General features: G+C 57.9%; 112 protein-coding genes, 2 tRNA genes, 2 pseudogenes and 1 CRISPR repeat array (1 of these 117 running past the window's edge). Of the genes and pseudogenes, 30 read left to right on the top strand and 86 right to left on the bottom strand.

Going from position 1 to position 113,174, the window contains the following annotated elements; all coding sequences use genetic code 11:
- Positions 1-125: 125 nt before the first annotated feature.
- The 5 genes and pseudogenes from G1C95_RS04975 to G1C95_RS04995 form a co-directional block, all read right to left on the bottom strand.
- Positions 126-698, bottom strand: a pseudogene (locus G1C95_RS04975) (IS21 family transposase); the annotation flags it as partial.
- 172 nt (positions 699-870) lie between these two features.
- A CRISPR array of direct repeats spans positions 871-1,291; the repeat unit is 36 nt; unit sequence GCTGGGAATTAGCATCTGCCCTTCTTGATACGCTTG.
- Positions 1,292-1,341: 50 nt separating this feature from the next.
- Positions 1,342-1,674 (bottom strand): CRISPR-associated endonuclease Cas2, encoded by a 333-nt coding sequence (gene cas2 / locus G1C95_RS04980; RefSeq protein WP_169171870.1) that lies wholly within the window; start codon positions 1,672-1,674, stop codon positions 1,342-1,344.
- A complete protein-coding gene (cas1, locus tag G1C95_RS04985; protein WP_169171871.1) occupies positions 1,671-2,576 on the bottom strand; it encodes a type II CRISPR-associated endonuclease Cas1 in 906 nt (301 codons plus the stop codon). The genes cas2 and cas1 overlap by 4 nt, the downstream gene beginning before the upstream one ends.
- A 29-nt stretch (positions 2,577-2,605) precedes the next feature.
- Positions 2,606-6,043, bottom strand: a complete 3,438-nt coding sequence (cas9, locus tag G1C95_RS04990) for a type II CRISPR RNA-guided endonuclease Cas9 (RefSeq protein WP_205832729.1) — start codon at positions 6,041-6,043, stop codon at positions 2,606-2,608.
- 251 nt (positions 6,044-6,294) lie between these two features.
- Complete coding sequence (locus G1C95_RS04995) at positions 6,295-6,588, bottom strand: hypothetical protein (RefSeq protein WP_169171872.1); 294 nt, start codon at positions 6,586-6,588, stop codon at positions 6,295-6,297.
- 250 nt (positions 6,589-6,838) lie between these two features.
- Between G1C95_RS04995 and G1C95_RS05000 the strand changes: the two genes are divergently transcribed.
- Complete coding sequence (locus G1C95_RS05000) at positions 6,839-8,248, top strand: ATP-binding protein (protein WP_169171873.1); 1,410 nt, start codon at positions 6,839-6,841, stop codon at positions 8,246-8,248.
- A gap of 156 nt (positions 8,249-8,404) precedes the next feature.
- Here G1C95_RS05000 and G1C95_RS05005 read toward each other — a convergent pair whose 3' ends face one another.
- The 4 genes from G1C95_RS05005 to G1C95_RS05020 form a co-directional block, all read right to left on the bottom strand.
- Positions 8,405-10,420 (bottom strand): ABC transporter ATP-binding protein, encoded by a 2,016-nt coding sequence (locus G1C95_RS05005; RefSeq protein WP_169171874.1) that lies wholly within the window; start codon positions 10,418-10,420, stop codon positions 8,405-8,407.
- The gene (locus tag G1C95_RS05010) at positions 10,417-12,231 is read right to left on the bottom strand and encodes an ABC transporter ATP-binding protein (RefSeq protein ID WP_240947470.1); all 1,815 of its coding nucleotides are present in this window, start codon (positions 12,229-12,231) and stop codon (positions 10,417-10,419) included. Before G1C95_RS05010 ends, G1C95_RS05005 begins: the two co-directional genes overlap by 4 nt.
- 126 nt (positions 12,232-12,357) lie before the next feature.
- Positions 12,358-12,873, bottom strand: a complete 516-nt coding sequence (locus tag G1C95_RS05015; RefSeq protein ID WP_169171876.1) for a MarR family winged helix-turn-helix transcriptional regulator — start codon at positions 12,871-12,873, stop codon at positions 12,358-12,360.
- A gap of 201 nt (positions 12,874-13,074) precedes the next feature.
- On the bottom strand, positions 13,075-15,321 hold the full coding sequence (locus tag G1C95_RS05020) for an exo-alpha-(1->6)-L-arabinopyranosidase (protein WP_169171877.1): 2,247 nt from the start codon (positions 15,319-15,321) through the stop codon (positions 13,075-13,077).
- 227 nt (positions 15,322-15,548) lie between these two features.
- Here G1C95_RS05020 and G1C95_RS05025 point away from each other — a divergent pair, with 227 nt between their 5' ends.
- A complete protein-coding gene (locus G1C95_RS05025) occupies positions 15,549-16,136 on the top strand; it encodes a TetR/AcrR family transcriptional regulator (RefSeq protein WP_240947440.1) in 588 nt (195 codons plus the stop codon).
- On the opposite strand, the gene G1C95_RS05030 is transcribed toward G1C95_RS05025, so the two are convergent.
- The 3 genes from G1C95_RS05030 to G1C95_RS05040 form a co-directional block, all read right to left on the bottom strand.
- Positions 16,127-17,473: an MFS transporter gene (locus G1C95_RS05030; protein ID WP_169171879.1), complete on the bottom strand. Its 1,347-nt coding sequence runs from the start codon at positions 17,471-17,473 to the stop codon at positions 16,127-16,129. The two genes, G1C95_RS05025 and G1C95_RS05030, sit on opposite strands and share 10 nt — an antisense overlap.
- A gap of 102 nt (positions 17,474-17,575) precedes the next feature.
- Entirely contained in the window at positions 17,576-19,162 is a 1,587-nt protein-coding gene (locus G1C95_RS05035) for a DUF5605 domain-containing protein (RefSeq protein ID WP_169171880.1), read from the bottom strand.
- 187 nt (positions 19,163-19,349) lie between these two features.
- Positions 19,350-20,075, bottom strand: a complete 726-nt coding sequence (locus tag G1C95_RS05040; RefSeq protein WP_240947441.1) for a TetR/AcrR family transcriptional regulator — start codon at positions 20,073-20,075, stop codon at positions 19,350-19,352.
- A gap of 232 nt (positions 20,076-20,307) precedes the next feature.
- Here G1C95_RS05040 and G1C95_RS05045 point away from each other — a divergent pair, with 232 nt between their 5' ends.
- Positions 20,308-21,582 carry an MFS transporter gene (locus G1C95_RS05045; RefSeq protein ID WP_169171881.1) on the top strand — a complete coding sequence of 425 codons (1,275 nt, stop codon included), beginning with the start codon at positions 20,308-20,310 and terminating at the stop codon, positions 21,580-21,582.
- A gap of 56 nt (positions 21,583-21,638) precedes the next feature.
- Here G1C95_RS05045 and G1C95_RS05050 read toward each other — a convergent pair whose 3' ends face one another.
- The 3 genes from G1C95_RS05050 to G1C95_RS05060 form a co-directional block, all read right to left on the bottom strand.
- Complete coding sequence (locus G1C95_RS05050) at positions 21,639-22,958, bottom strand: MFS transporter (protein WP_169171882.1); 1,320 nt, start codon at positions 22,956-22,958, stop codon at positions 21,639-21,641.
- 123 nt (positions 22,959-23,081) lie between these two features.
- A complete protein-coding gene (locus G1C95_RS05055) occupies positions 23,082-25,757 on the bottom strand; it encodes a glycoside hydrolase family 78 protein (protein WP_169171883.1) in 2,676 nt (891 codons plus the stop codon).
- A gap of 128 nt (positions 25,758-25,885) precedes the next feature.
- Positions 25,886-27,193: an MFS transporter gene (locus G1C95_RS05060; protein WP_169171884.1), complete on the bottom strand. Its 1,308-nt coding sequence runs from the start codon at positions 27,191-27,193 to the stop codon at positions 25,886-25,888.
- Between the two features lie 343 nt (positions 27,194-27,536).
- Here G1C95_RS05060 and G1C95_RS05065 point away from each other — a divergent pair, with 343 nt between their 5' ends.
- Positions 27,537-28,637: a LacI family DNA-binding transcriptional regulator gene (locus tag G1C95_RS05065; RefSeq protein WP_169171885.1), complete on the top strand. Its 1,101-nt coding sequence runs from the start codon at positions 27,537-27,539 to the stop codon at positions 28,635-28,637.
- Between the two features lie 101 nt (positions 28,638-28,738).
- On the opposite strand, the gene G1C95_RS05070 is transcribed toward G1C95_RS05065, so the two are convergent.
- The 3 genes from G1C95_RS05070 to G1C95_RS05080 are packed head-to-tail and all read right to left on the bottom strand — an operon-like array spanning position 28,739 to position 31,997.
- Entirely contained in the window at positions 28,739-29,776 is a 1,038-nt protein-coding gene (locus G1C95_RS05070) for a Gfo/Idh/MocA family protein (RefSeq protein ID WP_169171886.1), read from the bottom strand.
- Between the two features lie 31 nt (positions 29,777-29,807).
- Positions 29,808-31,088, bottom strand: a complete 1,281-nt coding sequence (locus tag G1C95_RS05075) for an L-lactate MFS transporter (RefSeq protein WP_335341404.1) — start codon at positions 31,086-31,088, stop codon at positions 29,808-29,810.
- A gap of 54 nt (positions 31,089-31,142) precedes the next feature.
- Positions 31,143-31,997, bottom strand: a complete 855-nt coding sequence (locus tag G1C95_RS05080) for an SDR family NAD(P)-dependent oxidoreductase (protein ID WP_169171887.1) — start codon at positions 31,995-31,997, stop codon at positions 31,143-31,145.
- Positions 31,998-32,097: 100 nt separating this feature from the next.
- On the opposite strand from G1C95_RS05080, the gene G1C95_RS05085 reads away from it, so the two are divergent.
- Positions 32,098-32,925, top strand: coding sequence for a MerR family transcriptional regulator (locus G1C95_RS05085; RefSeq protein WP_169171888.1), 828 nt, complete (start codon positions 32,098-32,100; stop codon positions 32,923-32,925).
- Positions 32,926-33,029: 104 nt separating this feature from the next.
- Here G1C95_RS05085 and G1C95_RS05090 read toward each other — a convergent pair whose 3' ends face one another.
- The 7 genes from G1C95_RS05090 to G1C95_RS05120 form a co-directional block, all read right to left on the bottom strand.
- Positions 33,030-35,426: a glycoside hydrolase family 3 N-terminal domain-containing protein gene (locus G1C95_RS05090; protein WP_169171889.1), complete on the bottom strand. Its 2,397-nt coding sequence runs from the start codon at positions 35,424-35,426 to the stop codon at positions 33,030-33,032.
- Positions 35,427-35,493: 67 nt separating this feature from the next.
- Positions 35,494-36,153, bottom strand: coding sequence for a TetR/AcrR family transcriptional regulator (locus G1C95_RS05095; protein WP_169171890.1), 660 nt, complete (start codon positions 36,151-36,153; stop codon positions 35,494-35,496).
- Between the two features lie 119 nt (positions 36,154-36,272).
- Complete coding sequence (locus G1C95_RS05100; RefSeq protein WP_335341413.1) at positions 36,273-36,620, bottom strand: ABC transporter permease; 348 nt, start codon at positions 36,618-36,620, stop codon at positions 36,273-36,275.
- A gap of 645 nt (positions 36,621-37,265) precedes the next feature.
- Positions 37,266-39,005, bottom strand: coding sequence for an ABC transporter family substrate-binding protein (locus G1C95_RS05105; protein WP_169171892.1), 1,740 nt, complete (start codon positions 39,003-39,005; stop codon positions 37,266-37,268).
- A 178-nt stretch (positions 39,006-39,183) separates the two neighbouring features.
- A complete protein-coding gene (locus G1C95_RS05110; protein ID WP_205832731.1) occupies positions 39,184-41,322 on the bottom strand; it encodes a dipeptide ABC transporter ATP-binding protein in 2,139 nt (712 codons plus the stop codon).
- Between the two features lie 16 nt (positions 41,323-41,338).
- The gene (locus tag G1C95_RS05115) at positions 41,339-42,307 is read right to left on the bottom strand and encodes an ABC transporter permease (protein WP_169171894.1); all 969 of its coding nucleotides are present in this window, start codon (positions 42,305-42,307) and stop codon (positions 41,339-41,341) included.
- 29 nt (positions 42,308-42,336) lie between these two features.
- Positions 42,337-43,320: an ABC transporter permease gene (locus G1C95_RS05120; protein WP_169171895.1), complete on the bottom strand. Its 984-nt coding sequence runs from the start codon at positions 43,318-43,320 to the stop codon at positions 42,337-42,339.
- 239 nt (positions 43,321-43,559) lie between these two features.
- Here G1C95_RS05120 and G1C95_RS05125 point away from each other — a divergent pair, with 239 nt between their 5' ends.
- Both G1C95_RS05125 and G1C95_RS05130 read left to right on the top strand, forming a co-directional pair.
- Positions 43,560-44,996, top strand: a complete 1,437-nt coding sequence (locus G1C95_RS05125) for a C1 family peptidase (protein WP_169171896.1) — start codon at positions 43,560-43,562, stop codon at positions 44,994-44,996.
- 98 nt (positions 44,997-45,094) lie between these two features.
- Positions 45,095-46,927, top strand: a complete 1,833-nt coding sequence (locus tag G1C95_RS05130) for an AAA family ATPase (protein ID WP_169171897.1) — start codon at positions 45,095-45,097, stop codon at positions 46,925-46,927.
- A 140-nt stretch (positions 46,928-47,067) separates the two neighbouring features.
- Here G1C95_RS05130 and G1C95_RS05135 read toward each other — a convergent pair whose 3' ends face one another.
- The 8 genes from G1C95_RS05135 to G1C95_RS05170 form a co-directional block, all read right to left on the bottom strand.
- Positions 47,068-48,714 carry a glycoside hydrolase family 43 protein gene (locus G1C95_RS05135; RefSeq protein WP_169171898.1) on the bottom strand — a complete coding sequence of 549 codons (1,647 nt, stop codon included), beginning with the start codon at positions 48,712-48,714 and terminating at the stop codon, positions 47,068-47,070.
- 285 nt (positions 48,715-48,999) lie between these two features.
- Positions 49,000-50,217 (bottom strand): glycoside hydrolase family 5 protein, encoded by a 1,218-nt coding sequence (locus G1C95_RS05140; protein WP_169171899.1) that lies wholly within the window; start codon positions 50,215-50,217, stop codon positions 49,000-49,002.
- 741 nt (positions 50,218-50,958) lie between these two features.
- Positions 50,959-51,354, bottom strand: coding sequence for an HTH domain-containing protein (locus G1C95_RS05145; protein WP_169171900.1), 396 nt, complete (start codon positions 51,352-51,354; stop codon positions 50,959-50,961).
- Positions 51,351-52,295, bottom strand: coding sequence for a class C sortase (locus tag G1C95_RS05150; RefSeq protein ID WP_335341405.1), 945 nt, complete (start codon positions 52,293-52,295; stop codon positions 51,351-51,353). The genes G1C95_RS05145 and G1C95_RS05150 overlap by 4 nt, the downstream gene beginning before the upstream one ends.
- A gap of 34 nt (positions 52,296-52,329) precedes the next feature.
- On the bottom strand, positions 52,330-53,352 hold the full coding sequence (locus tag G1C95_RS05155) for a Cna B-type domain-containing protein (protein ID WP_169171901.1): 1,023 nt from the start codon (positions 53,350-53,352) through the stop codon (positions 52,330-52,332).
- A 169-nt stretch (positions 53,353-53,521) separates the two neighbouring features.
- Positions 53,522-55,117 (bottom strand): SpaH/EbpB family LPXTG-anchored major pilin, encoded by a 1,596-nt coding sequence (locus G1C95_RS05160; RefSeq protein WP_169171902.1) that lies wholly within the window; start codon positions 55,115-55,117, stop codon positions 53,522-53,524.
- A gap of 121 nt (positions 55,118-55,238) precedes the next feature.
- Complete coding sequence (locus tag G1C95_RS05165) at positions 55,239-59,537, bottom strand: SpaA isopeptide-forming pilin-related protein (RefSeq protein WP_169171903.1); 4,299 nt, start codon at positions 59,535-59,537, stop codon at positions 55,239-55,241.
- A gap of 406 nt (positions 59,538-59,943) precedes the next feature.
- A complete protein-coding gene (locus G1C95_RS05170) occupies positions 59,944-60,987 on the bottom strand; it encodes an MFS transporter (RefSeq protein WP_335341414.1) in 1,044 nt (347 codons plus the stop codon).
- 512 nt (positions 60,988-61,499) lie between these two features.
- Here G1C95_RS05170 and G1C95_RS05175 point away from each other — a divergent pair.
- Positions 61,500-61,976 (top strand): hypothetical protein, encoded by a 477-nt coding sequence (locus tag G1C95_RS05175; RefSeq protein WP_169171905.1) that lies wholly within the window; start codon positions 61,500-61,502, stop codon positions 61,974-61,976.
- A 72-nt stretch (positions 61,977-62,048) separates the two neighbouring features.
- On the opposite strand, the gene G1C95_RS05180 is transcribed toward G1C95_RS05175, so the two are convergent.
- The 4 genes from G1C95_RS05180 to G1C95_RS05195 all read right to left on the bottom strand — a co-directional run bounded on the left by G1C95_RS05180 (position 62,049) and on the right by G1C95_RS05195 (position 63,824).
- Entirely contained in the window at positions 62,049-62,378 is a 330-nt protein-coding gene (locus tag G1C95_RS05180) for a hypothetical protein (protein WP_169171906.1), read from the bottom strand.
- Complete coding sequence (locus G1C95_RS05185) at positions 62,375-62,518, bottom strand: hypothetical protein (RefSeq protein WP_169171907.1); 144 nt, start codon at positions 62,516-62,518, stop codon at positions 62,375-62,377. The genes G1C95_RS05180 and G1C95_RS05185 overlap by 4 nt, the downstream gene beginning before the upstream one ends.
- A 3-nt stretch (positions 62,519-62,521) precedes the next feature.
- Complete coding sequence (locus tag G1C95_RS05190) at positions 62,522-63,355, bottom strand: peptidoglycan recognition protein family protein (protein ID WP_169171908.1); 834 nt, start codon at positions 63,353-63,355, stop codon at positions 62,522-62,524.
- A gap of 91 nt (positions 63,356-63,446) precedes the next feature.
- Positions 63,447-63,824, bottom strand: coding sequence for a hypothetical protein (locus tag G1C95_RS05195; RefSeq protein ID WP_169171909.1), 378 nt, complete (start codon positions 63,822-63,824; stop codon positions 63,447-63,449).
- Between the two features lie 94 nt (positions 63,825-63,918).
- On the opposite strand from G1C95_RS05195, the gene G1C95_RS12530 reads away from it, so the two are divergent.
- Together G1C95_RS12530 and G1C95_RS05205 are read left to right on the top strand one after the other, a co-directional pair.
- The gene (locus G1C95_RS12530; protein ID WP_169171910.1) at positions 63,919-64,068 is read left to right on the top strand and encodes a tyrosine-type recombinase/integrase; all 150 of its coding nucleotides are present in this window, start codon (positions 63,919-63,921) and stop codon (positions 64,066-64,068) included.
- Positions 64,069-64,137: 69 nt separating this feature from the next.
- Complete coding sequence (locus G1C95_RS05205) at positions 64,138-64,776, top strand: site-specific integrase (RefSeq protein ID WP_169171911.1); 639 nt, start codon at positions 64,138-64,140, stop codon at positions 64,774-64,776.
- Between the two features lie 94 nt (positions 64,777-64,870).
- On the opposite strand, the gene G1C95_RS05210 is transcribed toward G1C95_RS05205, so the two are convergent.
- Positions 64,871-65,041: a hypothetical protein gene (locus G1C95_RS05210; RefSeq protein WP_169171912.1), complete on the bottom strand. Its 171-nt coding sequence runs from the start codon at positions 65,039-65,041 to the stop codon at positions 64,871-64,873.
- A gap of 27 nt (positions 65,042-65,068) precedes the next feature.
- Between G1C95_RS05210 and G1C95_RS05215 the strand changes: the two genes are divergently transcribed.
- From G1C95_RS05215 to G1C95_RS05225, 3 genes and pseudogenes are all read left to right on the top strand, one after another.
- Positions 65,069-65,287, top strand: a complete 219-nt coding sequence (locus tag G1C95_RS05215) for a hypothetical protein (RefSeq protein ID WP_169171913.1) — start codon at positions 65,069-65,071, stop codon at positions 65,285-65,287.
- A 69-nt stretch (positions 65,288-65,356) separates the two neighbouring features.
- A complete protein-coding gene (locus G1C95_RS05220; protein ID WP_169171914.1) occupies positions 65,357-65,545 on the top strand; it encodes a hypothetical protein in 189 nt (62 codons plus the stop codon).
- 30 nt (positions 65,546-65,575) lie between these two features.
- Positions 65,576-65,920, top strand: a pseudogene (locus G1C95_RS05225) (phage baseplate protein); the annotation flags it as partial.
- Positions 65,921-66,141: 221 nt separating this feature from the next.
- On the opposite strand, the gene G1C95_RS05230 reads toward G1C95_RS05225, so the two are convergent.
- The 26 genes from G1C95_RS05230 to G1C95_RS05350 form a co-directional block, all read right to left on the bottom strand.
- A complete protein-coding gene (locus tag G1C95_RS05230) occupies positions 66,142-67,875 on the bottom strand; it encodes a collagen-like protein (RefSeq protein ID WP_205832732.1) in 1,734 nt (577 codons plus the stop codon).
- A gap of 86 nt (positions 67,876-67,961) precedes the next feature.
- Entirely contained in the window at positions 67,962-68,816 is an 855-nt protein-coding gene (locus G1C95_RS05235) for an Ig-like domain-containing protein (protein ID WP_169171916.1), read from the bottom strand.
- Position 68,817: 1 nt separating this feature from the next.
- Positions 68,818-70,410, bottom strand: coding sequence for a phage tail spike protein (locus G1C95_RS05240; protein WP_169171917.1), 1,593 nt, complete (start codon positions 70,408-70,410; stop codon positions 68,818-68,820).
- Positions 70,407-71,219: a phage distal tail protein gene (locus G1C95_RS05245; RefSeq protein ID WP_169171918.1), complete on the bottom strand. Its 813-nt coding sequence runs from the start codon at positions 71,217-71,219 to the stop codon at positions 70,407-70,409. Before G1C95_RS05245 ends, G1C95_RS05240 begins: the two co-directional genes overlap by 4 nt.
- Positions 71,220-76,886 (bottom strand): hypothetical protein, encoded by a 5,667-nt coding sequence (locus G1C95_RS05250; protein ID WP_169171919.1) that lies wholly within the window; start codon positions 76,884-76,886, stop codon positions 71,220-71,222. It lies immediately after the preceding gene.
- Between the two features lie 176 nt (positions 76,887-77,062).
- Positions 77,063-77,377, bottom strand: a complete 315-nt coding sequence (locus G1C95_RS05255) for a hypothetical protein (protein WP_169171920.1) — start codon at positions 77,375-77,377, stop codon at positions 77,063-77,065.
- Between the two features lie 131 nt (positions 77,378-77,508).
- Positions 77,509-78,132, bottom strand: coding sequence for a hypothetical protein (locus tag G1C95_RS05260; protein WP_169171921.1), 624 nt, complete (start codon positions 78,130-78,132; stop codon positions 77,509-77,511).
- 117 nt (positions 78,133-78,249) lie between these two features.
- On the bottom strand, positions 78,250-78,555 hold the full coding sequence (locus G1C95_RS12535; RefSeq protein WP_240947442.1) for a hypothetical protein: 306 nt from the start codon (positions 78,553-78,555) through the stop codon (positions 78,250-78,252).
- Positions 78,552-79,622: an RNA-directed DNA polymerase gene (locus G1C95_RS05265; RefSeq protein ID WP_240947443.1), complete on the bottom strand. Its 1,071-nt coding sequence runs from the start codon at positions 79,620-79,622 to the stop codon at positions 78,552-78,554. Before G1C95_RS05265 ends, G1C95_RS12535 begins: the two co-directional genes overlap by 4 nt.
- A gap of 365 nt (positions 79,623-79,987) precedes the next feature.
- The gene (locus G1C95_RS05270; RefSeq protein ID WP_169171922.1) at positions 79,988-82,249 is read right to left on the bottom strand and encodes a hypothetical protein; all 2,262 of its coding nucleotides are present in this window, start codon (positions 82,247-82,249) and stop codon (positions 79,988-79,990) included.
- Positions 82,250-82,413: 164 nt separating this feature from the next.
- Positions 82,414-83,286, bottom strand: coding sequence for a phage tail tube protein (locus G1C95_RS05275; RefSeq protein ID WP_169171923.1), 873 nt, complete (start codon positions 83,284-83,286; stop codon positions 82,414-82,416).
- A 75-nt stretch (positions 83,287-83,361) separates the two neighbouring features.
- Positions 83,362-83,850 carry a hypothetical protein gene (locus tag G1C95_RS05280; protein WP_169171924.1) on the bottom strand — a complete coding sequence of 163 codons (489 nt, stop codon included), beginning with the start codon at positions 83,848-83,850 and terminating at the stop codon, positions 83,362-83,364.
- A 2-nt stretch (positions 83,851-83,852) separates the two neighbouring features.
- Positions 83,853-84,191: a hypothetical protein gene (locus G1C95_RS05285; protein ID WP_169171925.1), complete on the bottom strand. Its 339-nt coding sequence runs from the start codon at positions 84,189-84,191 to the stop codon at positions 83,853-83,855.
- Positions 84,179-84,721 (bottom strand): hypothetical protein, encoded by a 543-nt coding sequence (locus G1C95_RS05290; RefSeq protein ID WP_169171926.1) that lies wholly within the window; start codon positions 84,719-84,721, stop codon positions 84,179-84,181. Before G1C95_RS05290 ends, G1C95_RS05285 begins: the two co-directional genes overlap by 13 nt.
- 14 nt (positions 84,722-84,735) lie before the next feature.
- On the bottom strand, positions 84,736-85,164 hold the full coding sequence (locus G1C95_RS05295) for a hypothetical protein (RefSeq protein ID WP_169171927.1): 429 nt from the start codon (positions 85,162-85,164) through the stop codon (positions 84,736-84,738).
- Between the two features lie 14 nt (positions 85,165-85,178).
- Positions 85,179-86,243, bottom strand: a complete 1,065-nt coding sequence (locus G1C95_RS05300; protein WP_169171928.1) for a major capsid protein — start codon at positions 86,241-86,243, stop codon at positions 85,179-85,181.
- Positions 86,244-86,415: 172 nt separating this feature from the next.
- Positions 86,416-87,054, bottom strand: coding sequence for a hypothetical protein (locus G1C95_RS05305; RefSeq protein ID WP_169171929.1), 639 nt, complete (start codon positions 87,052-87,054; stop codon positions 86,416-86,418).
- A 12-nt stretch (positions 87,055-87,066) separates the two neighbouring features.
- The gene (locus tag G1C95_RS05310; RefSeq protein WP_169171930.1) at positions 87,067-87,675 is read right to left on the bottom strand and encodes a hypothetical protein; all 609 of its coding nucleotides are present in this window, start codon (positions 87,673-87,675) and stop codon (positions 87,067-87,069) included.
- A 15-nt stretch (positions 87,676-87,690) separates the two neighbouring features.
- Positions 87,691-88,791: a hypothetical protein gene (locus G1C95_RS05315; protein ID WP_169171931.1), complete on the bottom strand. Its 1,101-nt coding sequence runs from the start codon at positions 88,789-88,791 to the stop codon at positions 87,691-87,693.
- Positions 88,791-90,419 carry a phage portal protein gene (locus tag G1C95_RS05320; RefSeq protein WP_169171932.1) on the bottom strand — a complete coding sequence of 543 codons (1,629 nt, stop codon included), beginning with the start codon at positions 90,417-90,419 and terminating at the stop codon, positions 88,791-88,793. Before G1C95_RS05320 ends, G1C95_RS05315 begins: the two co-directional genes overlap by 1 nt.
- A 22-nt stretch (positions 90,420-90,441) precedes the next feature.
- Complete coding sequence (locus G1C95_RS05325) at positions 90,442-92,379, bottom strand: hypothetical protein (RefSeq protein WP_169171933.1); 1,938 nt, start codon at positions 92,377-92,379, stop codon at positions 90,442-90,444.
- Between the two features lie 5 nt (positions 92,380-92,384).
- Complete coding sequence (locus tag G1C95_RS05330) at positions 92,385-92,774, bottom strand: phage terminase small subunit (RefSeq protein ID WP_240947444.1); 390 nt, start codon at positions 92,772-92,774, stop codon at positions 92,385-92,387.
- Between the two features lie 76 nt (positions 92,775-92,850).
- The gene (locus G1C95_RS12540) at positions 92,851-93,375 is read right to left on the bottom strand and encodes a recombination protein NinG (protein WP_240947445.1); all 525 of its coding nucleotides are present in this window, start codon (positions 93,373-93,375) and stop codon (positions 92,851-92,853) included.
- Entirely contained in the window at positions 93,348-93,689 is a 342-nt protein-coding gene (locus G1C95_RS05340; RefSeq protein ID WP_169171935.1) for an HNH endonuclease, read from the bottom strand. The genes G1C95_RS12540 and G1C95_RS05340 overlap by 28 nt, the downstream gene beginning before the upstream one ends.
- A 107-nt stretch (positions 93,690-93,796) precedes the next feature.
- Positions 93,797-93,870, bottom strand: a tRNA-Lys gene (locus tag G1C95_RS05345).
- Positions 93,871-93,924: 54 nt separating this feature from the next.
- Positions 93,925-93,998: transfer RNA gene (locus tag G1C95_RS05350), tRNA-Trp, on the bottom strand.
- A 485-nt stretch (positions 93,999-94,483) separates the two neighbouring features.
- Between G1C95_RS05350 and G1C95_RS05355 the strand changes: the two genes are divergently transcribed.
- From G1C95_RS05355 to G1C95_RS05435, 17 genes are all read left to right on the top strand, one after another.
- Positions 94,484-94,639, top strand: coding sequence for a hypothetical protein (locus G1C95_RS05355; protein WP_169171936.1), 156 nt, complete (start codon positions 94,484-94,486; stop codon positions 94,637-94,639).
- A gap of 419 nt (positions 94,640-95,058) precedes the next feature.
- Positions 95,059-95,286 carry a helix-turn-helix domain-containing protein gene (locus G1C95_RS05360; protein WP_169171937.1) on the top strand — a complete coding sequence of 76 codons (228 nt, stop codon included), beginning with the start codon at positions 95,059-95,061 and terminating at the stop codon, positions 95,284-95,286.
- A 188-nt stretch (positions 95,287-95,474) separates the two neighbouring features.
- Positions 95,475-95,876: a hypothetical protein gene (locus tag G1C95_RS05365; RefSeq protein WP_169171938.1), complete on the top strand. Its 402-nt coding sequence runs from the start codon at positions 95,475-95,477 to the stop codon at positions 95,874-95,876.
- Between the two features lie 109 nt (positions 95,877-95,985).
- Complete coding sequence (locus G1C95_RS05370; protein ID WP_240947446.1) at positions 95,986-96,852, top strand: hypothetical protein; 867 nt, start codon at positions 95,986-95,988, stop codon at positions 96,850-96,852.
- Positions 96,852-97,055 carry a hypothetical protein gene (locus G1C95_RS05375; RefSeq protein ID WP_169171939.1) on the top strand — a complete coding sequence of 68 codons (204 nt, stop codon included), beginning with the start codon at positions 96,852-96,854 and terminating at the stop codon, positions 97,053-97,055. The genes G1C95_RS05370 and G1C95_RS05375 overlap by 1 nt, the downstream gene beginning before the upstream one ends.
- 5 nt (positions 97,056-97,060) lie before the next feature.
- Positions 97,061-97,408, top strand: coding sequence for a hypothetical protein (locus G1C95_RS05380; protein ID WP_169171940.1), 348 nt, complete (start codon positions 97,061-97,063; stop codon positions 97,406-97,408).
- A gap of 215 nt (positions 97,409-97,623) precedes the next feature.
- A complete protein-coding gene (locus tag G1C95_RS05385) occupies positions 97,624-98,385 on the top strand; it encodes a hypothetical protein (protein WP_169171941.1) in 762 nt (253 codons plus the stop codon).
- A gap of 1 nt (position 98,386) precedes the next feature.
- A complete protein-coding gene (locus G1C95_RS05390) occupies positions 98,387-98,926 on the top strand; it encodes a hypothetical protein (protein WP_169171942.1) in 540 nt (179 codons plus the stop codon).
- A 3-nt stretch (positions 98,927-98,929) separates the two neighbouring features.
- Positions 98,930-99,115: a hypothetical protein gene (locus G1C95_RS05395; protein WP_169171943.1), complete on the top strand. Its 186-nt coding sequence runs from the start codon at positions 98,930-98,932 to the stop codon at positions 99,113-99,115.
- 93 nt (positions 99,116-99,208) lie between these two features.
- Entirely contained in the window at positions 99,209-99,520 is a 312-nt protein-coding gene (locus G1C95_RS05400; protein ID WP_169171944.1) for a hypothetical protein, read from the top strand.
- A gap of 275 nt (positions 99,521-99,795) precedes the next feature.
- On the top strand, positions 99,796-100,110 hold the full coding sequence (locus tag G1C95_RS05405; RefSeq protein WP_169171946.1) for a hypothetical protein: 315 nt from the start codon (positions 99,796-99,798) through the stop codon (positions 100,108-100,110).
- 9 nt (positions 100,111-100,119) lie between these two features.
- Entirely contained in the window at positions 100,120-100,551 is a 432-nt protein-coding gene (locus G1C95_RS05410) for a helix-turn-helix domain-containing protein (protein ID WP_169171947.1), read from the top strand.
- A 232-nt stretch (positions 100,552-100,783) separates the two neighbouring features.
- Positions 100,784-101,146: a hypothetical protein gene (locus G1C95_RS05415; RefSeq protein ID WP_169171949.1), complete on the top strand. Its 363-nt coding sequence runs from the start codon at positions 100,784-100,786 to the stop codon at positions 101,144-101,146.
- A 304-nt stretch (positions 101,147-101,450) separates the two neighbouring features.
- Entirely contained in the window at positions 101,451-101,849 is a 399-nt protein-coding gene (locus G1C95_RS05420; RefSeq protein ID WP_169171951.1) for a hypothetical protein, read from the top strand.
- Positions 101,850-102,020: 171 nt separating this feature from the next.
- Entirely contained in the window at positions 102,021-102,383 is a 363-nt protein-coding gene (locus G1C95_RS05425; RefSeq protein WP_169171952.1) for a hypothetical protein, read from the top strand.
- Positions 102,384-102,461: 78 nt separating this feature from the next.
- Entirely contained in the window at positions 102,462-103,412 is a 951-nt protein-coding gene (locus G1C95_RS05430; RefSeq protein WP_169171953.1) for a hypothetical protein, read from the top strand.
- Complete coding sequence (locus G1C95_RS05435; RefSeq protein ID WP_169171954.1) at positions 103,412-103,981, top strand: hypothetical protein; 570 nt, start codon at positions 103,412-103,414, stop codon at positions 103,979-103,981. The genes G1C95_RS05430 and G1C95_RS05435 overlap by 1 nt, the downstream gene beginning before the upstream one ends.
- 237 nt (positions 103,982-104,218) lie before the next feature.
- Here the strand turns inward: G1C95_RS05435 and G1C95_RS05440 are convergent, their stop codons facing one another.
- The 22 genes from G1C95_RS05440 to G1C95_RS05545 all read right to left on the bottom strand — a co-directional run.
- Positions 104,219-104,419: a hypothetical protein gene (locus G1C95_RS05440; protein ID WP_169171955.1), complete on the bottom strand. Its 201-nt coding sequence runs from the start codon at positions 104,417-104,419 to the stop codon at positions 104,219-104,221.
- Positions 104,420-104,422: 3 nt separating this feature from the next.
- On the bottom strand, positions 104,423-104,926 hold the full coding sequence (locus G1C95_RS05445; RefSeq protein ID WP_169171956.1) for a hypothetical protein: 504 nt from the start codon (positions 104,924-104,926) through the stop codon (positions 104,423-104,425).
- Between the two features lie 8 nt (positions 104,927-104,934).
- Entirely contained in the window at positions 104,935-105,258 is a 324-nt protein-coding gene (locus G1C95_RS05450) for a hypothetical protein (protein ID WP_169171957.1), read from the bottom strand.
- A 5-nt stretch (positions 105,259-105,263) separates the two neighbouring features.
- Positions 105,264-105,491 (bottom strand): DUF6582 domain-containing protein, encoded by a 228-nt coding sequence (locus tag G1C95_RS05455; protein ID WP_240947447.1) that lies wholly within the window; start codon positions 105,489-105,491, stop codon positions 105,264-105,266.
- A gap of 15 nt (positions 105,492-105,506) precedes the next feature.
- A complete protein-coding gene (locus G1C95_RS05460; RefSeq protein WP_169171958.1) occupies positions 105,507-105,893 on the bottom strand; it encodes a hypothetical protein in 387 nt (128 codons plus the stop codon).
- A complete protein-coding gene (locus tag G1C95_RS05465; RefSeq protein WP_169171959.1) occupies positions 105,890-106,135 on the bottom strand; it encodes a hypothetical protein in 246 nt (81 codons plus the stop codon). The genes G1C95_RS05460 and G1C95_RS05465 overlap by 4 nt, the downstream gene beginning before the upstream one ends.
- Positions 106,107-106,658, bottom strand: coding sequence for a hypothetical protein (locus tag G1C95_RS05470; protein WP_169171960.1), 552 nt, complete (start codon positions 106,656-106,658; stop codon positions 106,107-106,109). The genes G1C95_RS05465 and G1C95_RS05470 overlap by 29 nt, the downstream gene beginning before the upstream one ends.
- Before the next feature lie 14 nt (positions 106,659-106,672).
- Positions 106,673-106,822: a hypothetical protein gene (locus G1C95_RS05475; protein ID WP_169171961.1), complete on the bottom strand. Its 150-nt coding sequence runs from the start codon at positions 106,820-106,822 to the stop codon at positions 106,673-106,675.
- A complete protein-coding gene (locus tag G1C95_RS05480) occupies positions 106,812-107,108 on the bottom strand; it encodes a hypothetical protein (RefSeq protein ID WP_169171962.1) in 297 nt (98 codons plus the stop codon). Before G1C95_RS05480 ends, G1C95_RS05475 begins: the two co-directional genes overlap by 11 nt.
- A complete protein-coding gene (locus G1C95_RS05485) occupies positions 107,105-107,968 on the bottom strand; it encodes a hypothetical protein (protein WP_169171963.1) in 864 nt (287 codons plus the stop codon). The genes G1C95_RS05480 and G1C95_RS05485 overlap by 4 nt, the downstream gene beginning before the upstream one ends.
- Before the next feature lie 72 nt (positions 107,969-108,040).
- Complete coding sequence (locus tag G1C95_RS05490) at positions 108,041-108,430, bottom strand: DUF3310 domain-containing protein (protein ID WP_169171964.1); 390 nt, start codon at positions 108,428-108,430, stop codon at positions 108,041-108,043.
- A complete protein-coding gene (locus G1C95_RS05495) occupies positions 108,427-108,750 on the bottom strand; it encodes a hypothetical protein (RefSeq protein ID WP_169171965.1) in 324 nt (107 codons plus the stop codon). The genes G1C95_RS05490 and G1C95_RS05495 overlap by 4 nt, the downstream gene beginning before the upstream one ends.
- Positions 108,743-109,072 (bottom strand): hypothetical protein, encoded by a 330-nt coding sequence (locus tag G1C95_RS05500; protein WP_169171966.1) that lies wholly within the window; start codon positions 109,070-109,072, stop codon positions 108,743-108,745. The genes G1C95_RS05495 and G1C95_RS05500 overlap by 8 nt, the downstream gene beginning before the upstream one ends.
- Positions 109,073-109,088: 16 nt before the next feature.
- On the bottom strand, positions 109,089-109,454 hold the full coding sequence (locus tag G1C95_RS05505) for a nucleoside triphosphate pyrophosphohydrolase family protein (RefSeq protein ID WP_240947448.1): 366 nt from the start codon (positions 109,452-109,454) through the stop codon (positions 109,089-109,091).
- Positions 109,451-109,699, bottom strand: coding sequence for a hypothetical protein (locus G1C95_RS05510; RefSeq protein ID WP_169171967.1), 249 nt, complete (start codon positions 109,697-109,699; stop codon positions 109,451-109,453). Before G1C95_RS05510 ends, G1C95_RS05505 begins: the two co-directional genes overlap by 4 nt.
- Positions 109,696-110,418: a hypothetical protein gene (locus tag G1C95_RS05515; protein WP_169171968.1), complete on the bottom strand. Its 723-nt coding sequence runs from the start codon at positions 110,416-110,418 to the stop codon at positions 109,696-109,698. The genes G1C95_RS05510 and G1C95_RS05515 overlap by 4 nt, the downstream gene beginning before the upstream one ends.
- Entirely contained in the window at positions 110,415-110,777 is a 363-nt protein-coding gene (locus G1C95_RS05520; protein WP_169171969.1) for a hypothetical protein, read from the bottom strand. Before G1C95_RS05520 ends, G1C95_RS05515 begins: the two co-directional genes overlap by 4 nt.
- Before the next feature lie 327 nt (positions 110,778-111,104).
- Positions 111,105-111,335 (bottom strand): hypothetical protein, encoded by a 231-nt coding sequence (locus G1C95_RS05525; protein WP_169171970.1) that lies wholly within the window; start codon positions 111,333-111,335, stop codon positions 111,105-111,107.
- Entirely contained in the window at positions 111,325-111,876 is a 552-nt protein-coding gene (locus G1C95_RS05530) for a hypothetical protein (RefSeq protein WP_169171971.1), read from the bottom strand. Before G1C95_RS05530 ends, G1C95_RS05525 begins: the two co-directional genes overlap by 11 nt.
- Entirely contained in the window at positions 111,855-112,082 is a 228-nt protein-coding gene (locus G1C95_RS05535; RefSeq protein WP_169171972.1) for a WhiB family transcriptional regulator, read from the bottom strand. Before G1C95_RS05535 ends, G1C95_RS05530 begins: the two co-directional genes overlap by 22 nt.
- Positions 112,079-112,999, bottom strand: coding sequence for a hypothetical protein (locus tag G1C95_RS05540; protein ID WP_169171973.1), 921 nt, complete (start codon positions 112,997-112,999; stop codon positions 112,079-112,081). Before G1C95_RS05540 ends, G1C95_RS05535 begins: the two co-directional genes overlap by 4 nt.
- Before the next feature lie 12 nt (positions 113,000-113,011).
- On the bottom strand, positions 113,012-113,174 hold the 3' portion of the coding sequence (locus G1C95_RS05545) for a hypothetical protein (protein WP_169171974.1). It continues 65 nt past the right edge of the window; 163 of the gene's 228 nt are visible here — the last part of the coding sequence; the start codon falls outside the window, past its right edge; its stop codon occupies positions 113,012-113,014.

Below are 113,174 nucleotides of genomic sequence, written 5' to 3' on the forward strand. Positions count from 1 at the left end.
GACACTCGCTCATGAAATAACCAAACACAACAAAACAAAGGAACCAACCGCCGACCATGTTCAATTTGAACGCCGACGGTGTTCAGAAAAAGTGCCGACGATGTTCACATCAATTTGACGAAAGACAGCCACGAGTTCTGCCCCATATCCAGGGCGGGCTCCGCGAACGCGTATCGGCTGAACGGCAGCACGGCCACGAACAGGTACGCGGTCGCGACGTCCCCGGTGACCGGATCGACGACGCGCATGGTCTTGCCCGCCCAGTCGACCTCGATCGTGCGTCCGGCCTTGTGCTCCACACGCGAGGTCACCCCGAGTTTCAGCACGTACGCGGCGTACAGCTTGCAGAACCTGTCGTAACCCATATAGGGCTTCCCGGTCTGCCGGCATCCGTCCATGTACTCGCCGTGCAGGATCCTCAACGTCACGCCGACGCGCGCCAGCTCGCGATGAACCCCGGCCCAGTCCGGCTGTTCGTACACGCTCTCATGTCCGCCCCTGCCCGGGAACAACAGGGCGTACACCTCGTCATCGGTCTTGCCGGCGACGTCGGCCCAGCCGATGCCGGCCGTCCTCGCGGCATCGAGCGTCTCGGCGACGCTTCGGCGCGCGATTCCCTGGGATTTCGCGATCGCGCGGCCCGACAGACCCCGCTCGTCCAGGCGCAGGATCGTCTTCGCCTTGATTTTCCGTACCATTGGAGGTACCTCCTTTCACCACACGTCCCTCGCATGGTGAAAGGAGCCTAACCAACCATGGCCTCCGACCGCAATAACCCCGGCCCCGAAACGAAATAACCCACAAAACCCGCGACGGCCTCCAACCGCAATAACCATGGACCTCAACGAATCAAATATTCATTCGGTTACAGCTGGGAATTAGCATCTGCCCTTCTTGATACGCTTGACAACACTAAAAGGAACAAGCCAATGATGCTGGGAATTAGCATCTGCCCTTCTTGATACGCTTGACCGTCGCCGACTATCTGTCGAACCCAAGCTGGGAATTAGCATCTGCCCTTCTTGATACGCTTGTCGACGTAACATCCAATGATGCCACGTTGCTGGGAATTAGCATCTGCCCTTCTTGATACGCTTGACTTGTCGAAGCGTATGCGTGACTTGGCGCTGGGAATTAGCATCTGCCCTTCTTGATACGCTTGACTGGTGCCCTGGCTGCTGCATGTGGTGAGCTGGGAATTAGCATCTGCCCTTCTTGATACGCTTGAAGAAGGTTCTCACATCCGACGCGGCAAGCTGGGAATTAGCATCTGCCCTTCTTGATACGCTTGATGGCGTGTTAAGAAGGGCTATTTTCAATGGTTTACAGTAGTTTTCCCGTTCAAAAAAGCAGAAGCGTGCTGGGAGATTCTTCCTCTTGATCCACCTTTCGACTGGAAAAACGCAACGCCTTCGACCATTGGTGATCACTGATGTGCAATATTCGGACTTGCCCTTTTGCTGGCAAGTTGTCTTTCACCATCTTCACCGTTGTTCGGTTTCCAGCCTGCGTCGGCGTGTATCGAGCATATACCGAGAACTGCACCATTGAGTACCCCATATCCAGCAACAAATTACGAAACTGCGTAGCTTCCTGTCGTTGCCGTTTTGTGCGTACCGGTAAATCAAACATCACCAAACACCACATACCGCCGCTATCCTCATCAACTTTCATGATTTCCCCTCAAAAAGAGGAACTTCAAGATGGTCAATTCTCTTCTCGCAGTACAATCCAAATTGTTGAGCAAAATCGTTCAAGGAGCTCGGAATGGTCAATCCAATATCATTGAACTGCTGATTTACAGCTTCGACTAGATAATGCTTAACTTCACGATCGGAAAGCTCATCATCTTCATCAAGTTTCGATACTGCCAAGTCAATAGCTGGTCGATATACTTCTATGAGATCATCAGCAAGACAATAGTAATTGCCTCTTCCATGATGATTTACCCCAAACACTGGAGAAAGACCGGCAGATATAACAGCTTTAACCGCGAAACCTCGCAAAATCATGTATGCGTAATCCAATTGGGCATTGCGTCCTAATCCGCTTCCAGGCTCACGTCTAAAATCACAGTCACATGGAAATACACGTTTCCAATACTCTCTAGCGGCATGCCCTTCAGCATTTGTAGGATCACCTGATCTTACCTGCGAAGCAATGCCTCGCAGTAAACCGCCACCATCAATATGCTGAGAATCTAAACAAGCCGCCTGTCCACGTATTTTGCTCTGTACGATACGCGCCCAAGCGTTCTTTTTTCGCGGCAACGACATCTGCGCCTGTGCTATATGCCGTGCTGTTACATATGTATGTGTTTCGCTCCATGAGTGCATTGCCGAAATGGGAACCGATCGCCAGTCACATAGCATAACGCTCACACCATATTTTGCTAACTCATATAATGCCGCAGTTGAACAACTGGCTTTTAGGCCCAAAAGTATTACCGCAGTCTGAGCAAGAGGCACTTCCGTGGGCAAGTCGGCATCCTTTGGATGTATGCTGATTCGCCCACGAACATACGTAATTCGCCCCTCAAGCCCTGTACAATCAACTACTCTCCATGCATTTTGCATACCTTCCTCGCATTCGACAATGCTTTATCTTATTTACACCACTTCCATGAAGTAGGAAGCCCATGTCGAGATTTCTCACGGGATTCTCCAAAAGTATTTACTCTCACTACCTGTGGAAAGAACTTCGCAATCGCATCAACAGACGGCAGCCATCCCTGCCCAGTAACAATTTTTGACATTCCTTCAGGAACTTCAATATTGTTGTACTTTTGAAGATTACTTATACCTTCCGCAGCCAATAACTGAGGACGCAACCTAAGCCTTGATTCAGAGAAGAATCCGGACACGACCCAGCTGTTATATGCATTGCAATCTTCATCATGACCAGAATCGAAGAAATTGATCAACTCTTCAATCTGTCCTGAAATAGACGACCGAGCAAAATCGACTCTAATAGTATCTCCAACCAGCAGATACCCCAAGTATTCAGCATGCCCGTTCAAAACAGCCTGTATGGTTCTGGCTTCGCCGTATCGCAAAGACACAGCAGACTCAGGTAACGCAACTGTAAAAAGATTACTGTGAGAGCTTTTCAGCAAATCAACTTGGAACACACGAATCATGCCATAGAAATACTTGCGTTTACCTTTCGCGCTTTCTTTCCAACAACGATATATACGAGCATGATGAATTGCAGATCCAATATCTGCGGATCCTCCTTGCACAGCAATCTGAGCAGCATTGGACATAAAGAATGACACCATATCCGTCGCATTAAACCGTTGTCCATTGACATGGATCACTCGGTCTGGGTTTTCCGGCAAACCATTTGTCTCATCATAATCAGGAAGACGAGTCAACGCACAATACAGCGCAGGCGTGGAAGCTTTACGAATAGTATTGGCATCAATAGCACTTCCCAATTCACATTTATCCAACGCATGAATTGTCGCGTCATGAGCAATTGAATTTCCCAAAGACATACGCTGCCATTGTAGAATTTTTACTCGATTACAGTCAAGAGCCTCATTCAGTAAGCCTAGCAATTCTTTCATACGTCCAAGCCAATGCTGATATGAATCATAACCGCTAGAGCCTGGATACGGATATTGTTTCCAAGACACTTCCCCATCATGCAAACCTGTCAGAAATTGCGATTCACGCAGAGAACCACGCTCCGACAGCGTCATAGCGACACCATGATTCATCATTGCGATAACTGCAGCATCAACCGCATGGTGACGCCTATCGAGACGAGTTTTGTATCGAGCACCAACAAAATGAATATCACCTTCAATGCCGCTCGCCTTACGTGCGTCAGCAGTGATACGCCCCTGATAGACATTTACTTTAACGGGTTCCGCTTGCTTAACTTGTGCTAGAGCTCCGGTATAATGTTCGGCGTTATAGAACCAATCAATCCTACGGTGAAGCTCATCCGCCATCCACGCCACAGATTCAATCGATCTATTGTCAATCTCATCGTCCGCTTCGAACTGCTTCAAACGCATTATCACCGCTTGCTTGAAAGCTCGCTGATCTGACGGAGAATACGATCGAGGATCGAAAAGAAATGCTTTCACACGTTCAATTGCTTCTTTGAGATCAACTCCACGGGATATCGCCAAACTCGTTTTCGCCCATACAGCGAACGGAACATTACTCTTCGCCCTATTGCATTCAGCACACACTGCAGCAAGGTTATTTCTTGTGTTCGTTGAACCAGCACCTTTACGCGGGACAATATGATCCATTTCACAGGTCCGAAACGATATTCCACGACCACAATACAGGCATTGCCCATTTTGTCTTTGAATCGCTTCCATGCGTCGAAGATCAGATTCAAGTGGCCTATCAATTTGCTCATCACCACGCAATTGTCTGCGTAATTCTTCTCGATAGAGAGAACGCTTGCCCGTCATGTTCTCATATGCTCGCTTATTCTTCTCTGAAACCGCTATTGAAGATAACGCATCACGCACATGTTCAATCTGAACGCTCACAGGTTCACCCCAACGATTTCGGCAGCATATCAGATAGCGATTAACAATCTTCAATACACGGTCAACTGCCGGATTGCCGACAGGAGCACCAATCTTCTCCGCAGCAGGACGCCAGTTATCATTCACTCCGAAGATATGTTTACGCGCTTCATGCAAATTATCGGTAGTAGTTAGTATCTGGTGAGTAAGTTTCAACAGAGTCTCAGTCGAATATGCAGCACGGCCTGATTGCAAATCAATGGTGTCAAGCTTCGTCAATTCTTCATCATCCAGCTGATCGATAAAACCAATCGCCTGCTCGTAATATGGATCATCATGAACTTTGTCCACATCGACTGTATTTGACAACAGCGAAATCATGGCTTCATGAGCAGAATCCTCAGTATTCTTCCACCAACCAATCAGTTTCACACGAAGTTTTTTATCTTTGCATCCAAAAATATTCTGCAAAAAATTTAGTCTCGGAGGACGGCTGGTGACACGTTCTTCTCCATCAGCAGTCAGGCTACCTACGCCTTTAATCTGCGAACGTTTCCAGCCAAACACTTCAGCTATGTCTGACCAAGTTATTTCCTCTGTTGACTGCGTAGTGAGATTATCGTATATTGTCTCTTTTTCTGAGACAGACAGGGGACGTTGAGAACCATTTTCCGTAATATACAAGTTCGCTACCATGCTTGCAATTCGATAACGCTGAAATACCAAGGATGCTTTAAGCGCTCGCGGGTTGTGGTCGAAGGGATCTATCCCTACACGATGTTCCGCAGAGCCTTTAGGCGAATGCGCATAAAATACAGCCAAAAGAAGCCTTCTTGACTCTTCCTCGGAGACACGCTGCATAAAAAAGATATCTTTGAGTTCATTGGCATTATCTTCCTGCATAAGTTTAGTAGGAAGAAGACCCTCACGTGCCTCACGATTAACGGAACCGGTTCTCAGACGCGGAGCTTTCGTATAGCCAGCTGACAGTGCTTCTGCAACAATTTGCGCCGGGGTAAGTCCGTCCGGAAGATCTCGGTCAAGATAATCTTCAGCTTTCTCCAGAAGCTGAACATACTGTTCAGAATAATCGTTTTCATTTAGCAACGATTCCGCACGATGATAGGGATTCCGCCATCCCCTATGCCGAGCAATATGTCGGATAGCCACAGAAACTGCTTCTTTGCGCTGCTCCTCATCCGAGATAAATTCGTCCGCCGCTTTTGCTCGAATCACCCATTCGGCAAATGGTTCATGCAAGGTATCGGGATCAATAATCGGGTACCCATATTGCTTGAGCAATACATCAAGTTTTTCCAGACGTTCACGACGACGACGTCGCATACGTCTAGTACGACGAGCTACACCAGATATGTTCTTTCGAGTAATCGCTTCTTTGTTCTTCTGAGGATCGACGCCGCCATCATGAATCACGCTCTGCGCGTTAAGAATCCTAATCGGCATGCCGCTATCATCTACTTCTATGCATGCCAGACCCACAGATTTCAGACCAACATCAATTCCGATACGATAACGACGTTTCATCTAAACCCCTTCGTCTAATAACTGGTATATCCATTATTGCTCAGAACCGTCGAAAAAGAAAACGGGGCGGAAAAACCGCCCCTGCAGAATTCTGCTTAGCATTCAAAGCGGCTATCTAGTCCACTTTTACTGAGAATTAGCTGTTTCAGTATAGCACGCTGGGACTTCAACCACACCGTGCCAAGACGGGAACAAAATCAGAATTGCTCATCAGGAAGAGCCAGCATCAAAACCGCGGCATATATCCCACACTAGGTCTCTGCTTCACTAAGCAATCGGCCAAAATAAGCCTGAATAGCCTCAGGAGTACGCAATACCACTTCCCCTGGCAACACATCGTCTGTCATATAAAGCAAATCCGGACTATGCATAGAACGTTCTCCTGCCAAAGCATCTATATCATCGCTTAACGAGCGATCATCATCGCGTGATACGGCTCCTGTTTCATCAAACATGTCAAGACCGCCACTCATCGTTGCCGCCCCGGCCCTACACTCACCTGATTTTCCATAGCGCACCGCCTTTTCATCATTGATGACGCTCATACTACAACCAACGGTAAATCCACATTCGATACATTATTGTTCGGCTTACAGAACCACGCACCTGTACATATACAACCACTCGGTGCGCGTATCAATGGACGAAGTCGCCTCATCCAGAATCAGCGCAGGCGAAGGCATGGTTAGCCCGAGCACAGACAATATGACGCGGGACAAGACGTCCATTTAATATACTTTAAAGTATACTAATCTAAAGTAGATTAATTGCACCACTTGAAAGGACAGGACACCAATGTTCGTTGGACGCACCGAAGAACTGCACACGTTGGAACGCCTGTACACCAGGCCTAACTTTCAGATGCTAGTGCTGTACGGCCGTCGCCGAGTCGGGAAAACCACACTCATTGATGAGTTCGTTCGCGACAAGCCATGTCTGTACTTCACTGCGAAGCAGCAAAGTAACGCACTCAATCTCCGCGGATTTTCCCGAAAGGTCATCGAATTCTTCAGTTTTCCCGCAACCTCTCCATCGTTTGCAACATGGTCGGACGCACTGGATTTCGTCTCAGAGCGCGCGCACGACAACAAGCCATTCGTGTTCGTATTCGATGAATTCCCCTATGCCGCGCTTGCCGATAAATCCCTCCCCTCGGCTCTGCAAATCGCCATCGATCACGGATTCAAAACCACCAATGTCACCATGATTCTCTCCGGCAGCAACGAAGGATTCATGAGCAGCAATGTTTTGGGAAGCAAAAGCCCACTGTATGGCCGCCGCACTGCACAGATTCGGCTACTGCCATTCGACTACGCGGATGCTGCGCTTTTTTTGCCCAACACACCCGCAACCCAGTGCATCGAATACTATGCGACCTTCGGAGGGACACCGTACTATCTGTCACAAATCGACGAATCCATGAGCTACCACGACAATATGCTTGAGCTGTGCTTCTCACGCTCAGGCCTATTGTTCGAGGAACCACTCATGCTGCTAAGGCAAGAACTGCGCGAACCGGCTCTCTACAGCTCCATTTTGCAGGCCATTGCCAATGGCTCCTCTACATTGAAAACCATTGCTGAACATTCCGGTGTGGAGTACTCAGCGATCAGCAAATACATTGCCACGCTTGAAGGTCTGGGACTGATTGAACGCATTGTGCCGTTTGGGGAAAGTCCGACAACGTCGCGTAAAGGTCAATACCGCATTCGCGACCCGTTTTTCGCATACTGGTACCGCTTCGTCAGCGACAACACTGACCTGATTGAAAGCGGCGGCGGAGAGGCCGCAGCTGAAGAATCGGCATTCACCGAAGCATTCGATACTTACGTGGGCCAACAGTTCGAAACGGTATGCACGCAATGGTTATCGCGTGCCAATCGAGCCAAACGACTACCATTCCTCGCCACACAATTTGGAAAATGGTGGGGCACCGACCCCAAAACACATCAACAAACCGATATCGATGTGCTGGCCGGCAATACTCGCACGCACCAGCTGATTGCCGGCGAATGCAAATGGCGCTCGCGCCTCAACGTTGCCGACACCATTGACACGCTTCGATCACGAGCGGAAATCCCCAAAGGATATAGCGAACGATATCTTGCCTTGTTCGTCAAGACGCAGGAACTGGCCGATATCGCCCGCCAACGAGACGATTCAATCTTGGTCAAATGCGCCGACGAACTATTCGAAGACCGCTAGACGCGACAGCCCAGCCTCCGAACTCCTCCGAACCATTGTCCGACTTACAAAGCCAAGCATCAATGCACATACAAAAAGACCCCTCGCAGCGGAAAGGAGTTGACAACTCACATTCCGCCGCGAGGGGTTAACACTATCGCCTTATCACAAAGGAGACTAGTCCAGCTCCACCGCTCCCGTATAAAGCTGGTAATACTCGCCCTTCAGCGCAATAAGCTCATCATGCGAGCCGCGCTCCAAGATGCGCCCGTGATCAAGCACCATGATCACGTCGGAGTTGCGCACGGTGGACAGGCGGTGCGCGATGACGAACACGGTACGGCCCTTCATCAGGTTATCCATGCCGGCCTGCACGACCTCCTCGGTGCGCGTATCGATGGACGAGGTCGCCTCATCCAGAATCAGCGCAGGAGGATCAGCCACGGCGGCGCGCGCGATAGAGATCAGCTGGCGCTGACCTTGCGATAGGCCCGATCCGTCGCCTTCGAGCACGGTCTGGTAACCCTGCGGCAGCATGCGGATGAAGCCATCAGCATTGGTCAACTTAGCCGCGGCAATGCACTCCTCGTCGGTGGCGTCGAGCTTGCCGTAACGGATGTTGTCCATCACAGTGCCGGTGAACAGGTTCACATCCTGCAACACGATGCCGAGCGAGCGACGCAGATCAGGCTTGCGAATGCCCTTGACGGAAATGCCATCATAAAGAATCTGGCCTTCCTGCACGTCGTAGAAGCGGTTGATGAGGTTGGTCACCGTGGTCTTGCCAGCACCGGTCGCGCCCACGAGTGCGATCTTCTGGCCCGGCTTGGCGAACCAAGTGATGTCATGCAGCACGGGCTTGTCGGGGTTGTAGCCGAAGGTCACATCGGTGAAGCGCACGTCGCCGCGCAGCAGGGTCAGGCGTCCGTCAGGTGAGGTGATGGCCTGTTCGCGCGCCTTGGTCGCCACTTCGGCGGCCTTGGGACTGAGCAGGTGGGCGGCGGCCAGCGAGCGCGTGCCGTCATCGCCCTCCTCGCGCTTCCATGCCCAGTTGCCTGTCACGTGATCAACTTCCTTCATGGTGCGGCCATCCGCACCGAGCTCGACGTTCACCAGGGTGACGGTGCCGCCATCTTCCTCAACCGGCTCGTCCATCAGCGCGAAGATGCGCGAAGCACCAGCCAACGCCATCATCACCATGTTGAACTGCATGGAGATCTGGCCGATCGGGTTGATGAAGGAGCGCGAAAGCGTCAGGAAGGAAACGATGGTGCCCAAAGTGAGGGTGCCCGCACCGGCGAGGCCGAAGTTACCCCAGCCTGCAATGCCGGCAATACCGCCGACGATGGCAAGCAGCACGTACAACATATAACCCATGTTGCCGATGACGGGCATGGTGATGTTGCCGTAAGTGTTGGCTGCGGCCGAAGCTTCGAACAGTTCCTCGTTCTTCTTGTCGAAGGTAATCTGTGTGGCGGGTTCGTGGTTGAATACCTTGATGACCTTCTGGCCGTTGACGGCCTCTTCAACGAAGGCGTTCACGTCGCCGATCCAGTACTGCTGCTTCATGAAGTAGCGGCCGGAGCGCGAGACGATGGCGCGCACGACCACGATCAGGATCGCGGTGAACACAAGCACGAACGCGGTGAACGGCACGGAGAGCCACAGCATGGATGCCAGGGCCGCAGCACAGGAGATGATCGACTGGAACATCTGCGGGAACGACTGGGTGATCGCCTGGCGCAGCGTGTCGGTGTCGTTCGTGTAGTGGCTCATGATGTCGCCGTGCTCATGCGTATCGAAGTAGCGGATGGGCAGTTCCTGCTGATGGGCGAACATGTCGTCGCGGATCGACTTGAGTACGCGCTGGGCAACGCCGACGAGGATCCAGTTGTAGGCCCATGCCGCCACGATGCCGGCGACATACAGGCAGGCCATGAGGCTGAGCGCGCGGATCAACGGCATCCAGTCGGGGTCGGTGGCACCGACCAGCGGCAGGATATACGTATCAATCAGCGATTGGAGGAACAGTGCCGAGCCGGCTTGTGCGGCGGCGGCCAGCACGATGCACAGCACTACGACTGCAACGCGCCACTTGTATTGGAACACGTATCCGAAGATGCGCTTGGTGGTGCCGGGCGCGGCTTTCGCCATTTGGGGCTTGCGCCCGGTGAAGTTCTGCTTGTCACTCATCGATTGTCTCCTTCCTCTTGCGATTTGATCGATTCAACCGAGGCTTCCAGCGCTGCCGGTTCCTCCGGCTTGCCTTGGGATTTGGTTTGCGATTCGTAGATGGCGCGGTATTCCTCGCAGCTTTCCAACAACTGCTCGTGGGTGCCTTTGTCAAGAATGCGACCGTCATGCATGACAATGATGAGGTCGGATTCCTCAACCGAAGCGATGCGCTGCGCAATGATGATCTTCGTGGTGTCGGGGATCTCGTTGCGGAAGGCGGCACGAATCAGCTTATCCGTCTTGGTGTCGACGGCCGAGGTGGAGTCGTCGAGAATAAGAATCTTCGGCTTTTTCAGCAGCGCGCGGGCGATGCACAGACGCTGACGCTGGCCACCAGAAACGTTGGTGCCGCCCTGTTCGATATAGGTATCGTATTTGTCCGGGAATTCCTGGATGAAGCCGTCCGCCTGGGCAAGCTGGCAGGCATGGCGCAGCTCGTCGTCCGTGGCGTTCGGATTGCCCCAGCGCAGGTTTTCGGCGATGGTGCCGGAGAACAGCACGTTCTTCTGCAGTACCATGGCAACCTCGTCACGCAAGGTGATCAGATCATAGTCGCGCGTATCACGGCCGCCGACCTTCAGCGAACCAGCGGTCACGTCGTAAAGGCGCGGGATAAGCTGCACCAGCGAGGATTTCGCGGAACCGGTGCCGCCGACGATGCCGACCGTCGCGCCGGAGGGGATGTGCAGGTCGATATCGTCGAGCACGGGCTTTTCGGCGTTGTCCGAGTAGCGGAAGCTCACATGGTCGAAATCGATGGATCCATCCTCAACCTTCGTAACCGGGTTGTCGGGATCGGTGACGGTGCTGATCTCGGTAAGCACCTGGGTGATGCGCTCCGCGGAGGCGATGGAGATGATGATCATCACGAAAATCATCGACAGCATCATCAGCGCCATCAGGATCTGCATGGCGTAGGTCACCAACGCGGTCAGATCGCCGGTGGTAAGTCCCAGCGCGGCATTGTTGCCGGAGGCGACGATCTGCGTGGCGCCAAGCCAGGCGATCATAATCATCGAGGCGTAGATGCAGACCATCATCAGCGGCGCGTTGAAGCTCATAATGCGTTCGGCCTTGAGGAAGTCCTTATAAATACGCTGCGAGATGCGCATGAACTTGCTGACCTCATGGTCTTCGCGCGTGAAGGATTTCACCACGCGCATGCCGGCGAGGTTCTCGTCGACCACATTGTTGAGTTCATCGTAGGTGTGGAACACACGCTCGAACACCGGGTGCACAAGGATGGCGAGGCCGATCAGGCCCAAGCCAAGGACCGGAATGGCAGCGAGGAACACCAGCGAGATAGAGGTACTGATACGAAACGAGAACGCCCATGCCACGATGACCATGATCGGGGCACGCACGCCCATACGCACAATCATCATAAAGGCGTTCTGCAAGTTGGTCACGTCCGTGGTCAGGCGCGTGATGATCGAACCGGTGGAGAAGCGGTCGATGTTGGTGAAGGAGAAGCCCTGCACCTTCTCGAACAGGTCGTGGCGCAGGTTCTTCGCGAAACCGGCTGCCGCGACGGCGGCGAAACGGCCGGAAAGCAGTCCCGTCGCCAGCGAGAACACTGCGCACAGCACGAGGATCACACCAAATTTGATAATGGCGGGCATGGAGCCGCCGGTGATGCCCTCGTCGATAAGCGATGCCATGACGGTGGGGATGACGATCTCCAACACACCTTCGATGGCAACGAACAGCGGCGCGAGCAGTGTCGCCTTTTTGTATTCGCGCAGCGAGCCAAGCAGTGTGCGTACCATATGCGTTTTCTTGGGTTTACCAGTCGAGTTCGCCGCTTGAGTAGCGGAATCGTGTTCCGTGAGTGTGGACGCCATACCTATTCCTTCCTTTCCTATTCCTGTTCGTGGTTTTTGGTCTCATTGTGTTCATTCCACAAGTTTCTGCCCTCCGGATTTGGCGGCATCATCGCTCACATTTCCGCCGATTTTGCCGGTGGCGATCAGATTCGCGCGCATGGTGTTCAGGCCATGCCTAAGAGCGGCGATTTCGTTCTCGTCCATGCCGTCCAACATCATGCGTTCCATGGCTTCGCCGTGCCGGCGCATGGATTCGGCGATGGCCTTGGCCTTGTCGGTGAGCACAATCGCTTTGCAGCGCGCATCATGTTCCACCGGCTTGCGTTCAATCAATCCCTTGCTCTCCATCAGCCCCAATACGCGGCACACTGTGGAGCGGGTGGTGGAGAATCGGCGCTCAATATCGGTGGGAAAGATGTTTTTACCTTCATGCTTTGCCAAAAAAACGATGATCTCAGCATTGACACCGGTGGTTTCTTTCTGCTGATCCGTTGAGGTGGCGGCAATATAACGAGCAATCATATTGTTCAACGAGCGCACTGCCACTCCCAGTGGAACGTGATCAAAATCGCAGTCAACCGTCATATTCGCGCCTCCTCATCATGCACGCACCACACACCTTAATACGTTGCACATACAACTGTTGCATCTACAACAATCAGCGTGTCGCATATCACATAACAAAGAAGCCGAGGAGACTAGTCCGCACCGGTTCATTCGCGGACTGGCCTCCTCGGCTTCAGTTCTCCTCCTCCGGATCAACAGAGGAGGACATATGTCAGGCGATTACTTCGCTACTTTGGCGTATTCGTCAAGCAGGAAGTTGGTGATGGCTTTGCCAGGTTCGCCGAGCAGCGTGGTCAGGCTGTTGATCGGCATGGAGTTGAGGAACATGGTCATCATGTCGTTATCAGGCAGTTTGGCCAGTTCGCCGGTCTCACCTTTGGCGCGCATCGCCTCGACGATCGGGCCACCGATCGGATCAGAGTGCCATTCGCCGAAGGTGGACCATTCGGTCAGTGGCAGGGCCTTGCCGTCGCCGTCGAGCACGACCACGCCGGTGGCGGCGATATCGCGGCTGGAAGTACCGACCTCAATCGCATACTCGCCAGCCTCCACATGCCAATCGTTGAAACGTTCGGACCAGTAGGCGAAGGCGCGCTCATCGAGGTCGATGGTCACGCTCGCCGACTCGCCGGCCTTGAGGAACACCTTCTTGAAGCCCTTGAGCTCGTGCTTGGGGCGGGCAACCTCGGCCTTGCCCGGCGCCACGTAGACCTGCACGGTTTCGGCCGCGTCCACATCGGAGGTGTTGGTCACCTTCACGCTCACCGACGCGGTATTGGCACCGGTTTTGGACACGGCCACGTCGGACAGCTCGAAGCTCGCGTAGCTCAGACCGAAGCCGAACGGGTAGTCGACGGCCTTGCCATAGGTGTCGTAGTAGCGGTAGCCGACGAACACACCCTCGCCGTAGTCGACGTGGCCCTCCTCGCCCGGCCAGTTGAGCATGCTCGGGTCGTCGTTGATGTCCATCGGCACGCTCTGCGCGAGCTTGCCGGAGGGGCTCACCTCGCCGAAGATCACGTCGGCGAGCGCGCCGCCGCCGGCCTGGCCGAGCAGCCAGGATTCGAGGATGCCCTTGGCGTTGTTGGCCCAGGGATGCACGGTGACGACGGAGCCGTTGGAGAGCACGACGACCACGTTCGGGTTCTCCGCGACGACGGCTTCGAGCAGCGCGACCTGCTTGGCGGGGATGTCGAGGGTTTCGCGGTCGAAGCCTTCGGATTCGGCGGCTTCGGGCAGGCCCAGGAACATCAGCACCGCGTCGGCGCCCTTGGCGGTTTCGACGGCTTCGCTTGCCAGTGCGGGGTCCTGCTCGTTCAGGTCGAGCGTGAAGCCGGGGGCGAAGCTCGCGGCGACGCCACGCTCGGCGAGGGTGTCGAGGAAGCTGGTCATCTTGGTGGGGGTGATATGCGAGGAGCCGCCGCCCTGGTAACGCGGGGTGCGGGCGAATTCGCCGATCACGGCGATGTTCGCGGCCGGGTTCAGTGGCAGGATGGCATCATCGTTCTTGAGCAGCACCATGGATTCGATGGCGGCCTGGCGGGCGACCTCGTGGTGGGCGTCCACATCGAAGCGGTAGCCGTCGATGCTCATGGCGGCGCGGGACTTGTTCGCCAGATCGACCATGCCTTGGGCCATCTGGTCGAGCTGTTCGGGGGCGATGCGGCCTTCGCGAGCGGCGTAGACGATCGTGTCGTCGGTGAAGCTCGGCGGCATTTCAAGGTTGAGCCCAGCATTGAGAGCGGCGGCACGATCGTGCACGGCACCCCAGTCGCTCATCACGATGCCTTCGAAGCCCCATTCGTCGCGCAACACTTCGGTGAGCAGCCAATGGTTCTGTGAGGCATGCACGCCGTTGATCTGGTTGTAGGCGCACATGATGGTCCATGGCTGGGCGGTTTTGACGATGTGTTCGAAGGCCGGGAAGTAGATTTCGCGCAGGGCGCGCTGGGAGACGTTGGCGGAGATGCGCAGACGGTCGGTCTCCTGGTTGTTGACGGCGAAATGCTTGAGCGAGGTGCCCACGCCCTTGGACTGCACGCCGGAGACGATGCCGACGGCGGTGTGTCCGGCCAGGTACGGATCCTCCGACCAGTATTCGAAGCAGCGGCCGCCGAGCGGGTTGCGCTTGATGTTGACGCCGGGGCCGAGGATCACGGCCACCTTCTCCTGGATGCACTCCTCGGCCATGGCTTCGCCGACCTGGTGGATGAGTTCGGGGTTCCACGAGCTGGCGAGTCCGGCGGCGGGAGGGAAGCAGGTGGCGGGCACCGAATCGTTCAGGTCGGTGGCGCCGGTTTCGGAGGCGAGCGACTTGCGCAGGCCGTGGGGGCCGTCGGTGATCATATAGCCCGGGATGCCCTTGTCTTCGACTCCCTGTAGATGCCAGGCGTCGCCACCCGAGGTGAGGGAGGCCTTCTCCTCCAGGGTGAGGTCGTTGACGGACGGGATGGTGTTCTCGCTCATGGATTCCTCGTTTCTGTTTCGCACTTCGTTGTTTCCGGCTAGCGGTCGGTCATCGGCGACTGTTTATTACCAACCGGTTGGTAGGTACTTTATCAATCAACAGCGCGCAACACGCCGATAAGTGTTGAAATTACAGCCTACCAACCGTATGGTTATCCCATCTTTCCTCCAAGACCAATCATGGACCACGAGGATGCCCGTCAATGAAAGACGGCGAAGGGAGAACTATGGCATTTGAGGGCACCGCCGACACCGACCGCCGCGCCGCGATTCTCAACGCGGCCGTCGTCTCCTTCGGCACACTGGGCTATTACGGCACCTCTCTGCAGCGCATCGCCAACGAGGTGGGGCTCACCAAGGCCGGGGTGCTCCACCACGTCGGTTCCAAAGAAGGACTGCTTGATCTGGTGCTCGGCGAAATGTACGACCGCGAAACCTTGGATCTCACCTCATCCATGGTGCGCGAGGAACGTCCGTTGATCGCCGAATTGTGGCGCAGGACCGTGGCGATCAACGCCGAACGCCCGCAACTGGTGCACATGTTTTCGACCCTGAGCGCCGAAGCGCTCGACCCGGCGCACCCGGCCCACGACTATTTCGAGGCGCGAGAACGCGACACCGTCGATATGGCGCTCAACATCCGCTGGCATGTGCCTGGAGGCGTGGATGCCGAACGCGTGCTGCAGGCCGGTTTCGCCATGATGGACGGCATACAGCTGCGATGGCTGCGCACCCCCGGCCAAGACCTGAACGCCATGTGGGCCGAATGTGAGAACGTGCTCTTCCCTCTACCTCTGTGGGAAGGCTACCGCTGAGCCGCCCCATCCGTTATGTCGGCAAGACGTTTGTCGAGGTCGTAGCACAACAGGAGCATGGCCATCACCACAACCATGGCGACCGGAACCCATACGAAGGTGTTCACCATCGCGTCGATGGTGGTCTGCGTCTGCACGGCAGCGGTGCCGTCATAGCCGCTCGCCCCAAGAACCCAGGCGATCGCGGCCGACGAGACGCCCATGGCCACTTTCATCGAAAAACTCGACGAGCTGAACACGATGCCGTCGGAACGCACACCGGTCTTCCATTCCCCGTATTCGACCACATCGCCGCTCATCGCGTTCAGCGCGGCGTTCATCGGCACGATGCCGACCATACGCACGATAATCGAGATGAAGAACACCCACAGATTCGTCGGATCGACGAACACGAGCAGACTCCCGGCGGCGACCAGCGCAAGTCCGGCCAATGAGGAGTTGCGCTTGCCGAAACGCGCGACCAGCGGACCGGCGAACGGCAATCCGATAATCAGCGGAATCACCGTAGCCAAGCCGATCACCGAGGTCAGATTCGAGTTGCCCAGCACATATTTGGCGATGTACGCGGCCATGCCATTCGCGATGCCGTTGTAGATCCACAACGAGAAATTCAATCCCAACGTCAGCCACCAGTACCTGTTGCGTGCCAGCGCACGGAAGTGCTCGCGCACCGGACGGCGGACTGCGCCGTTTCCGGACGCGACCGCACGCTCCCTGGTGTTGGCGAATGTGAACCAGTATCCGAACGGAATCATCACCGCGATCACGCCGAAGAACACGCTCCACCCCAGCGCCGAGCCGCCGAACAGGTTGATCACCGGCATGGCCAGCACGTACACCAGCATGGCCGCCACATTGGCGATGGTCATACGGTAGATGTTGAGCTGCGTTTTTTCGGCCGAATCCGCGGTGAGCAGCGAAGTCAGCGACGCATAGGCGACGTTCACCGTCGAGTAGGCGATATTGACCACCGTATAGACGGCCCATGCGTAGATGACGCCCGCCAGCGAATCACCGAACGGATCGACGAACAGGAACAGGAACGCCACACCATAGGCGATGCCGCCGAACAGCATCCACGGACGGGCCTTGCCCCACCGCGACGAGGTCTGATCGACCAGAACGCCCACGGACAAGTCCCAGAACGCGACAGCCAGTCGCACCACCAGCAGCATCGAGGCGACCATCGAGGCCGACAGATGCACCACATCCGTGTAGAACATGGTCAGATACGTCGCCATGGCGATATTGCCGATGGACGTCCAGAAATCGCCCATGCCGAACGCGAATTTAGTCAATGTCGAAAGTTTGCCCGCAGGCTGGGAAGAAAAAGGCATGATGAAACCTTTGCGATAAAGAAACATGAAAATGCATAAGAAAACAAGCACGGGCGTGGGAACCCCACGACGGGGCTCCCACCACACGGCCGAATGGTATGGCTAGGCCTTGCGGATGCGCACAGCCATATACTGACGGCCCAAATCGACGCGGACCGAATCCTCATAGGTGCCGGGAAGCGTGTCGATCGTCATACCCCAGGTGTCGATCACATCCACGACGTACCTGTTGCCCTTCGGCAACGGGAACTCACGATAGGCGGGCCGGTACCAGCCGAAATACACGAGCTGATAGTCGTCGCCACTGCGCAACACCGGCACATCCCAATATTGCACGGCCTTCTCCATTCCGGGGGCGAGCATCGTCTCGCCGCTCACCGGCGTGGCGACCGGCCACGCGTCGTCATGGGCCATATCAGTGTCAAGCGGAGTCGAGTCAAGCGGCAGATCCGCGAACACGTCACGCATGAAGGCGATGCGTGCGGGAGCGTCGCCGTGCAATTCGCCGCCGTGCGCCCACCATACCTGCTCCCCTTGGTCGATGAACGTCTCGCCATGGGTCACATAGCCACGGCGCATCACACCTTCCCAGAACCGTCGGATCAGTTCCTCGCCGGTCAGGTTGCCCCAACCCCAATAGATGTTGCCCTCGTAGCCGGGCTCGTCGCACACGACCGGCTTGCCGAATTCCCGGCGCCAGTCCGCGATGCACTCGGTGGTGCGGGTCACGTCGACGCGTTGGGTCGAGCAGTGGGTGCACCACGCCTCGTTGTAGTCGTACACCTTCACGCAGTTATGCACGGAACGCAGGTGGTTGAAGGGATCGTTCGCCATCACGACGCGGGCGTAGCGACGCCAGTCCTCCAATGATTTCTGCGGCATAAGATCGTATTCGTTGGCCAGCGACCACCATACGTTCTTGTAGGCCGCGTAGCGCCGGGCCATATAGCTCAGATAGAACTCGTCCGCTTCGGTGGGCATCATGGAGAATCCCCATTCGGGCTTGTCATAGGGATGCAGCAGGATGATATCCGCCTCGATGCCGAGCTCGTCGAGCTGCGCGATCCGTCGGTCAAGGTTCTCGAAGAACGGCTCGTTGAAACGGGTATGGTCGAATCCCTCCCCCATGGAGCCTTCATAGGCGAACAGTTCGGGATCGGCGTTGTTGAAGTCGTAGTGCTTCGGAAAAACGCACATGCGGATTTTATTGAACGGGGATTTCGCGAGCGTGGCCACGGTACGGTCCTGCACTTCGACCGGTTGGCTTGTCCATGCGTAGCAGGTCGTGCCATACGGCTGGTATGGCGTGCCGTCCTCATAGGAGAAGCAGTAGGGCAGCTGCGCGCCATAGGCCTCGCGGAGCGCTCCCCTAGCCACCTCGGAAGCCCTCAACACACGGCCGTGGTTGCCTTCGCCGGCGGGATCCACGACGATTCGACCGCTCTTGTCGCTCAAAGTCGGATCATCGCTGTGCGTCGCATATGTCCATCCGCCCTCCACGGTCGGCAGAAAACGCACGGAGTATCGTCCTCGCCCGCGGTAAAAGCCGTTCACGACGACGGTCTCACCGGTGGCTTCGCTGGTGAATGACGCTTGAAGCGCCACATCCGTATAGGGATTGCCCTCCGAGGTTCCGGTCAGGCTGAGTTCGAACATCCTATATCGTTCGACATGCTCGATTGCGGTCATGGTTGTTATGCCTTTCGCCGAGCGCACGGCAACGTGCGCGTTGAGAAGTGAACAGGTAACCAATACCGTCTTGGATACCGGAACTGATCCAATTAGTTATTGGTTACTGATAGATAACTTATCGCCACTTGCCCACGACGTCAACCGCGACGCGCCAGCACCACGCATAAAAACGGAGCCGGACCGCCTATCGGCATCCCTCCCATTGCGGCAAAGGAAACAGATAGTCCGAGTAGCGCTCCCATTCGGAAAGGAAATCAATCTCGTCAGGACGCGCCAGCCACCGCCCCTCCAGGCCATACATCGCAGCGTTCGCCAGCATATAGACGAATTCCCCATCCACACCATCAGGCACCTGCCACTCATAGGCGCGGTAAGTGTCCCTCATCCACTGGGGACGCTTGGCGAAGTAGGCATACGCAGGATGCTCGGGAGACATGGCCTCGGCGTTGAGCATCTCGAACACGCGCACCAACTCCGGCTGCCCTACATTCTGCTCCACGACGGCATGCAACGCCTCCGGAATCTTCGGAAGCTCACCCTCGCGCGCGCCTCCGGGTTCGAATTGGGCCAGATAGCTCGCGGTCGCGTCAAGACGGTCGTAATACCGTTCGATCACCGCGATAAGCAAACCCTGCTTGTTCTTCACGCGATGAATCACGGCTGTCTGCGAGATGCCGATTTCGGAGGCAACGTCCTGCAACGACATTCCGTAGTAGCCCTTCCGCCCGATCAGCCGCACAGCCACATCCACGATCTGTTCAAAGCGTTCCTCCGAGCTCATTCGCCTTTTCGGAGCATCCCCACCATTCGAGGCGTTATGATCGGCGATCATCTCGGCTATGCGCGCACGCTCTCCCCCGCGCCCCACGCTCAAAACCGGCGCCCCCGCGCCGCTACGGCTTCCAGACATACCACCAACTCCTTGATATCCACATCGCCCTTTATCGGTCAGCAACCAGTAACTAATCTCCCACAATTCGACATACGCGCAACTTGCGACACGCCCAAACAGACATCCGTTGACACCATGCGCCCCTCTGATTAGATTTTGATGTTACTGAGTAGTAACTATTAACAAGTAACCACTCACCGGAACAGTGTTGTTGTCATATCCGCATAAAACACCAAGGAAGGTGTGCGCAATGGAATCGCAAACCATCGCCAACGACGAACTCGCCCCCGACACGGGCAAACCCGTCAGCAAACTCAACCTCGGCCGCTTCGGCGCGGGTTTCATCTTCTTCTGCATCGTCTTCATGATGTCCGGCACCATCGGTTCGACGGTGCTGCTGCCGGCTCGGTTCAACACCCTCGGCATCGGCCAGGGCGAGACCATTCTGGGCACGATGAACTCCGTCGGCATCATCTTCGCGCTTATCGCCAATGTGGTGTTCGGCGCGCTCTCCGACGCCTCGCGCAGCCGATTCGGCAAGCGCACCCCGTGGATCATCATCGGCGGCCCAATCGCCGGCATCGGTTTCTACCTGACCTCCATCTCCGTCACCCTGCCAACCATCGTCGCCTCATGGTCGCTGCTGCAGATCGGGCTCAACTGCATGCTCGCCCCATGCGTCGCCATCCTCTCCGACCGGGTGCCCCAGAAGTACCGCGGCACCATGAGCGCCTTCTATGGCGCGGGACAGATCGTCGGCCAGTCGCTGGGCACCATCATCGGATCCGCGTTCATCAACGCTCCGACGACCGGTTTCATGATCGGCACCATCTGCTGGTTCCTGTGCGGACTCGGCACCGTTGCCCTCATCCCCCGCGAGCTTCCCGCGAAGAACGACTCCGCCCAGAAGTTCAACCTCAAGCAGGTGGTGCTGCAGTTCCGTCCACCGATCAAGGGCGCATCCGACTTCTACAAGGCGCTGGTCGGCCGGCTGATGCTGATTTTCGGCTACAATATGATCGTCGGATATCAGCTGTACGTCTGCATGCGATACATCGGCCAGGACGACGCCACCGCCGCGGCCACCGTCTCCACCATGGCCGTCATCACCATGGTCGTCTCCCTCGCCGTCTCGCTGATCTCCGGTCCCATCTCCGACAAGATCGGCAAGCGCAAGGTCCCCGTGTTCATCTCCTCCGCGATCATCGCCGTCGGCATCGCCGTGCCGTGGCTCTGGCCCACCCAGACCGCCATGTTCATCTACGCCGCGGTGATGGGTCTCGGTTACGGCATTTACATGGCCGTCGACCAGGCGCTCAATGTCGACGTGCTGCCCAATTCCGATGAGGCCGGCAAGGACCTCGGCATCCTGAACCTCGCCAACACCCTCGGCCAGGTCATCGCACCGATCGTGGTCTCCTCGATCGTGGTCGCCACCGGCGGATACTTCCTGGTCTTCCCCGTGGCCATCATCGCCGTGATGGTCGGCGCGGTCGTGATCATGTTCATCAAGAAAGTGAATTAAACGAACTGCAAATGGGCCGGTCTTGCGTTCAGCGAGACCGGCCCATCATTGTTTTCTTAGCGCACCTTACGGATGAACATGATCACCACGGCGCCGAGCAGCACACTGATGAGGGCGATTGGGAACAGGGTCGCGTAGCTGCCGGTGGCCACGACGATCGCGCCGACGATCACCGGGGCGAGCACCTGTCCGACCGTATTGGCGAGGTTGAGGATGCCGAGATCCTTGCCGGCCTCCTCCTGGCTGGGCAGCACGTCGACGTTGAGCGCCTGGTCGACGGCGATGTAGATGCCGTATCCGAAGCCGCCCACACCGGCGAACAGAATCATGCCGAATCCGGTGGGCATGAACCACGGGATCGCGATGCCGACCGCGATGATCACCGAGCCGATGGCCACGATGATCTTGCGGCGGTGCAGCAGGTCGGAGATCGGACCCGAAACTACCGAGGTAATGATAAGCACGATCATGGAGACGACCGACATCGTGGAAATCGTAACCGCGGAATCCTCAGTCGTCTGCCCGCAGTATTTCTGCAGGATGTACAGTTGGTAGCCCTGGATCATCGACCAGCCGAGGATGAGCATCAGGCGTCCGACCAGCGCGAGGTAGAAGTCGCGGCAGTTCTTCGTGGGCGGCACGAACGACTTGAGGATGGCTTTGGCATCCAGTCGGGCGGCCGTCTCATCGGCGGCAACCACCTTCGACGAGCGTTCGCGCGGCCAGATCAGCACGGTCACGACGCCGGTGATGGCGAACAGGGCGACGCCGATCATGAAGCCCTGCCCCATCTTCTCGATGAACTGCGCGCCCAGGAAGGTGCCCGCCGACTGGCCGACGATCTGCGCGCCGCCGTAGAACGCGGAGAACGTGCCGCGCGTGTTTTCGGGAATGCGATCGGAGAGCACGGCCACGGCCGGGGCGATCATCATGTTCACGCCCACCTGTACGACGGACCAACCGGCCACGATGCCGAACAGGCCCACGCTTTGCGAGGCGAGCACATAGCCGGCCGCGGTGACGCCGCCGCCGGCGACGATCCATGGCGTGCGCTTGCCGAAACGCGAGCGAGTGATATCAGAGAGGGTGCCGAACACGACGTTGGCCACAAGCGCGAACACACAGCCCACGGAGTTCATGGTGCCGAGGATCACCTCAGGCACGCCGATGCCGAGTTCGGTGAAGCGTTGGGGCAGCAGCACGGCCGAGCCGGAGGTTCCGGCGGTCATCCAGATAAGGGAGAACAGGGCGAAACCCACGCCGAAGCGGATTTTGTCACGGCCGCTTAGGGGACGCCCGGTGTCGGGCGCGAGGTTGGAGATGGCAGTCGGAGCGGTTGCGGTTCGAGTCGTCGACGACTCTTCGTTGAGTGTCATAAATGTTTCCTTCGTTGACTGTGGTGAACACGGAATATCGAAAAAAGAGGATGCGAAAGGCGCGATACGGGGTGCGGGCGGAGACATGTCGCCTTGGCCCGCACCTCATCCGGAGCCGGAACGCTACCGGCGGAATTCGAGTCGATGCTCGCCTGCGCCGAGTTCGCGCGACTCGTAGTCGGGGATTTCGACAAGCGCCGTGGCACCGACCGGCACGGTGACGGTCAGTTTCAAAACGTCGTCCGCGACCTTCCAGTCGACCGCGGCCTTGCCATAGGGAGTGACGTGCGAGGTGGAGGCGTGGTCGATGCCGCCGCCGACGCGCGGCGAGACGCGGAATCGCTTCCAACCCGGCTCGATGGCCTCAAGTCCGCCGATGCGCGCGTGCATCCATTCGGCGACCGAGCCCAGCGCGTAGTGGTTGAACGAGGTCATGCCGCCCGGATTGAGCGTGCCGTCCTCTCGCATCGAATCCCAGCGTTCCCATGTGGTGGTGGCACCCATCTTGACCTGATACAGCCAGCTGGGGCATTCGGTCGAGGTCAGCAGGTCGTACGCCTCCTTGTCGTGGCCGGCCATGCTCAATGCGGGCAGTACGAACGGTGTGCCTGCGAATCCGGTGCTCACCCGCCCGCCGGACAGGCGCACGAGTTCGGCGAGACGGTTGCCGGCTTTGATACGGCGCACAGGCTCGCCGTCGAGCAGGCCGAAGGCGATGGCCAACGCGTAGGCGCATTGCGTGTCGGAGCTCATCGTGCCGTCAAGGTTCGTGAAGCGGGCGAGGAATCCGGCGCATACGCGATCGCACAATTCGGCGAAGCGTTCGGCATCGTCATCGCGGCCGAGGATGCCGGCGATGGCTTGGGCCTGCACGCAGCTGCGGTAGTAGAACGCGGTGGCGACGAGCTCCTTCTCGGTCATCGCCTGGGTGGGATCGTCCGGCGGAGCGGCCGGGTCGAGCCAATCGCCCAGCTGGCCGAGCACGAAGTCCGGCCTGCGGTCCCACACGCCGTCGTCCGACAGGTAGCCAGCGACCTCGTCGATCCACGTGCGGACCAGATCATAGGAGTCCTCCAGCACTTTCGCGTCGCCGCTGTCCACGTACAGCGACCACGGCACCTCCACCGCGGCGTCGCCCCATGTGGAAATGGCCTGCGGATGGGCCCACGCGCCGAGCGGAACGAACGGCACATAGAACGGCACGGTGCCCCATTTGATTTGGTCGGCGCGCACATCCTTGAGCCAGCTGCCGAGGAATCCCTGCACGTCGTATAGATAGCTGGCGGTAGGCGCGAACAGACAGATGTCGCCGGTCCAGCCCAATCGTTCGTCGCGCTGTGGGCAGTCAGTGGGGATTGAGACGAAGTTGGATCGCATGGACCACACGGCGTTGGCGTGCAGTCTGTTGAGCAGCGCGTCGGAAGTCTCCAGATCGCCGGCGCGGTCCATCACCGAATGGTAGACGCGGCATTCGATGTCGTCGGCAGTCAACTCCCCCGGCAACCCTTCGATCTGCGCGTAACGGAAGCCATGCATGGCGAAGCGCGGCTCCCACCAAGCATCTTGCCCATTGGAGATGTAGACGTCGTGCTGTTGGCCTCGGCGCAGGGTGCGTGTGGCGATCGTGCCGTCGGGTTCGAGCACTTCGACATGACGCAGTTCAACCGTCTCGCCGGCGGCGAGGCCACGCATATGCAGCCTGATGCGCTGCGAGCAGTTCTGTCCGAAGTCGACCAGCCACACGCCGCGGCCTTGAGCGGTTTCGCCAATCTGGGTAATGGAGAGCGGCGTATGCTCCTCGTGGGCGCGCACCGGTGAGGTTTCGGGATTCTCGATGCGTGCCGGATCGTAGAACACTTCGGCCACCGGAGCCCAGCCGGAGTCGTCGAAGCCGGGTTCGGACCAGCCAGACTGTTCGAGACGAGCGTCGTAGCGTTCCCCCTCGCACAGGTCGGAACAGATGATGGGGCCGAGCGCGACCTTCCACCTGCGGTCCCACGAGTTGGAGTAGAAGGCTTCGGTGCCACCGTCGCTGTATTCGACCTCAAGCTGCGCGAACACGCCGATACGGTCGCCGTAATAGTTCGCATAGCCGCCATCGAAGCCGATGCGGCCGCGGAACCATCCGTCGCCCAGCCAAAAGCCCAACGCGTTGGCACCGGATTCGAGTTCGCCGGTCACATCGTAGGTCCAGCATTCCACACGCTGGTTGTAGTTCGTCCAGCCGGGGACCAACGCGTCGTTGCCGACCTTGACGCCGTTGATCTCCGCTTCGACCAGGCCCAGCGCGGACAGGTACAGTCGCGCACGGACCGGCTTGCTCTTGAGATTGACTTCAGTGCGCACCAGCGGCAGGTGACGATGGTCGCTTTGCGGCTCCGCCCATGAGGGACCGACGAAATCGGCCACATGATCGTGCTCCAGCAGCAGTCCCGCCTCGAAATGCAGCGTCTCGCTGGGCTCCCCCAAAGGATGGTGGCTGGCCGACACCACCTGCACGGTGGCGAACACCTCCTCACGGGAGGTCAACGGTTCGAACTGCCAGGGCACGAGCACGCTGTCGGCGGTCGGCAGGTAGGTCTCCAGTTCGACGGGATCGCCACCTGGCACCCGGCGGGTGAGTTTCAGCAGGATCTGGGAGTCCGCCGGCACGGGCTTCGCGTACACCCAACTCATGCGCGGAGCGACGGTGCCGATGCCAAGCGCGTCTCCGGGATAATGTTCGACGGTGAAACGGGTGATGGCGAGATCGTCGACGGCCACGGCCGGCACGATCTGCGATGTGGACATGTTGTTCATAATGACTCCTTCGTCAACTCGTTGTTGCGATGATGGTCCCATAGTTGTTCGCGTTTCGCATATGTTCTGCCGATTTGGGTGGGAACGGATGTTCATTCGGTTTCGCCCCACCCAAAAAGGCCTTGCCGTCAGGCTTCGACGGCCGCGGTGGACTTCGTCTGACGTTCCTCGTCGGTGCCATACTTCTTCTGCAGGGCCAGCATCACGGAACCGGCGATGAGTTCGATGACGACGACGCCCACAAAGCCCCACATGGTGGTTTTGATGACGGCGGGCACCACAAGCGCGGGGGTGACGAGGGCGAACAGACCGCAGCACAGACGGGAGAATCCGTTGATGAAACCTTGGATAGAGGCGCGCACCTCGATAGGGAAGGATTCCTGCGTCCACACCTTGTAGAGCGCCTCGCCGGCGAACGGACCGCCGACGTTCATGATGGCGGTGGCACCGACGATCACCCACAGGTTGGTGCCGCCCAGCGAGAGCATGACCATGGCGACCAGCGTGATGGCCATGCCGACGAAGAACATCTTGTTGCGGTATTTGCCGCCGGCGATGGAGGCGAAGGCGATGTTGAGCACCAGCGTCACGAAGTTGAGGATGATGCCCAGGCCCGTGGCAAGAGTCTGCGAGGCGTTGGCCTGCACGAACATGTAGGTTTGGAACTGACCCCAGGTGTTGGCCAGCAGGTTCCAGCCGAGGTAGAAGATCATGATGGCCAGGAAGAATCCGAGGAACATCTTCTTGTCGGAGCCGAACAGCACCTTGACGACGGATACCTTTTCGGCGGAGGCGGCGCGTCCCTTGGCCGCATCACGAGCGTCGGCCTCCTCATGGAAGCGGCGGAAGGTCGGCGAGGTCAGACGCCATAGCCATGTCACCACGGCGAACACCGCAAGGATGGCGAAGACGACGCGGCCGCCGGTCGCGCCCGACATCGTGGAGACGAGGAAGGCGCAGATGAAGGAGATGAACACGCCGACCTGCCAGAACACCTGGGTGGTGGAGACGAGACGGGCGGCCATCTGGTCGTTGGGCGCGTCATGGGAGACGACGGTCATCGACACGGGCAGGTCGGCGCCGGAGGCGACGCCCGCGATGATCAGGCCGATAAGCAATACGGTGAAGTTGTTGGCGAAGATGCAGATGCCCGCGCCGATGGCGTAGAACAGGTTGATCCAGTTGAAGAAGGTGATGCGGCCGATTTTGTCGGCCAGATGACCGCCGAACAGGGAGCCGAAGGCGATGGCGAAGGTGAGCACGCCGGAGAGCACGCCGACTTCCGTGGTGCTCAGGCCCAGACCATTCTGCCAGACGGTGATGGTCGAGGACAGGCCGACGATGATGCCGGAGCCGAGCATTGAGCCGATGCCGGCGGCGACGGCCAGCGGCATGTATCCGCCGAGACCTTTGTCCTGCTTTGTTGAAGTATTCATATCTCTTCCTTGCACCTCGTGCTTCAAGCCCACTATGGCTTGAAACGTGAATTGATATTTTCAATTCTCTCTTCAAGATATTCAATGGTTTTCTCATGAGATAGCCTCACGACAACACCGTTGTTATTCTTGAGTTCTCTTGGTTTCATCAGGAAAGACACATGAGCCGTCATGTGTTTCCTGCTCCTCCTTGATATCCATGAGTATAATCCCGTATTTTGAAATATTCAAATCAAATATCACGGCGTGTTGAAAGTTTTCAAAACATTATCCTCGATTTCGGCGTATTGTAGGGCGTATCGAACACCCCGCCCGCGCGGCGACGGAACAGGAGGACGCGCATATGCCAGCAACGAAGAAAGTCGGCGTATCGGACATCGCCAAGCATGCGGGAGTATCCATCGGCACCGTATCGAACTATCTCAACTATCCCGAACGAGTCTCCGATACATTGAAAGCGAAGATCAGCGCCTCCATCGCCGAACTCGGCTATGTGCCACGCCGCGCCATGCCCGTTTCCGCCGCGTCCTCATCGCTGTCCACGCCGCTGGTCGGATACGTGATGACCGACATCGAACATTCCCTGTTCACCTCGATCTTCGAGGGGATCCAAGAGGTGTGCGAGGACAACGGCATGCAGGTAATCGGCGTCAACGCCTTCTCCGATCTCGACCGGCAGCATGAATTGGTGCGCCTGTTCACGCAGATGCCCGACGTGGTCGGCATCATGCTCGCCACCGTGCAGGACCCGCATGAGGACATCGCCATCGCCGAAGCCGCCGGCAAACCCATCATCCTGCTCGACCACACCTCACCTGCGGGTCAGGACGCGGCATGCAGCGTGCAGGAGAACAATGCGGCCTGCGGACGCCTCGCCGCCGAGGAGCTCATCCACTCTGGATGCCGGCGTCTGGCGTTTGTCGCGCATTCCTTCGATTACGAGGCCATACAAGACCGATATCTCGGCATGCAACAGGCTGTGATGCGAGCTGGAGGAGACACCACGCTTATGGTGATCGATTCCGGAGGTCTGACGATCGACGACGGCATGGAAGTCGGCAAAAGGCTCGCCGTCGAAATCAACAAGGCCCGCGGCAAGACGTCATCCAACACCTCAGACGACCCCACGACCCTTCCCAACAACAGCGACTTGCCGCCGGACGGCATCGTGGCGGGCAGCGATCAGCTCGCCATCGGATTGTCTTTGGGATTGACGGACGAAGGTCTGTGCTCAATCCCCGCGGATGTCAGCGTCATCGGCACCGAGAACGCGCGCAACGAAAGCGTCGGAAACACGGCGATCACCGTCGTCGCCGCCCCGGGCGCGGATATGGGACGCAAAGCCATGATGATGATGCTCGACGAAATCAACAATCTCTCGCATATCCACGGCTCCACCATGCTCGACCCCACGCTAATCCGACGCGCCTCCACACGGCGGTAGCGTGCCTTCGCGCGGAATATACGGGGCATACACGAAGCGGCGGGCCGTCCATGTGATATGGGACGGCCCGCCGCTTCTGTGCGTATGCGCCTATCGTCGACCTACAGCCGGACCATCGCGCCCTCATCGGCGGCGCGCTTGATGGCGTTCAACACCTCAAGCGACTTGATGGCGTCCTCAGGGGTGACCAGCGGCTTCGCCTCGCCATGGATCACCTCGAGGAAATGCTTGAGCTGCAGACGGTGCGGCAGGCCCTCGCGCACGCCTTGGATCTCGCAGACGAACGGTTTGGTCCAATCGCTCACGCCGCCGTCATGGGTGAACAGCTTGAGCTGCGGCATCGACAGGGATCCCTTGGTGCCCATGATGTGGTAGGCGTCGGTGTCGAACGGCGCGAAGAAGGGGTTTTCGCGCGAGGTCGACTCCCAGTTCCATGGGCTGGCCGCCGCGTCGGACAGGGTGATCGAGCCAAGCGTGCCGTTGGCGAAGCGCACGTTGACCACGGCGGTGTCTTCCACTTCAAAGCCGCGCGCCTGATTGGCCGCCATGCCTTGGACGGCCACGGGCTCGCCGAACAGGAAGCGCAGCATATCCACGTCATGCACCATGTTGACGAGAATCGGGCCGGCGCCTTTCTGGCGACGCCACGGAATATCGAAATAGCCGTCAGGCTTGTAGATGCCGTAATGCACCGATACCGCGACGATGGTGCCCAGCACGCCGGAGTCGATGATCTCCTTGGCGCGGCGCGCCTTGGGATTGTGCCGGCGATGCTGACCCACCAGCACAGGCACGCCGGATTCGCGGGCTTCGGCGGCGAAGACGCGCGCGTCGTCGAGATCGTCGCTGATGGGCTTCTCCACTAAGGCCGGGATGCCGTGGGCAATCGCCGCGCGGGCGTTCGCCAGATGCAGGTGGTTCGGCGAGGCGATGACCACGCCGTCGAGGCCGCCGTTCTCCGCCATCTCCTCACAGTCGGCGAACCACGGCACGCCCAGGGAATCGGCGAGCGCATGCGCTTCGTCGGTGGGGTCGGCGATGGCGGCGAGCGTGGCGTCGGGATCGTCTTGGATGTAGCGGATATGGTCGCGGCCCATGGCGCCTGCGCCGACGACGGCGAGTTTGAGTTGTTCGGTCATGATGTTTCCTTTGTGTGAGTTGGGTGGATTCTTAGCGACGAGGAGCGCGCATGGTGCCGGCTCGTTTGACTTTGGCGGCGAGCAGCAGCGCCACGATCAGGCCGATCACGGTGATGACGGCGGCCGCGTAGAAGGCGTTGCGATAGCCGAACGCCTCGCTGTATAGGCTGGTGGCCACGCGCGGGCCGATCCATGCGCCGAGCGCATAGCCGAGGAACATGATGCCGTAGTTGATGCCCAGATGCGTGGTGCCGAAGGTCTCGCCGGTCAGCGGCGGATAGATCACCAGCAGGGCGCCGAACGCGCAGCCCAGCACGATCACGCATCCGATGAAGAACGGCGCTGTGGTGGCGAATGACATGGTGACCATGGCCACGGCGGTGACGACGAGCATGACGGACAGGCAGCGGAACGCGCCGAACTTGTCGTAGAAGGCACCGAACGCCAGGCGGCCCACGAAGTTGGAGAGTGTGTTGATGGAGACGACCATGGCGCCGAACGCGGCGGCGGTCATCGCGCCCACGGAGCCGACCTGCTCCTGCGCGATCGCGGAGAGCGCACCGACCAGCATGGTGCCGGCGGTGGCGGCCGCCGCATAGACGAGCAGCAGCACGTAGAAGCGCGGCGTGGACAGCATGCCTTTCCAATCGAAGCCCTCATCGCCGGTCGTTCCGGCCTGCTTGTTTTCGGTGGGAGGATTCCATCCTTTCGGCCGATAGTCGGCCGGCGCGGGCGAAACGAACAGCGCGCCCAGGGTGATGGCGGCCCAGAAGGTCACGCCGAGGATCTTCAACGCGGTCGAGACGCCGAAGGTGCTCGACAGGAAGCTCGCGATCGGCGACAGTGTGGCCGGTCCGATGGCCGCGGCGGCCAGTAGAATGCCCGAGGCTTTGCCGCGGATGTCCGGGAACCAGCGTTGCGCGGTGGTCAACGCCGGATTGTAGACCAAGCCGTTGCCCATGCCGGCGATCAGACCGTGGAAGAGGTACAGCATGGGGATGCTGCCGGCCATGCCGGTCAGGAACCAGCCGAGACCGAAGACGAATCCGCCGATCAGCATCACCTTGCGCGGGCCGAACTTGTCGCAGATGCGCCCCGAGAAGATGCCGGTGACGGCCATCACCGTCTGGAAGATCGAGTAGGACAGGCTCACTTCCGCGGTGCTCCACCCATGCTGTTCGCTCAACGGTGTGAGGAACACGCTGAACAGGGCGATGGACGCCACGAAGAACATGACCACGAAAGCGGCCGCCAGCACGCCGTAACGGTTGGCCTCTTTGGACGAGGCGACGGTTGCGGTTGTCGAAGACACGTATTGCTCCTTGTTTATTGAACTAATGGTTGAGGATGATGTATGCCGATCCGGTCAGATCAGTCCGCGCTGCTTGAGCGAGTTCACGGCGAACTGGCGGCGTCCGCCCGGCTTCGGAGTCAGATCGCCCATCATGAGGTGGAAGCCGCCGTCGACGCTGATCTCGTCGCCGTTGACGAAGTCGGATTTGGGGCTGGCTAGGAAGGCCACGGCGTTGGCGATGTCCTCCACCTCGCCGATGCGGCGGGAGGCGATCAGACGTTCGCGTTCCTCGGTCACCTTCGGATCGGAGTAGAACGAGGCGGACATGGGCGTCTTCACGAAGCAGGGGCATACGCAGTTGCTGCGGATGCCGAACGGCCCCCATTCGGCGGCGATCATCTTGGACAGCATGCCCAATCCGGCCTTCGCACAGGAGTAGGCACCGGAGAAGGTCTCCGGGGAATGCGAGGCGACCGTGGAGATGTGGACGATGCGTCCGGACTTATGCTCCAGCATCACCTTGCCGAAGGTCTGGGAGAGGATGAACGCGCCGGTAAGGTTCACATCGACCACGTCGCGCCAGTCGCCAAGCGGAAGATCCTCCAACGGCGCAAAGCGCAGGATGCCGACCGTGTTGACCAGCACGTCCACAGTACCGAAATCGGCGACCACCTTGTCTTTGAGAATGGTGACGTCCTCGGCGTCGCTGATGTCGCAGCCGTATCCTTTGGCTTCCACCCCGTAGGTCGAGCCGATCTCGTCGGCGAACTGTCTGGTCGCCTCCTCGGACACGTCGACCATGGCCAGACGCGCCCCGGCTTTGGCCAGCTCTCCGCAGATGGCGGTGCCCATACCGCCCACCGCGCCGGTCACTACGCAGACATCGCCCGCGATGCCCAGCCAATCACGTTTCTCTTTCGCCTCCATGGCAGAACCTCCTTGTATGCGAACGCCCCTTGTCGTCGTTGTTTGGGGCAACATCCGGAATGCTAGACTTTGCCCCAAGGGCAAGGTCAAGGAGGTGTGTGTGGCAGACGACGATGAGCTGCTGACCATCGGCGAAGTCGCCAAGTTGGATGGGGTCAGCGCCAAGGCGCTGCGGTATTACGACGCGCACGGCATTCTCAAGCCGGAAGTTGTGGATCCGCAGACCGGATACCGCTACTACTCCCCCGACCAGGTACTGGAGCTTGACGTGGTGCGCATCTGTCTGGCGACCGGCATGCCATTGGATTCGTTGGAGGACCATCGCCTACCAGACGGAACCTTGGATTGGCGCGGCGTGCTGCATGCCAGCCGTGCCCGCGTGGATGGCGAGATCGCGCGGCTACGCAAACAACAGCTCAGTCTCAACGACTATCTGGAGGAAATCGTCCGCAAGGCGCAGACGCCCGAGGACGGCGTGGTCTCCTCTGACCTGCAACCCACTTGGCTGGCCGCCAAACCATGGCCGTATGACCAACCGTTCGCCATCAAACGGTATCTGCGCACCATGACGGCGCTGCGAGGCGCCATGCGCGAGGCCGACGCGACGCCGTTGCTGCGCCGCGGCATTCTCATCGACCATCGTCATGAACGCGCGTGGGCTTACCATCAGTTCGACCCGCAGGGCGCGCATGACGGACCTTACCGTTTCGATGAGTCGATCACCGTGATCAATCCCGCAGGAGGGCCGGCGCAAAGCATGGCGATAGAACGCGACCGCCTTTCACAATGCTTCGACGAAGGCATCGCCATGACGATGCGCGACGACCCCGAGCAATGGCCTCACGCCACTATGACCGAAATCTGGGGAAGCCGCGCATCGCGGGGCAGGGTGTCGATCCGCTACACGCGGCACCGTTGCGCGGTATAGACGTTTCGGCGCGTAGACACTTGCAGTAGACGAAAGGGCCGCTGTTTCATCCCCACTATTGGCAGTGGGATGGAACAGCGGCCCTCAACCGACGAATCCGCGTGTTACGCGACCGTGAAGACGGTGCGCTTTAGGTCTTCACGGCGCGACGAGTGGCCGATGAGCAGCTCGAATTCGCCGGCTTCGACGATGCGGTTGGCCTGCGGATCGACGATGGTGCAGTCCGCCACCGGAATATCGAAGGCCACGGTCGCGCTCTCCCCCGGTGCGAGCTCCACACGTTTGAAGGCCTTGAGTTCGCGGTCGGTCCAGCTGTAGGAAGTGACGATATCGCCGATGTAGGCCTGCACGACCTCGACGCCAGGGCGTTCGCCCGTGTTGGTCAGGGTGATTTCGGCGTGCACAGTGTCGGTTTCAGCGAAAGCGCCGGAGGCCGGCACGTTGGTTACGGTTACCTCGCCGTATTCGAAGGTCGTATAGCTCAGGCCTTCACCGAACGCGAACGCCGGATCCTGAGTGAGGTCGGCGTAACGGTTGCCATGCTGACCGCGGATCTGATTGTAGTAAACCGGCAACTGGCCTGCGTGGCGTGGGAAAGTAATCGGCAAACGACCGGAGGGCTCGGTCAGTCCGAAGATGATTTCGGCGATGGCCTGGCCACCCTTCATGCCGGGGCTCGGTGCCCATAGCAGAGCATCGGCGCCACCTGCAATCTCGCGGCAGTGAACAACCGTCCCGTCGACGTTGAGATCGGCAGCCGTCGGCGTGGGGCCAACCACAGAAGCCGGAAGCACCTGCGGCTTGGAGCTGATCAGCACCACGACCAATGGCGCACCGGTTTCCTTGGATACATCGGCGAGCGCATTCAGCATCGCGTTCTGCCCGCCAAGCAATTCAAGGGTGGCGGTGGAGCAGGTTTCGCCGATGAGCTGCACTACATCGCCTACTACGGCCACTATTACTTCTGATTGCCGCGCATTGAGCACGGCCTCGTCGATTAGCGCTTGATCGACGGCTGCTGGGATGGCGACCTTCGGTCGAGGCTGACCATCGGGATAAAACTCGCCTTCGGGATCGGGCACGAGATCGATGATGTTCGCACCGCGAGAATAAACGACTTCCGCGCCCGTCTCACCGGCGATCGTCTTGACACCGTCGAGCACAGTGGTGATCATCTCGCGCGGGTGGCCGTCGGGCATCCAGTTGACCTGGCCGGAGTTGCCGGCCCAGTCACCGAGCTGGGTTTGCGCGTCGTCGGCGAGAGGGCCGACCACGGCGATGCGGGGATGCTTCGACTCCACTGCGCTCCGCTCAGCATGACGGGAAAGATTGAACGGCAATGCACCGTTGTTCTTAAGCAATGCCACGGATTCGCGGGTGAGTTCGAGGTTGAGCTGCTGGTGTTCCTCGCAGCCGATCACCGTCTTGATGCGTTCGGGGTTGGGCAGGCGCGGATCCTCGAAGAGGCCGAGACGGAATTTGAGCGCGAGAATGCGTTCCACGGCGGCATCGATCAGCGATTCGTCGAGCATGCCGTTCTTCACGGCTTCAATAGCACCCTCATAGAACTGCGGCGTGGTCATGACCAGGTCGTTGCCGGCCTTGACCGCGTCGGCGGCCGCATGCGTGTAGTCGGGCTTGACGTGCTGCTCCCAAACGGCGCGGCCGACATTGTCCCAGTCGGTGATCAGCGTGCCCTGGTAGTTCCATGCGCCGCGCAGCTTGTCGCTCAGCAGCCACTTGTTGAAGGTGACCGGCACGCCTTCGATGGATTCGTAGCCAAGCATGAATGTGCCGCAGCCTTCTTTGGCGACGCGTTCGAACGGCGGCAGGAACCAGGATTCAAGCTTGCGGTGGCTGAGATCCGCTTCGGAGGCGTCGCGACCGCCCTGGGTTTCGGAATATCCTGCAAAATGCTTGGCACAGGCGAGGATCGCATTCTTGGCAAGCGGCTCGCCGGCCTTGGCGCCGCCCTGATACCCCTTGACGATGGCGGAGGCGAGTTCGCCGATCAGCATCGGATCCTCGCCGAAGGTTTCGCCCACACGACCCCAGCGGGTGTCGCGGCCGATGCACAGCACCGGCGAGAAGGTCCAGTGCACGCCGGTGGTGGAGACCTCTTCGGCGGTGGCGCGGCCCATGGCCTCGATTTTCTCCGCGTCCCAGCTGACGGCCATGCCAAGCTGCTCGGGGAAGATCGTGGCCCCTGGCCAGAAGGAGTAGCCGTGGATGCAGTCGTCGCCGATCAGCAGTGGGATGCCAAGGCGGGTTTTGGTGTTCACTGTTTCGACGGCGCGGGGCAGATCATCAGGGCTGGTGTGCAGGATGGAGCCAACGTGCTTGCCGACGATCAGGTCATCCAAGTCGCCGCTGCGCGCGTCGAGCTGCATCATCTGGCCGACCTTCTCTTCAAGGCTCATGCGGCCCAACAGATCCGCAATACGCTCGGCGACCGGCAGGTCAGGGTTCTTGTAGGGCATGACTTCGATGCGTTCGGCCATGGGTTTCGCCTTCCTCACTGAAGATGAACTTTATAACTACCATTTGGTAATTAGCAGTATACACCACTCAGCGATATTCGTCCCACAGCGGCGAGGGGAAAATCATGCGTTCGAACTCCAGCCATTCGTCGTACAGGTCGATGGGCGGCTCACCCAGCCATCTTAACTGAATACCATCCATCGCTTCCATGGCCTTGCGCACGTAGGGGCGCATGGAGCGATTCCACTCCCCCAGCTGCGGCGGAATCGACCACGGGTATTGCGAATACGATTCCCAAATCTGCCCATTGCGCACGCGAAAATGTTCATACAGCGGGTGCGCAGGATTTAATGCCTCGGCATGAAGCATCGAAAACAGCTGCACTAGCATGCGCCTCTGCGCATTATGCCGCACCAAAAACCGCAGGTAAGCAGGGAATCGCAGATCATCCGCCGAACTGCCAGGCAACCCCGACGCCATGAACTCTTCGACCGTGCCCGACGATGCGTAATACTGCTCATAGGTCATCGCCAGCAGATTATCCTTGCTGCCCACATACCGCAGCAGTCCCTGCTTCGAAATACCCACCTCGTCGGCAACATCCTGCACCGAAATGCCGTTGAATCCGCGTTCGCCAATCAACCGCACCGACGCGTCAAGAATCTCACGCTTGCGCTCCTCCGGCGACTTACGCACCCGTTTTCCAACGTTACCGGCAGCATCGTTTTGCGTACCCTTATGCACCATGGTTCGCAGTTTAACGCACCAGCCTGCCCGGCAATCGCGTTGACATGCCTAGCAATCCCACTATTGCTCCGCTCACCGTTACCCACCAATCAAGCACTATGCCCACTAATCGAATGTTGTCATCCTTCGAAAGACAGCCGACGCATACGACTGGTCGACAGCACACCGATTACCGAGATGGCCAGCAGGCAGACCACGGTGACGGCAAGGGCCACCCAGTTAACCGTTCCACCCATCAGGTCACGCACGAACACAACCTGATATGTCAGCGGGTTGACGGCACCGATGATTTTCAGGAACACGGGAGCCGCATCCAGGGAATAAAACACCGGAGCGGAGAACGTCAGAGGCAGCAACAGCACGCTCAGCACCAGATCACGGGTCTGATAATCCTTGATCAAACCGGTCAAGCTATAGCCGAAGCAGCTCCAGAACCAAATTCCGCAATTGCGAGCAGAAGGCAGGATATTACATCATCTGCAATTTATTCAATCCCACTTTTTTATTCCTCCCCATTTCTCTTTCGTTATAAGCCTTTGATGCTCCATCAACAATCAATCATTCACAGTTTGACCCTCCATCACTGTGATGAGGCAATTTATGCAAAACATTAAAAAAAAACCCAACCGTGCGGCGTCCACCATCGTTCTCTACTGTGATACGCACTGGTTTAACACCTACGGAAGCCGCTTTGCAACACTAATCCGACATCCGTAGGTGTTTTGTTCCGCACCACACTATGACCGACGATTCAGAATCGTTGATATTCCAAGGTTTTCACTACCGACATCCTGCCGCACCATGACTACCGACACCTACGGAACCCCGTTTAGACGCATATCTCGCCATCCGTAGGTGTTTGTCCCCATGAAACGACACTAAGGACAATTGAAAAACGTTGATATTCCGCGGTTCTTCAGACCACACTATTGCCAGCCACGCACTCTCGTACACCTACGAAGGCCGATTTATACCGCTATTCGCACCTCCGTAGGTGTCCCAATAAAAAACAGGCCCGTGCGCGTGTGGATGAATAGGAAAATACCACACAGGCACGGGCCCGAAGGATGCGCTTGGCTTACCGTTCGACGAACGATAAGGGCGCTAACAACTCACTTCTGCCAGCCGACGAGCGTCGGATCGGTGGAGGTGAAGCCGGCGGGGCCCCAGTTGGCCAGGCCCTTGGTGACGGCGTAGAATCCGGCAGGAACATCCATCGGCATGGTGCCGTAGAGTTCCAGTGCAGCCTTTTCGGCCTTGTTCGCAGCCTTCACGGCTTCGTCCTGATTTTCGATGGTGCCCGGCACCTTGGCCAGCTTATCGATTTCGTCGGAGCCGACGAAGGAGAAGTTGGATTCGGACTTGGAGCCGTACAGCTGGGTCATGTTCAGCTGGCCCCACGGGCTGTTGGCCTGCCATGCCATGGTCGTCACGTCGTAATCGTGGTTGTTCATGGTGTCGGCCCACTTGGAGTTGTCCTTGTTATCAAGCGTGATCTTGATACCGGCAGCCTTCATCATCTGCTGGTAGGCCTTGGCGATGGCCGTCGTGGTGGCGGAGTCGCCGAAGTAGGTGAAGCGCACGTCGAGAGTCTTGCCGTCCTTCGCGAAGTAGCCGTCGTCGCCCATCTTGTAGCCGGCGGATTCCAGCGTCTTCTTGGCGCCTTCGACGTCGAGCTTCTTGGCAGCCTCCGGGCGGTTGTCCTCATAGCCCTTCTGGAAGATCGGGAACACTTCGGAGCCGGCGTCTTCAGGCGTCCAGTTCAGGCCCTGGAAGTGGATCTTGTTCATGGTCTCGCGATCGTAGGCCTGGTTCAGGGCCTTGCGCACGTTGACGTCCTTCAGCGGGCCGGAGGAACCGTTGAACACGTACACGTTGGTTTGCAGACCGTAGCCCAGACGGATCTGGGAGTCCTTGCGGCCGCGCACGGTCTTGAGGCTGTTGGCGTTGGAGAACGATACGGAATCGATTTCACCGTTCTTGAACGCGTTGAGCATGGCGGTGTCTTCCATGTACTTGTAGGTGATCTTCTCCAGCTTCGGAGTTGCACCCCACCACTTGCTGTTGCGCACGAAGGTGGCACCGTCTTTGTCGGCCTTCTGCACGGTGAACGGGCCGGCACCCCACTCATCGCTGTGCGGGTTGTCGATCCAGCCTTCGGTAAAGACCTTGGGATCGGTGGCCTGCGGCGGGTAGAGGCCGGTGAACACGGACTGCCACGGATAATACGGAGAGGCGAAGGTCACCACAGCCTGCTTGGCGTTTGCACCCTGCTCCACGCTCTTAACAGAGGAGTAGCCATCGGTGCTCGGCGGGTTGTAGGCCGGGTTGGAGCCGTTCATGACTTCCCAAGTGGACTTGAATGCGGTCCAGTCGATCGGGGTGCCGTCGTTCCAGTTGGCCTTGTCGTTGATGGTGTAGGTGACGGTCAGCGGGTTCTCGTTGGTCACCTTGGCGTCGGTGATGTAGTCCTTGTTCCAGGTCATGTTGCCCTTGAGATCGAACTTGACCAGGGAGGGCATGTACCAGCTCCACAGCTCGCTCATGTATCCGGTGTTGCCTTCCACGCTGAACGAGTTCCAGTTCGGCGTGTAGGTGGTGGCCATGTGCAGCTCGCCACCGTCCTTGATGTTGTCGCTATCCTGCGGGTTGTTGTAGGCCTTGTCCGGATCAGGCATCGAGTACTGGCCCTGATAATCCGACTCGAAGCCGGAAGCCGGCTCAGCAGCTCCGACCTTGGCGTCGTTGGTAGCTTCGCCGTTGTTGGTGGCGCCGCAACCGGACACCAGCATGGCGAAAGCCGCCACGGCGGCGCTGGCGACGGACAGTCGCTTCAGTAATTCGCTATTCATGGTTGTTCCTCTCTTGGGGGTTGCCAGACGATAATGGCGGTTGCCCGCCAACGCGTTCCTGGGTGCAAAGCCGCCTGGCCGCCTTGCACCGTTGATATGGAACGCACGACTTGTTGTATTTATTGCGGAGCCGTTCGCCGCTTGGGGCGAGGGCAATTCATGAAGGCATGAAAGTATGTCAGCTGACCTGCGCGAAATGGCAGGCGGCAACATGATCCGGCTGCCATTGCTTGAGCGCCGGGGGCTGGGAATCACACATGGCCCGCTGTTCCTCGCTCAACGTCAGCCGCAACGGGCAACGTGAGGCGAACGGGCAGCCGGCGATGCGCTCGGTGGGGCTGGGCAGTTCGCCCTGCAGCACCACGCGATGGCGTTGGCGTTCGGCAATCGGGTCGGGCACCGGCACCGCGCTCATCAGCGCCTGAGTGTAAGGGTGCAGCGGATGTTCGAACACTTCGGTGGTGGTACCGCTTTCAACGATGTGGCCCAGATACATCACGGCCACACGGCTGGAGATGTGGCGAATCACCGACAGGTTGTGCGCCACGAACAGGTAGGCCACACCCAGTTTGTTCTGCAGGTCCTCGAGCAGGTTGATCACGCCGGCCTGAATGGATACGTCCAAAGCGGAAACCGGCTCGTCGAGCAGCACAAGCTTGGGGTTGACGGACAGGGCTCGTGCGATGGCGATGCGCTGGCGCTGGCCACCGGAGAACTGCGTGGGGAATCGATCGACCTGATCGGGGTTCAATTCCACCAGCTCCATCAGTTCGCCGATGCGGTCGTTGATGCGTTTGCGATCCCAGCCGAGCGCTTTCAACGGTTCGGCGAGCACGTCATAGACAGGCAGACGCGGATCGAGGGAGCTCATCGGATCCTGGAAAATGTATTGCACGCTATGGTGCAGTTCGCGACGCTGGGCCCGCTTGAGTCCCTTGGTCACCGGCTGGCCGAACAAGGTGATGCTGCCGGATTCGGGCTGTTGGAGGTTCATGATCTCGAGCAGTGTGGTCGATTTCCCGGAGCCGGATTCGCCCACCAGAGCGACGGTCTCCCCTTCGCGCACGTCGAGCGTCACATCGTCCACCGCATGGACTTCACCGATTTTGCGGCGAAGGAAACCACCGGAGGTCAGCGGGAAGGTTTTCTTCAGATGCTGCACGTCGAGCACCACGGCACGGCGTTCGCGTGGCACGCCGGCGAACTTCGAGGCGACGCCCTTGCCCACTTCGTATACGTCTCGGAAGGTCAGGCCACGATCGAGAATCTCGCGAGTGCGATGGCATGCGGCCGACTGGCCGTTGCGTCCGGGCACTGGCTCCAGATTCGGCTCATTGGCGCGGCAGGCGTCAACGGCCAGAGGGCAGCGCGGTGCGAACGGGCAGCCGGTGGGCAGCGCGGCAAGGTTCACCGGGGAGCCTGGAATCGGCACCAGTCGGTCGGTTTTGTCGCGATCCGGGCGCGGCACGGCACCCAGCAGGCCCATCGTATACGGCATAACCGGATGGGCGAAGATGTCTTCCACCGATGCCTGTTCCACAGGGCGACCGGCATACATGACGACAATCTGGTCGGCGACGCCGGCGATCACGCCAAGATCATGGGTGATGAAGATCAGTGCGGCACCGGTTTCACGCTGGGCTTTCTTGAGCACGTCAAGCACCTGGGCCTGAATCGTGACGTCCAGTGCGGTGGTGGGTTCATCGGCGATGATGACGTCGGGATTATTGGCGATGGCCATGGCGATGACCACACGCTGGCGCATGCCGCCGGAGAACTGGTGCGGATAGGATTTCAGCCTTTCCTTGGCGTTGGGGATGCCCACCAGTTCCAGCAGTTCGATCGAACGCCGTTCCACTTCATCTTCAGGCATGCCCGGATTGTGGATGACCAGCGCCTCCTTCATCTGCTCGCCGATGCTGTAGACCGGAGTCAGCGCCGAAAGCGGATCCTGGAACACCATGGCGATGCCGTCGCCGCGGATCTTGCTCATTTCGGCATCGGTTTTGGTCAGCAGTTCTTCGCCACGGAAGGTGATCGAACCGGTTACCTTGGCGTTGGAGTCCAGCAATCCCATGATCGACATGGAAGTGACGGACTTGCCGGAGCCGGATTCGCCGACGATGCCCAGCGTCTCGCCGCGGCGCAGGTCGAAGTTCATGCCGCGCACGGCACGCACGGTGCCAGCTTCGGATGCGAAGCTGACGTGCAGGTCGCGCACGCTGAGCACTACGTCGCCTTGGGCTGCGGCGGTGCGTTTGGGAGACTGGTTTTGTGCCGCCGAGTTGTTGGTGGACTTGGTTTTCCTGAAGAACATGGTCATCCTCTGCCTCTCACTCGGCCTTGCCGCCGGAACGGGAATACGGATCGATGGCGTCGCGCAGTCCATCGCCGATCATCTGCACGGAGAAAGTGAGCAGGATCAGCACGATGGAGGGGAAGATCAGCACCCATGGAGCGGTGAGGATCACGGACTGGCCTTCGTTGAGCAGCGTGCCCAGCGAGGTGTCCGGAGCTTTGATGCCCAGACCCAGGAAGCTCAGTGAGGTTTCGGAGCCGACGGCACCAACCACGCCCAGCACGGTGTTGATGATGAGCACCGAACCCAGGTTCGGCACCAAGTGACGCACGATGATGCGGAAGGGGTTCACGCCCATGAATTTGGCGGCGTGCACGTAATCAAGTTCGCGCAGGCTCATCGTCAGCGTGCGCAGCACACGCGCGTAGCCGATCCAACCGAAGGCGGTCAGGCCGAAGGTCAGCCACAGCCAGCCGGAGGTGCCGGCGGACGAACGCACGATCATGGCGATCAGCAGGAAGGACGGCACGACCAGGAGCATATCGAGCAGCCACATGCCCACCTTTTCGAACCAGCCTTCGAAAAAAGCGATGGCCGTGCCCAGAATGGCGGCGATGGCGGTGGTGGCCAGCGAGCTTAGGATGCCGATGCTCAGCGAACGACCCAAACCACGGACAATCATGGCGTACAGGTCAGAGCCACCGGCCGTGGTGCCCAGCCAGTGATCGGCACTGGGTGGGGTGCCCAGCGACATGAAGTCAAGCTCTTCATAATCCCATTTGCCGATTTTCGAGCCGAACAGTGCGAAGAAAATCAGAATCAGCAGCAGCACCAGTCCCGCCACCGCCGAGGGGCGGCGGAAGAAGCGGCGGACATACAAGGTCATACGTCCGGTGCGGTGAAATTCACGCTTGGTCTGCGACGCAGTAGTTTGTGTTGCGGCTTGCGACGCATCTTGCGCTGCGGAATGCTTGTGCTCAGTATCGTTTGTGTTGTCTGTCATGGTCAATCGCCTTGTCCAATCAGCTCGAATCAGCTCAAACGGATGCGCGGATCAAGCCACGCGGAGAGGATGTCGGCCAGCAGAGCGCCAGCCAGCGTGCACACGCCACCGAACGCGGCGATTGCAGTAGCACCGTTGATGTCGTTGTTATTGATGGTCGTGACGAAGTAACGGCCCAGACCATTGATGGCGAACACGGTTTCCGTAATAACCGCACCAGTGAACACGCTTGCGATGGAGAAGGCGATATTCACCGTGGTGGGGATCAGGGATGTGCGCAGCGCATGCTTGCGAATGGCCTGGTTCAGCGTCAGTCCCTTGGCACGAGCCGTGCGCACATAATCAGCATTCATCGTGTCAAGCAGATAGGTGCGCTGCGTCAGGTGATAGCTCACCGCGCCAGGAATCGTGATCACGATAGTGGGCAGCACAATATGCTGCAGGAAGTCAACAAACCACAGCCACGGGTTGCTGCCTTCATAACTATGCAAACCGGTGACGAAGAAGATCCTGGCACCGGCGGCATTGTTCAGCGCGATAGCACCGAAGGCCACGAACAGGCCAAGCACCGCAGGCGGGATAACAAGGAAGAAAGTGGCCACGACGTTCAGCGCACGATCCTGCCACTTGTACTGGCGGATAGCGGTGTATACGCCGATACTCACACCGATGAGGATAGACAGCACGGTGGCGATCGTCACCAGCTGCACGGATGCGGAGATACGCGACGCCACAGCCGGGCCAACCGGAGACTGATCAGGCGCCAAACCCCAATCCCACTTAGTGACAACATTTTTCAACCAGTGAAGATATCGGATGATTATCGGCGTCTGGTCGTTAATATTCGCGTTATCCAGAGAACGGTTAACGGACTCAACCGGCGGTTGAGGATGACGCGACATGTAGTTCGAACGCGGATCCATGAACGCGCTCGCGAGGAAATAGGTCATCGACACCGCGACGAACAACATCACTGCATAATTGACGATGCGCTTGATGATATATTTGAGCACTCGCTTTTCTCCCCACCCCACAGAAAATAGCTAAATCGCGTTTAGTGATACCCCCCCCGCAAGCATATGCAATAGGTGTTCACTATATGGACAGCTTGCGTTGTGGAAGATTATCGGCATTTCTCAGTAATTTCAAGGCAATTGCCCAGCTGAAAATTTTTTCGAACCGGTTTCTTGTCGCACAGGTCTAGTATTTCAGCCTCGTTTACGGTATAAGCGACAACAACGGAGGCAATACCATGACCAACGACACTCAGGTGCAGGCCGTCAGCAGTGATCAGCTGAAGTCTTATAGCACCGCATTCAACCAGGATCGCGCCAATCTTGTGGCCGCCGACGCGGCGGTATCCGCCGGCGTGCTCAAGGCGGCCACCAGCTATCGCGGCGTGCGCGAACTGCCGCGCGAGTTCTCGGTCGAACTCAAGCAGGGCTCCATCACCAACCAGAAGCATTCCGGCCGCTGCTGGATGTTCGCATCGCTCAACACCCTGCGCTATGAGCTCATGCATACGTGGAATCTCGAGGATTTTGAATTCTCCGAAACCTATCTGTTCTTCTGGGATGCCATCGAGAAGTCGAACACCTACCTTGAGCAAGTACTGGCCACGCTGGACGAGCCGACCGATTCCCGCCTGTTCCAGATCATCAACGATGAGCCGGCTTCGGACGGCGGCTGGTGGCAGATGTTCGTCGCGCTGGTGAACAAGTACGGTCTGTGCCCCAAGTCCGCCTACCCGGAGTCCGCCAACTCCGAGGATTCCGACGCGTTCAAGCAGTATCTGGGCATCAAACTGCGCGAATTCGCTGCCGAACTGCGCCGCAAGCATGCGGCCGGCGCCACCGTGGATGAGTTGCGCGAACTTAAGCGCGAGCAGATGTCCGTCGTGTATCGCATTTGCGCGATTTCGCTGGGCGAGCCGCCGGAACGTTTTGATTGGATGGCGCGTGTCAGCGATGACGACAAGAATGACGATGCCAAGAAGACTGACAAATCTGAAAAGTCTGACAAATCCAGCAAGTCCGGCAAGGACGAGCGCAAGCAGATCGTCGAGCACGGCATCACCCCGCTGGAGTTCGCCGCCAAGTATGTGCCGGTGAACGTCAACGATTTCGTGACGCTGTGCAATGCGCCGATGGCGCAGACCCCGTTCCTCAAGCGCTACCGCATCGCCTACACGGCCAACGTGGTCGAAGCGGGCGATATGGAATTCGTCAACGTGCCGCTTGACGTGTTCAAGAAGGCCGCCGTCAGCCAGCTGGCCGCCGGCCACCCGATCTGGTTCGCCTGCGATTGCACGCAGTTCTCGCTGCGCCATGAGGGCTTCTTCGACCGTTCCGTGGTGCGCGCCGATCGCCTGTTCGGCACCGAATTCACCTTCGACAAGGCCGACGGCCTGGAATATGCCGAGCGTCCGAGCAACCATGCGATGACGTTGACCGGCGTGAACCTGGACGCCGACGGCAAGCCGAACCGCTGGAAGGTGGAGAACAGCTGGGGAAAGGACAACGGCAAGGACGGCTACTACGTGGCCTCCGATGATTGGTTCGACCGCTATGTCACCGAAATCATCATCCGCAAGGACTTCCTTGACGAAGCAACCCGCGCCCTGACCTCGGCCGAGCCCGTAGAACTGCAGCCCTGGCAGGCACTCACCCTCGCCTCCCCCTGCGCCTGATCCGTCCAAGCGATAGCGCATTCACGCCTGCATGCCGTCGCCGCCGCCCATTCTCCAGGCATTACACTGGTACCAGCGACAGAATCGGAGGCGACGGCATGGCAGTGGATTATTCCGCAGTGACGAACTGTGGCAATGGTATTTGGCGCACGGCCGGTGCATGCATTATTGATCGCACCGGTCGCAAGCGCTTGCCAATCGGCGACGACGGATTCGAACGCGCGATCAGCGGTTCCGTTGTCATCGACAAAACCATGCTTATCGCGGATGTTCTTGATAGCGGATACACTGCGACGCTGTTCTGCCGCCCTCGCCGATTCGGCAAAACCTTGAATCTCACGATGATGCAGTCGTTCTTTGAGATTCCACCGGACGGTCGCAGCCGTGCGCCCCTGTTTGAGGGCACTGATATCTGGCAGGCTGCTGAAGGCACCTACCAGCAATATCAGGGTGCTTATCCGGTGATTGCGTTAAGTTTGCGCACGGCCAAGGGATTGACATGGCAGCAGACCTATGATGCGTTGAAGCAGACGATCATCATGGAGTATGAACGTCACCGTTATCTTATGGAAAGCAATATGCTCTCCGTAAATGAAAAAGCGTTTTTCAATGCGATAGCTTCCGGGCAAGCAGATAGTGGAGCATTTGCCGCATCGCTGGAACGGTTGGCGGGTATGCTCAGAGCCCATCATCGCAGTCCTGTTGTGGTGTTGATCGACGAATATGATGCTCCCGTGATGGCCTCCTATTCGGCACCCAACGGAGGGTATTACACCGAAGCAGTCACATTCCTCAAAACTTGGTTGACAGGAACGTTGAAGGATTCCGGAAAGGCGCTTGCTTTTGCCTGCCTTACCGGAGTGCAGCGTATCAGTAAAGAATCCATTTTCAGTGATTTGAACAATCTTGCTGTTAATACGGCTCTCTCCAACGAATTTGATGAACGCTACGGATTTACCGAATATGAGGTGCAAGCATTAGCCGCGTATCTGGGCTACCCGGATTGCATGACGCAGGCCCGCCAATGGTACGACGGTTACCGTTTCGGCAGCATAGATGTTTATAACCCTTGGAGCATACTCAACTATTTCAAGCAGGGTTGCGCACCGGATGTGTATTGGGGTAACACCTCTGGCAATTCCGTAATCGGCGAATTGGTTCATGGCGCTGATACCGCTACATTATCCAAAATCTATGAACTGATGGAACCCAACGGCATGGTTGTGGCTCCGCTCGACCTAGGAATCGTGTTTCCTGATATTGGAGCACATTCCGAGGCGATCTGGTCGATGTTGTATCTGGCCGGTTACCTGACCACTGAAGATACGGCTGCTCCTGGCATGACTACGCTTGCACGGCGTTTGCACATCCCAAACCTGGAAATTGCCAGCCTCTATCACGCGGAAATCATCGATCGTTTTGTCTCAGAAGCCGGAGGCACCAATCGGTTGGAATCATTCCAAACCGCATTGCGCAACGGAGATGAATACACACTCTGCCAAACGCTCACCGCGATATTGCGCGATTCGACTTCAAGCTTCGATCTGACGAATGAAAACGCATGTCATATGCTGCTTATCGGCCTTTGCTTCGGCATGCCCGGATACACCGACCCCACATCGAACAGGGAAGCCGGATATGGTCGTTACGATATTCGTTTAACTCCAGCCAACAGTAATTCTCCGTTGCGATCGTTCGTCGTTCCTGAACATCGTCCGATGATTACCATCGAGCTGAAGTTCCTGCCTCAAAAATACAGCACTGATGATGCCTTGGTACATGCTTTGCAGGACAAAGCTTACGAAGCTTTGCAGCAAATTATCAAACAAGCGTATGACGCAGAGCCGTTGCCGCAGGGGGCCCACAAACGTCTGCGTTGGGGAATCGCTATCGGCTCTCGCCATTGTGCTGTGACCTGTCAGTGTGTATAGCTCCCATATATACCTGCACCGGCCTTTTACACTATTGCGATGGTGCCCCGACTGTTGATTGATCGTGGCACCATCGCAATTAGTTCAACTGTCCTTCTCAAGTATCGCCATCAGGTTTTGCAACCTGCACTTGAATTGAATCAGGCGACGGGCTTGGATTCGTCGGCTTGGTAGTCGAAGAAGTCGAAGTCGGCGCAGCGCTCGTGCAGCGAGGCGTCGGTGACGGCCACGCCGACCATCGTGCCGGTGAACTCGCCGAACTTGCAGTATTCGTCGGAGAAGGTGGTGGTGTCGAACTCGGGGCCGATCTTAGTCCAGTTCTCACCGTCGTAGCCCCACTCGAACCAAGTGCGACGGCCTTCGATGTTCAGACGCATGTAGATCGGCTTGTCTTCGACGGCCACGCGGGTGTCGAGCATCTCGGTCTTCTCGCCGTTCTCCAGGCGCACCAGCGAGATGGCAGAGCCGCCGAGCGTCTCCGAATAGTACTTGCGCAAGAAGATGTTGTTCATGTTGTCGTAGTAGATCACCAGACCCGCGGAATGCTGGTAGACCTCCGGCAGGAACTCCATCTTCGTGGTCACCGTGGCGTACACGCTGGTGAGTTTGCGGGCCACAAGGCTCGTGCGGTTGAGCGAAGCCAGTGACTCCTGCCCGCGCACGCGCAGCCATCCCGGACGCTCGGTCACGTTCGCGAAGGTGGTGGGCATGAGGCGCGGCGAGTAGTACCAGTTGCCCAGCTCGCCACCATCGAAATCATCAAACGCAGGGATTTCAGGCATCGGCACATCAGGCAGATTCGGTTCCTCGACTTCGAGCTTGGCAAGATTCGACCCGTCAGCCATGCGCAGCCAACCATCCTCGGTCCACGTCATCTTCTGGATCGCGGTCTCACGGCCGAGCGTGCAGCGCAGTTCAGGCGTGAACGGACGCGAGGTCAGGTGCACCAGATAGGTCTCGCCGTTCGGCAGGTCCACATAGGAGCCATGGCCTGACTTTTGCAGCACAGAATCCGGGTTGTAGTAGCGGGGCTTCAAATGGTCGTCATCCGCGCGCTCGTTGGATTCGACCGGTTGCGAGGTGACGATCGCGCCCTGCGGGTCCGGCTCGTACGGACCCCACACGTTGCGCGAGCGGCCCATGGTGACGGCATGGTTGTAGCCGGTGCCGCCCTCGGCGCACATGATGTAATACCAGCCGTCGCGCTTGGTCAGGTGTGGGGCTTCGATGCAGCCACGATCGGTGGCGCCGCGCCAGATGCGCTTGGGGTAACCGACCACATGCTGGGTTTCGGGATCGTATTCGACCATGCAGATCACGCCCGGCTTCTCGTAGCCTTCGCGGGTCTCCCATTCGAGCGAGACGATGTACTTCTTGCCGTCATCGTCATGCAGAATGGACGCGTCGAAGCCGGAGGAGGTGAGGTAGACCGGCTCGCTCCACGGGCCTTCGATGCTCTTGGACTTGATGAGGTAGTTGTCCACATCGAAATACCGTGCGTTCATGGAGTTCATCACGCCGTAGATCACGTAGAACATGTCCTCATCCTCGTTGTAGGTGAGGCATGGTGCCCAGATGCCCTTGGCGGACGGCAGCTTGGTGAGGTTCGGCTCGGTGTCGTCGGTGAGGACGTGGGTTTTGAGCTCCCAGTGCTTCATATCCTTGGAATGGTAGACGGGGATGCCGGGGAACCATTCGAAGGTGGAGACGGCTACGTAGTAGTCGTCGCCTTTGCGGCAGATGGCGGGGTCGGGATTGAAGCCTTTGAAAATCGGATTGTGCAGCATGGTAACTCCTTTGTTTTTCGATGGTTTTTATTGTTTTGATAGTTGCGATTGTTGTAATCGTTACGATAGTGCGGTGTCCGCTGGGGTTGGCGATGTTCTATTGGCAACACGCTCCGGGCCGCTCTGGCCAAGTCTTTACGGTTGTCAACAGAACATCGCCAACCCCAGCTCGTTGAGTGCTATCAGTTGCGATTGCGCGGTGGTCACCGGCTCGTTGGGTGCCATTAGTTACGATTGCGCGGTGGGTACCGGCTCTTTGGGTGCTATAGGTTCCGATTCGTCCGATTAGTTGCGGCCGGAGGGGGTGGGGAACCAGGTTTGGGCTATGCAGCGGCCTAGGTCCCAGGCGTCCCATCCGATCCAGCCGGGGGTGTTGACGGTGTCGGTGAGTAGCTTGTAGTTCCAGTAGTAGTAGCCGGAGCCGTGGCTCCATGCTTCGAGCTGGCTCTTGGCGACTCCCTGGTAGAGGTCGCGCTTCTCGGCTGGGGTGAGGGCTTCGACCTGCGCGCCTTCCTCGCCGTTGAGCACGCTCTGGCCGCCGTGGGTGTCGACGCCGCAGCCGACCGAGTTGAATAGGCACCACTCCCCCACAATGACGGGGAAGTATTCGCTCATTTCCTTGATCATCGGCGCGTAGGTGTTGCGCACGAAATCGTCGTAGCCTTCCACGGTCTGCGGGCAGCCCATCATCTCGGCGGTCATCAGGTACTGGTGCGTGTCGAGGATCACGTTGACGAATTCGGGCGCAAGTTTGCCGTCTTCGCCGCGCATGAAGTCCTTCCACTGCCAGATGTCGAAACCGTCGTGGAACACCACGGCCTTATCTTCGGGCAGCGCGCCATGCTCGGCATCGCGCAGGCGATGGTAGGCGGTGACGTAGAAGTCCTTAAGCCAATCGAATTCGATCGGGCCGGTGCCTTCGGCAAGTTCAGGGTCAACCGCCTTGTAGCGTTCCGTCACGTTCATCATCGGCCAGGAGGTGGTGGTGTTCGGCTCGTTGATGATTTCGATGCCCATCAGGGCTTCGCGGTTGCCGTAGCGCTGAGCGAGGCGTTCGAGCACGGTGAGCACGAACTCCACCTCGTCGGGCAGCTGCGCCCACTTGCACACGCCGGAGATGCCACCGTTGTCGAAGCCGTTCTGGCTCATCGGCGCGGTGTGCAGGTCGATGAGGATGGTCAGACCGTACTTCTCGGCCCAGTTGAAGGCCTTGTCGAGCTCTTCGATGCAGCCGATGAAGGGCGCGCGGTCGCCGAAGATAAAATACGGCACGGGGATGCGCACCGAGTCGAGTCCCCAGGACTTGATGGTGGCGAAGTCGCGTTCGTTGATGTATTCCGCACGGTGGGTCTTGATGCGAGCCTCATAGACCTCCGGCGAGAGCTGGGTGGGCAAATAGTATTCGTCATCCGCGGTGGTGCCGTCGAACAGAGCCGGATTCATCCACTTCTCGAGGACGAGCCAGTTTCCGAGGTTCACACCGTTGATGTAGCTGATATCCATATGCACTCCTTTGTACTTGTGCGATCACTTTCTATTACTTAGTAATCACTTAGTTATATGATAATACATTCTTGGAGAAGCGCAACTTCGCCTGCGGGAACGTCGTGTCGAATCAGACTTTAGCCTCCTCCACCCTTAGACACCCTTTCGGAAGATGGAAGACAGAGGCCCTTAGAGGCACACGCTGCAGAGGTGATAGCATTTTCGTATGAAAACGCCATCAAAGAAGATGCCCTTGGAATTCGATCAAATCTTATTGATTCAGGCGCTTGTCTGGATAATATCGCTTGTGGTCATATGGGTATTCCCGTCAGTTCTGTCGATTTATGGCGTGCTATGGATCGTTCTCCCATGCCAGCTTCTTTATATCGGCTTCAAATCAGTGAGAGCTCATCGAGGCGTGTGTGCAAACCTGCTGACCATACTGTTCTCAGGAATATCGTCATTGATTGCGACGATGATCATCAGCACGTCGTTGAACATGCTCCGTGGGTGGAATATATACTTTTCACCGCTCGATTACCTAATACTCGGCTTCGTTTTTTCCGCAGGCGGAATGCTGCTTTCCATTGTGACGCACTGGATAAAATGTAATTAAACATCACAGTTGCCTGAGTTCTCGATTCAGGCAATCGTAACCTCATTTCTTCAACGAACGGCTCCGGCTTCGCTTTGTCATCCTGAGCGGAGGCGAAGCCGGAGCCGAAGGATCTTGAATACTGCAGCAGCCTAAACGTCCACTTAAGATTCCATTTGCGCCAACTTGGCTTTGAGCACGGCAACCTGATGCTCCAGCATTTCAATGCGCAACGCCTGTTTGGCGATAAGCTGCCCTTTCGGATCGAAGTCGCCGATAAACATCACATCTGCATCGGTATCATCGCCCAGATCCTCGGCGGGGTCAACGCTCTGCTTCCACCGGGCAAGGGCACGTTCGATGCGCTTATGCCCCACAATCTCCGGATCGAGTCCGGCGTCGCGGAAGATTCTGGTCGGACTATCACCCGCCAAATATCTGGCCGTCGCACGGCGACGAAATGCCTCGTCATACGTAATGCGTGTTTCGCTCACGTTCCTGACTGCCGGCAGCGTGCGCAAATAACGCACCTGATCCGGGCTAAACGCTTGTCTGCTCATGACCTTCCTCGCCTTCCTTTCGACTCTTTCATACGAATGTGATGCCCACGTTCTGCACGTCGACGCAAATGCCATACCGTTACTGTGCAAACAGCGATAACCCCCAATACGGCACAACCAACTGTTATTGCCACAACTGTTTGCTGCGGCTTATCATAGTCCGTTTCGTCCGGAGTGGTCGGATTGGCAATCCTGTGACCGCGCACAAGCAAACGATGCGAATTGATGCCATAGGGTGTGCACGTAATCAATGTGGCCAGGTCTTCGCCCGGCTCAATGTTGAGGTTGGTGAAATCGTTGGGCAATACCACGTTGATTTCGTCCACTTGGTACGTCATCGTCGTATCAAGCACGTGAAACGCGAACGTATCCCCCGGCTCCAGCTCGTCCAATCCGGTCAGCAGGCGCGCGGATGGCAAGCCAGTATGCCCCGAGACCACTGCGTGCGATCCCTCGCCGCCCACGGGCAGGCTGCTGCCGAGCAGATGGCCGACCGCGATCTGCAGAACACCATCGTCGGTGCCATGGTAGATCGGCAGGCGGGTTTCGAGTTTGGGGATGGTGACGTAGCCCATGATTCCGGTGCCGGTGATATCCAGCGTATCTTCATAGGCTTGTTTCGTCTCGTCGCTTGGGTGCATGGCATCCATCCAACGACCTGACTGATTCGCCTGCGCCGAAGCCAGCAGCTGAGCGTTATACTCCTCGGCTTTGGCGAGAATGCTCTCGCGTTCCGCTTTGCCCATATCATCCGTTGTTTCGATGTATGTGGCGACCGCACGCGACTGATGCATCCGGTTCCACGTATCCGCCACCGTCGGATACGCGACCAATCCCACTCCCACCAACAGCAGGAGCACAAAAAACACAACCATGCACCGCAGCCCGATATCAACGGGCTTGCGGTGCTTGGCCATACCGCCGTTTGCGTTATTCGGCATACTGTTTATCGCTTGTTATCGCCGCAGGGGCCGATCAGTGACGTTCGCGGCGCAGGTGACGGATTGCCAGAGCTGCGAATAGCAGTACCAGCATCACGCCGGCCACACCGGTTATAGTGGCACCGGTTTTGGAGATGTCATCGGGCGGCGTGCGGTCATCCGGCGGATTTGTGGGAGGATCCTTGCGATCGGGCGGAATCGTGGGCGGCGTATAGGTGTTGGTGATGGTGTACACGTTGCCTTCACGATCCACGCTCACGGTGTATCCGTCCGGCACCGACTTCTCGACCACGCTCCACTCATGGTCAGGATCAAGCCCCGTCCAGATATGCGTCCAATTATTGGATTCGTCGAGCACGACCTCGTCGTACACTTTTCCGTCCCTGAGCAGTTGGACGACAACCTGACTAGGGCGTTTGTGCTCCGAGTCGTTGCTGTCTTCCCAGACCTTGACGACCTTGATCTCAATATCCTTTTCAGGAGGGGTAGGCGGCGTGGTCTCACACTCGGTCTTCGGCTCAACCGTCACATTGATGCCCTCGACCGTATTAGCCTTGTCCGTGCTCGTCGGCAAAGACACCAGTAACGCACCCGCATCGCACGACAGTTCGCTGTTTTTGTACGAGCCGTACACCAGCAGATACAGGCCATCCGGCAGGTTCGAGAACTTGTACTCGCCATCCGCAGCGGTTTCACCCGACGCCAGCGGTTTGATGCCGTCGAGCTGCGCGTACGAGGCAAGCGTATTCGCCAAATCACGCAGCTCATTCTGACTCATGGTGGTCAGGTCGGGCCAAGCAACGTCATATTTCTTGAACGCCTCGGTCGGCTCGGCCTGCCAATCCTTGGACCATGTGGCGACCCGGTACAGGTCGACCTTCACACCGGGCACGGGATCACCGTCATGCTTATATTCGAACGTGATCGACCCCGAACCGGTCACGGTCTGTTCATCGGCATGGGCGACATTGCCCAAACCCGCTATACACAATAGGGAGGCGAGCAACGCAGCCAGACACGCCAGCCACCCCCGCAGTCTCCTGGAACCAGCAGCCATCGAAACCCTCTCCCTCAACAATATGAAAAACCTGGAATGTACCCTCCTCCCATGCCGAACCATCATCGTCCGGCACGGGAAGAGAGCGAACGCCCCGTCATAACCCCGACGGGACCAGGGGTTCAATTATTGCGATATATACCGGTGAACCGTGTTGGTTCAGTTTGGCTCAGCGACGGCTCTGACGCTTACGCAACGTCACAGCCAAGCCAAGACCCGCAAACACAACCACAGCCGCACCGACCACATACAGGATCGTCGTACCCATACCACCGGTCTCCGGCAGTTCGGAACCCGATGTATTCTCCACCTCTACGGTGTTATTGGTCACAGCAGTCACCGAACCGTCGACATGCACTGCGCCATTGTGAGCAGTACCTTTAATCTCGACCGTAATCGGGGAGGTAAGCTTGTTATATCCTTGAAGAGGTTCTGTCTCCCACAGGTAGTACGTACCGGAGTCCAAGCCAAACAGTTTGAACTTGCCATTAGAGTCGGTGACAAACTCAATCATGCCTGATTCATCAGCCTTGGCCACGCGGTAGCTCTTAATACTCGTACCAGTCTTCTCCACGAACTCAATAGGAGAATTGCTCTCTAAGTCGGTGGTGAGCTTGAATTTGACTCCTGCAAGCGGGGTCTTATCACCGTCTTCAAGCGTGTACTTGAACACATCGAAATCCCACACATAGGTCGTAGTCGTAGACTCCGGCGTATGGCTGGTGTAATCCTTCTTACCGTAGTCAAGGTATGTCTTGTTCGGATTACCATCTCCACGAATCACGGCATCCTCATTGACCGTGGCAGTATACGACACCACGAGCTGGTCACCGGCCTTGAGCTCCTTGAGCACAGCCTCCGAGAACGTCACCGTGAACGTATCCTTTTCTTCGGTAGTTGTGCCATTCGGAGCATAACTCTGGGCGTTTTCACCGGTGAGTACCTGATAATCAGTGTCCTTAGTCAGCTCAGTTGTCGTATCTCCGCTAATCTTCTCAATCTTGGTCACCGTTCCGAAAGTCAAACCATCGCTGAGCTTATCGTGCAGCACGTAGTTAGTTGCACCCGCCTGCGCAGTGATTGTCGTCCGGAAGTTCACCGTATCGCCAATCTTTGCGTCGTTTTCGCTATCCCAAATGTTGCCCTCTTGAACCTTCTTGAGGACCTCCGGAACCTTGTTCTTGTCCTTGATCGTCACGGTCTCAGCCGCAGTATCAAGCATCACCAGAGAACCCGTCGTAGACGTCACCAAGTAATATCCCAAATCAAGACCCGAAATCGTCACCGATGTATCAGTCGCACCAGCCGTTGCAGACTGATCAGGTGTGATCTGTGAATCAGCATGTTCCGTGTTGTACTGATCCATATATGTGATGGCGGCATCAGCAAAGTTCTTCGCCGCAGCATCGCCCGTGAACGATTCCTTGGGCGTAACCACACGTGGGTTACCTTTGACCGATACCTCCACGTACGAAGTACCCGCCCCATTGCCAGTCACAAAACCAAACCACGGGCTGTCTTCAGCAATCGTATACGCGACCTTTTTATCATCACCATTCCCGGTGTACGAAGCTACGCCGAAAATCCGGTACGCATCATACTTCTGACCTGAATTCGCCGGATTGACTACAATCGAACCAGTACCGGTCTTTTCAGCAATCCCAGCAGGTTCATCCGCGTAAGCAGATGCGGTAATCACACCACCAGTTAGCAGCATCGCGATGGCGGCGAGTATGCCGACCAGTGTTTTCCATATTCTTCTCATAATCGGTTCCTTTCAAACCGGCTCACACCCATTGTGAGTACGAGCAAAATCTTGTATTTGTTCCGGCATCCATGGCATTCCCGGTCTGTTGGACGGCAATGCCATGGACATCAGGTCGTTGTTAGTGTCGCCTTGCACGGCGGCTTCGCCGCCAAGTCGAGGCCACACCCATGCTCGCCACCGCAAGCACCGTAATTCCCGCCAACACGATCATCTGAGACCCCAGCCCGCCAGTGGACGGCAAAAGCGGATATCCAAATGAGTTCGTGAACTTGGCGACAGGCGTTACACGACTGTTTGTGGTAGAGGTAGCCCCCCACGTTGATTTGGACTCTTCAGATTCAGGCCCCTGACCAGCATCGTTCGTATTACGGGTTAGCGTCGCTACAGCCTTTAATGCATTGTTGCTAGGCTGAGTCTCTCGACTCACCGTCACCGACAATGTGTACTTCGCTTGCGAATACGTCATGCCTTTAATCGCATCATCGGGCTTAATCTCACTTATCTCATAAGTGAAAACGAACGGTATGCGATAAGACCCACTAGGATTATGTGGAGGATCAGACGGCCAACCGATATCATTAAACAAACGTGCCGTATACGTGATTACACCGAATGAAACATCCGTATTGGGTTGGCTAACTGTCACAGTGCAGCTGCGCTTTTGACCCGCGTCCGCTTCCGAATCGCAGCTCACGCCCTCACCGGAAGGCAATGGGGTCACAACACTGCCTTTACTCACCCCCTGGTAGACCATTTCCGTTTCTTTGCTCGTCGTTAATTTGAACATGAACGTACCGTTTTCCGGCCAATCTCCACCTTCAACAGTCTTCATTACCGAAAGAGGAACTTTCACGTTCTGAGCATTCGGCTTGTTCTTCATCAACACAGTGGTGGTGCCAGAGAACAGATTGTTCAATGAAGTGCCCTCAACAATCTCCTGTTTGTTCTCAGACGATATCCCATCGCCGTAGTTCTGCATGATGGACAGGTTCGACCATCCTGATGTCGTCAGCAGCGTGACACCGGTGAAGCTAGTATCCGTCGCAGAATCATCAGAGGGACCATACTGCAGCAAAGCATTCTTGGCATACGACAATTTCATAGACTGTTCTGGATTCGCGTTAGTCCAAGTCCATGTGCCGTTATCCGACAAAGTTCCAGTCTGCAGCGTGGCGGTGATGTCGCTCAACGTCCGGTCAAGCTGGTCTTGCGACGCGAATTCATGCATGGTTCGCACTAAAGACCCCACGCCACGACGGACATGCACATTATCGTCCTTGTCCGTGGTTGCATCGCCAGCGTCGGCATACACGCCAGTATCGTCGACAATCACTTTCACAGGTGTGTTTACTTTGTCATATCCATAAGGCGCGCTGGTCTCAACAAGATAATAAGTGCCTTTTTCTAATACTGATGCATCTTTACCAGATGGGAACATTGCACCGCTATGCATCAGAAGCGTTCCGGCGGAGTCTCCCAGTTCCGTTCCTGTTATCAGGTCAGGCACGGTGGTCACTTGATCGTAATAGTTCTTTGTACCCGTACTGGAATCTTTTCTGGGGTTCGGAACCGTCACCGTGCCATTATCGTTGAATGTCACCTGATCGCTGGTATACAACGTAAACGTAGCGGTGAATCGCTGGTCTGTATCAGTAAGAGGTTTCCAATTCTCGTCCGTCTTCTGTACGAAAAGACGGTTTTTGATATTCGGAACCTTCAGGTTCAGCGAGAATAGTCGCATCCACCTATCGTTATCCTTATCACCCTCCATGAACAGACGATATGTATTATCTTTAGAAGCACCCGCTAGGGTTTTCGATTCAGTGAAATAGTAGGCGACGGTGTACTTGGTCTCGGATACATTGCCATTCGTTCCTGCAAGCAAGTTGTAATACTTGCTGATATCACCAGGAAGTTCCGGAATACTAGCCTGGTACCCGCCGGATTGGCCCACATGGAACGTATACGCAGTCCCTTCCTTCTTCGCGGCTTCGACCACGTCCGTGATACCGCCTGTGGGGCTGATTGGTGTGGGAGAATATCCATCAAGAGAATTGCCGGACAGCACTTGCCAGTTCTCGGATTTCTCCAATCCACTCGCCCCTTGGCCGGTATATTTCAGAATCACTGCGAACAGTAGGCCATTGTCAACAACATGCTCAGGAATCTGATCGCCATATTCCGTAGTGCTGCCGGATTCACTCAGTTTGTATATTTCATGTGGTGCCGTCACTAACACGCCTGCATTCGCATAGGCACCCGTAGTCCAGATATTATTCCCCGTTTCCGAGGTGACATAGCCACCGAATTCTCCACTGTCCGATGATGCTGGATGATAGTCCAGCCGTATATCGCCGACCGAACGATAACCTTCAGGAGCACTCTTTTCCCTTAGCACATACTTCGTATACTGCTTCGGGTTATCCCTATATATGTCATCGAACGAAAGTGGCAGATCGCTATCATTCTTATCCATCAACAACAGTTCACCGTTGTTGTCGGTCGTTCCCGTAGCAACCAGTTCTTCATTTTCCTCGACATCGACGCCATACAAATCAAACGTCACGCTAGGAATGGTATTGCCTGACTGATCAACCTTGGTGACCAAGCTCTGGGGTATAGTCACCAAGTTGAACTTCAACGCCATATTGGAATCCTGATGACCACGTTCCAAGTAGAAGAACTTCAGCGTGTGGTATGTGTCATCTTTGAATACATACTGTCCAGGCTTCGTCTCAGTCCAATCCTCAGCTTTAAAGGACTTTGCATCTATGAAGGCTTGCGCCAACGTGGTGGTTCTTGTTCGTGTGATTGTCTCGCCAGCAGTCTCACCCTTTTCCGTTTTAGGATCACCGTTTTTATCCAACGCATCACCATATGTGACCGTACCGGTTGAGAAATCAATGTTGACGCTCACGGGATCATGGATGCCGCCCAAATCAGCCACCAGCACGCCATCAATGTAAATCCACACATCATCGTCGCCGGAGAATTGGTAGGACATAGGCTTGTCATTTACCATGCCTCCGTTCTGTTGAACGAATCGAGTGGACATGGTTAGACCGAAATGGTGGTTCCATTTATCGTTATCCGACGCATTGTTCACATATACGATTTCGCCTTTATCATCCTTGACTACGTTGCCATTGGCATCGAGTTTAGGCTCTTTGGCAGGTTTGCTTTCGATGTCATTGCCATCACTCGTCAAGTTAAATACCTGACTGGCAGTATTGAAGGGGAAAAACTGGGTGCCCAAGCCTGCGGTGCTGTTTCCACTGTAAATAGCACCCCTGGTATACAGGTCAAACTTGTTTTTTGTTTTGTTATACGACGCGAAGTTCTTCCTACTGTCGTAATAATAGTATCCATCCTTATCAACCTGCAGCAGATTGCCGACACCGCTGTACGACTGTTTGCCGTCAGAGTACTCCGTCGGATCAAACAAATAGGACAACGACTCATTCGTCGTATCCGTCTCTCCTGAAATCCGCTGGTCTTCACTTGCCTTGCGGAACATCACATAATCATCATTCGGATCTTCAGTACCAGCGTTTTTATTGTTACTATCGCCAGACAAAGTCGGATAGCCGCCTTCCAGCTTGTCCTTCACTATGCCTGTTCGCGGACCACCCTTCTCATATTTCCAGCTATCTACATCCTGTCCTGAAACGCCTTTGTAGTAGTTGTTCTTCGCGTCATCCGCATCTGAAAGGTTCCTCTGACTGCTCCTCGTCCAAAAATTAGCGTAACCGCGATCCTGCACACTACATGTCTTGCTGCTGCCATTTTGACAAGCATTGTAATAATTTTCTGGATTGGCGTTCTTTAAGAATTTCAGTGCATGATCCTTATTGATGTAGGCATCGTATTTGTTGCCTTTCGAAGTCTGATCCGATTCCGTCCAGTAATCGAACAGATTAATCGACGTACCAGCAGGAGACACCGTGTCATTGACAAGGAACTTATCAAAATCGCTATCTTGCAGCTGAGTGTCAGCCACTGCGGATGCCTCATCCTGCTGAGTGGTGGTGTCAGCATCGGTGCTGTCAGAATCCGTGTCGTCATTGGTATTGTCTGTATCAGACGCATTTGTTGAACCGGTGTTGCTATCGGCAGCACTATCCGACTCGCTGTCTGGCATAGTGGACTGATCCGGCTGAGTGTTCTGTTCCTGATTGTCTGCTGTGGAGTTATCGGTTGTTTCAGACTGATCGGTTACATCAGTCTCGTCAATCGCATCAGACTGGTCTGTCGAAACGCTGCCATCAACGGTCGTGCCATCGGTATAGACCTCGGTCGTTGGATCGGTCGGTTCCATGCCGGAGGCCACGCCCGACACGGCTCCAAGGCTCAGAAGTATTCCCGCTGCCGCTAATACGGCCACTACTCTATGGCCAACGCCTTTGTTTCCTCGCATGGAACACCTCCATATTCCCGTTCCTCGTGGGGCCGCTTCGCCCGACGTACACCACGGGAATTCTCACTACTTTCTTGCTTAAAACAGATACCCCCCCTCGACGAAACGGGTTAACCCCCTTTTCAAGCGTGGTTAACCTGCTGTTAGGCACTATATGTTCCGATTATCGTTAACTCATCGCAAACTGGTTCTTCCCCCGAAGTGCAATGCACGAAGCACCGGGGTATCTCAGCCGCCTCCATATACGAAAAAGCGTCTTGTGGGCCTCCCTCTATTGGGAAAGCTCACAAGACGCTTGGAAACCGTCAGATTATTCTTCATTCCAGCCTGTTACAACCGTGGTAACTGGCGGAATTCTTTGGTTTTGACTAGTTTTACTTCGCTCTGTCAGGCAGATCCGATGGCGTTACTTGACACCCTTGATCATCATGATGAACACGCAGCCGAGCAGGGCGAAGAAGATCGAGATCGGGAACGCCATCGCATAGCCGAGGGTCACCGTGATCACGGACATGAACACCGGGCCGAGCATCTGGCCGAGCGTGGTCGCCAGGTTCAACACGCCGAGGTCCTTACCGGCCTCTTCCTTGTTCGGCAGCACGTCCACGTTCAGCGCCTGGTCAACCGACGAATACACGCCGTAGCCGAGGCCTGCGATGCCGGCGTAGAGGAACATGCCCATGGTGGTCGGCATGATCCACGGCATTGCCATGCCGATGGCGAACAGCACGGATGCGGCCACAACCGGCACCTTGCGGCGGCCAATGAGATCGGAGATCGGGCCGGCGACCAGCGAGCCGCCCAGGGAGACGACCATGGTGATGACGGACATGGTGGCCATGGCGGCACCGGCCGCCACATCGTCGAGGCCGATGTACTTCTGGAAGATCAGCAGCTGGTAGACGGTGATCATCTGGTAGCTCAGCAGCATGCAGATACGGCCGGCGAACGCCTTGTAGAAGTCGTGGGCCGTGGAGAACTTCGGCGGGCGGAAGCTCATGAGCACATCCTTGACGGTGCCCTCATCCTTCGGCAGGAAGTCGGCGGACGCCTCCTTGGGCACGATGAGGACGGCGACGAGACCGCCGAGGAACATGAGCACGCCGGCGAGGATGAATCCGGGGAAATGGTTCAGGATGAACGCGGAGCCGATGAGGGTGCCGATCGGTGCGCCGCAGGTCTGGCCTGCGCCGAAGAATGCGGACATGGTGCCGCGCACGTTCATTGGAATGCGGTCGGAGATCATGGCGACCAGCGGGGCGATCATGGCGTTGAGGCCGAACATGCACGCGCAGTAGACGATGGTGATCAGCACCGGGTTGGTCAGCATGCCAGTGAGGAACAACGTGACGCCGCCCAACACAGCACCCAAGAGAATGAACGGTGTACGACGGCCAATCTTTGCGCGGCAGCGATCGGAGAAGTTGCCGAACATCAGGTTGGAGACAATTAGGTATCTATATCGAGTTTGACAAGTACTTGAACTTCTTTGTTTTCAAGTGCTCTCGCAACATGAGGCTGAATCGTACATTGCGTCAATCATTGATTTGTTCCGGTAAATGTCCGGTATCCTGCGAAGCCTGTTTCAGAGCGTTGAGAGGCCGTGCCCGCGTATCCTATGCCGTCCGTGAACCTGTACGGTTCCTGTACAAGTTCGGCCACATGCGCGGCTGCAATGCGCCTTGTATAACTTGTAATAACCTGTACTACTTGTATTACTTGTATATGTGTAATAGCAATTACACCAACAGTGGTTTTAGAAAAACATCGGCAGTGCCATTAGAGACACACTCGATATTCAGCTGCAATACCACTATGCTGTATACTGCAATTACATCAATCACTGGGTTGAAGGAAAAGAAGCCCCCGCAGCGGTTGCGTCGCTACGGGGGTGATATGGAAAATCAGGAAGGATTCTCCGCGTAAAGCATACCATACGTGGAGGGAGAGGGCATGGAGCCGATGGGTTTCAACAATGATGATCGCGTATGGGGACTCGTTGCCCAAGGTCGGCTGACCAAGCCGCGCGGCAATAATCCGCTCACCGATTCGTTCTCGCTGAGCGTCCTGCTGTACATGGCGCACAACACGTACGACTGGCCCCCGGATGGCAAGCTCAAGCGCCTGCGCGTCCCATGCCGCCTCTACACGCGAGGCTGGCGAAGCATTAGCGAAGCGATGGCCCTGACCGCGATAGATGCGGACAAGCTCGCGAACGCCACCGAGGAAGAGGCCGAAGCCATGATGGAAACCCGCGAAAACAATGCAAAGGGGCGCATCAGCAAGGCATGGGCTTTCCTGCGCGAACAGGGGTTGATTAAGAAGATTGACCCGCAGCGGCCCGGCATGAACGCCGCGTTCCTGCTCCTATTGGGCGATGACGAGGAAAACCGCGCGTGCGAGGCATGGGCACGCGAATGCCTGCAAGGCAAACGATAGGAAACCCCACGCCGGAAACGAGAAAAAGCCCCCTCCCCCAAGCCATAAGAGACTTGGAAAAGGGGGCTTGGATTACCTGTTGATTACATCGGCGTGCTTCGGCTGGCCGACGTTACCCACATTAACCAAGGCGTCGAGCCACGCATTGGTCACGCCAACGGCCTTGAACGCGCTGTAGGCGATCTGGATGCCGCCAACCACGGCAAGGATGCACGTGACCCAATCACCGGGGTTGGCGGGAACGCCGCCCACGAAACCGGTCACCACACCGGCCACGATGCTCACGATGAGCGCAGTCCAGCGAGCGGCCACACCGCTCATGGTGTTCGTCTTGATAAGCTGCACGAGCCACGGGATCACCAGCACGCTGATGACCGTCGCCACGGCCTGGATAACCGTCATAATGCTTCCTCCTTGTACTCGGTGTTGGCAAGGCCCGTGTCCGGAATGGACGGATCGGCCTTGCTGATTTCATTGGTTTTGTCGGGCGTGATGCCCATGTTCCTGTGCCCTTCGAGCATTGCGCCTGTTGCGACCGCCATAATTCAGTCCTCCTTCAAGGCGTTAAGGAAAATGGTGCGCTGCGCCGCCGTACGGAACGCCGTGGTCGGAATCTCGCCGAGGCCCATGTTCTTGTAATCCACCTTCACCTCTTCGACCTGCGCGTCGGTCAACGCCTTCACACGGCCCGTGGAGGGGAAGAAGATCCATGAATCGTTGGCGTCCTGCGCCCGGAGGATACGAGGCACAACGTTCGCCAACCTCTTGAGTGTTTCGTAGGGATTGCCGAACGGCTGCTTGTTGTTGTCGCCCGCATTCCTACCCCATACGGCGTAGAAGATGTTGCTTAAATCCTGGTTGCTTACTGCCATGTCAGTTCCTTCCAATATTTGGTTTGCTCTGTCGATGATCTGCTGGTACGGCAGGCCGTTCACGGCCAGATCGGGGCAAGCGGCGTGCGTGGTGCCCGGTATCTCGCGATGCAAATAGACGTTGCCGTTGAGTCCGTCGTGGTAAAGCTTGCCAAGGCCGTAACGGCGGGAAATGTCGGCGCACAATTGCGCACTGGTTTCGATGGTCTCGGCCGTCATGGGAATGCCGGCCATGCCACCCTGATGTTCGATGGTGATGCCCGAGCAATCGCTGATCCAGTTGGCGTCGGCCCATGAACCGTTATCCTCATCGACCCATTGCAATACCTGCGTGCCGCCCACGCCGTAATGCGATGCGGCACCGAAACTGGCCTGTTGGAAGCAGCTATCGGTGCCCCACAGCCAGCCGACCATGATGTGCAGGGTGATGTGATCGACCTTCCAACCCCTGCGCCCGTCGTAATGATTTGGCGACCCTCGCCACAGGGCCATTGCCGAACCCGTCATTGAAACTCCTTTCAGTCAGCGGGTACGAAAAAGCCCCGGCCCCACACGAGTGGGATCGGGGCAAAAACAAAAAGCGGACGGGAAGGGCGGGCTAATCGTCGTCATCCTCGTCCCCATCCGGGCCGGGGGCGACATGGGCCTTCTTCACATCCTCGTAAAGACTTGAAATGATGCCGTTCTCCCCCAAAGCCTCATAGGCGCAGAACATGTCATGGAACAGCCGCTTCGTCTCGACGGGCATATAGCCGCGTTCCGCCACCCACTGGTGGTGCATCTCCACCAACTGGGCGCGCAACTGCATCTGCATACCCCTGCGCAACGCAGCGTGCTCCTCGTCACGCCGCCGCTCCTCCTCCAAGCCGCGACGCCGATATTCCTGCATTTGCTTCCACAGAAGTCCGGCGACCACGGCCAGCACGCCGGTCACGGCCCATTCGGCCAAATCGAAAATGAAACCCTCCAAGGGCATCACCTGCTTTCTTTCTCGGTAATGTGAAACCCCCACGCGCAAACCGCATGGAACGGCCGTGCGACGCGGGGGATTTTGAAAGGTGAAAAAGGGAATGAAACTCAACGACTTCTGGACTGAACGCTTCCAACCGTCATGCGCCGGATTGCGCGAATGCACGCAAGCCGGATATGAGAGCGCGTGGCAATGCCACATCGAACCCTCACTCGGGGAAATGGACATGGACGCGATAACCGTCGAATAAGTGGAGACATGGCTTGCCTCGATCCCAACCAAGGGCGCGGCGCGCAAAGCATGGAGCGTGCTACGCCCGATGCTGCGCAAAGCACACAGGTGGGGACTGTGTCAGCGGGACATCACCGGCATGGTTCACGCGCCCAAGCAGCCACGCCATGAGCCGCCAATCCTCACCAATGAACAGATACGCACCCTATTGCAGGGCTTCTGGGGGCACGAACTTGAAGCCTGGCTCATCTGCGCTCTCACCCTCGGACTGCGCAGGGAGGAAGGCATGGGCCTCGAATGGGAAGACATAGACCTCAGAAGCGGCAAAGTCAGAATCAGACGCGCACTCCAATGGGTCAACGGCCACGAATCTCTCGTGCCGCCGAAAACCGAGTTGAGCCGACGAACGCTCATACTCCCCCGCTTCGCCGTCCAACGCCTCCGACAAATCAAAGGCAAAGGACGCCTCATAGGCGCGCTCACGCCGGAAATGGCCGCACGCCGCTACGAATCATGGTGCAAACGCCATGACCTGCCCTACGTGCCGCCTATGAACCTCAGAACATCGTGGGCAACCAGTTCGCTCGCCGCAGGAGTTGACGTGGCCGTGGTCTCACGCATGATGGGCCACAGCAGCATCACCACCACAGCCCGCTACTATCTGAGGCCTGAGCTGGACGTGCTACGCCAAGCGCAGAGGCAATGGGAGAAAACCATCATCCGATAGGAGTCGGCATTACCAATCCCTCAAGTTCGATTCCGGCGAGTACAACCTTGGCACCGTGCAGCCGAACGCAGGTGTTGAAAGGACGATAAACTTCTCAACCAGCTTCTCGCGTCCGCCGATTGTGTGCGCCGGTAATGAGCAGGGACAGTTCGTCACGAACGTTGACCGCATCACCGCGTCCAGCTTCCACGTCATCAGCCTCAACCGTGCCAGTGACCAGTCCCGCGTCGGCACCGTCCACTGGTACGCGATGGGTGTCTAGCATTACCAATCCCTGCTCACGGATTCAGGTTTGTATGACGCTGGAAACATCTCTACCGGGCAGTCGCGTGGAGGTGTCATATCCTTCTCGCAGAACTTCAGCCGCACGCCGGCCGTGAGTGCTGGCAGCAGTCAGGCCGGTGTGATTTTCAACATCACCGACCTGAGTTCGCAAAGCTTCAGCTACGCGCTCTACTCGGTGTCAGCGAACGCTCACGTCTCCATCCACTGGTCAGCGGTCGGCGTCTAGCATTACCAATCCCTGAAAACCGATTCAGGCAGTTACAGCATCGGATCGATCAGCGGTCAAGGCTCCTACGTGTCCGGCAGTGTGCGATTCAGTACCCGTTTTACCGAGCGTCCTGCGGTGACTGCCGGCTGTAGTCAGGCCGAGGTTCTGATCAACGTCGTGGGCGTCACCACGAGCGGATTCTCATTCACCGGTTACGTGGCCGGCAACAAATCCACAAGCGGCGTAAGCCTCGGATGGACTGCCGTTGGAATCTAACAGCATTACCAATCCCCATGGCCGGTTGGTTCGATTTACCTCAGCATGAGCAGTAGCAATCCGTCATCGAACTTCGGTGGAACGTGGCAGCGCATCGCCGAGGGAAGGGTGCTGGTCGGTGCCGGTGGAAGCATTTCGGCCAACGAGACCGGCGGCAACAGCACTCACACGTTGACTACCAACGAGATGCCCCGCCACCAGCACGCCATCACCCTGTTGCAATCCGGGTCAAACTCCGGAAGCCTTACCTCGGTGAGCGCCGGCAACGGCCAGGGCAGCAGCCGCGCCGTGAACACCGACTGGCAGGGCGGCGGTGCCGCGTTCAGCCTGATGCAGCCCTATCTGGGCTGCTACATCTGGCAGCGCATCGCCTAACCGGTTAGAAGTTCGTCGCTCCTTTTGTGCCGTTGACGTGTACACCATTGCTGTCGATGATGATGTTGTATTTGCCGAAAACAATGGCGGTGTAGCTCGGCCCAAGATCGACGTGCGAGTTATCGCCGTACATGATCTGGGCGCTGGAAGAGCGTAGGAAAACCTGCGCTGAACCGCCGCCAATCGTCAAAACCTGGGAGTCAAAGGATTGGTAATGCCCATCAGCCGAAGAACTGGGTTTTGCCGTTGTAGTTCAGGCCAATGCCGCTGCTGTTGATGATGATGCTGTTGCGGCCGAAGCTCATGGCAACCGAATCACTGGCTGCGGTGAGCTTCGCGCTGCTGCCGTAGGTTACGTCAACATAGGAGCCTTGGATCGCGACCTTGCTTGCGCCATAGCTGATGGTGACGGAACCGGTGTTCGACTGTTTCACGTAATCATCCAACTGGGATTGGTAATCTCGCGTGCTAACATAATTGTTCTGCACCCACGATTCAGTGGCGTAACCGGAAAGGCTCGGAGTCTCACCGTCGCGCCCGTCCTTGCCTGCTGGCCCCTGAGCGCCGGTCAAACCGCGTTCGCCCTGAGGCCCCTGAGGCCCGCGCTCACCCGGGTCACCTTTTTCACCCGGATCACCCTTAGGCCCCGGTTCGCCCTTGGTGGGCAGTTTGAACGCGATATTGCCGGTGCTGGCATCATATTCCGCACTCACCTCGGAACCGGCCACAGTGGCCGAGGTCACCGACTTGACTCCCGTTTCACCCTTCGGCCCGACCGGCCCTTGAACACCCTGCGGAACACCGATAACGGCATGACCATTCTCCAGTGTGATTGTGGCCTGACTGCCGGGGGTCAGCGTGGTCGCCTCAACGCTCGTAATGCCCGCAGGGCCGGCGGGGCCTTGCGTGCCGACCGTCAGATCACCAATCTTGTCGCCCACACCCAACGCCGAAGAGGAAACCGTCTTCACGGTGTAGGTGCCGCCATCCGAGCCGATCAGCACGTCACCGACCTTGTACTCGAAGCCGCCCGGATTGCTGACCGAACTCAACGCCACATTGCTGTTCGCCGAAATGGGCACGCCAACAAGGAACGTGTTCGTACCCGCAGGCCCCTTGAACGCACCCACGTTATGCCAAGCCGCAGCCGCGCCACTGGACGCGTAGTAGATGTACAGATCGTTGCCGATCAGATACGCGTCACCGACGGTGTTGCCGGACGACGGCAGATTCGACTCCGCCGCGACGCTGCCGAGGATCTTCAAACCCTGGCCCACGGGGCCCACAGGCCCCTGGGGGCCGACGGCCCCCTGAGGCCCGGCCGGCCCGGCTGGCCCGGTAGGGCCTTCGGGCAGTCCGAAGTCCATGGTGTTCATGCCATTGACCTTGTGATTCTTCACATAGGCCGGCTGGTCATTCGGCACGGTGGTGACCACACCAATCTCCACACCGAAGTTCGACACCGTATCGAACGCATTGTTGGCGGCGGTCTCCGCACGCTTAGCTGCCTCCTCGGCCGCGTTGACCTTCTCCTCGAACCAGTTGCCGCCAGTATCCGAATCAACCGCCGCCAAACGCAGCACGCTGCGCTCCACGATGCCCGTGATGAGACGCGACGCGATGACCGTCGAACCATCGATGATGTCGATGCCCATATCAATCGGCCCGCTCTTGGTGACGGCCGCACGCGGCACGGGAACATCCCACGTGGCCGTATTCTCACCCTCCACGCGCGTCATATCACGGAAATCACCCGGATTGTTCTCATTGCTCGGTTCGCTGTTGAACTTCAACCGCGCCTTCAGATTCGAGTCCAACACGGGCAAGCCGGCGTCGGTGACGCGCACGCGGATGACGCGACCCGCGAAATCATCCTGATTCAAACGCACCGGCTCCTGCCAGTCGTTCGCACGGTCGATGGTGATGAGAATCCTTCGATTGGCGTCCAATGCCATGATTCACTCCTTTTGTTTGATTTTGGGTATGAGAAAGCCCCGCAGGCGCAGGGCCTTACGGGGCTTGGAAACTTGACGAACGGTTTTTATTGAACGACCACGGGCAGCGTCACCTTCACGTCCGGGTAATCCCGTAGCGCGATGGTCACGGCGAAACTGCCGTAGTTGTACGGCTGCACTTCCAGCGTGCTTTCGTCCCGCTGGGTGACGTACAGGTAATCCTCCGACGATGAAGTGGCCGTCCACTCCAACCCGGAGGGAGTGGTCTCAACCGTCACGGTGGCCGTGTAGGTACCTTGATCCGGGTGGATGGTCACGCTTTCCGGTGTCACCTTGATGCCCATGGCGGCGTTGATGGTGACGTTCACGAGCCGATCCACTCCGCTCGCCGTGTTCCTTGCCGTGACCACGCCCGTGCCGGCAGAAAGATAGTTGACCGTGTACGTAGTTCCGGCCTTGTGTTCGACCGACAGCACGCGGGAATTGTTGCCCATCACGGTCAGTGACTTGTCGGTGGCGTTCTCCGGCAGCACGGTGAACGTGACCTCTCCGCTCTCCCCCGCCGTGCCCTCAAGCGATGTCGGCTGCGCGGTGATTGACGTGACCGGCACGCTGGCCGTGCTCACCGTCACCGCCACGCTGGCCGTGATCGCGGGCGTGGCCTTGCTTGCCACGGTGATCGTCGCATTACCAGCCTTCACGGGAGTGACCGTGACCGTGGTTCCACTGATGGTCGCGGTCGCCACGCCCGTATCACTGCTTGTGGCGGTCAGCGTTTTATCGGTGGCGTCATCCGGTTGAATGGCGACGGTGAATGATTGCGGCGAACCCATGGTCACGGTCAATGAGCTGACGCTGGCGGTGATGCCGGTGACAGGTTTCGTCTCCGGCGTCTCCCCGCCGCTATTCCCTTGTCCTCCGTAATAGGTTTGGATCAGCATGTCACGCTCCCCTCAACACGGTTACGCGCACGCGCAAATCCTTCTCAGGAGTGGTAGAGCACGTGCAGCGAATGCTGCCCTCCGGCACTGCGGATTGCATCGAATGGTCGGTGAACACCGGCTTGCATTTGTCCCACACCGCCAGCTCGGTCAACGGATCATAGGGGCTGACGAGATTCGCCACACCCAAACCGTCCACCGTGACCGTGCACACGTTATCCGTGAACGACGCCACGGGGAAGGTGACGTTTTTGACCGTGCCGACCTGAGCGACCGTGGCCTGCGCCTGCGAGGCCAGGGCGTTCGCCGCCTCGGCCGTCTGGTTTGCGGCCAACGCGACCTTGCTGACATCGCCCACGTTCTCAATCGCGGTCTGCGATGAAGCGTGCGCCGTATCCGCGATGCTTCGCGTAGCATCCCAATTCGGCTTGCCACGCCACAACGCGTCAGTTGCCTTCTTCAACGTGGACTGGTATTCGCCCATCGTTTCGATGACAGTGCCCACCGTGACCGTGCGCGTCGCCCCATCAGACAACAAGTCCTCTTCAAGACCGGTTATCTCGCCCTCCAACCGCAATGCGGGAGAGAACGTGGTATCGATGATCTGCACGATGTCTCCCACGTCCACGCGCTCGTACGAGGGGATCGTGCCGTCATCCAAACGGATCGCGGCCACATCCACCTCGTACTGCACCTGCGGCGTGAAATACTTCTTGGCATCTTCCTGAGCCTGATCCATCAACGCGGCCACCGTGTCGATGTCGGAATGCACGATCACCCCGTACGATTGTTGGATAGCGCCCTTCGCATCGACCATGCCCCACTGGTTCAACACGTCATCCGACGCTTGCAGGTAGGGTTTGCCATCGTTCACGGGGCTGATGCTGATGAGGCGTTCCACCTCCTCGTCATCCGGGTCGGGCGTGCTGACCGTCTCCGACTTGCCGTACACGTACAAACGCGTGTACACGGGCTGCTCCTCGAACGTGCGCCGCACGCTCTTAAGATCGCGCCCGTATTCGAACCGTTTGCCCGTATGCTCGCCGGACTGTGGTTTCAGGAAGTCCACATACCGGTGGCCTATCCCATCCAACGTGCTCTCCACCTCATACCGGGTGGTGAACCGCAGACCGTACAAATCGGCTATCGACTGCAAAGCGTCCCAACCGTTCACGGCCTCAAGTTTCACGTCACGCGCATCAACCGACTCGTCAATGTTGCCGACGCTCCACCGGGTGCCGTCGAGCACGTATTCCAATGCTCGACGCGGCCCGATCTTCACCTCCTCGAAATATTCGATGATCGGCCGCGAAGCCTGAATCTCCTGCAAGCTGTTCACCGCGTGAACATCCAAGACGGGCATGCCGTCCTCGCGGATCGTCTCCGGGGATGTCACCCAATACTCGTGCCAGTTGCCGCGACCGTCAACGAAGATCAGGTAATCGCCTTTCAATACGCCGTCATCGCACCGCAGGTCAAGCGTGTCCGACCACGAGTCGTCCTGGATGCTGCGCTTCAACGTCGCCTCGAACACGTTTTGGGCGTCACCCTTGGGTTTGCCCCAACGGTCGTAGACCACAAACCTCATGCTCATAGCAGCCACCTTGGCGTGTAAGTCCACAGGCTCACGCCCGCGGAATCCTGCACCGTGTTCGAACCGGGTATGAGCATGGGATAATCCGAATCCACGCTCGGAAACACGGGCTGAGTGCCGTAGGTCGCGTAATGCTGGTCGCAATCCACGGTCAGCGTCCACGACCCGTTGAAATCGGCGTTGAACACCAACTGGGCCTGATTCGCACTGCCCTCGTTGACCGTCAGGTAATACCGTTTCGTACCCGCCGGCGGCACACAGGTGACCGTCGGCCCGGTGGGCCGGTTGCCCTCGACCAGCACCGTATGCACTGCGGTACTGGTCTCGAACGAGCGCGGCGTACCGTACACGTATGGCCGGCAGCTGACCGTGACCACGCCCAACGAGCGCACGAACACGCCCTGCTTCCACTCGTCAGTCCAATTGATCGACGTGATACGGCCGATGAACACTCCCGGCCAGTTGCGCCATTGGACTTCAACCGTGGAACCGTTCAACAAGGCGAATCTCGTCTTCGACTCCACGGCCTCCGCCTCGTCGCCCCACATGCCCACGTTGATCGTCAGCGTGCGCCTTTGCGTCGGGATCGCATTGTTCATCCCGTCAACGAGCGAACCGTCAACGAGACCGGGCACGCCGGGCAGTTCGGTGAACGACGTGCCCATGGACAATTCGCCCACCTGCACGCCGTCCACGCCCAGCCACAAACCCCAATGGGATAGTGGCAGCCCGTTGATGCGCAGACCGTCATCGCCCCAATCACCGGGTTCGCGTTTGAACAAGCCCTCGCCGGGCGGATAATCGGCCATTTACTTGCCTCGCTTTCCCTCGATTCGCATGTTCTTCGAGATGATCGGCGTCAACCGGTAGCCCAAACGGCGTTCGTCAACGTCCAGCTTCCAACCGGAAACCTTCGACAATGCGCTCAACGCCGCCTGTTCCATCGACTCCATGCTTACACCCGATGACGGTGCGGCAACGGTCACGTTGAACCGGTTGCCCTGACGGCGGATCGCGTTCGTGACCGAACGCCCTATCGCCGCCGTGTTCACGGCCTGCTTCAGGAACTGCGACTCATTGGACGCGGGCAGCACACCATACCGGTTGATCACGTCGAGAGCGTTGCGACCATACGCCTTGTCGATCTTGTCAACCGACGCGGCGCGAATCACATACTCGTTGGTCGAAAGGTTCGTGGGCACCGAATCCGAAGTCCACGTGCCAGGCCCCTTGATGCGCCCGCCCTTCGCCCTGTTGGTGGAAACGCCGGGAGCATAGTTGCCTCTCGTCACATGGCTTTCGATGAACTCGTGGAACGTGGTGACCCTGATGGAAACCGACTTCGACTTGACTGCCTGAATCGCTTCCTTCAGCGCAACCACCTCGGCCGACCCGGAAGTGCTCGCCAGAATCTTCGACTGCCAGTCCTTGGGAATGTTCCTTACGGCACGGTCAGCCTCTTCGGCGCTGATCTTCGTGTTGCCGTCCGAATCGATCTTCGTGAACCATTCGGGCGGGATGGCATTCACGGACAATTCCGCCTCGTTGGCGAACGGCGTGGTGTTGCCGGTCGCCTGAAGGAACGTGATCCAATCCAACGGCACATGATACACCGCGTTCTTGGACTCGTTGGCGATGCTGACGGTGTTGCCGTCGGCGTTCAGATGGGTGCTCCATCCTTCGGGAACGTTCTCGATGGCGGTCTTAGCGGTATCGGCCTTCTCGGTCACATTGTCAATGCAGTCGAGAATCCACTGAATCTGCTTGTCAGTCAGGTTCAGGTCAGACAATGCGTCGCGCACTCTTTGGGCGCGTTCCTCGGCGGTGCCGTTCGCGTTCAACAGCCATTCGAGATCCTTGGGCTGCATACCCAAGGCCTTGAGGTTGTTGGCAACGTTCTCGGTCTTCCACTCCGCATCACCGTCGGCGTTCAGCATGAGCGTGATAGCCCTCGCGTCCGCGCCGTTGCTGATCCTGTCCACAACGCCCTGCAACTGGGTCAGATCGCTGATAGCACCGGATGACACGGCCTTCATCACGATCCTGTGCTCTTGGTCGCCCTTCTTCCCATCGGGGAACAGGTCGCGGGTCAAACCAAGATACTGCTGCATGTCGGCCTTGGCCTGGGCGACGTTCGCCTTGAACGTCGTCTCGATTTCCTTAGGCGTCATCAGATACTGGTCGGCCAAACGCTTCGCGGCATCCGCATTGCCGGTCATCTGGGTCGCAGTACGAACGAACTGGTCTCGCAGCTCGCCCTGCTTGCTGATGACCTCGGCCTGCGGTTTGCCGGCGTCTATCATCGCGTCCATGTACGAGTTCGCGCCGGACGCCAACTGGTTCAACGAGTTCGCGGCCATACGCCCCGCCTCGGTGAAATAGTCGAAGTCCTGCGTCTGCGAGTTCCACACGGACTGGCCCTGCGCCATCAGGGCCTGCACCTGGCTTATGGTTTCGCCCATGCCCTGATAGGTGGTGGCGTACTGGCTTGCGGCCTGCGACGCCCGAATGCTGGCGTCGGCCTCCTGGGCCTGAGCCTGCGACACCATTTGCATGGCTTGGGCGTGATTCTGCTCCAACTGGGTTTTTGACTGGATCTTCGCGGCGATCTGTTCGAGGCTGGCACCCTCTTTTTCGAGGGTGTTGACGCGCTTCTCGCTGTACCCGTTCGCCACGGCGGTGGTGCGCAGGTTCTCCAACGCGGACTCGCGCTGCTGTTTGAGCGCTTCGACCAGTTTGACACGCGCACTGGTATCATCCTTGGTGCCGATGATGCCGTTGAGCGCCTGACCGGTCAGCTCGTTCATGGCCTCTTCGGTGGGTTGCAGCTGGTTCAACAGCTTCTCGTAAGAGTCGCGACCGCCGGCTACCGCCTTGCTCATCTGATCGATGGATACGCCCGTAACCTTGGATGCGTCGCTCACGCTGTCGAAACCGGTCATCATGTCGCTCAACCAGTTCCAACCGGTCTCGCCCACGTCCGGGTCGCTCAGGTTCTGTTTGATGGCGGAACCCAAGACACCCAACCCGTTCGCGGTCTGCTGCGCGGTTGACGAGATGCTGGCTATCGCGTTACTGACGTTCGCGGAGGCCTCGGCGGTGGCGTTGGCCTTCGACTGGTAGTCGTTCATCGCCGTGCCAATTGCGGTCAACCCTGCGGTGACGGCCAAGCCTGCCGGCCCGCCGAACATGCCAAGGATGGCACTGCCGGCCGTCTTAGCCCAGCCGCCGACCGTTTTCACTGCGTTTCCGAGCTTGCCCATCGGAGCGCTCAACACGGTTGTCTTCGCCGCCGTTTCGGCAACGTTCCTGGACAATCCTGCCATCGCCTCACCGGAGGCCTTGGCCTGCGCGTTGAGACTAGTGAACATGCCCATGTTCGAAGACAAGGCGCTCGTCACGCCACTGCCATTCACGGCACGCATGGCCTGCGCCAGCTCACGGAAACCCATGGACGAGGTCTGCGCCTGCACGCCCAACTGAGCCAGCATCGTCTTGTACTGCAACGTCTGCTGGATGTTCGTCAGCATGCTCTGCTTCAACGACGATATGCCGTTCGTCCACGTCCTGCCGAACGTGGCCCACAAGCCAATCGCCGCCTGCATGGGTGCCGGCAGCGCGTTGAACGCGTTGGCAACGCCGGTTGCGGCTGTTGCGATGGCCTGAATCATCGGGGCTGCGGTGCGCAGCGTGTTGGCGAACGTGCCGCCGAACGTACGCGAAAGACTGCCGGTCATGCTCAACAGCTGGTTGAACATCGGGCCGGCGTCATCCAACGCGCCGAACGCCTCACGGAACCCGTCACGCAAACCGCTGCTGAAATCGCTGATGCCGGTCTTAGACTGGCGCAGCACACTGCTCACGGTCTTCAACGCCGTGGCGGCGGTGGCCCCCGCGTCGGAGAACACCTGACTGGTGACGTCACGCAGGTTGTACGCGTCATCCCCGATCTGGGAGAACACGCCCCTGAACTGCTCCTGAGCATCCTGAGCGCCCTCACGCCAAGCGCGCAACGTGTCCTGGAACTTGAACGAGTTCACCGCACGGTCAGCGGAGGCCAACGCCTCACTGAACCCCTGGATGCCGTTCTCACCCTCGGCGAACACGCCGAACACGCCCGACATGATGCCGATGAGCGAGCCGATGGAATCCTTCAGATAGCCGCCCTGTTCGGCGGCTTCGCGCAACGCCTCGTTCACACGCCCGGATTCGGAAGCCTGCTGCACCCATTCGCGCAACCGTTCCGTGTTCTCACTGAACCAGTCGGCCATGTCCGGCAGCACCTCGCTGCCAGTGGAGCCGAGTTCGAAGAACGTGGCCGTCAACGATTCCAAGCCCGGCACCATGCGGGTGACGGCCTCATTGGAATTGTTGAATATCGTGGACAGCTTGTCAGCCTCGTTGGCCTGCGCGATCATGCGGGCGATGCCGGCAGCGGCCAAGCCCTCGGCGGTAGCCATGCCAGTCAATCCGGGCGTGACCTGATCGCCGATGGCGTCGGCCATGCTCGTCAACGCTGGCGTGGCCTCCTTGTAGAAGGCCTGAACCACCTTGTCGGACAAGCCGCCCAACGCGGTGTTCGTCAGATCGACGTTCTCCTTGAACGTCGCGCCCTTGTCACCCCAAGCCTGATACAGCACGTACAGGGCGGAGGCCATGCCCGTGATCGCCGCCGGAGCCGCGAACGCGGCCTTGCTCATCGACAGTATGGAACTGCCGATGCCGCCAATGGTGCCGGCAACGTTGACCGCGCCCGCGCCAAGCGACGCCAGCACGGAGCCGATCATGCCGGCCTTCGGCACAATCGTGTCGAGGTTGTCCATCAGGTTGACGAACTTCTCGAACTCGTTGCGCACGCCACGAATACCCGTGGCACCGACCGTCAGACCATCAATGACGCGCCCAAGGTCACTGCCGTGGAACTGCGCGTAGATATCCACGGTGCGCGGGCGGGTGAAGTACGCGAGATGCGCGCTAGCCAACGCGGTCTGCAAATCCAAGTCCATCTTGAACTCTTCATTGCTTCGCTTCCACTCGTCCAAACGACGTTCGGCACGCTGCATGTCGATATCGAGATTCGCCTTCAAATCGGCGACATGACGCACGTTCGACGGATCGCTCTCAATCGCGTCCGCCAAATCACGCATACGCTTCGACAAATCCTCATGGTCGAAGCTGATATCAGCCGGCACGTCGATGCGCTCACGCTTGAGACGGTTCAACCGTTCCTCAAGCTCCGTGGCGGAATCACGCCAACCCGTGACCCTGACCTCCACCTCCGCGCGTTCACGCAGGTTTTCCAGTTCACGGCGCAAACCATCCTCGAACCCCTGCTCGTCCAACAGGGTGTGGATGCGCAACGGGTTGCGTTCAAGCTCGGCACGCAGACCGCGCACACGAGAGTTCAAACGAGTCAGATCATCATTGAGCCGGTCGCCCGCATCACTCGGCCTCAGGCTGGCAAGCGCCTTTTGCAACTTGTACAGCTGCTGTTCCTGATCGCCGATATCCTCGCTGAACTCCTTGGCCTGCCTGCTGTACTCGGCAACGACCGCACGAGCCTTAGGGATGGAGTTCGTCGTATCCTTCTGCGCCTCGTTGAACGCACGGGTACGCACGGCGGCCTGGCTCATGTCCACGCCCATACGGTCGAAATCAGCCAGCTTCGCCGTAGCCATGCGGGCGAGATTCTTACTCAGCGAACCATAGGCGGCGGAAACCTCATTGACCGTGGTCGTGTGACGATCCATGCGCTTATGCAACGAATCGATTTCCCTGCGGGTAGACTTGATGCTCTCGCGTATCTTCGAGCTCGCGTCCTGCGTCTTCGATATCTGCTTGGAAACGGAATCGATTTCACTGTTCAGGCTGCGTAGTTCACGCCGCAAAGCGGAAACTTTTGCTCTGTCGCCGTCGCCAATTGCCTTCTCAAGGCCGTCGTGAAGCTCGTTGGATTTCGAGTTCAATTCGTCCATGCGTTCGCCGAGGTTCTTCAACTCGTCGCCGTATGGTTTGAACTGCTTGTTGAGACTGGTCAGGCTCTTGCGCTGCTCGTCCAACTGCTGCTGCCATTGGTCGAGCTTCAACGCCGGCGGTTCGATGACCTTCGCCTTGTTGAAGATGTCGTTGAACCCGCGAACATAACGGGTAGCCATCTTCGACACGGCCTTCGCCATGCCCGCGTCATCGGCCTTGACCTTCGCGTCGGCAGTGAAGTCCTTCGACAGTTTGCGCCACGAGTCGCGAGCCTTGTCAACGTTCGTAAGCTCCGCGTCGAGCTTCACCGTCTGCTTGTAGGATTTGCCGTCAAGGCCGCTCGTGGCCGCGCGATACCGGCCCAAGTCCGCATCGATCCTGGCTTCGACGTTGATGCCGTCGGACGCGAGCTTGCGCAAACGCGCCTCGAACTCCTCCCAACCCTTCGGCACCGGCTTGACGTCAACGCCGACCTCGCCTGCGGAATACTGTTCAACCATGCCGACCCCCCCAACGGTTCAGAAAAAAGAGAAAGAGAGAGTGTGGGAGTATGCGAAAGCCCCGGCGAACCACGATTGATTCACCGGGGCTTTCACGTCCCAGAAGAAGGACTGCCACTTGATGAGACGCCGCAATCCCCAAGGCGTCGGAATAAACAGGACGACGGAACACGGCCCTAGCCGCGTCTGCCGCCCGCGTTCAGGAAGGCCAGCATCTCCTCATACGACGGGTCGTGATCAACCCACACGCCACTATCGGAACCACCAGAATCATTCGGACTGGTGCCGGGCGGGGAGAACAACACGGGCTTCGCGTCATCGGTCACGCCATGCGCCGCACGATAATTCGCCAACAGGAGCATGAGACTGTTCGCCATGCTCGCCCGAAGCATCGTGTCCTGAGACCACTTGCGCCAAGCCAGCACGCGCAGCGAACGCCCATCATCCCCACCATCACCATCCTCCGTTTCGGGCGGGTGGTGTTCAAGCATGAACGCCCTGTACAGGCTGCTGTCATAGCCTTCCAACCCCAACAGGAGCCGATACAATTCGACCGGCGGAAGCGTATGCTTGCACGCCGGCCAATCAAGTTGATAGAATCTGCGGAAATCAGCGGTCAGTTCTACCGGGCACTCACGGAACCGGTCTTCGACCGCGCGGATTTTCCCAAGCCGTCCGCAAACCAGTTGAACAAGCCAAGATACGCGGAGAACACGCCGATGGGCGGCAATCCACGACGCCACTCGTCATACGCCCGCTGGTCAACGGCGATGTTCATAAGCCAACCGTCGATCATCTCGATGATCGCGGCCATCCTGTACGCGATCTCCGCATTGTTATCCTCAGCGGAAGAGGCGGCGGTATCGTCATCCTTGTGGGTTTGAAGGGCGTTGATGGCGCGCATCTGCTCGGCAACGAAATCACCGACCGGCATCAAACGCATCGAATCGGCCGGCAGCAAGCGTTCGGGCTGCGTCAACTCCGGCAGCGTCGCATACAGGTCATTGCTCGCCTTGAACTCGTCCCACGTCTCCGGCATCACCGTATCGGCGGAAGAAGTATCGGTATCGGCATGCTGTTCGGAAGCCTGCGGTTCAACGGGCGTACCGGCGGCAGGAAGAACCTGCGGCTGCTCCTGAGCCTGAGTCTGCGTTGAGGCGGCGGTGGCGGCAACCGGGGAAGGCTGCACCGCCTGCACGGCAACCGGCAGCACGTTCACATTCTGCTCATTCGTATTGTTTTCCATGATCTAATCTCCTGTGATTGTTCCTGTGTGTTGGTATGAGTATCCCCGGCCGGGCCACAGGAAACCCGGTCGGAGACGAATGGAAAGGCCCGCCCAATGGGAACGGTCGGGCGTGGGTTAGGCGAGGCCGGGGCCGTCCATGTTGGGCACGTCAGAGTTCATGATGTGCTGCGCGTACTTCGAGTTGCCGAGCAGCCATTGCCGGTTGGCCTCGACCTGCTCGCGGCTCATGTCGGTGACGAGGTAGGTTTCCTCGGCCTGCCATTCCGTGGATTCGATTGGCGTGCCGTCCCCGCCGTATTCGCCGATGGTCTTGACCTCGCGAATGTTCTCGCGCAGGCGCACGTCGGCCAGGCCGTCGAATCTTGGGTAGTAGTCGAGTGGTTCGAGTTTGTTGAAGGAATGCACCGTCTGCGTGGTCATTGCTTCCTTTCCTTTCGTTTCGAGAGCATGCGTGATGCCCTGCGTTGGATTCTGTCGATGTGGTTCCTTCGCCGGAACCTGATGTTGTCGGAGTTTTTGAGCCACCCGTAGTAGCTTGAGCAGCGCAGGGCGCGAGTCCTGCACATGCTCTTGTCGGCGCGTTTGAACGCGCGCCGGGCGCGCAGGAACAGTTCGGGGCGGAGCGTGGTGCGGTTGGGTGTGAACCGGAAGCCGACCATGTCGAGCTGGTCTGCGCCGACGCGCCCCACGTCCCAGCCCTCGTGCACTTTCAGGTGAAGCATCTGGTCGAGGTAGGATTCGAGCCGGTGCGCGCACATGCGCACATCCCTTTTATCCCTGCCGAGAAGCATCATGTCGTCCATGTAGAACAGCACGTGCGATGCCAGGCGCACCCGCTTGCCGCGCCTCGGCTTCCACTCGCCCAGCGCGTAATGGTAAGCGCCGGCGAGATAGTAGTTGCCGAGGGTTTGCGACAGGTAGGAGCCGATGTTCAACCCGTTGGTTCCCCGATGCGTTGATATGAGGATCCAGATGAGGCGCAACAGGGTCGCGTCGCCGATGTCGTGGTCGAGCATGCGCATGAGCGTCGGACGGTCGATGCTGGGATAGTAGTGGATCACGTCGAGCTTGGCGAAATACCTTGAGCGCTTGTCGTGCAGCCAGCGTTCTATCGCGCGTTTCGAGTCGATGATGCCGCGCCCCTTGATGGTCGCGGTCTGCCACCGGCCCAACCTTGCTTTGATCAACGGCTGCAACGCGATCACGGCCGCATGGTCGCAGATCTGCTGTTCAACGCTCTCACGGCCGATGACACGGTGCTTGCCGCTGATCGGCTCGACACGGTTGAAATAGCGTATCGGCTGAAACCGGATACGCCCGGTTTGGATGCCTTCGGCCAAACGCAGGGCGGCGGCGTCGAGGCCGGGATTGCGTTCGAGCCAGCGTTTGACGTCATGCCTGTTCCGCTTGCCCTTCAGGTAATGGTCAATCGCCTCGCGCATGAACCATTGCGAGCCGACGTGCGTGTGTTTGCAGCGTGTTTTCATGTTTAAGCTATCGGGGATGGTGACGGCGTTCCCCGGTGCTGGACGGGATCGGGTACAAGCCGTGCTGCTGGATCTGATTTTCGCCATCATCATGGCGTGGCTGGGGCCCTCTCCATGCCGGGAGGGCGAGATGCGGCCTTCTGCTGTTTTGCTCCCGGTTGGCGACCCCCGTAGTTCCACCTGGTATTGGACAGACCGTTGTTCGCGTTGACGTAGAACCAACCGGCCTTGTCCCTGTTCCTGAGCGTGCCGAAGCGACGACCCGGAGCGGAGCCCACGGGGGCGACCACAAATCCCAAGAATTGTTGTCATAGTGGGCGCTGGGAGGGGGCGTGGCCCCCTCGCTTCGCTCACCCCCACCGGTCTCAGGCGTGCGCCTTCGACCGGCCCAGCGCGGATAGGCGACCCCCGTAGAGCCACCAGGTACTGGACAGACCGCTGTTCGCGTAGACGAAGAACCAACCGGCCTCGACCCCGTTCCAGAGCGCGCCGAAGCGACGGTTGGCGTAGGTGTTGCCGGTGCCGGGGTTGGTGTACATGGCGTCGGTTAGGCCGGTGGTGCTGGTAGCCGAACGGCCGTTGGGTACGAACACGCCCTTGGAGAGGGTCATGTCCTCAAGGTAGAAGTTGTCGGAAGCATCGAGCTTCGTGGTGGCGGGATAGTCGCCGACCTTCTCCATGCCCTCGCCCGTGTCATTCTGGCCCGCGACATCCCAGCAGCGCCAGAGTTCGGCGTGGGCCTGCGTGTCGGAGTCTTTCACGGATTTCACTATCGTGTCCACGTCGGTCTCCAGACGGCCGCAGAACAGTTCGATGCCCTGGAGCAATACCGGTTGGAAACGCTTGTTGACGTTCGCGTACGCGTAGCCGTCCATGCCCTGCACATTGTCGTTGTGGCCGGTGTGGGGCGGCATGGTGGTCAGCACGTTGTCCACCACGGCGTCGAACGGTTCGCCATCCACCGTGATCCAGCAGGTGTCGCCGTCCACCGTGATGTCGGTGATGAGACGATACCACGCCACCGCCTGGCCGGTATCGCCGCGATCACCGTCCGCGCGCTTGGTGACGGTCACACGCCCGCCCACATAATAGGAGCCGCGTGCGGAGGCGGCGACGGGCACGCGGTTCGACGCGGCCATGGCCGCGGTCAGTTTCGCGGTGGCGTTGTAGGTCATGCAGCCGCCGAAATCGTTGATCTGGTTCGTCGCATACTTCACCAGATACATGCACTGCACGTAGAACGTGTCGGCCTGCACTCGGCCCGACCAGCCCGCGCCCTTCGCCGTGGCCGCACTGCGGTTGTTGGCAGTGCTGCCGAACCAGTTATCGGTGAACGCGCCCGACACCGAAGCGAACGGATTGGCGTCGGAACGGCTGGCCGCGTACTTCGCGTAGGCGAGGAACGGGCGCAAACTGCCGTCGGGAAGGGTCAGGCCCTCCATCGGCGTATACCCTTCCAGCGGGGAGTCCGACAAGTCCAATGATTCCGCATTGTCCGCGATGGTGAACTTGTACCATAGGGGCGGCGCGATGATGAACACGTCACCCGCTGAGCCGTCACGGGAGAAGCCGTCAGCCTGGGTGCCGGGCTTGACCATGCCCTTGATGGCGGTCACATGCGGCACACCGTCCTCGTCAACGGTCAGGTTCACCTCAAGATTATGGAACAGGTTGATCTGCTGGTACGGGTCATCGCCGGCGGTATCGTTCGTGGAGGCCACCGGGTTCGCGATATTCGCGTTCGCGCCGGTCTTCGTCCAGTCGGGCGCGTTCGACGCCGCACACGTCGGCTTCTGCACACCATACGACTTGCCGTCACGGCGAGCCAGGTAATAGTTCTGCCAGTTCGTCCACTCGCCGGCCTGCGCATCATATTCAAGGTCGGCGCTCACAGCAGCCGGCAACGCCACACTCCCGGCCTTGCGCAGGTTCGCACCCTGCACGGTGCAATCCACGACCGTCGCCGTCTGGCCTTCGGTGCCCACAATCTGACCGTTTTCAGGCCATGAAGTCCAGCCATCATCTATCGCGCAGACCTGATCATAGGAAAGCTCCAACGCCTCGCTGCTGAGCTTGTAGCGGCGCATCAGGCCCTCGCCCACCGGCTCAGCGACGGCCAAGGTCTGGCCTCCCAAACGCGGCGTGGCGGTAACGGTCAACGCACCATACAAGGGTGCTGGCAGGGTTGCGCTGCCTTTGGCACGCGCCTTACGGGACGTGGAATCAACGTCAACAATGGTGATGACTCGGCCGGCCGTACCATACAGGGCGTCGTCATTCGTCAGCGTCTGCCAGTTGCTGTTCGCCGCCAGCACCGTGCCATAGCGCACGTCGGGCAGTTTACCCGCGTCGTCAACATGCCACAGGCGCAGCCGGTTCGCGGCGGCAGCGGGTGTCACTGCGATGTGCTGCGCGCCCTCCACACCAGTGGCGGTAACGTTCAATTCACCCAAGGTGCCGACGATGCGCAGCTTGGCGGTATCCGATACGCCCTGGAACATGCCGCTCAGGGTCACGTCACCCTCGTCCTCGCTGACCGTGTAATCGCCGGGGCTTCCTTCCACGGGCGTCAATCCGCCCGTCACCGACCATTCCGCACGATCGGTCACATCTTCCTCAACCATCATCCACTCCTTAAACTCGAAAAACAGTTAGGGGGGGGGGCTGCAAGAAACACGCAGCCCCCTGTTCCGTCGTTAGTATCGGGCGAACAATCGCACCGACAAGCGTCCTCCCGCAGCGATTTCAGCGGGAACCTCACCACCCCCCGCCAGCGCGAGGCGCACGCCGGTCACGCTTTTGGGGTCACGGTCACGGCAACCGTGGCGGTCTTCGTCTCGTCGCCCTTGGCCTTCACGGTCACGTTCACCGCGTTCTCGGTCTCCGCCACACCGGTAACCGTCACGGTCTTGCCGTTGATCGACGTGGTGAACTTCGTCTCGTCAACGCCATCCAGGGTGAAACCGGTGTCGGTGGCGTCGGACGGCTGGATGGTCACGTTGAACGTGGCGGTCTTGCCGGCCTCCACGCTCACCGCAGTCGGGGCTACGGTCACACCGGTCACGGCGACCGGCGGCACGAACGCCTCCGGCACGATCAGACCCCACGTGCCCTGCTCGCCCTTCGGGCCGCGCGGCAGGCTCGAAGACGCCTTCACACTGCCGGTGAAACCGAACTCCGCGAAATTATCGCCGGTGAAGTTCGGCAGACCGTTGAACGCGAACGACACATTGGGCAGGTACAGGCCCATGGTGATGTTCTCGGCGGTATCCTTCGCAACCACGAGGAACGCCATATCCACGGCTCGCTTGTTCAGCGTGGCGACGATCATCCTGCCGCCCAACGCCTCCCAACCGTTGTAGATCAGCTTGACGGTGTCCTTGTCGCCCTGCAACGCGTTGCCGGTGAACGTCAGCGTCGAATCGGAGTAGCGGGTTCGAGCGTTGTCCATCAGCCACGTGGCAAGGGCCTCCGGGTCGCCGCCATCAAACGAGAACTCGATCTTGTTGTCGTTCGACGTGTGGCCGAGGTTCACCCAATCGCCCACCTTCTCAACGGTCAGGTCGGCGAACTGGGTAAGATCGTCCGGCAGCTCGGTTTCGGCCGGAGCGGTGAAGATGGTGCCGCGAAGCGGCTGCATCACGCTTTTCAGATTCACGGACATAATGTCTCCTTGCATATGAGAAAACCCCTCAAACCGTTTGAGGGGTTATGAAAAATCATTTGATTAACGGGAGGGTCAGTGCGGCGAATGGGCTTCCAGAACCTTGTCGGAAACCCACGCGCTGACCCTTTTGCTGGTTGACAGGTCGGACGAGCGACGATGCCCCACCGGGTTCTCCACCACGCGGCTGATCGCACCCACATCGGGAACGGTGCCGTTGAACGCCCACGAGGCGACCACACGGGTCAGATGACGCATGATCTTGGCGGCTCGCTCCGGGTTCATGCCCAACACGTTCAACGTCAACGGGAAACGCCACACCCATGCGCGCATGTTCCCGTCAACCTGCACGGGTTCGCCGACCTCGAAGATCACCAGGTCATGCGACTGCAAACTCGCATCGGTGCCGGGATCATAGCCGCTCAACACCAGCACCGTGCCGGATTCCTCCGGCCGGTACGGGTATTCGCGGCGCAGGAGTTCGCCTATGAGATGGTTCGCATCCAACCCCTCGGTGATTTCGGGGAACACGGTCTCAAGGCTCGCGTGAACGACTTCCGCCATGATTAGAACCCCCTTGCCGCGTCCCTGATGATGTGCTTGCCGGGTATCCACCTATCAGCCCACACGTTCCAGTAGCCGAACTCCAAGTGGGAGGCGATCTGGTCATGCCGTTGACGGCCGACCGTCTGCGTGCCGATAACGTTCAACACGACCGCGTAATGCAGGCCGTGCGCGTGAACGCTGATGGAAATGTCGCCGGCGACGCTCTTGCTTACGGCGCGCGCGTCGGCCAAGGCTTTCGCCCTTGCGGCGATCCTCTCGGCCGTCATCCTTGCTGCGGGAGCGCCGAACCGGTGCAGTATCTGCAACCGGTAGTCTCGTTTGAGCCTCACGTACCCCATGTGCGCGAACCCTCCGGTACTGCCGGGGGCGGCACGTGCGCGGGCGAGAACTCGTCCACCATCACGCGCCTGGCCTGAATCTCCCAATGGTTGACCATGCTTGAACCGGAATCAAGGTTGCTCGGAGCGCCATCGACCTCGTACAGGTTGCCCTCATACCAGAGCACCGTGTTGATGTCGCCATGCCATTCCGGCGCGGCGATGGTCAGAGTGAACTTTTCCGACAGGCCGCCCTGATCCAACGGGGTGGTATCCTGCGCCCAGTTATCGCTGAACACGGCCTGCTTGCGGGTGCGTTCCTCCACGCTGCACAAACAGTATGCGGGGTCGCCCGTCTGGAAATACCATGTCCCGTAATCGGTGCGCAGCATTCCTCCCTGCTGCACGATGATCGTGTCCTTGTACAGGAGCGTGTCGGGATGTTTTTCGACTATGCCGGCAACGCCGTCGTACAAGCCGCCGCCGCCGAGAGTGTTCACGTCAACGCCCTCATACAGGTTGTTCAGGTTCAACTCTTCGCTATCGGCCATCGCAACCTCCGGTCTTACATGCTGTAGATGCGGTTCACGCCCATGCCTACCGTGCCTATTGGGCCGCGCCCCTCCGCGTATCCGTCGAGCAACTGCTTTTCGCGTTTGCTCACGTACAGGTTCGGACTGGCGTCATAGCCGGGCGGATTCGACTGGTCATCCCTGCGCTCGTACTGGTAGACGCCGTTCGACTCGCTTTTCAGCGTCGAATAGCGCATCACGCGAATGACCATCGCGCACACCACGTAGGCGAACGTCTCCTCCGACAGGTCGCCGGAAGCGAGTCGGACAGCGGCCGCGTTGGACGAGGTCAACGCCATTTCGGCGGCGACGCGGCAACGCGACTGGATCCACTCCACCGGATAACGGTCGGAAAGGCCGGGCTGGTCGAGCAGGTTGACGCGCATCCACTTCAACCAGTCGATGCTTTTCACATCAGCCATGCCCAGCCTCCCGGTTACAGCACGTTCGCCTTGAACGTGCTCACGGCCTCCTGAAGGATAGGCAGCGCAGTGCCGTTCACCCACAGGTCATAATTCGCCGGGGCCGTATGAGAGAGCAGCACGCCGACAAGACCATCGTTGACGGTCTTGTTGATGCCATACTCGTCATCCTGGCCTTCGGCGGTCGGGCCGTCTGCGGTGAAACCGAGCAGCGGATCATTGAACGAGGGGAACATCACGAACGTGGAATCCGGGATCAGGGTGGTGGTGTCAACCTCCATCTTGAAACCGTTGTCAAGTTCCAGATTCTCGTAGATCTCATCGATCATGCGAACGTCGGTCAGGCCGAGCGTGGCGAGATAGCCGATGACCTGCTGGCGGGTCAGCTTCGGGCTCGCGTAGTCAAGGTTGGTGACCTGGGCAAGTTCGCGGCGAATGTTCTCGTTCAGACGCAACGCGTCGATGACCTTCGTTGTGGTGATCACGGCGTGCGGGATGCGGCCCTTGTTCTTGCGAATGACCTTCACCCATTCCTCAACGTCGGTCTGCACGTCTGCGGTAACGTCGCTCCACAGCTTGCCGCCGGCCGGAGCCTGGTTGTGCTGGTTGCGGGGACGCTGGAAGTCAGCCTCCACGTTGATGCCGGAGTCCTTGACGGACAGCTTGCCGTTCATCAGCGCGTCGATGCAGTCCAGTTCGATGGTCACAGCCGCCTTGCGGCCCAAGCCAATGAAACCGTCCTCGGCCTTCGAGCGAATGTATTCCTTGTCGTTCGGATGGCGGGCGATATCACGTTCGGTGATGTGATCCATACCGGACAGCGGGATCAGCTCGGTGTGAGCGGAAGCGGTGCTCGTCTGGCTGGAAGTGTGGCCGACCTCGGCGTCAAGCGCACGACGGTGCATACGGCCCGTGGTCTGGTTCGGGATCACCGGAGTCCAGTCAACGACCCACAGGCCCTCGTTGGACTTCATCGGGAACACCTTCGACATGGGAAGGATGTCGTGAACGCTGTCGAAACCAGCCTGGGCAATCTCCGTTGCCTCACTGGGCGGCATGATGGTTTTCTCAATTGCCATCAGATTTTCCTCCTTGAATACACGAAAGCCCGCATGGAACCATGCGGGCTTTGAACATTTCGGTAGGGCGGTTACTCATATGTGGCGACCGCCTTGAACGCCACTCTTCCTCCGGCCGGAACGTCGCCTGACGCCGGCGAGCCGTCGGCTCTGGTCAACTTCAGGCCGGTGATTATTTTCCCGACGGAATCACGCCGTCGGCCACCTTCGCGGCAGTAACGGCCTTGTCGGCCAGCTTCTCAGTGGTCACGGCACCGTTGGCGAGCTTCGCCGTGGTAATGGAGCCGTCGGGAACCGTGGCCTGCGAAGAACCGCCAGCCTCGGTCAGGGACAGCTTGGCGATGATGGTGTTGTCCTCGTCGATATCCCAGAAATCACCACCCCACACTGCGTCGTCGGCAGGGATGACGGGAAGGTATCGTTTGCGGATATCACCGCGATAGCGCATGCCCACCATCGGTTCGCCGACCGTCAGGCCGGAGAACTTGACATTGCATTCGATCTGCGATTCCAACAGGCCCCAGATTTTCTCCTGGCGACCATCGGTGGCATCCGGGTCATAGGGGCCGAACAGTCCCTCGTATTCTCCGGAGTTGACGCGGGCCAGCGGGATGCCGCTGTTGATCCACACGACGGTGGCCTCGTCTCCCACTCCGGTGAGATACTTGTCACGCTTGGCGGTATCGGTAGGATTGAACAGCGCGGGGGCGATTGTCACCGAAACAACCCCGCCATCCTGTTCACTGAAACGCCAGCGCTTGTCGTCCTTATGGGTGACGACGCCGCTGTAGCTCACGATCTGCTGTACCATGGCTTTTCTCCTTTACTGCTTGTCTTGGTTCTTTGGTTTGAGGGCTTCGAGCTTCTTCCTGACCCGCTTGTAGGCTTCGCCGTCCTGTCGTTTCGGATTGACGGCACCGCTCGGGTTCTCAGCTCCCATGGCGACCTTGCGGGCCAGCGCATCCTCCTTGACGGGCGGTTTCGCCGGCTCCTTCATGGTCGAGAACTTGGCGATTTCCTTGCTGTAGTCCTCGGCCCATGCGGTGATTTCATCCGGGTTCGATGTCTTGCAAAGCTTCTCGAACGCCTCATCGGTGATCTGCGGGTGGGCGATTTTTGCTCGAAGGCGAGCGTTCTCGGCCTCCAGCTGCGCAGCATGCGCCTTGGATTCCTGCCAGCCCTTGTAGTTGGCGTTGGATGTGTTCTCGTTCTTGCGGCTGAACGCCTTCCACTTGTCGCGGTCGGCGATCACCTCTTCGAGAGTCGGCGTGGCGGTGTGGCCCTCGCCTTCATCCTCAGGTTTCTGCTGCTGTGGCTCGTTGCCACTCTCCGGCTTCTGGGGCGCGGGGTCGGTGGCAATGGCCTTGTTCGCGCCGTTTTCCGGCTGTTCCTGCGGTTCCTTTTCGGTGGCCGCGTTATTTTCAAGGGTCATGCCCTCTCCTTAATGTCAGGCGGCGAGGCCTAGCCAGCCGCGTGAATATTCCAGCAGGGAACGTACGTAGTCCCATGCCTGTTTCAGATGCGGCCCGGATTTGAACGTGTAGTTTCGTCCGTCGTATCTGAAAGATTCAATGTCCTTGCCGCTGTCGGCGAGGATCTGGTAGTGCCGGTTGAACTCGCTGGCGCGCTCGTACATGCGGCGCATTTGAGCGTTCGTCATCTGCATGTCGGGCATGTGCCATTCGCCCAACGATTCCGTGTCGGCGATTGTTTCCGATTGGGCGCGGGTGAGTATCGGCCCAAGCTCACTGTTACTGGTCACGTCCACCCTGAGCTTTGTCAGGTCGGCGGCGGAAGTGGAGTAGCCTTTCTTGCCCGAAGCGGCGGCTGCGGCCCTGTAGATCTTCTGCAAGTCATCGCCGTTGAGCTTCAAGCCCGGATCATTTGACTCCGTGATGGGTGCGACGGTACAGTGGCAGCGATTGTGCATGGGCATCAGGTCGGGGCGGGTGAACGTGTTCGTGGCCGCGACCACGCACAAACCGCATGTGCCGGACTTGGACAGTTCCGGGTGGATCACACGCCGGTAGCGTCTGATGCCCGAAGCCTCGTACCGGCTGGCCGTGGCCCTGTTCTGGGCGAGCGTGCCGTCGGTGTCGGCATTGTCCTGCAACTGGTTGCGCGCCATGTCAAGCCAGTTGTTCACCGCCTCCTGCACGCGCTTGTCCAAACCATCCCAGCCACGCGGCCTAATATCCGGGTGTTGCACGGCGAGACTCCTGTAGGCGTCTGCCGGGCGCAACGCGACCTTCCATGGGTCGGTGTTGTCCCTGACCACCACGTATTCGGGTATCTGCCCCTGCGGCGTGGTGCCGACCAACCGGAGCATGATGTCCGCGTAGCTGATGCCCAGTCGGCGCATGGCCCTGACGAACGCCATCTGCTGTTGCGTGATGTAGGCGGCGGCACCCTGCGTTACTGCGTCGTTCCACCAATCCTGCGGCGTCAACGACTGCCACATATTCCATGCGCGGCGCACATACTCATCGACCAATAGGCGGCGTTGTGTTTCCAATGCCGCCGTGGCCGCTGTGATCGTGTCGGCCATCACGACACCTCTTCGAACGATTCACCGGCCGATTCCAGCGAGTCGAACGAACCGTACTGCAACGATTCGTCGTCGCTCACAGAATCGGGAAGGGTGGCAGCGGACTGCGACTGCGAAGAGGTTTCAAGCATCCGGTTTTCGTTCGCCAACGCCTGCATGAACATAGTGTCCTGCGCGTCGCGCATCGCCTCGGAGATATCGGTCTCCGTGAAATGCAGATAATGGCGCATGATGGTCTTCACCGGGATGATGCCTTTGAGGTTCGCCGCAGCCTGCGATTGCTCCAGTTCAGAAGGAAGCTCCAACGGCTCCCAGATCGTCTCGAACCTTTGTCCGGCGGCGTCGCTCTGACTGTCTGCCAGCAGCGCCATGCGCAGCAGCAGCACGAACGCATCGTTGGCGCGCGCGTTCATGTCGCGTACCTTCATGCGCAGCATTCGCGTGGTCAGCTTCGCGCCCTCGGCGCTGCCGGCCACATCCGGGCTGAGAATCGACAACGGCGTGCCTGTGGCTCCGGCAAGGTTCTTGATGTCGCTCGTGGCGGCGGTGACCAACGGTGTTATGTCGGTCACTTGGCTTTCGGACACCTTCGCGTCCTTCGGCATGAGCCACAATGCCGCCGGCCCCATCTCGAACAGTTCGGAATAGTCGATCTTGTCGCCGGCCCTCGCATGGCCGTATTTCACCGCAGGATCGCTTTTCGCGTAATATTCGGGCATGTCGCCGGAAACCCAACGCTGGCGGAATGCCTGCATCTCCTGGATGCAGAATCGTTGGAACCGCTGCTGGTCGATGGCGCTCAACGTGCGCAAGGACGATTCGAATACGCCCTTGCCCGTGCTGGTTGCAAGCCTCACCACGGGAAGGCATCCGCACTGTTTGGCGAACTCCCACGTGTCATCCTGAGCCTCGCCGGCCCATTGGAACTGCTGGGGCAGCGCAGGCAGCTTCGCATCCTCATCGTTCGCCAGCGAGTACACGCTTTCCTCATCGTCAACGGAATCGGAATACAGCGTGCGGTTCTCGGTCTCATGCTGGGCGGTGCGTGAATACACGCGCACCACCTCGCCCTTGTCATCTCTGATGAGACGGTACAAGGTGAGGTATTCCATGCCCTCGTCGGCGTCGAAATCGTATACGACTGCGGAATCCTTGTCTGGACTCACCGACGTAGTCCACGGGCTCAAACGCTGGATATACGACGGGTACTCCCTTGGGAACACCATTGCATATGCGGCACCGTACAGGCTCATGTCCATGAACATGTTCAACGCTCGCACGTTCATCCCAGTGGAATCCCACATGTCATCAGCCGCCGTAGAGCGCATGCTCTTGTCATCCACGAGACGGAAGCCGATTGGGTTCTGCGAGGTGATGACCGCGTTGGCGATGGTGGACGCGAGATTCATTGGGCAGATGTCAACGAACCGCCTGTACACGTCGGCCGAAGTTGTGTTCATGTTCTTCGGAACGTATTTCGTCGGAATGCTCTCGCGCCCGTCGTAGAACGTCTTCAGCTCGCAAAGCTTCGGTATGCGCGCCTGAAGCCGGTTGGCAAGCCTTGTCAACACCATACCGTCGCCGTGCGGCTCATCGTCGCCGACAACCAGGCTTTTAATCTTCGCCATCAGGCCTCCAATCGGTTTGCCGCTAGTAGACGCGGCTGATATGGGTTCGCCTCGGCCGATGCTTCGGCCGTGACTCCAACACGCGGGTGCGCGCCGTGTACGCCAACAGACCGGCCATGCACGCATCGATCTTCAAAGGACTGTTCGGAGTCTCCTTGTAGATCAGGTATTTCGGCGAACCATCAGGGTTTGACTGTTTGAAGTCCTTGCGCCGCGCGTTGCGGAAATGAGCCAACAGGCGCGGGTCTGCCATCAACTCCACGTCACCGACCACAGGCTCGTCGTCATCGTCACTGGGTTCCCATTCCTTCGAGAACGCGGTGTGCATGTCCATGAGGCTCTGCATCATGTCCGCCCGCCAAGTGTTCGTATGGAACTTGATGGGCTCGCCGTTCGTGTGCATCGGCACAAGGTCGAGGTTCGCGTAATCGTTTTCCCAGCCGATGATCACGTCACGCCAGTAGGCAACGTCGGCGAAGAACGCCTTCACGTTGTAGTTGTCCAACATAAAACGGGCCGCACGGTCGAACGCATCGACGTTCACACGCCAGTCCGCCGCCTCCGGCCCGTCCGGCTTCTGCTCCAAACGGATAAGGAACAGCAAGCCGTCCCTGATGCGGCATCCGACCAGTGCGGTCGCATCATCGGACAGGGAGCCGTCGAAGCCGAGCGTTATCGCATCGTCCTCGTCGATCACATGACGCCACAAGGCCAGCTGGTTCAAGTCCTCGCCCGCGTTCTCCGTGAACAAGTATTCGTAGCTGGTGTGCTTGCGAATCAACGAATCCGCCAGCCACGCGTCACTCACGGAGGTAAGGCTGTTGAGGTAGTAGCGTACCGAGTTGCCGACATCCGAAGCGGGGTCGAGGATATCCGCGATCTGGCCTCGAATGTCAACCCACCCGTCCTTCGACGGGCCGGGCTGCACGCCCGGATCGGACAATTTGTAACCGTGTTCGCTTAAACCATGCGTGTCAACCGGGGCCATCGTCCCGTCGGGTTCGAAGATCCAGTCATACGTCAACGGTTTCCTGACGCCCGGCCACCGTTCAGGCGGTTTGGCTGCGGAACCGTAAGCCTCGTACAAGCCGTGCTTGAGCTTGTCCACGTCGTGCAGGTCTTCGACGCCCAACGCGGAATACCGGTGGTCGAACAGCAAGTGCTGGTCGCGTTTCGTGCGTCCGGCGAGAATATCCTGCGCGGTACGGTAGGTCAGTTCGGCGATGCTGCCCTCACCAGGCCGGTACATCGTCGTCGTCTCCAACACCCACGGGTCGGCGTCGCCGTAACGCTTTGCCAGATTGCGCTTGTACGTGTAATAGCTGTTCTTCAAGCGGGGCACGTTCCACAAATGGCTTTCATCGCAGACCACGAACGTCTGCTTGCCACCATCCGAGGAAGACGAATTGCTGTTGCCCGGCTTGATGCTGCCACCCTCCGGCAGAAGGATGCGCGTATTGCCCACATCAAGCCCATAGCCGCGCAACTGGGCCAACGGCCCATGCTCGCAGTTGTACTTGATGACATCGTAGACGTTGCCGCTTTGATCCTCGGCCGTGGCAAGGCATACGATGTTCGGGCCGCTGATCGGCCTTCCCATCGGCTCGCCCTTCGCATACGTGTAGGTCTGGCCGAGGAACGTATACGTTTCCCCACCCTTCGCCCAACCGGCGAAACGGCACGGCCCCAACGCCTCGAACAACGCCAATCGCGCGGCCTTGCCCGACTTGTCGCAACCCTTCGGCCGGGACAGGAACACATGGTTGAACCGGCGGTGCCCATCCTTCCCCAATGCGTAGCAGTCAACGTAGAAGCGAATGTACTCCGGTGCCTCACGCACCGGCTTGTCGAACACGGGTTCGGAACCAACGATGGTGAACGTTTCGATCCACCACCAAGCCAACCATCCCAGACTGCGCCTGCGTTCCTCCGCGCTCAGTTCGGGGATGACATCATGCACGACGATCAGCCCCCAACGGCCTCACGACGCCGACGAAAATCATCCATGTTCACGACGTTCGACCCCGCGCCCGTGGAAGCCATCAGATCATCCGCCTGCGGCGCATCGAACTTCAGATCATTCCTGGCCTTCGGGGTGACGCCGATCATCGCGCACCGTTGACGGATTTCAGCCGCAGCGATATTACGTCCCCTTTTCTGCCGCCAGAAGTCATCCATCAGCAAGGCCGTCTCCATGACGAAAAACCAGTCAGGTTCCACACCCATGCGCTGCGCCAGCGGGCTCGTGCGCACGCTCTCATACCAGCGCTTCACCAACGGCAACCATTCCATGCCGTCATCCGGGCGCACCGCCGGCAGTTCAGGCCCAACCGCAGTCTCCGGCTGCTTCAACATCCGAACCTGCTTGCTTGCCCTACGACCATTCCCAGCCATGACGCATCACACCATTCCGGCCTTTACGGCCCAGCAGCTAGGGCTTTGCGCCCCCGCAACCAACGTGAACGAGAATCCTGTTAGCCAACGTCGCCTCCCGCGACACGTCCAAAGGAACCTTCCAACAGAACAACGGGCCATCAACGCCCGAAGCATTCAAATCAACCCGACGCCCGCATCGGGCGCACAAGCCATTGCACTTCTCAACCACCTGACCATCGGTGAACGACTCCACACGCATCGGCGGCTTCTCCGGTACCGGCTCCTTCCGTGAGGAAAACAACGTGGTCTTCGGACGCAACGGATAATCAGCCGGATTCGCCTTGCGCGCACGGCAATAAGCCACACGGCAACGCTCCGAACAATAAACACGGGTCACACGCCCCGGCGCGAACCACTCATGGCACCAAGGGCACATGCGCTGCATCATCGGAGCAAAAGGCATCCCATAATAACGGGTCAGGTCATAATGCCGCCTGCACAAGCCAACGGCAACCTCCGGCTCCCCGCAACCGCCGATGACGCACACGCCATTCACTGGAACGCCGGATGCGAATACCATCGCTCACGCCTCCTGCGCTCCCCCAGCAACCTCCGCGCCTCGCCCGACTCACGGGACGTCTTCTGCTTATGATGCCAGGAACACAACGTCCAAAGATTCGACGGATCATCATTATCAGGCTCACCCTCACCGGCCCGCTGCTTATGATCCACCTCATTGCCCAAACGGCCGCAGATATGCGCCGTGCCACTGTTCCAATCGGTAACGGGCCACTGGCACATGTGATGGTCACGCTCAAGAATCCTCTTGCGGGTACGCTCCCAATCCGGATTGAACCTCGCATCCCTCTGCGACTTCCACCAATTCGACTGCATGACCATCACCCCCACGCGCGTATATATATAAGGAGTAAAGGGGCGTGCCCGGCCGGGGCATGGCAGCAACAGTGTTTAAGGGAAACCCATGAGCAGCCGGACACTAGTACCCCCACTCGGACTCGAACCGAGAACCCGCGACTTAAAAGGACGCTGCTCTGACCAATTGAGCTACAAGGGTGAAACCCCATGCCAAGAGTGAGAGAGGAACCATCGAAAGGTAGTGGCATGGGGCTGGCGCACCGCGATGGACTTGCACCACCACCTCACGGTTTTGGAGACCGCGCGCACTGCTTATGCTATCGGCACATGACGTTGGTAGCCTGGCTACGCTCCCCGACCAAAACCAACCACAAGCGTCAGCTTACTCAGAAACAGTAAGACAAGCTCCGTGTGTCGGTGAGACAAACCGACGGTGCTGGCATGGTCTGTAACGGTTAGCTCAAAAACGCCCCAGCGCACATTCGCGTCCGAAACCATTGGACCAGCGGCCCCCACGAAACCACCGGGGGGAGAGTCCCCTAGCCCCCATATCCGCGTGTCGTTTTTGTGGCGTGGTATCACGCGGGCATATGTGTGGGCATAGGCATAGGTGGGCAAGGCGTAGGCATGGCGTGCCTAGCGCTGCCTGTAGCCGCTGTGAGCGCGTCGCGTGACTGAGGCGTGAGTGAGTGTGTGCGCTGCCGTGTGCGGCGCTGTGCATGGCGCTGTGCAGCCGCCTACGCTGCCGTGCGCTGCCGTGGGCAGTTGCGTGCCCTAGCCGTGCGCTGCCGTGCCCTAGGCGCTGCCAGTGGGTGCGTGCTGCCGCTGGTGTGGGTGCTGGTGCTGCCGAGTGCGTGCCGTGTCTAGCCGTCACGCTGCCGTGCTGGTGCGGTGGTGCCGCTGCCAGTGCGCCGCCGCTGGTGCTCACTGGTGCCCTGGCTGTGCATGTGGTGCTGCATGTGGCGTGAGTGATCGAGTGCGTCCCCCAGTGTCCCGCTATGTCCGCCAGTGTCCGCCAGTGTCCGCGTCGGTGTCCTCATAGGTGGTGGTGTGGTGGCGTGGTTTGATGGTTGCGACACGCCGAGGGATGCTAGTAATTGCAACGTGTTTAGCTACCCGCTTGACATACCATTATTGGTATATGTATGATTGAGCCATCAACCACAAAGCAAGCGGTGAGAGCGCAAGACAGAGTGGAGAGCTTGATAAATGAAGAGTGGATACCGCAAGGACATAGGCGATTACTTCGCGTCATGGCCGCAACCTCACGGCATGATGGGTTGAACGCTTATCGAGCGGTTATGGAGACGCGGTTTCCGGCATGGAATTGCCCCGCGCGACTGAGTTGATAGTAGAATCGTGCCCACCTGTAGAAAGGTGGGTAGTGATGGGACTTAGGGATTATAGGGTGAAACGTGGGCTGAGCCAAGAGCAAGTAGCCAAAAGGGCTGGTATTAGTCAGCCGCGCCTATCCGATTATGAGGTAGGCAGAAAGCCTATTGGCAATATGACTCTTGATACTGCGCGCGCTCTTTGCAAAGCGCTTAATGTCAGCAACCCGCTTAATTTTTACCGTGAGGACTCTACGGAGAGTCCGAAAGAAAACAAGTCGTAAGACTGTGTGTGCCCTTAAGCGCGTGACGTTTCTTTATGGGACGTGGCGCGCACTAAGGGGTGATGAATAAAGAACGCGGCTGGAGCTGGTACCTCTAGCCGCGTTTGCATTGCCCTACAAATACTGGAATTAGCTAATCTGTGAGGCGTGGTCTATCGTATCACGCCTCACAAGTAAGTGAGGTAATCATGGATGTTGTCGAGATTGTGCGGCGGCTTGAATCACTGCCGGCGCGTAGCGTGTGGAAGTGCGCTGTGAGGGATTTCGCCATCGACCTTGTGTCGGACAATGATCTTTTCGAGGCGTTGCCGGGTGATGCTTCGCGTGGTGACATCGAAGCCGCCTTGTTGAGTGGTGCCGCCAATTGGCGCGAGTACAGTTATGGCGGGTGTGGGCTGGTTTATAACGGGGATATTGACAACTGGCTTATGACGCCTAGTGAGCTGAAGCGTTATAACAGGCCTGGGCATGACGCGAGCATGGGTTTCGGTGGTGAGTCGTTGCTTGATATGCAGGCGCGTGCGCTTTCTCAGGCGGCGCGTCTCGCGTTCCAGGTGATTCGTTATCCGCGCCTTAAGGGTGTGGCTTGATTTTTATGGCGTCGCGGGGCGCTTAATCCCCGCTTCTTGCCCGTTCGGGCGTTCAATCAATCAATTTTTTTCATTCAATCTTAATTTTTCTGGGAGAAGTGTATCTAAAATGCGTAGGTTTGCTGCTGCCGCTGTCGCGGCCGTGATGGTGTTTTCCGTGTCCGCTTGTGGTGGTCACAATGACGTGGCTTCGGAGCCGGAGCCCAGCGCTTCGGTTTCGGAGCGTGTGAGCGTGCCTCAGCCGGAACGCAAGCCGGTTGACGCGTATTCCGCGTGGAAGGCCGATAACATGTCGCTGCCGGTTTGCATGTACGGGGATAGTGACGTGGTGCCGTTGAATGGCATGTGCCGGTTCTTCGGTGACGTGGACGCCGAAGGCGGTGATTTTACGGACGTGTCGTATGTTCAGGCGGCTGATGGCATGGTGGTGTCGGCGTGGGATTATCGGGATGGTGCGTGGGTTGAGCGTGCCGACGTGGAACCGGAGCCGACCGTTGCCGACCTTGCTGCTGCCGTGATCAGTGGCGAGTACGGGAACGGCATGGAGCGTGAGGCGCTGCTTGGCGAACGGTTCGGTGAGGTTCAAGAGTTGGTGGATTCGATGCTTGCGCCGGCTCCTGTTGAATCTTTTGCGCCGGTTGCCCAGTCCACCGCTGTTGATGCTCCTGTAGTCCAGCCTGTTCAGCCGTCCGCTGCGCCGGTTCAGCCGGTTGTCCCGGCTCCTGTTGCTTCGGTTTCGTCGGCAATGAGTGAGGCTGAGTGGAATTGGTGGGTTTCCGAGTTCGGCGGCTATGAGGAATATCAAGGCGTCGCATGGCCCGCGTATGCGGATATCCCGCAATGCCAGGTTGAAGACGGTGCTACCGCCGACGGTTATCAATCGGTGTGCTATTGGGATGGCGCTGCTGTGGGTAATGGTGTTGGCGCGTCCTATGTGCTGGTCGATGGTGCCGTTATCTTCAGTTCGGAGCTGTGATGGTGCCGCGTCATTCCCGTGTGGAGCGGCGTAGGCGTCGCAATGGTCGTATCGCCGTCATGGTGCTTATTGTGGCGGCGTTCCTGTTCGCATGGTCTGGCGTGGTCGGGCCTGTTGATTATTGCAAGGCTACCGTCATGGACGGCAGCAGTCCTTTTACAAGCGTGGCCCAATGTCGGGCGTATTACGAGAGCGAGGTTTGATGATTATGGCTAGGTGTTGGTATGCGGCTTATTGGCCGCAGGGCGTCGGCATGTACTATGCGGATGATGGCACCACGCCGGTGTGCAGCGTTCGCGTGTTCGATTCGATGGCGGCGCGTGATGCTTGGGTTGCTGCGGATAGGTTCGATCAGGACTGGCATAGGTCGGTGGTGTCGCGTGCGTTCGCGGTGCCTGTCATGCGCGGCATGTTGCGTGATTATCGTGATTCGTTCGATGGTGGGTGGAATGTCGGGCGTGAATATTATGCGCCGGGTGCCGTCGTGGCCGCGTATCGTGCGCTGTTGGCTGAGCTTGACCCGTATGGGGTGATGCTGAAGGACGGTGGGCGTTGATGCTGCCTGAGAGTCTTGTGGTGTCGGGTTATCCGACTGCCGTGGCTTATGCGTCCTTTGCTGAAGCGCATGGTCATGCTGTTGATGTCAGGCGTTATGGGCGTGCCAAGTGGCGCGTCACCCTCAAATAACGTGAGTGCCCTTTGTGCGGCGGGGTTGATAATACGCCGCACGTTATTCATTGAATCTTTTACAAGTAGTGAGGCTGATCGATCATGGTTGCGAAAACCGGTTTTTGGGTGAACCAAGATAATACGCGCGTGTTGTGGGCGCGCGACAATGGTTCGGATAAAAGGTCTGAGCTTTGGGAATTGTTCGAGGACTTCGAATCCTACACGTGGCGTGACGTGCGCGGCGATCTGCTCAACGAGTTGCGTGATTATGGTTTCGCCGGATACTTGGCTGTGCTCAAATCACAAGGGTGGAGCTGTGTGCAGCAGCCGGACGGGTTCAGCAAGCAGCTTTGCGAACTGCCGAAGCTGCCGTTTCCGCGTGCGATGCTGAATGGTCAGGCTGATGATGGCGAGTCCGGTTGGGTGCTTGTGCCGGGCGAGACGGTTGACGCTTCGGCGGATACCGTGGCGTACACGGTTCCGGCGCGTTGGGTTGTCGCCAAGGGTGATTGCTTGGATGATTGCTCTGATTTGGGTGATGTTTCTTCGGAACTGTCTGGTGTGCCTGTTGAGCCGGAGCCGGTTACGGCTGAGATACCCGAAGTGCCGCCGACTGTCAATAATAAGGCGGCGGTTCGTTGCACGGTTCCGGCGATGATCCCGGCAAAACAGTTGCCCGAGCTTCAGGGGTTTAAGCGTCCGAAGCATTTTCGGGATGCCAAGGGCCGCAAGCTGGTGTATGTCGCGCACGATGATACGAAGTGCGTTGTCGCATGGCGTGAAACGTATCAGGGCGGCGACAGTGAGCTAGAGGCGCGCGTTGCCGATTATGTCAAGTCCATTGGTTTCGAGCTGGGAGCATGAAATGAGTGAATGCAAATACTGGCTGACGGCGCGTCCGGCGCAATTGGGCGCATACCCGGAAAAACCGTTGCGGGTGAGTAATATCTCCGTTGAGCAATTCAATGGCGTGTCCATTCGTGGAACGTTGTTGGTTTACGGTGAGCCGTTGGCGGATGACGTAGCAGCGGCATATGAGCTTGAGGAATGGCCCGTGGTGAAGTTCCGTGCCATAGCGGTGGCGGGACGTGACTACTCGCCTGAGAGCATGGGCAAGCTGGACTGGCTGAGCGTCGTGATCTGCATGAACCAATGGATGGATGAAACGTGCGCGTATCATCCTGACGGCAAGTGGGCCACAACGGACACCACTTATGGGCCGGTGGTGTTCGATTTGGCGACTGTCAAACGGATGTTGGACATGCTACCGGCTTGGATGCGTTGGCCGGTGATGCTGTGTGTTCAGGATGATTCTTTGTGCGCCAGGTTCGCCCGTCATGGTCAGCGTTGGGTGATTGCCGAGTGCAAGCGATTGTTTGCCGATGGTTATGAAAGGTGGTGGTGAGCCATGGCGGCTATCACCGTGAACGACGTGAGCATTGTGAATGCTTTGGAGCGTGCCGGTTTTGCGGCTACTGAGTCGAATGTGAAACGTGTTCGTGAGGCGGTGCCGCCCACCACGAGCGCGTTGCTGGATTTTCTGGTGGGTTCGGTGGATTTGCCTTGCAAGGCCGTCACCGAAGCATTGTTCTGAGAGTTGTTGGCGGGCGGTTATACTTGTTGTGTGGCTGTCCGCCTGTTTTTACTGGGAATTAGCAATTCGGTTTAATCGAGCGGAGGTTTTGTCATGTCTGGTATTGCTGTTGAGACCGAGATGTGCGGGGATGTTCCCGCGCGTATCGAGTGTGGTTTGACGGGCAATTTTTATTGTGATGTGTGCGGCAAGGGCGAGAGCGCTTGGGCGCATTGGTTCAAGGGCGAGTATACGGGCAAGCAGCGGTATGTGCTGGTGAATGATTCGACCGGTGCCGAGGTTCAGGTGCCGCCCGTGTTGGCCGCTGAATATGATGATGGCGAGCTGACCGTGGGTGATGTCGCGTCGGCTCTTGTGCCTTGCTGGGAGGATTGGGTGGACGACTGCCGTCTGGTGAAACGCTGATCGTTTCACTGTCTTTATTGGTTTTGTGAGGGCTGCACTTTGGTGTGGCCCTTTGCTTTCTCTGAATTTTCTCTTAATTCAGTGATTTTCAGAGTTGTTACTGGCTTATGGGCTGCGCTTGTGCGTGGCCTCTCCTGTTTTAAGGGGTGATTTTATTGGAGCAGCTGGTTTGTGACCGTTGCGGGCGGGTTATCCGTGATGATGATGGTCTGGAATGGAATGGGTGCTGCGAGTGCGTTGATTGCAAGCGTTTCCTGTGCAGGGAGTGCAGCGAGATGGATTATTTCGGCACATTCCGTTGCAAGGAATGCGCAAACAAGCGGCGTATGAAGACGAGGGGTTTCGGTACCGAGCACTACAGCCTGTATAAAACCGATGATGGTTGGCTGGCCGACCCGCATGGCGGCACGTATGAGTGGTTTGATTTTCCGCGCATTCGTTTCGATTGCGAGGGTGTGGCCCGGTTTTCTCTTAAGGGCGAGTCGTTCGACTGTCGGTCTGATTACGGGGTGTTCATGGAGTTCGCGCGGTCGGTTGAGCGTGAGCTTGAGGCCATAGCCGGTTTTATTCAAAAATCTTTGGAAGGGTGAGTGATTGCAATGGTGTTGGATGGTTTCAACGAGGTGCCCATGGCCGATACGGCCGACATGGCGGCTGAGGGTGATGGTCGGAGTGATTTCAACCACAAGGTCGGCTGGATTATGGCGACGTTGCGTGACAGTGCCGGTTTGACGCAAAAGGACGTGGTGCCGTTGCTGGCGGATAATCGGCGCACGTTCGGGTCGGCCCAAGGGTTCATCTCCCGTGTCGAGCTGGGCAAGCAGTCGTTGAGTTTGGAGGATGCTGCGATGCTGTTGCGCGCCTACGGCTTCTACAAGCCCGATGTGCTGTTCGATGTGTCCCGCGCGCATTTTCCCTCATTGGTGCGTGAGCGGCGGCGCAAGCACCTGTTGGAACAGCGTGCCGTGTTGGACGAGCAGCGGCGCGCCTTGGATATGGAACTTGCGGAATTGGGGGGGGCGAGTGACTGATGCTTCCTGTTTTCTACCGGTATGTCGGGTTGCATGACGGCCGTGAAATGTGGGAGCCGGTTGCGTGGGCCTCATTACGGCTGGAATGGTTGTGGCTGGCCGTGTGCGGCAGATGCCATGCGCGCTTGGGTTTCCATGTCTGGCTGTACTGCATGGCGCGTGATGGAGAATTGCTGACTATGGATATGCTGCCAAGCGGTGTTGAGATTGTTTGATTAAGGAGGATTGAATCATGGGTTATTACAGTGATTACAGCGGCGGTTTCACCGTCAGCGGGCTCGGCTCGGATATCAATGTGGTATCAAACCGAGTCGAGGAGACGTTGGCGGATGACTCGCTGTCGTTCATGGTGACGCATGGCGACGGTGAAGACGTGTTCGACGTTGAGGTTACGTCGGATAGTACGAAGTGGTATGGGTGGGTTGATGATCTGAAGCGTTTAGACTGTCTCGTGCATTATGCCGGTGGGCGTCTCTCCGGTTGTGTGGAGCGTCATGGTGAGGAATGGGATGATCTGCAACGTGCCGTGTTCACCGATGATGGCGTGCGCGTGGATACGGCGAGGATAGTCTGGCCCGACGGGACTGACGTCTGATTTTGGGCGTGTCCTTGCCGACTGTGGTATGGTTTCTCATACCTGTTCCCCGCGCTTGCGGGGATGACCCATTGAAGATGAATGTTGATTTGTTCAACTTCGGAGCGTTCCCCACATTAGTGGGGTGATCCCTTGAAGATGTCCGCAGATTCGTTTGGGTCGCATAATGTTCCCCACGTTGGTGGGGATGATTCCGTAATTTGTATGGGATACATGGTGTTCCCCACTGTTGTGGGGTTAGCGTTAACCGCCCGTCCAATGCCTCATAGACGTTGGGCGGGCACAACATTATGGAGGTAAAACGATGTTTGTGATCCTGGATGATCAGGGCAATGAAGAGCGGCGCGTTGAGAAGCTGCCGAAGCTGGAATATGATCTGTCGCAGTGGAATGAGCCATATGACGAGCGCGGCGCGTATGTGACGGTTGGTGCGCGTGACCCGTGGGGTCATGTCGTGTCGATCACGACGAACAAGAGCGGCGAGGGCGAGTTCGAGTGGGTGGATCGCCCGTTCGGCGGCGAATGGCGTCAGACGCGCGGAACGTTGCAGTTCCAATTGTCCGATTCCGATCAGGGCGTGAAGAAGACGTTGAACAATCGTTGGAAGGCCGCGCACGTGCGTGGTGCCGATGATTGGGATGCTTGGCAGCAGGCGTTGCGCGAGTGTGACGAACAGGATAAGGAGGAACTGGGCCGCATGTGACTGTGCGGCAAAGTTGTTCAACGATGGCGGATGCGATATAATCGTGTCCGCCTTTCCTTTGTCTGGGGACTTCGCTGGCACGGCTTGCTAACAGTGCGACAGACTTTTCACGGGATTGCCATGCCTACGGTGGCACGGCACTTCATTGAGGAAACAAGGAAAGGAGTTTTCATGGTAAACGATCCGCGCTGCACGTGGGCCAAGGGGCGTGACGGAGACTGGATTATCCGCATCCCACGTCGAATGCAGGAAAGCTACGAAGAGGCTGGCGAAAGCGAATACGTTGTACATAAGGCCAACGGTGATACGCAGGTCGTGGGTGTCACCGGGTATAGCAAGCCTTTCACCGGCAGGGATGTGGTCGAATACGTGTTCGGCTATCCCAGGAAGGAGGAGCGCCGCTATCCCGCCCGGCGTGCCGGGCATCGTTGTGATTCGTGCGGGCGTCGCGGGGCGCATCGGGCGCATGATATGAGCGGTTTGCCTTGTTGGTTGTGCATGGGGTGTGACGATGGCTCGTACAGCGCCTTCTAGGCAACGTATATGCACAGTGCAGGGCCATGCGCAGTTGGAGCGCGCGGAGAGGCGCGCGAACAAGTGAAAGGATTCGGAATGGATGCTGGAGCATTGGTTCGTGATATCAGGGTGGATCTTCGCGAGACCCTGTGTGAGGCGCGTCTTCTCGCGCCGCGTGATGAGGGAAGCGATTGGCCCAGGGAGCTTCGTCTGAAGTGCCGCAAGGGTGCTATTAGCGTCGAGTTCGGTGACGGTTGGGTGAAGAGCAGCACGTTTTATGCGGATTGCGGCGGTGATTCGATTGTCCGCGTGTTCGATGACGTGGCAAGTCTTTACGCTTTGCGCAATGCGGCCAGGAGGCTGCGTGAGACTTCGCCGGGCTGGTGCGGGCCGAAACGCACGTATGCGATGCAGTTCGAACGGTTCAGTTACCTGTTCTGGCGGTTGAGTGGATTGAGGGGCTATATCGAGGAAGATTGCGGGTTGGTCAAAGCCGAACTCGACTGCCGGAGTCTTGTGAACGATATTCGCGAGGTGGTTTCATCCCGGTTGGCTGGTGATGCCGGTTCGGCCGGATTGGTTGAGCATGTCTCCGTTGATACGGGCGACAGCGACAAGGACGCCGACCATGTCAGGTTGAGCTTCGGCGAGGATTATATCGACGCGCTCATTTACAGCACTTGGCCCGGAAGGGAAAAGCCTTGGCAGCGGTATGAGGGTCGGTTCGATGATGTGATCACGTTGTTTGCGTTGCGCGAGGGCGTGAAGCGGGCCGCGCAGGAAGCCGACGAGAAATGCGATTTTTGGGAAAAGATGAGCTCATGGCCAGGCTTGGAATATCTTCCCCTCAAGCGTGCGGAGTGCTTGGTCTACTTTTTCCGCCAGCATATCTTCGGCGCTGTCCGAAACGCGTTTTCCATGCGTGCCCATTTGGAGAGTTTCGAGCATGACGTCGAGGTCGATTGTCGTGCTTGGCGGCATGATCCCGCGAATGCCGACATTGTGGCCCGTATCGATAATGATTCTGAAAATAAGGAGCGTGCGTGATGTGTGATGTGAATATCGTTGAGGAGAATGGTCGTGTGGTGTTGACTGCACCGTACTGCGAGGATGCAAACGCGGAGTATCGGAAACTCAACGGCAGATGGGATGCAGGTGAGAAGGTGTGGCGGTTCGATGCGCGTGATTCGGAGCGTGTGAAGGCCCTTGCCTCCCGGTTTTTTGGTTGGGAGGAACCGGACGTGGCTGGCCCGAAGGTCACGATTCGCGTTCATGCGAAACAGTTCAAGACGTTCGATGGTATCGTGTTGGCTAACCGTGAGCTGGCGTGTCGCCCCGATTGGGACAGTCCCGTGCGTTTGGCCGACAACGTGGTGGTTGTCGAGGGTGCGTTCGCGGATCGCAGTGGTAGGTCGATTATCGGCCGCGTGGATGACGACGTGGTTCTTGAGGTGCGTGACCTGCCGTATGGTGCGCTGCGCCTGTTGGACGAGGGTTCGTATGATCTGGTGGAGCCGGCTGATCGATTATCCTTGTTGCGTGGCGAGCGTGAGCGTCTGCTGAAACGGTTGGCTGAGATTGACCGTCTGTTGGGCGAAACAGAGAACGCTGCTTGATTGACCGGTGCCACGGGGTTACACTTTCTAATGAATCGAAGCCATTGCTAGATGCCTGAGATTCCTTTTGCTGGGCTGCGGACGTTGCAACGTCCGTGGCCCTCTCCATTTATCGGGCATGATTCTACCTATCAGACAGCCCCTTAATGCTGTTTCCTATGATTATGGGGCATTAGGGGGCTGTTTTGGTGCTCTTATTGCAACGTTTAACGTTTAACGTTTAACGTAGTCATAAGGTCATTCGCGCAGTGGTGTGAGTGGGAAAAACTGCGGGTAGCGTTGCAGCAAATACGCCCAGTCCGCCGCCCAGTAATTGCCCCTGTCGTCCGGGTAATGCCATGTTTTGACCTTGGCTGCGGCCTTGTTGGGCGTGCACATTAGGATTGCGCCGTTGGCGGCGCGGTAGGCTCCGGGTTTGGTTGGTTCGGCTTGCTGCATGGGCTACTCCCTGTTGAGTTTTACAAGCGGCAATTCGTCTTCGTAGGAGTTCACTAGCTGCTTCCAAGTCATCGATGATTGTGCTGTGCATGAGATGCGTATCCATTCCGGGCGCTTGTGGGTTTTGTCAAGGATGCAGACGAATTTGCTTCCGTACTGGCTTTCGTATTCTCCCAGCTCCTTGGGTTCAGGGTATTGCTTGGGGAAACGTTCGGCGTGGTCGAAGTATTCCTTGTTGAATCGCCATTCGCCTTCCTGTTCCATGCTTACGATGATGGTGTTGTCGCCGTAATCCGGTTCTATTACCTTCAGTACACGGTATTTGAGGTTGTTGGTGGAGATGATGGTGTCTCCGTTTTCGATCTTGTTCCATTCGGTGATGGTCTGCGTGATGGGTTCGCTCATTGGTGTTTCCTTTGCTTTGAAGAATTCAGGGAACATGGTATAGAGGTATTCGTCTCCCCGTAGGGACGTGATGACGATGCGGTTGAATTTTCTGTCGGTCATGGGTTTCCTTACTCCATGGATGCAGGGGGCTCCGTGAATGAGGGGGCGGAGATTCGCAGCATGGCTTTATTGCCGTTCGGGTATTCGACGGCGTATTCATGCACCGTGACCGTTAACGTATGGTCGTCTTTGACTTCTACAGAGCCTTTGAAGGTGTGTTTGGTGCCGTCTTTGGTTTTGAAGTAGAGCTGGCGTTCCGGTGGCTCCTGTTGTTCCTGTGGTTTGGAGAGGTTGGGGAACAGTTTTTTGACGGACTCGCTGTTGGCGTCCACCGTGCAGATGGTGCCGATGACGGTGCCGGTGAAGGGCAGGTCTACGATGGTGTCATCCATTGGTTTCACTTTCTTTTGCGTTTGCTGATGCCGTTTACCTGCATGGTCGGATACTTGCGTTTGACCGCTTTTCTGACCTTCTGTTTTTCGGCTGGCGTGCCATGCTGGGCCACACTGGATAGTGCGGCGCGAGCGTGCGCCCTATCGTTGATCGGGTACTTGCGTTGTGATGGTATGGCGAACTGGCTTGATTTCATGCGTTTACGGCCACGAGACGTGAGCTTAGCCATCATTCCTCGCTTTCCTTGTCACTCGACTGTTACTTTCCCGCAGACAACGGGGATGCGGGCTATCGCGTAATCGGCTTGCATGCATTCCACGCTGATGCCTTCTTCGCAGCTGACGATGTTGCTGATGTCGCTTCCGTTGATTGTGACGGCCTTGCCTATCGTGAGTTCGACCGGCGCGGTGTTGAACGGTTGTTCCTCTTGATCTGCGAGGGCGCGCACGAGTCTGGTGTTGTGGTCAACTTCTTCTTGCAGTCGGCGCATCAGATCGTTGGCTTCGCGCCGCCATTCGACGTGGCTTTTGTGCGCCTGTTCGTATAGTCCGCGCCAGAACCAGGCTTCGGTGGATTCCACATGGTCATATCTCGCGGGCTGCCATGGGTGTTTGACTGGCGTGCTGATGTTCATTGCCGTTCCTTCCCTAATAGGTTTTTCGTGAGTTCCGGTGTTGCCAATGTTGGTTTGACGCCGTTGTTCACCCAGTTTTCGATTGTTTGTTTGGTTTCGGTGTCCTCTTCTGCGGCGGTTGGTGCCAGACTGTGCGGTGGTGTGGAGAATGTCGCCAGAAGGCGCATGGTGTTCCAATACTGTTCCGTTATTTCATCGATGATGGCGTGTATTTCATTCTTGGATGGTGGTTGGCTGCTCATTGTTGTTCTTCCATTGGTCGTTGATGATTCCGGCTTCGTCCATGCCGTGCATGATGTCGCCCACAAGATAGGGCAGTTCCTCGTTGGAGAGTCTGATTCGTGTCTTGCGCCCGTGGGTGATGTCGATGTTGTGGAACAGTTGGGCGACATGCGTGGCCTCGTGCGCGCAGATTTCAGGTTGAGTGTGGCCTTCGGCGAGGAATATGAGCGCGTGCGGGCAGGTCAGATGATCGGGCGTGATGTCGTTGGTTTCGATATGGCCCATGAAGGTGACCGCCTCCGTGTCCGTGAAGTCGGCGACGCTCATGTCAAGTCCTTTTGTTCCGTCGCCGGCCTCGTAGATCTGGTACAGGGTGGCGGCTTGGCGCATTTGTGTGAGCGTCTGGTATTCACGGAACTCAATTTCGCGTGCGATGCCGCTCATTGATGTGAAGAACGTGGTGGAACGGTAGATTTCCGCGAGTTCGCCTTCCTGATTGCATTTCAGGGTGTCGCAGGTGCCGGTGTTGTCGATGTGGCCCATTGCGTGTTTGCTCCTTAGTCGATGTCGAGTTGGGGTTCGATGAAGTCGGGTGACGCCATGGCGGCTTTCATTTGGCGTGGCGTGGTATGGCGGATGATGTCGATGACTTCCCTTTCGGTGATGCCGCATGGGCCCAATGCCTTCATTGTTTCGTCAACGCTCATGCCTTGTTGGTGCCATTTGATGATTTTGTCCCTGAGTGCCTTGCTGGTCATTCCTGCCGCCCTTCGCGTCTTTGACGTGGTAGTAGTTGCAGTTGCGGCAGTATTCGATGGTTTTCTGTTTGGGCTGGTCGTTGAATATGCTCGTGAGCTTGTCTTCGACCATGCCGATTGTCTGTTCCGCCGCCTCACGGCTCGTATAGCAGAGCAGGTTTGGATTGCGTGCGCAGTACTGGCAACCGTCCTTGCGGATCGTTTTGCGCGCGTAATTGTCGTCGTTGTTGCTCATTGCTTGGTTTTCTCCTGTTCTTCACTATGGTTTCGTTCTGCTATGAGGTGCCAGATGCTGTCGATGCTGCGTTTGCTGCGCGTCGCCAGAAGGTATGCGTCGGAGAGCCTGTAGGTTTTATGCCCGTCCTGTTCGCCTTGGATGGGTAGTTGGCCCCGGTCGGCCCATTTGCGGATGGTGGTCTTGCCCGTGAGGATGCCGCAGTCCGCGAGCTTCTGGTGGATTCCGGTGATGGTACTGGTGATGTCCGTGTCCAAAAGGAGTTGGCGTTGGCGTTCCCGGAGGGCGTTGACCGTCCATTCGCTGCCGCAGGTGGGGCATTTCACGCTCGTCTGCCCGTCCGCCACCCTCAGGCTCGTGTTGCAGGGCTGGTTATCGCGCGTGTAGCCGGGGCATGGGCCTAGGATGATGGGCTTGTCCTGTTCGGGGTCGAGCAGTTGTTCGGCCTTGATGCGCAGTTTCGTGAGTATGCGCAGATATTCGGGTGTTGCGCCGTTTTCCATGAGGTGGTTGTTGGCGCGGATCGCGTGGGCGAGCTGGCGCACGGTGTGCAAGTGGATCGTGTTGACTTGCAGACATGTGGCGTACCCGTAGAGTTCGGGCTTCAACTCGGTTTCGAGGAAGTCGAACATCACGGTGTTGACGGGCAGTGGCGCGGTGGCGCGCCCCGCTCCCCCGCCGCCCTGATTGTTGGCGGTGTGCCGGTAGGCCTTGTTGATGTTGGCCTCTAGGTCGGGGCCTGTGCGGTCGAACCATTCCAAAAGGTCTGTGAGCCGGCGTTGGCAGTCAGTGCAGAGCTTCTTGGTTTTACTGCTGGTGGGGTTGACGCAGTTGCAGCAGCGGATGGTGCTTGTGGTCAATGGGTATGCTCCCGCCCGGCAATGGCCGTTGGAGCATACCCGTTCTTTATATCACTTGTCTCACCGGTTGTCTCAGCTTGGCGTGGTGCGCTCTTCCGCCCGTATGAGCTGTTCCACGGCTGTGATGCACCCGGCGAGGTCATTGTCCTCCAATGCCTTCCAGAAGGGTGTCGCGTCGGCCCAGTTGGCTTCTGTGAGCTGGTCGAGCATGTCTGCCAGTCGCGCGCAGCCGCCGAGCGGTATCCATGTGACCATCGCGGTGGCCTCGCCTAGGCCATGTTCGCCCTTGGTGTGGTTGAGATACCATAGGGCCTTCCTCAAGTCCTTTACCGGCTGGCCCTTGAGCTTGTGCCGCCACACGTATTTGATCGCGTTGCCCATGCAGAAGTCGTACAAGCCGGATAGTTCGATGCACTCGAATGGGCCTTGCCCGTAATGCTGCGGGTGGTTGATGTCGCTCATTTCGATTCCAGCTTTCTGAATGGCACATAGCGCGCCGCTTTATCGTCGCCCATTGCGCACATTGTGCCGTTGGCTTCGTCAAGCACCGACCATTCCAAGTCGTTGTTGAGGCTCCATATGGCATTGTCGCGATCCCGGTACACGCCGGACGTGGTCGGCAGCGACATGCCGTCGTCAGGGTGAAAAAGCTTGTTGAGTTGCTCGCAGACCTGTCCGGCGATGTTTCTTGGCATGGACGTGAAGGTGATGAGGCCTGATTCGTCGGTGAACCCTATCCTGACTAGGTCGCCCATTTGAGTGACATGGCTTTCGTTAATCATCGACTTCCACCCTTCGGAATGGGTAGTACTTATTCGCTTCGCTTTCCGGAAGCGCTTGCATGTCAAATCCGCCTTGGGCGATGCTGTACCATTCCCCGCTATCGGTCAAAATCCATAGATCGTTTTCCTTGTCTCGGTAGAAGCCCGGTTCTGTAGGCAGCGGCAATTCCGTTCCCCGTTTTATTCTTTTGGTGATTTCTTCCGCGATTGTCTCAGCCATATAACTGTTTATGACGGCCTTGAATGTCACGCCTTCGCTCAGGTCGCTTAATGTTAGGCGAATGCCTTCCGTGGTTTTTTCAATATCAAAGCAGTTAATCATTGTTGTCGTCCTTTCCTTACGCCTGTTGTTTCGCTATTTCCCTGCTGTCGTGCATTCGCTGTTGTTCGCGGAGTGTTTTCTGCACGATGACCTCCTGCACTTCCCGGTCGCTTATTCCGTACATTTCCTGCAGCAGGTGGTGGCAGATTTGTGTGTCTGCCATTTCCTCAACGAGGTTGGCTCGCGCGTCCTTGCCTCGGAGCATTTTCGATATGGCTTGGATCAGTTCGGCGTTCTCCTCCATGCAAATGACGCTCATCATGGTCGGCCCGTGGTGGATGATGCTGTCCGACCAGACCTTTTCCAAGTCGGGCTTGCGTTTGCCGTGCTTCCTGAAGAGTCGGCGCAGTCGTTGGAATATTCCGGCGATTCTCTTTGTCATAGCTGTATTCTCCTTCGTGCGGCGTTGAGTGCGATGCGCGCATATTCGCGACAGATGTTCATTGATAGGCCGTCGCTGACCTTGCGTCCGTGGCGTATCGCCAGCGCCGCGTCTTCTATCTCCGCTTCGGTGGGTTCGGCGCAGCGTCCGGCCACGTATCCTTCCATGTGGGCGATCCACCGGAATGGGTCGCCATCAGAATGAGCGTCGGCGTATTCCTTGGCTTCGGTTCCGGCGATGCTCATGCGTACTCCTTCTCGGTTGCGTTTCGCGCGGCGTTTAACATTGCTTCGGCCATGGTCAGGCATTCGTCCTTGCGGCTTGTTTTCATGCCAACCCATTCGCCGTAACGCTTGGTTTGGGCGTATATTTGGGCGGCTGCTTTGATTTCCTCTTCTGTGGGCTTGCGGCTTATCCACTGTTCGTAGAGTTCCCGTTCTCTCTCGCTCGGGCGGAGGTCTTTTTCCAGATAGGTGAGGCTGTAGATGCTGTTGGCGTGAACCATGGCCCACAGGAGTTCCGATGCCGGGCGGCGACGATAGGATTGCGCCCCGAAGCTGGGGCTTCCGTACATTTTGACGAGATACTTGCCGGTCGAGTGCGGTACGAGAACTTCATTGATTTCACGTGGGATCAATGATTGTTGCTGTAGCTGCTGGGCGAGTTCGCGCGTGGTGACCAGATAGTTCGCGTCCCCGTAGAAGGTCAGTCCGTGGCCGCTGGTGAAGTCGGCCATGCAGGATTTGACCTCGTAGCAGGAGAATGTGCCGCATTCCACGCTCGTTGGTTCTATCGCATAGTTCGGGGTGAACGGTTTGAAGCTCATGAAGTCGATGCGACGTTCCTGTGGGGTGCCTTTGTCGAACGATACTTCGCGGCTCCAGAACAGGCCTCGGCTGCTTAATCGTTTTTCCAGCAGCTCCGACAGCATGGTTGTGGTTTCCTGACGGTTCTGCTTGCTCATTCCTGTTCCTTTCTTGTAGTGTCGATTCGTGTCATCGGCAGGAATATGCTGTCCGGTGCTTTTGCCGTGTACATGACGATGAAGTTCTCGTCCAGACACTGCCATTCGTCGGGAGTGTGCGCCCAGAGGTGGCCGTGGTTGTCCCGATACAATCCGTATTTCTGTGGTATCGGCCCCGTGTTCGCGAAACGTCTGATTTTCTCCGCCAGTTGCCGGCATAGCTCGTATGCCTGTTCTGGTGCCATGTCGAGGACTAGCAGTTCGGTTTCATCGTTTTTTACGTATTCGATTTGCGTTTTCACGGTGTCGAGTGCCGTCCGTGATTCGATTTTCTTTATCTGGTGTTTTTTGATCTGCATCAGACGATCCTTTTCCCGTCCAATTTCACGCTCATTTCATCGCCGTATTCATTCCTGACGTACCGGCGGATATATCTGAGCGTTTCGATGAATAAGTCCCTTTGAGCACGGAACAAATCCCTTTGCTCGCAGACGGTTAGAAAGCAGTGGTTTTCGTGCGTGTATCCGATCCATGTGATCGTGAGCGTGGCGTACAGGATCGCATAGTTCACGTATTCGATCTCGCTGCCGTTGACGGCCCTGATGATGTTGTATATGGTCATCAGCGCGTATAGCACGACGATTATGAGGTTCAGCCATTCCTCTTTCAGGAATGGGCGGAATCGGTTAGACAGTCGTTTGATTCTGGTTTTTACTGTTTTCAATTTCTTCCCTTTTCATCAAAGCGATTGCGTACAGAGTGCTGGCGATTGAACGCAGGGCGTAGTATTGCATGGCCCTGTAGTCGCTTGCCGCCTCTTTTTCGAACATGAGCCTTTTCAGGTCTTGCACCGAGTACTTGAGCACTTGATCCCTTATTTCGGGAATGCTTGTACCATCGTCGGCGTCACTGGTCATTGGGGTCTCCTCCGTAGTAGGCGTATGGGTTGGGGATTGATATTGGCGTTTCCCTGACTTTCTTGATGGCGAGCTCCGCGCCTTTCAAATATGCATTCGTCACGCATTTGAGCAGCCATTTTCGGAAGAGGCGTTCGGCATCGGCCCGGTGTTCGACGCCGTAGAGTTTCCGGTACTGCGGGTCGCCGTGCATGACGGTGACGAAGATGCGTTCCACGGTCTGCGTATCCACTGCAAGTGCCCCGCAAACCGATTCTTTGGGGTCGTCAACGGGTTTTCTGGTTGAACTTGGGTCATTGTTCATGTCGGGTGTTTTCCGCCCGTCTAAGGACGGTTTATGATCCTCGGACTGATTCTCGACCTCCAACGGCATCGAACCTGAATAGCCCTTCCGCCCGCGTATCCACGACATGAGCCGGTTCACAAGGCTCAATTCCGACACCGATAGCTCGTTGTCCGCCTTGAGTTCCGCCAAGTGCTGGATCACCTCGTCCAACGCCATGTCGCGTTGGGTCACGTTCACAGCCATGATTTCCTCCATCCCTTCTGATTGCGGCTTACGCCGCCCCACATCCCGCACGTCGAGTAGCCCTCGAAGCGATGCGTGTCCGCGTATTCGCCGCACTGCCGTCTGACCGGGCATTCGCGGCAGAAGCGTGCCGCCATGCGCTTGTCGGCGGCTTTTTTGGAGAAGAACAGTTCCGTGTCCACGCCACGGCAGTTCGCGTGTTCGCGCCACCCGCTCATTGGGTCACCTCCCGTAGTGCCGCCTGTTCGCCTAGGCCTTGGAAGCGCAGTCGCCGGTAGTTCCACGTCTGCGATTCGTCCAACCCGTTGGCCTCGGCCTCGCGGCCTATGTCGGCCTCGCTGGGCTTGCCCCTGTTGCGCGGCTTGGCCTTCGGGTTGCGGCGTATCCAGCCCCGCCACTCCTGCGACCAGTCCGGGCTGCGCCGGTGGTTGCGTCGGTTGAAGGCCACGAACCCGGCCACCTCGTCATCCGGCTTGACGCCCATCGACCTCGCAAACTCCATGTCCGCCTTGCTCGGCGTCCAGTCGTGGGGGATCTCGGAATCGGAATCTGAATCTTGTTGTTGTTGTTCGTTTTCGTTTTCGCGCGCGGAACTTACGTAAGTTGAACAACAACAAGAAGTATTAACTTCCTCTTCCTTATTCCCCTCCTTATTCCTTATTCCAGCGAGAATTTTTCCGGAGCCCTCACGGAGCCCTCCAGAATTTTTCTGGAGCCCTCCAGAATTTTTCTGGAATATTCCAGAAGTCTCAGAATCGTTGGAATCACGCGGTTCCGTTTCATCGGGCCTCGGAAGATCGGAGCGTGACGGCTTGTTGATCTTCTGGTGTTTGTCCCAATTCGTTAAATAGACAAGCTGCTTCGTTTTGCCTAATACTTTCGCCTCGTAAATCTGCGCCATACCCAGTTCGGACATTTTCTGGAGGCCTCCAGTAATTTTCTGGAGGGTTCCAGAAGCATCCTTCGCAAGACGATGCGCGAACAGATCGGACGCGATGTACACGGGGTCGTACACGCCGACCCCGTTATCATCCACGTAGTTCAGCAAACCGATGAACAACAGCTGCTCGAAGTCGCTCAGGCTCGTGAAGTCCTCACTGCGCCACATGGACGGCTTGATCGTCCGAATACGCATCAGACACCTCTTTTAATTCATTTCTGCAAGAATCGAAGCGGCTATGCCGACCATCATGGCTATGCCAAGCACGGGCACCAAGGCCGCTAGGAAGATTCCGGTTGCGGCTTCCAACCGATTCGACAGGTCGTCGTTGTCGAACAGCCAATAGAAAACGAGCGACATGACCCAGCAG

The organism is Bifidobacterium oedipodis (genome assembly GCF_012932425.1).
GTDB classification, from domain to species: domain Bacteria; phylum Actinomycetota; class Actinomycetes; order Actinomycetales; family Bifidobacteriaceae; genus Bifidobacterium; species Bifidobacterium oedipodis.

Excerpts from the sequence above, each read along its gene's own strand:
- cas2 (WP_169171870.1), bottom strand. The coding sequence starts at position 1,674 with ATGAAAGTTGATGAGGATAGCGGCGGTATGTGGTGTTTGGTGATGTTT.
- cas1 (WP_169171871.1), bottom strand. The coding sequence starts at position 2,576 with ATGCAAAATGCATGGAGAGTAGTTGATTGTACAGGGCTTGAGGGGCGA.
- cas9 (WP_205832729.1), bottom strand. The coding sequence starts at position 6,043 with ATGAAACGTCGTTATCGTATCGGAATTGATGTTGGTCTGAAATCTGTG.
- G1C95_RS04995 (WP_169171872.1), bottom strand. The coding sequence starts at position 6,588 with ATGAGCGTCATCAATGATGAAAAGGCGGTGCGCTATGGAAAATCAGGT.
- G1C95_RS05000 (WP_169171873.1), top strand. The coding sequence starts at position 6,839 with ATGTTCGTTGGACGCACCGAAGAACTGCACACGTTGGAACGCCTGTAC.
- G1C95_RS05005 (WP_169171874.1), bottom strand. The coding sequence starts at position 10,420 with ATGAGTGACAAGCAGAACTTCACCGGGCGCAAGCCCCAAATGGCGAAA.
- G1C95_RS05010 (WP_240947470.1), bottom strand. The coding sequence starts at position 12,231 with ATGGTACGCACACTGCTTGGCTCGCTGCGCGAATACAAAAAGGCGACA.
- G1C95_RS05015 (WP_169171876.1), bottom strand. The coding sequence starts at position 12,873 with ATGACGGTTGACTGCGATTTTGATCACGTTCCACTGGGAGTGGCAGTG.
- G1C95_RS05020 (WP_169171877.1), bottom strand. The coding sequence starts at position 15,321 with ATGAGCGAGAACACCATCCCGTCCGTCAACGACCTCACCCTGGAGGAG.
- G1C95_RS05025 (WP_240947440.1), top strand. The coding sequence starts at position 15,549 with ATGGCATTTGAGGGCACCGCCGACACCGACCGCCGCGCCGCGATTCTC.
- G1C95_RS05030 (WP_169171879.1), bottom strand. The coding sequence starts at position 17,473 with ATGCCTTTTTCTTCCCAGCCTGCGGGCAAACTTTCGACATTGACTAAA.
- G1C95_RS05035 (WP_169171880.1), bottom strand. The coding sequence starts at position 19,162 with ATGACCGCAATCGAGCATGTCGAACGATATAGGATGTTCGAACTCAGC.
- G1C95_RS05040 (WP_240947441.1), bottom strand. The coding sequence starts at position 20,075 with ATGTCTGGAAGCCGTAGCGGCGCGGGGGCGCCGGTTTTGAGCGTGGGG.
- G1C95_RS05045 (WP_169171881.1), top strand. The coding sequence starts at position 20,308 with ATGGAATCGCAAACCATCGCCAACGACGAACTCGCCCCCGACACGGGC.
- G1C95_RS05050 (WP_169171882.1), bottom strand. The coding sequence starts at position 22,958 with ATGACACTCAACGAAGAGTCGTCGACGACTCGAACCGCAACCGCTCCG.
- G1C95_RS05055 (WP_169171883.1), bottom strand. The coding sequence starts at position 25,757 with ATGAACAACATGTCCACATCGCAGATCGTGCCGGCCGTGGCCGTCGAC.
- G1C95_RS05060 (WP_169171884.1), bottom strand. The coding sequence starts at position 27,193 with ATGAATACTTCAACAAAGCAGGACAAAGGTCTCGGCGGATACATGCCG.
- G1C95_RS05065 (WP_169171885.1), top strand. The coding sequence starts at position 27,537 with ATGCCAGCAACGAAGAAAGTCGGCGTATCGGACATCGCCAAGCATGCG.
- G1C95_RS05070 (WP_169171886.1), bottom strand. The coding sequence starts at position 29,776 with ATGACCGAACAACTCAAACTCGCCGTCGTCGGCGCAGGCGCCATGGGC.
- G1C95_RS05080 (WP_169171887.1), bottom strand. The coding sequence starts at position 31,997 with ATGGAGGCGAAAGAGAAACGTGATTGGCTGGGCATCGCGGGCGATGTC.
- G1C95_RS05090 (WP_169171889.1), bottom strand. The coding sequence starts at position 35,426 with ATGGCCGAACGCATCGAAGTCATGCCCTACAAGAACCCTGACCTGCCG.
- G1C95_RS05095 (WP_169171890.1), bottom strand. The coding sequence starts at position 36,153 with ATGGTGCATAAGGGTACGCAAAACGATGCTGCCGGTAACGTTGGAAAA.
- G1C95_RS05105 (WP_169171892.1), bottom strand. The coding sequence starts at position 39,005 with ATGAATAGCGAATTACTGAAGCGACTGTCCGTCGCCAGCGCCGCCGTG.
- G1C95_RS05110 (WP_205832731.1), bottom strand. The coding sequence starts at position 41,322 with ATGTTCTTCAGGAAAACCAAGTCCACCAACAACTCGGCGGCACAAAAC.
- G1C95_RS05115 (WP_169171894.1), bottom strand. The coding sequence starts at position 42,307 with ATGACAGACAACACAAACGATACTGAGCACAAGCATTCCGCAGCGCAA.
- G1C95_RS05125 (WP_169171896.1), top strand. The coding sequence starts at position 43,560 with ATGACCAACGACACTCAGGTGCAGGCCGTCAGCAGTGATCAGCTGAAG.
- G1C95_RS05130 (WP_169171897.1), top strand. The coding sequence starts at position 45,095 with ATGGCAGTGGATTATTCCGCAGTGACGAACTGTGGCAATGGTATTTGG.
- G1C95_RS05135 (WP_169171898.1), bottom strand. The coding sequence starts at position 48,714 with ATGCTGCACAATCCGATTTTCAAAGGCTTCAATCCCGACCCCGCCATC.
- G1C95_RS05140 (WP_169171899.1), bottom strand. The coding sequence starts at position 50,217 with ATGGATATCAGCTACATCAACGGTGTGAACCTCGGAAACTGGCTCGTC.
- G1C95_RS05145 (WP_169171900.1), bottom strand. The coding sequence starts at position 51,354 with ATGAGCAGACAAGCGTTTAGCCCGGATCAGGTGCGTTATTTGCGCACG.
- G1C95_RS05150 (WP_335341405.1), bottom strand. The coding sequence starts at position 52,295 with ATGCCGAATAACGCAAACGGCGGTATGGCCAAGCACCGCAAGCCCGTT.
- G1C95_RS05155 (WP_169171901.1), bottom strand. The coding sequence starts at position 53,352 with ATGGCTGCTGGTTCCAGGAGACTGCGGGGGTGGCTGGCGTGTCTGGCT.
- G1C95_RS05160 (WP_169171902.1), bottom strand. The coding sequence starts at position 55,117 with ATGAGAAGAATATGGAAAACACTGGTCGGCATACTCGCCGCCATCGCG.
- G1C95_RS05165 (WP_169171903.1), bottom strand. The coding sequence starts at position 59,537 with ATGCGAGGAAACAAAGGCGTTGGCCATAGAGTAGTGGCCGTATTAGCG.
- G1C95_RS05175 (WP_169171905.1), top strand. The coding sequence starts at position 61,500 with ATGGGTTTCAACAATGATGATCGCGTATGGGGACTCGTTGCCCAAGGT.
- G1C95_RS05180 (WP_169171906.1), bottom strand. The coding sequence starts at position 62,378 with ATGACGGTTATCCAGGCCGTGGCGACGGTCATCAGCGTGCTGGTGATC.
- G1C95_RS05185 (WP_169171907.1), bottom strand. The coding sequence starts at position 62,518 with ATGGCGGTCGCAACAGGCGCAATGCTCGAAGGGCACAGGAACATGGGC.
- G1C95_RS05190 (WP_169171908.1), bottom strand. The coding sequence starts at position 63,355 with ATGACGGGTTCGGCAATGGCCCTGTGGCGAGGGTCGCCAAATCATTAC.
- G1C95_RS05195 (WP_169171909.1), bottom strand. The coding sequence starts at position 63,824 with ATGCCCTTGGAGGGTTTCATTTTCGATTTGGCCGAATGGGCCGTGACC.
- G1C95_RS12530 (WP_169171910.1), top strand. The coding sequence starts at position 63,919 with ATGAAACTCAACGACTTCTGGACTGAACGCTTCCAACCGTCATGCGCC.
- G1C95_RS05205 (WP_169171911.1), top strand. The coding sequence starts at position 64,138 with ATGCTGCGCAAAGCACACAGGTGGGGACTGTGTCAGCGGGACATCACC.
- G1C95_RS05210 (WP_169171912.1), bottom strand. The coding sequence starts at position 65,041 with ATGCTAGACACCCATCGCGTACCAGTGGACGGTGCCGACGCGGGACTG.
- G1C95_RS05230 (WP_205832732.1), bottom strand. The coding sequence starts at position 67,875 with ATGGCATTGGACGCCAATCGAAGGATTCTCATCACCATCGACCGTGCG.
- G1C95_RS05235 (WP_169171916.1), bottom strand. The coding sequence starts at position 68,816 with ATGCTGATCCAAACCTATTACGGAGGACAAGGGAATAGCGGCGGGGAG.
- G1C95_RS05240 (WP_169171917.1), bottom strand. The coding sequence starts at position 70,410 with ATGAGCATGAGGTTTGTGGTCTACGACCGTTGGGGCAAACCCAAGGGT.
- G1C95_RS05245 (WP_169171918.1), bottom strand. The coding sequence starts at position 71,219 with ATGGCCGATTATCCGCCCGGCGAGGGCTTGTTCAAACGCGAACCCGGT.
- G1C95_RS05250 (WP_169171919.1), bottom strand. The coding sequence starts at position 76,886 with ATGGTTGAACAGTATTCCGCAGGCGAGGTCGGCGTTGACGTCAAGCCG.
- G1C95_RS05255 (WP_169171920.1), bottom strand. The coding sequence starts at position 77,377 with ATGCTTGAACACCACCCGCCCGAAACGGAGGATGGTGATGGTGGGGAT.
- G1C95_RS05260 (WP_169171921.1), bottom strand. The coding sequence starts at position 78,132 with ATGGAAAACAATACGAATGAGCAGAATGTGAACGTGCTGCCGGTTGCC.
- G1C95_RS12535 (WP_240947442.1), bottom strand. The coding sequence starts at position 78,555 with ATGACCACGCAGACGGTGCATTCCTTCAACAAACTCGAACCACTCGAC.
- G1C95_RS05265 (WP_240947443.1), bottom strand. The coding sequence starts at position 79,622 with ATGAAAACACGCTGCAAACACACGCACGTCGGCTCGCAATGGTTCATG.
- G1C95_RS05270 (WP_169171922.1), bottom strand. The coding sequence starts at position 82,249 with ATGATGGTTGAGGAAGATGTGACCGATCGTGCGGAATGGTCGGTGACG.
- G1C95_RS05275 (WP_169171923.1), bottom strand. The coding sequence starts at position 83,286 with ATGTCCGTGAATCTGAAAAGCGTGATGCAGCCGCTTCGCGGCACCATC.
- G1C95_RS05280 (WP_169171924.1), bottom strand. The coding sequence starts at position 83,850 with ATGGCGGAAGTCGTTCACGCGAGCCTTGAGACCGTGTTCCCCGAAATC.
- G1C95_RS05285 (WP_169171925.1), bottom strand. The coding sequence starts at position 84,191 with ATGGGGTACGTGAGGCTCAAACGAGACTACCGGTTGCAGATACTGCAC.
- G1C95_RS05290 (WP_169171926.1), bottom strand. The coding sequence starts at position 84,721 with ATGGCCGATAGCGAAGAGTTGAACCTGAACAACCTGTATGAGGGCGTT.
- G1C95_RS05295 (WP_169171927.1), bottom strand. The coding sequence starts at position 85,164 with ATGGCTGATGTGAAAAGCATCGACTGGTTGAAGTGGATGCGCGTCAAC.
- G1C95_RS05300 (WP_169171928.1), bottom strand. The coding sequence starts at position 86,243 with ATGGCAATTGAGAAAACCATCATGCCGCCCAGTGAGGCAACGGAGATT.
- G1C95_RS05305 (WP_169171929.1), bottom strand. The coding sequence starts at position 87,054 with ATGGTACAGCAGATCGTGAGCTACAGCGGCGTCGTCACCCATAAGGAC.
- G1C95_RS05310 (WP_169171930.1), bottom strand. The coding sequence starts at position 87,675 with ATGACCCTTGAAAATAACGCGGCCACCGAAAAGGAACCGCAGGAACAG.
- G1C95_RS05315 (WP_169171931.1), bottom strand. The coding sequence starts at position 88,791 with ATGGCCGACACGATCACAGCGGCCACGGCGGCATTGGAAACACAACGC.
- G1C95_RS05320 (WP_169171932.1), bottom strand. The coding sequence starts at position 90,419 with ATGGCGAAGATTAAAAGCCTGGTTGTCGGCGACGATGAGCCGCACGGC.
- G1C95_RS05330 (WP_240947444.1), bottom strand. The coding sequence starts at position 92,774 with ATGTTGAAGCAGCCGGAGACTGCGGTTGGGCCTGAACTGCCGGCGGTG.
- G1C95_RS12540 (WP_240947445.1), bottom strand. The coding sequence starts at position 93,375 with ATGGTATTCGCATCCGGCGTTCCAGTGAATGGCGTGTGCGTCATCGGC.
- G1C95_RS05340 (WP_169171935.1), bottom strand. The coding sequence starts at position 93,689 with ATGCAGTCGAATTGGTGGAAGTCGCAGAGGGATGCGAGGTTCAATCCG.
- G1C95_RS05360 (WP_169171937.1), top strand. The coding sequence starts at position 95,059 with ATGGGACTTAGGGATTATAGGGTGAAACGTGGGCTGAGCCAAGAGCAA.
- G1C95_RS05365 (WP_169171938.1), top strand. The coding sequence starts at position 95,475 with ATGGATGTTGTCGAGATTGTGCGGCGGCTTGAATCACTGCCGGCGCGT.
- G1C95_RS05370 (WP_240947446.1), top strand. The coding sequence starts at position 95,986 with ATGCGTAGGTTTGCTGCTGCCGCTGTCGCGGCCGTGATGGTGTTTTCC.
- G1C95_RS05375 (WP_169171939.1), top strand. The coding sequence starts at position 96,852 with ATGGTGCCGCGTCATTCCCGTGTGGAGCGGCGTAGGCGTCGCAATGGT.
- G1C95_RS05380 (WP_169171940.1), top strand. The coding sequence starts at position 97,061 with ATGGCTAGGTGTTGGTATGCGGCTTATTGGCCGCAGGGCGTCGGCATG.
- G1C95_RS05385 (WP_169171941.1), top strand. The coding sequence starts at position 97,624 with ATGGTTGCGAAAACCGGTTTTTGGGTGAACCAAGATAATACGCGCGTG.
- G1C95_RS05390 (WP_169171942.1), top strand. The coding sequence starts at position 98,387 with ATGAGTGAATGCAAATACTGGCTGACGGCGCGTCCGGCGCAATTGGGC.
- G1C95_RS05395 (WP_169171943.1), top strand. The coding sequence starts at position 98,930 with ATGGCGGCTATCACCGTGAACGACGTGAGCATTGTGAATGCTTTGGAG.
- G1C95_RS05400 (WP_169171944.1), top strand. The coding sequence starts at position 99,209 with ATGTCTGGTATTGCTGTTGAGACCGAGATGTGCGGGGATGTTCCCGCG.
- G1C95_RS05405 (WP_169171946.1), top strand. The coding sequence starts at position 99,796 with ATGGATTATTTCGGCACATTCCGTTGCAAGGAATGCGCAAACAAGCGG.
- G1C95_RS05410 (WP_169171947.1), top strand. The coding sequence starts at position 100,120 with ATGGTGTTGGATGGTTTCAACGAGGTGCCCATGGCCGATACGGCCGAC.
- G1C95_RS05415 (WP_169171949.1), top strand. The coding sequence starts at position 100,784 with ATGGGTTATTACAGTGATTACAGCGGCGGTTTCACCGTCAGCGGGCTC.
- G1C95_RS05420 (WP_169171951.1), top strand. The coding sequence starts at position 101,451 with ATGTTTGTGATCCTGGATGATCAGGGCAATGAAGAGCGGCGCGTTGAG.
- G1C95_RS05425 (WP_169171952.1), top strand. The coding sequence starts at position 102,021 with ATGGTAAACGATCCGCGCTGCACGTGGGCCAAGGGGCGTGACGGAGAC.
- G1C95_RS05430 (WP_169171953.1), top strand. The coding sequence starts at position 102,462 with ATGGATGCTGGAGCATTGGTTCGTGATATCAGGGTGGATCTTCGCGAG.
- G1C95_RS05435 (WP_169171954.1), top strand. The coding sequence starts at position 103,412 with ATGTGTGATGTGAATATCGTTGAGGAGAATGGTCGTGTGGTGTTGACT.
- G1C95_RS05440 (WP_169171955.1), bottom strand. The coding sequence starts at position 104,419 with ATGCAGCAAGCCGAACCAACCAAACCCGGAGCCTACCGCGCCGCCAAC.
- G1C95_RS05445 (WP_169171956.1), bottom strand. The coding sequence starts at position 104,926 with ATGACCGACAGAAAATTCAACCGCATCGTCATCACGTCCCTACGGGGA.
- G1C95_RS05450 (WP_169171957.1), bottom strand. The coding sequence starts at position 105,258 with ATGGATGACACCATCGTAGACCTGCCCTTCACCGGCACCGTCATCGGC.
- G1C95_RS05455 (WP_240947447.1), bottom strand. The coding sequence starts at position 105,491 with ATGATGGCTAAGCTCACGTCTCGTGGCCGTAAACGCATGAAATCAAGC.
- G1C95_RS05460 (WP_169171958.1), bottom strand. The coding sequence starts at position 105,893 with ATGAACATCAGCACGCCAGTCAAACACCCATGGCAGCCCGCGAGATAT.
- G1C95_RS05465 (WP_169171959.1), bottom strand. The coding sequence starts at position 106,135 with ATGAGCAGCCAACCACCATCCAAGAATGAAATACACGCCATCATCGAT.
- G1C95_RS05470 (WP_169171960.1), bottom strand. The coding sequence starts at position 106,658 with ATGGGCCACATCGACAACACCGGCACCTGCGACACCCTGAAATGCAAT.
- G1C95_RS05475 (WP_169171961.1), bottom strand. The coding sequence starts at position 106,822 with ATGAGCGTTGACGAAACAATGAAGGCATTGGGCCCATGCGGCATCACC.
- G1C95_RS05480 (WP_169171962.1), bottom strand. The coding sequence starts at position 107,108 with ATGAGCAACAACGACGACAATTACGCGCGCAAAACGATCCGCAAGGAC.
- G1C95_RS05490 (WP_169171964.1), bottom strand. The coding sequence starts at position 108,430 with ATGAGCGACATCAACCACCCGCAGCATTACGGGCAAGGCCCATTCGAG.
- G1C95_RS05495 (WP_169171965.1), bottom strand. The coding sequence starts at position 108,750 with ATGATTAACGAAAGCCATGTCACTCAAATGGGCGACCTAGTCAGGATA.
- G1C95_RS05500 (WP_169171966.1), bottom strand. The coding sequence starts at position 109,072 with ATGATTAACTGCTTTGATATTGAAAAAACCACGGAAGGCATTCGCCTA.
- G1C95_RS05505 (WP_240947448.1), bottom strand. The coding sequence starts at position 109,454 with ATGACAAAGAGAATCGCCGGAATATTCCAACGACTGCGCCGACTCTTC.
- G1C95_RS05510 (WP_169171967.1), bottom strand. The coding sequence starts at position 109,699 with ATGAGCATCGCCGGAACCGAAGCCAAGGAATACGCCGACGCTCATTCT.
- G1C95_RS05515 (WP_169171968.1), bottom strand. The coding sequence starts at position 110,418 with ATGAGCAAGCAGAACCGTCAGGAAACCACAACCATGCTGTCGGAGCTG.
- G1C95_RS05520 (WP_169171969.1), bottom strand. The coding sequence starts at position 110,777 with ATGCAGATCAAAAAACACCAGATAAAGAAAATCGAATCACGGACGGCA.
- G1C95_RS05525 (WP_169171970.1), bottom strand. The coding sequence starts at position 111,335 with ATGACCAGTGACGCCGACGATGGTACAAGCATTCCCGAAATAAGGGAT.
- G1C95_RS05530 (WP_169171971.1), bottom strand. The coding sequence starts at position 111,876 with ATGGAGGAAATCATGGCTGTGAACGTGACCCAACGCGACATGGCGTTG.
- G1C95_RS05535 (WP_169171972.1), bottom strand. The coding sequence starts at position 112,082 with ATGAGCGGGTGGCGCGAACACGCGAACTGCCGTGGCGTGGACACGGAA.
- G1C95_RS05540 (WP_169171973.1), bottom strand. The coding sequence starts at position 112,999 with ATGCGTATTCGGACGATCAAGCCGTCCATGTGGCGCAGTGAGGACTTC.